General features: G+C 36.8%; 102 protein-coding genes, 2 pseudogenes and 2 riboswitches (1 of these 106 cut by a window edge). Of the genes and pseudogenes, 90 read left to right on the top strand and 14 right to left on the bottom strand.

All coding sequences use genetic code 11. The annotated features are described in order from the left end of the window. The 7 genes from AAHB15_RS12990 to AAHB15_RS12960 form a co-directional block, all read left to right on the top strand. On the top strand, positions 1-481 hold the 3' portion of the coding sequence (locus AAHB15_RS12990) for a magnesium transporter CorA family protein (protein ID WP_335571978.1). The gene continues 458 nt to the left of window position 1, outside the view; the window shows 481 of its 939 coding nt (coding positions 459-939); its start codon lies beyond the left edge, outside the window; it ends in the stop codon at positions 479-481. Positions 482-618: 137 nt separating this feature from the next. Further along, entirely contained in the window at positions 619-1,872 is a 1,254-nt protein-coding gene (locus tag AAHB15_RS12985; protein ID WP_342042556.1) for a S8 family peptidase, read from the top strand. Between the two features lie 141 nt (positions 1,873-2,013). Further along, positions 2,014-3,249: a helix-turn-helix domain-containing protein gene (locus AAHB15_RS12980; RefSeq protein ID WP_342042555.1), complete on the top strand. Its 1,236-nt coding sequence runs from the start codon at positions 2,014-2,016 to the stop codon at positions 3,247-3,249. Beyond that, a complete protein-coding gene (locus tag AAHB15_RS12975; RefSeq protein WP_335571981.1) occupies positions 3,246-3,389 on the top strand; it encodes a hypothetical protein in 144 nt (47 codons plus the stop codon). Before AAHB15_RS12980 ends, AAHB15_RS12975 begins: the two co-directional genes overlap by 4 nt. Positions 3,390-3,507: 118 nt before the next feature. Then, positions 3,508-4,683 carry a trans-sulfuration enzyme family protein gene (locus AAHB15_RS12970; protein WP_342042554.1) on the top strand — a complete coding sequence of 392 codons (1,176 nt, stop codon included), beginning with the start codon at positions 3,508-3,510 and terminating at the stop codon, positions 4,681-4,683. Positions 4,684-4,711: 28 nt separating this feature from the next. After that, complete coding sequence (locus tag AAHB15_RS12965) at positions 4,712-4,885, top strand: hypothetical protein (protein ID WP_335571983.1); 174 nt, start codon at positions 4,712-4,714, stop codon at positions 4,883-4,885. Between the two features lie 80 nt (positions 4,886-4,965). Beyond that, complete coding sequence (locus AAHB15_RS12960; RefSeq protein WP_342042553.1) at positions 4,966-5,364, top strand: cytosolic protein; 399 nt, start codon at positions 4,966-4,968, stop codon at positions 5,362-5,364. 39 nt (positions 5,365-5,403) lie between these two features. Here AAHB15_RS12960 and AAHB15_RS12955 read toward each other — a convergent pair whose 3' ends face one another. Next, positions 5,404-6,921 carry an MDR family MFS transporter gene (locus AAHB15_RS12955; protein ID WP_342042552.1) on the bottom strand — a complete coding sequence of 506 codons (1,518 nt, stop codon included), beginning with the start codon at positions 6,919-6,921 and terminating at the stop codon, positions 5,404-5,406. Positions 6,922-7,110: 189 nt separating this feature from the next. Here AAHB15_RS12955 and AAHB15_RS12950 point away from each other — a divergent pair, with 189 nt between their 5' ends. Beyond that, entirely contained in the window at positions 7,111-7,977 is an 867-nt protein-coding gene (locus AAHB15_RS12950; protein WP_342042551.1) for an aldose epimerase family protein, read from the top strand. Between the two features lie 53 nt (positions 7,978-8,030). Here the strand turns inward: AAHB15_RS12950 and AAHB15_RS12945 are convergent, their stop codons facing one another. Together AAHB15_RS12945 and AAHB15_RS12940 are read right to left on the bottom strand one after the other, a co-directional pair. After that, positions 8,031-8,414: a VOC family protein gene (locus AAHB15_RS12945; protein WP_342042550.1), complete on the bottom strand. Its 384-nt coding sequence runs from the start codon at positions 8,412-8,414 to the stop codon at positions 8,031-8,033. A 20-nt stretch (positions 8,415-8,434) separates the two neighbouring features. Then, positions 8,435-8,998, bottom strand: coding sequence for an FAD-dependent oxidoreductase (locus AAHB15_RS12940; protein ID WP_342042549.1), 564 nt, complete (start codon positions 8,996-8,998; stop codon positions 8,435-8,437). Positions 8,999-9,633: 635 nt separating this feature from the next. On the opposite strand from AAHB15_RS12940, the gene pxpB reads away from it, so the two are divergent. From pxpB to AAHB15_RS12925, 3 genes are read left to right on the top strand one after another with little or no spacing between them, the layout of a single operon-like run. Then, complete coding sequence (gene pxpB, locus AAHB15_RS12935; RefSeq protein ID WP_342042548.1) at positions 9,634-10,362, top strand: 5-oxoprolinase subunit PxpB; 729 nt, start codon at positions 9,634-9,636, stop codon at positions 10,360-10,362. Continuing rightward, positions 10,359-11,126, top strand: a complete 768-nt coding sequence (locus tag AAHB15_RS12930) for a LamB/YcsF family protein (protein ID WP_342042547.1) — start codon at positions 10,359-10,361, stop codon at positions 11,124-11,126. The genes pxpB and AAHB15_RS12930 overlap by 4 nt, the downstream gene beginning before the upstream one ends. Further along, a complete protein-coding gene (locus tag AAHB15_RS12925) occupies positions 11,123-12,067 on the top strand; it encodes a 5-oxoprolinase subunit C family protein (protein ID WP_342042546.1) in 945 nt (314 codons plus the stop codon). Before AAHB15_RS12930 ends, AAHB15_RS12925 begins: the two co-directional genes overlap by 4 nt. 254 nt (positions 12,068-12,321) lie before the next feature. Here the strand turns inward: AAHB15_RS12925 and AAHB15_RS12915 are convergent, their stop codons facing one another. The 7 genes from AAHB15_RS12915 to AAHB15_RS12885 all read right to left on the bottom strand — a co-directional run bounded on the left by AAHB15_RS12915 (position 12,322) and on the right by AAHB15_RS12885 (position 22,587). Continuing rightward, entirely contained in the window at positions 12,322-13,533 is a 1,212-nt protein-coding gene (locus AAHB15_RS12915) for an MFS transporter (RefSeq protein ID WP_342042544.1), read from the bottom strand. A 15-nt stretch (positions 13,534-13,548) separates the two neighbouring features. Next, positions 13,549-13,962, bottom strand: a complete 414-nt coding sequence (locus AAHB15_RS12910; protein WP_342042543.1) for a MarR family winged helix-turn-helix transcriptional regulator — start codon at positions 13,960-13,962, stop codon at positions 13,549-13,551. 471 nt (positions 13,963-14,433) lie between these two features. Continuing rightward, the gene (locus AAHB15_RS12905) at positions 14,434-14,814 is read right to left on the bottom strand and encodes a hypothetical protein (protein ID WP_342042542.1); all 381 of its coding nucleotides are present in this window, start codon (positions 14,812-14,814) and stop codon (positions 14,434-14,436) included. Positions 14,815-14,998: 184 nt separating this feature from the next. Continuing rightward, positions 14,999-18,448 carry a methionine synthase gene (metH, locus tag AAHB15_RS12900; protein WP_342042541.1) on the bottom strand — a complete coding sequence of 1,150 codons (3,450 nt, stop codon included), beginning with the start codon at positions 18,446-18,448 and terminating at the stop codon, positions 14,999-15,001. After that, positions 18,426-20,285: a bifunctional homocysteine S-methyltransferase/methylenetetrahydrofolate reductase gene (locus tag AAHB15_RS12895; RefSeq protein WP_342042540.1), complete on the bottom strand. Its 1,860-nt coding sequence runs from the start codon at positions 20,283-20,285 to the stop codon at positions 18,426-18,428. Before AAHB15_RS12895 ends, metH begins: the two co-directional genes overlap by 23 nt. Next, complete coding sequence (metC, locus tag AAHB15_RS12890; protein ID WP_342042539.1) at positions 20,282-21,475, bottom strand: cystathionine beta-lyase; 1,194 nt, start codon at positions 21,473-21,475, stop codon at positions 20,282-20,284. Before metC ends, AAHB15_RS12895 begins: the two co-directional genes overlap by 4 nt. Beyond that, on the bottom strand, positions 21,475-22,587 hold the full coding sequence (locus tag AAHB15_RS12885; RefSeq protein ID WP_342042538.1) for a methionine biosynthesis PLP-dependent protein: 1,113 nt from the start codon (positions 22,585-22,587) through the stop codon (positions 21,475-21,477). Before AAHB15_RS12885 ends, metC begins: the two co-directional genes overlap by 1 nt. Positions 22,588-22,722: 135 nt before the next feature. After that, positions 22,723-22,836, bottom strand: a riboswitch (SAM riboswitch). Between the two features lie 389 nt (positions 22,837-23,225). On the opposite strand from AAHB15_RS12885, the gene AAHB15_RS12880 reads away from it, so the two are divergent. From AAHB15_RS12880 to AAHB15_RS12730, 32 genes and pseudogenes are all read left to right on the top strand, one after another. After that, entirely contained in the window at positions 23,226-25,166 is a 1,941-nt protein-coding gene (locus AAHB15_RS12880; RefSeq protein ID WP_342042537.1) for an asparagine synthase-related protein, read from the top strand. A gap of 14 nt (positions 25,167-25,180) precedes the next feature. After that, positions 25,181-25,306 (top strand): paeninodin family lasso peptide, encoded by a 126-nt coding sequence (locus AAHB15_RS12875; RefSeq protein ID WP_335572476.1) that lies wholly within the window; start codon positions 25,181-25,183, stop codon positions 25,304-25,306. Positions 25,307-25,323: 17 nt separating this feature from the next. Continuing rightward, the gene (locus tag AAHB15_RS12870; protein WP_335572477.1) at positions 25,324-25,452 is read left to right on the top strand and encodes a paeninodin family lasso peptide; all 129 of its coding nucleotides are present in this window, start codon (positions 25,324-25,326) and stop codon (positions 25,450-25,452) included. 17 nt (positions 25,453-25,469) lie between these two features. Continuing rightward, a complete protein-coding gene (locus AAHB15_RS12865) occupies positions 25,470-25,595 on the top strand; it encodes a paeninodin family lasso peptide (protein WP_335572476.1) in 126 nt (41 codons plus the stop codon). Between the two features lie 99 nt (positions 25,596-25,694). Continuing rightward, a complete protein-coding gene (locus AAHB15_RS12860; RefSeq protein WP_342042536.1) occupies positions 25,695-26,630 on the top strand; it encodes an aldolase in 936 nt (311 codons plus the stop codon). Then, entirely contained in the window at positions 26,627-26,917 is a 291-nt protein-coding gene (locus tag AAHB15_RS12855) for a lasso peptide biosynthesis PqqD family chaperone (protein ID WP_342042535.1), read from the top strand. Before AAHB15_RS12860 ends, AAHB15_RS12855 begins: the two co-directional genes overlap by 4 nt. A 33-nt stretch (positions 26,918-26,950) precedes the next feature. Continuing rightward, entirely contained in the window at positions 26,951-27,412 is a 462-nt protein-coding gene (locus tag AAHB15_RS12850; RefSeq protein ID WP_342042534.1) for a lasso peptide biosynthesis B2 protein, read from the top strand. Positions 27,413-27,424: 12 nt separating this feature from the next. Then, a complete protein-coding gene (locus AAHB15_RS12845) occupies positions 27,425-28,615 on the top strand; it encodes a nucleotidyltransferase domain-containing protein (protein ID WP_342042533.1) in 1,191 nt (396 codons plus the stop codon). Between the two features lie 3 nt (positions 28,616-28,618). After that, entirely contained in the window at positions 28,619-30,418 is a 1,800-nt protein-coding gene (locus AAHB15_RS12840) for an ABC transporter ATP-binding protein (RefSeq protein WP_342042532.1), read from the top strand. 209 nt (positions 30,419-30,627) lie between these two features. Then, positions 30,628-31,356, top strand: a complete 729-nt coding sequence (locus AAHB15_RS12835) for a YveK family protein (RefSeq protein ID WP_342042531.1) — start codon at positions 30,628-30,630, stop codon at positions 31,354-31,356. Then, positions 31,343-31,999, top strand: coding sequence for a CpsD/CapB family tyrosine-protein kinase (locus AAHB15_RS12830; RefSeq protein WP_342042530.1), 657 nt, complete (start codon positions 31,343-31,345; stop codon positions 31,997-31,999). The genes AAHB15_RS12835 and AAHB15_RS12830 overlap by 14 nt, the downstream gene beginning before the upstream one ends. 437 nt (positions 32,000-32,436) lie before the next feature. Then, a complete protein-coding gene (locus AAHB15_RS12825) occupies positions 32,437-34,263 on the top strand; it encodes a polysaccharide biosynthesis protein (protein WP_342042529.1) in 1,827 nt (608 codons plus the stop codon). 15 nt (positions 34,264-34,278) lie between these two features. Beyond that, positions 34,279-34,477: pseudogene (locus AAHB15_RS30195) on the top strand (UTP--glucose-1-phosphate uridylyltransferase); the annotation flags it as partial. Between the two features lie 403 nt (positions 34,478-34,880). Beyond that, positions 34,881-36,044 carry a glycosyltransferase family 4 protein gene (locus AAHB15_RS12820; protein WP_342042528.1) on the top strand — a complete coding sequence of 388 codons (1,164 nt, stop codon included), beginning with the start codon at positions 34,881-34,883 and terminating at the stop codon, positions 36,042-36,044. Next, entirely contained in the window at positions 36,007-37,074 is a 1,068-nt protein-coding gene (locus AAHB15_RS12815; RefSeq protein ID WP_342042527.1) for a glycosyltransferase, read from the top strand. Before AAHB15_RS12820 ends, AAHB15_RS12815 begins: the two co-directional genes overlap by 38 nt. Before the next feature lie 11 nt (positions 37,075-37,085). Continuing rightward, complete coding sequence (locus tag AAHB15_RS12810; RefSeq protein WP_446715865.1) at positions 37,086-38,204, top strand: glycosyltransferase family 1 protein; 1,119 nt, start codon at positions 37,086-37,088, stop codon at positions 38,202-38,204. 18 nt (positions 38,205-38,222) lie between these two features. After that, on the top strand, positions 38,223-39,125 hold the full coding sequence (locus AAHB15_RS12805) for a glycosyltransferase family 2 protein (protein WP_342042525.1): 903 nt from the start codon (positions 38,223-38,225) through the stop codon (positions 39,123-39,125). A 19-nt stretch (positions 39,126-39,144) separates the two neighbouring features. Continuing rightward, positions 39,145-40,209 (top strand): EpsG family protein, encoded by a 1,065-nt coding sequence (locus tag AAHB15_RS12800; RefSeq protein ID WP_342042524.1) that lies wholly within the window; start codon positions 39,145-39,147, stop codon positions 40,207-40,209. A gap of 30 nt (positions 40,210-40,239) precedes the next feature. Beyond that, positions 40,240-40,392 (top strand): hypothetical protein, encoded by a 153-nt coding sequence (locus AAHB15_RS12795; RefSeq protein ID WP_342042523.1) that lies wholly within the window; start codon positions 40,240-40,242, stop codon positions 40,390-40,392. Between the two features lie 29 nt (positions 40,393-40,421). Next, a complete protein-coding gene (locus tag AAHB15_RS12790) occupies positions 40,422-41,036 on the top strand; it encodes a sugar transferase (RefSeq protein ID WP_342042522.1) in 615 nt (204 codons plus the stop codon). Continuing rightward, positions 41,033-41,695 (top strand): acetyltransferase, encoded by a 663-nt coding sequence (locus AAHB15_RS12785; RefSeq protein ID WP_342042521.1) that lies wholly within the window; start codon positions 41,033-41,035, stop codon positions 41,693-41,695. The genes AAHB15_RS12790 and AAHB15_RS12785 overlap by 4 nt, the downstream gene beginning before the upstream one ends. Before the next feature lie 28 nt (positions 41,696-41,723). Beyond that, positions 41,724-42,854, top strand: coding sequence for a DegT/DnrJ/EryC1/StrS family aminotransferase (locus AAHB15_RS12780; protein WP_446715867.1), 1,131 nt, complete (start codon positions 41,724-41,726; stop codon positions 42,852-42,854). 37 nt (positions 42,855-42,891) lie between these two features. Further along, positions 42,892-43,233, top strand: coding sequence for a helix-turn-helix domain-containing protein (locus tag AAHB15_RS12775; protein ID WP_342042519.1), 342 nt, complete (start codon positions 42,892-42,894; stop codon positions 43,231-43,233). 10 nt (positions 43,234-43,243) lie between these two features. Beyond that, positions 43,244-43,990 (top strand): annotated as a pseudogene (locus AAHB15_RS12770) (glycosyltransferase family 32 protein); the annotation flags it as partial. 27 nt (positions 43,991-44,017) lie between these two features. Then, a complete protein-coding gene (locus AAHB15_RS12765) occupies positions 44,018-44,647 on the top strand; it encodes an acyltransferase (protein ID WP_342042518.1) in 630 nt (209 codons plus the stop codon). Positions 44,648-44,674: 27 nt separating this feature from the next. Beyond that, positions 44,675-45,874, top strand: a complete 1,200-nt coding sequence (locus AAHB15_RS12760) for a glycosyltransferase (protein ID WP_342042517.1) — start codon at positions 44,675-44,677, stop codon at positions 45,872-45,874. Between the two features lie 18 nt (positions 45,875-45,892). Then, the gene (locus tag AAHB15_RS12755) at positions 45,893-46,924 is read left to right on the top strand and encodes a glycosyltransferase family 2 protein (protein WP_342042516.1); all 1,032 of its coding nucleotides are present in this window, start codon (positions 45,893-45,895) and stop codon (positions 46,922-46,924) included. 17 nt (positions 46,925-46,941) lie between these two features. Further along, positions 46,942-48,102, top strand: a complete 1,161-nt coding sequence (locus tag AAHB15_RS12750; protein WP_342042515.1) for a polysaccharide pyruvyl transferase family protein — start codon at positions 46,942-46,944, stop codon at positions 48,100-48,102. Between the two features lie 16 nt (positions 48,103-48,118). Further along, positions 48,119-49,312, top strand: coding sequence for a glycosyltransferase (locus AAHB15_RS12745; protein ID WP_342042578.1), 1,194 nt, complete (start codon positions 48,119-48,121; stop codon positions 49,310-49,312). A 6-nt stretch (positions 49,313-49,318) separates the two neighbouring features. After that, on the top strand, positions 49,319-50,506 hold the full coding sequence (locus AAHB15_RS12740; protein WP_342042514.1) for a glycosyltransferase: 1,188 nt from the start codon (positions 49,319-49,321) through the stop codon (positions 50,504-50,506). A 12-nt stretch (positions 50,507-50,518) separates the two neighbouring features. Continuing rightward, positions 50,519-51,694, top strand: coding sequence for a glycoside hydrolase family 88 protein (locus AAHB15_RS12735; protein WP_342042513.1), 1,176 nt, complete (start codon positions 50,519-50,521; stop codon positions 51,692-51,694). A gap of 154 nt (positions 51,695-51,848) precedes the next feature. Beyond that, entirely contained in the window at positions 51,849-53,402 is a 1,554-nt protein-coding gene (locus AAHB15_RS12730; RefSeq protein WP_342042512.1) for a lipopolysaccharide biosynthesis protein, read from the top strand. 91 nt (positions 53,403-53,493) lie between these two features. Here the strand turns inward: AAHB15_RS12730 and AAHB15_RS12725 are convergent, their stop codons facing one another. Further along, positions 53,494-55,833 carry a right-handed parallel beta-helix repeat-containing protein gene (locus AAHB15_RS12725; RefSeq protein ID WP_342042511.1) on the bottom strand — a complete coding sequence of 780 codons (2,340 nt, stop codon included), beginning with the start codon at positions 55,831-55,833 and terminating at the stop codon, positions 53,494-53,496. Positions 55,834-56,133: 300 nt separating this feature from the next. On the opposite strand from AAHB15_RS12725, the gene AAHB15_RS12720 reads away from it, so the two are divergent. The 8 genes from AAHB15_RS12720 (at position 56,134) to AAHB15_RS12685 (ending at position 62,948) form a co-directional block, all read left to right on the top strand. Beyond that, positions 56,134-56,949 carry a DUF3473 domain-containing protein gene (locus tag AAHB15_RS12720; protein ID WP_342042510.1) on the top strand — a complete coding sequence of 272 codons (816 nt, stop codon included), beginning with the start codon at positions 56,134-56,136 and terminating at the stop codon, positions 56,947-56,949. Positions 56,950-57,009: 60 nt separating this feature from the next. Then, on the top strand, positions 57,010-57,840 hold the full coding sequence (locus AAHB15_RS12715; protein ID WP_342042509.1) for a class I SAM-dependent methyltransferase: 831 nt from the start codon (positions 57,010-57,012) through the stop codon (positions 57,838-57,840). Between the two features lie 354 nt (positions 57,841-58,194). Beyond that, positions 58,195-58,443 carry a hypothetical protein gene (locus tag AAHB15_RS12710; RefSeq protein ID WP_342042508.1) on the top strand — a complete coding sequence of 83 codons (249 nt, stop codon included), beginning with the start codon at positions 58,195-58,197 and terminating at the stop codon, positions 58,441-58,443. A gap of 72 nt (positions 58,444-58,515) precedes the next feature. Next, positions 58,516-59,295, top strand: a complete 780-nt coding sequence (locus tag AAHB15_RS12705) for a hypothetical protein (RefSeq protein ID WP_342042507.1) — start codon at positions 58,516-58,518, stop codon at positions 59,293-59,295. Continuing rightward, positions 59,292-59,567, top strand: coding sequence for a PqqD family protein (locus tag AAHB15_RS12700; protein ID WP_342042506.1), 276 nt, complete (start codon positions 59,292-59,294; stop codon positions 59,565-59,567). The genes AAHB15_RS12705 and AAHB15_RS12700 overlap by 4 nt, the downstream gene beginning before the upstream one ends. Continuing rightward, positions 59,557-60,015: a signal peptidase I gene (locus AAHB15_RS12695; RefSeq protein ID WP_342042505.1), complete on the top strand. Its 459-nt coding sequence runs from the start codon at positions 59,557-59,559 to the stop codon at positions 60,013-60,015. The genes AAHB15_RS12700 and AAHB15_RS12695 overlap by 11 nt, the downstream gene beginning before the upstream one ends. Before the next feature lie 18 nt (positions 60,016-60,033). After that, entirely contained in the window at positions 60,034-61,839 is a 1,806-nt protein-coding gene (locus AAHB15_RS12690; protein WP_342042504.1) for an ABC transporter ATP-binding protein, read from the top strand. A 17-nt stretch (positions 61,840-61,856) separates the two neighbouring features. Beyond that, a complete protein-coding gene (locus AAHB15_RS12685) occupies positions 61,857-62,948 on the top strand; it encodes a nucleotidyltransferase domain-containing protein (protein ID WP_342042503.1) in 1,092 nt (363 codons plus the stop codon). Positions 62,949-63,009: 61 nt separating this feature from the next. Here AAHB15_RS12685 and AAHB15_RS12680 read toward each other — a convergent pair whose 3' ends face one another. Continuing rightward, positions 63,010-63,471, bottom strand: coding sequence for a VanZ family protein (locus tag AAHB15_RS12680; RefSeq protein ID WP_446715864.1), 462 nt, complete (start codon positions 63,469-63,471; stop codon positions 63,010-63,012). A 557-nt stretch (positions 63,472-64,028) separates the two neighbouring features. After that, a riboswitch (cyclic di-GMP riboswitch) is annotated at positions 64,029-64,112 on the top strand. Between the two features lie 28 nt (positions 64,113-64,140). Between AAHB15_RS12680 and AAHB15_RS12675 the strand changes: the two genes are divergently transcribed. After that, positions 64,141-64,263, top strand: a complete 123-nt coding sequence (locus AAHB15_RS12675) for an anti-repressor SinI family protein (RefSeq protein WP_342042502.1) — start codon at positions 64,141-64,143, stop codon at positions 64,261-64,263. Between the two features lie 226 nt (positions 64,264-64,489). On the opposite strand, the gene AAHB15_RS12670 is transcribed toward AAHB15_RS12675, so the two are convergent. Together AAHB15_RS12670 and AAHB15_RS12665 are read right to left on the bottom strand one after the other, a co-directional pair. After that, a complete protein-coding gene (locus AAHB15_RS12670; RefSeq protein ID WP_342042501.1) occupies positions 64,490-65,539 on the bottom strand; it encodes a lactonase family protein in 1,050 nt (349 codons plus the stop codon). 115 nt (positions 65,540-65,654) lie between these two features. Beyond that, the gene (locus tag AAHB15_RS12665; RefSeq protein ID WP_342042500.1) at positions 65,655-66,815 is read right to left on the bottom strand and encodes an ROK family protein; all 1,161 of its coding nucleotides are present in this window, start codon (positions 66,813-66,815) and stop codon (positions 65,655-65,657) included. Positions 66,816-67,003: 188 nt separating this feature from the next. Between AAHB15_RS12665 and AAHB15_RS12660 the strand changes: the two genes are divergently transcribed. From AAHB15_RS12660 to AAHB15_RS12475, 38 genes are all read left to right on the top strand, one after another. Beyond that, a complete protein-coding gene (locus tag AAHB15_RS12660; RefSeq protein WP_342042499.1) occupies positions 67,004-69,154 on the top strand; it encodes a glycoside hydrolase family 52 protein in 2,151 nt (716 codons plus the stop codon). A 107-nt stretch (positions 69,155-69,261) separates the two neighbouring features. Further along, positions 69,262-69,900, top strand: a complete 639-nt coding sequence (locus tag AAHB15_RS12655) for a YesL family protein (protein WP_342042498.1) — start codon at positions 69,262-69,264, stop codon at positions 69,898-69,900. Between the two features lie 227 nt (positions 69,901-70,127). Further along, entirely contained in the window at positions 70,128-71,462 is a 1,335-nt protein-coding gene (xylA, locus tag AAHB15_RS12650; RefSeq protein WP_342042497.1) for a xylose isomerase, read from the top strand. Between the two features lie 87 nt (positions 71,463-71,549). Next, positions 71,550-73,049, top strand: a complete 1,500-nt coding sequence (gene xylB / locus AAHB15_RS12645; RefSeq protein ID WP_342042496.1) for a xylulokinase — start codon at positions 71,550-71,552, stop codon at positions 73,047-73,049. A gap of 28 nt (positions 73,050-73,077) precedes the next feature. Beyond that, the gene (locus tag AAHB15_RS12640; protein WP_335573290.1) at positions 73,078-74,229 is read left to right on the top strand and encodes a glycosyl hydrolase family 8; all 1,152 of its coding nucleotides are present in this window, start codon (positions 73,078-73,080) and stop codon (positions 74,227-74,229) included. 284 nt (positions 74,230-74,513) lie between these two features. Next, positions 74,514-76,100, top strand: coding sequence for a response regulator transcription factor (locus tag AAHB15_RS12635; RefSeq protein WP_342042495.1), 1,587 nt, complete (start codon positions 74,514-74,516; stop codon positions 76,098-76,100). 2 nt (positions 76,101-76,102) lie between these two features. Beyond that, on the top strand, positions 76,103-77,902 hold the full coding sequence (locus AAHB15_RS12630) for a sensor histidine kinase (protein ID WP_335573288.1): 1,800 nt from the start codon (positions 76,103-76,105) through the stop codon (positions 77,900-77,902). An 83-nt stretch (positions 77,903-77,985) separates the two neighbouring features. Further along, positions 77,986-79,644 carry an ABC transporter substrate-binding protein gene (locus tag AAHB15_RS12625; RefSeq protein ID WP_335573287.1) on the top strand — a complete coding sequence of 553 codons (1,659 nt, stop codon included), beginning with the start codon at positions 77,986-77,988 and terminating at the stop codon, positions 79,642-79,644. Positions 79,645-80,115: 471 nt separating this feature from the next. After that, positions 80,116-80,979 (top strand): ABC transporter permease, encoded by an 864-nt coding sequence (locus AAHB15_RS12620; RefSeq protein WP_342042576.1) that lies wholly within the window; start codon positions 80,116-80,118, stop codon positions 80,977-80,979. 11 nt (positions 80,980-80,990) lie between these two features. Beyond that, complete coding sequence (locus tag AAHB15_RS12615; protein WP_342042494.1) at positions 80,991-81,920, top strand: carbohydrate ABC transporter permease; 930 nt, start codon at positions 80,991-80,993, stop codon at positions 81,918-81,920. 187 nt (positions 81,921-82,107) lie between these two features. Continuing rightward, complete coding sequence (locus AAHB15_RS12610) at positions 82,108-83,115, top strand: endo-1,4-beta-xylanase (RefSeq protein ID WP_342042493.1); 1,008 nt, start codon at positions 82,108-82,110, stop codon at positions 83,113-83,115. Positions 83,116-83,138: 23 nt separating this feature from the next. Next, a complete protein-coding gene (locus tag AAHB15_RS12605; protein WP_342042492.1) occupies positions 83,139-83,984 on the top strand; it encodes an SDR family oxidoreductase in 846 nt (281 codons plus the stop codon). A gap of 48 nt (positions 83,985-84,032) precedes the next feature. Further along, a complete protein-coding gene (locus AAHB15_RS12600; RefSeq protein WP_335573283.1) occupies positions 84,033-85,187 on the top strand; it encodes a Gfo/Idh/MocA family protein in 1,155 nt (384 codons plus the stop codon). A gap of 397 nt (positions 85,188-85,584) precedes the next feature. Next, positions 85,585-86,691 (top strand): Gfo/Idh/MocA family protein, encoded by a 1,107-nt coding sequence (locus AAHB15_RS12595; protein WP_342042491.1) that lies wholly within the window; start codon positions 85,585-85,587, stop codon positions 86,689-86,691. Between the two features lie 77 nt (positions 86,692-86,768). Next, positions 86,769-87,560, top strand: a complete 792-nt coding sequence (locus AAHB15_RS12590; protein WP_342042575.1) for a Nif3-like dinuclear metal center hexameric protein — start codon at positions 86,769-86,771, stop codon at positions 87,558-87,560. 374 nt (positions 87,561-87,934) lie between these two features. After that, entirely contained in the window at positions 87,935-88,861 is a 927-nt protein-coding gene (locus tag AAHB15_RS12585; protein ID WP_342042574.1) for an ABC transporter permease, read from the top strand. 14 nt (positions 88,862-88,875) lie between these two features. Beyond that, positions 88,876-89,748 carry a carbohydrate ABC transporter permease gene (locus tag AAHB15_RS12580; RefSeq protein ID WP_335573280.1) on the top strand — a complete coding sequence of 291 codons (873 nt, stop codon included), beginning with the start codon at positions 88,876-88,878 and terminating at the stop codon, positions 89,746-89,748. Positions 89,749-89,808: 60 nt separating this feature from the next. Next, on the top strand, positions 89,809-91,467 hold the full coding sequence (locus tag AAHB15_RS12575; protein WP_335573279.1) for an ABC transporter substrate-binding protein: 1,659 nt from the start codon (positions 89,809-89,811) through the stop codon (positions 91,465-91,467). A 201-nt stretch (positions 91,468-91,668) separates the two neighbouring features. Then, complete coding sequence (locus tag AAHB15_RS12570; RefSeq protein WP_335573278.1) at positions 91,669-92,364, top strand: YesL family protein; 696 nt, start codon at positions 91,669-91,671, stop codon at positions 92,362-92,364. Positions 92,365-92,378: 14 nt separating this feature from the next. Further along, positions 92,379-93,434 (top strand): mannonate dehydratase, encoded by a 1,056-nt coding sequence (gene uxuA, locus AAHB15_RS12565; protein WP_342042490.1) that lies wholly within the window; start codon positions 92,379-92,381, stop codon positions 93,432-93,434. 65 nt (positions 93,435-93,499) lie between these two features. Continuing rightward, entirely contained in the window at positions 93,500-95,608 is a 2,109-nt protein-coding gene (locus AAHB15_RS12560) for an alpha-glucuronidase family glycosyl hydrolase (RefSeq protein ID WP_342042489.1), read from the top strand. A gap of 13 nt (positions 95,609-95,621) precedes the next feature. Then, positions 95,622-97,235, top strand: a complete 1,614-nt coding sequence (locus AAHB15_RS12555) for a glycoside hydrolase family 43 protein (RefSeq protein WP_342042488.1) — start codon at positions 95,622-95,624, stop codon at positions 97,233-97,235. Between the two features lie 25 nt (positions 97,236-97,260). Continuing rightward, positions 97,261-98,322 (top strand): NAD(P)-dependent alcohol dehydrogenase, encoded by a 1,062-nt coding sequence (locus AAHB15_RS12550; RefSeq protein WP_342042487.1) that lies wholly within the window; start codon positions 97,261-97,263, stop codon positions 98,320-98,322. 40 nt (positions 98,323-98,362) lie between these two features. Continuing rightward, positions 98,363-98,839: a VOC family protein gene (locus AAHB15_RS12545; protein ID WP_335573273.1), complete on the top strand. Its 477-nt coding sequence runs from the start codon at positions 98,363-98,365 to the stop codon at positions 98,837-98,839. A gap of 61 nt (positions 98,840-98,900) precedes the next feature. Further along, positions 98,901-99,314: an SDR family NAD(P)-dependent oxidoreductase gene (locus tag AAHB15_RS12540; protein ID WP_342042486.1), complete on the top strand. Its 414-nt coding sequence runs from the start codon at positions 98,901-98,903 to the stop codon at positions 99,312-99,314. Then, entirely contained in the window at positions 99,277-99,597 is a 321-nt protein-coding gene (locus AAHB15_RS12535; protein ID WP_342042485.1) for an SDR family NAD(P)-dependent oxidoreductase, read from the top strand. The genes AAHB15_RS12540 and AAHB15_RS12535 overlap by 38 nt, the downstream gene beginning before the upstream one ends. 99 nt (positions 99,598-99,696) lie before the next feature. Then, a complete protein-coding gene (locus AAHB15_RS12530; protein WP_342042484.1) occupies positions 99,697-103,116 on the top strand; it encodes a glycoside hydrolase family 2 TIM barrel-domain containing protein in 3,420 nt (1,139 codons plus the stop codon). 58 nt (positions 103,117-103,174) lie between these two features. Continuing rightward, positions 103,175-103,831: an SGNH/GDSL hydrolase family protein gene (locus AAHB15_RS12525; protein WP_335573270.1), complete on the top strand. Its 657-nt coding sequence runs from the start codon at positions 103,175-103,177 to the stop codon at positions 103,829-103,831. Between the two features lie 41 nt (positions 103,832-103,872). Continuing rightward, entirely contained in the window at positions 103,873-104,856 is a 984-nt protein-coding gene (locus AAHB15_RS12520; RefSeq protein ID WP_335573308.1) for an aldo/keto reductase, read from the top strand. 301 nt (positions 104,857-105,157) lie between these two features. Next, positions 105,158-105,799: a polysaccharide deacetylase family protein gene (locus AAHB15_RS12515; RefSeq protein ID WP_335573307.1), complete on the top strand. Its 642-nt coding sequence runs from the start codon at positions 105,158-105,160 to the stop codon at positions 105,797-105,799. 96 nt (positions 105,800-105,895) lie between these two features. Further along, the gene (locus AAHB15_RS12510) at positions 105,896-107,647 is read left to right on the top strand and encodes a sensor histidine kinase (protein WP_342042483.1); all 1,752 of its coding nucleotides are present in this window, start codon (positions 105,896-105,898) and stop codon (positions 107,645-107,647) included. Beyond that, a complete protein-coding gene (locus AAHB15_RS12505; RefSeq protein WP_335573268.1) occupies positions 107,640-108,428 on the top strand; it encodes a response regulator transcription factor in 789 nt (262 codons plus the stop codon). Before AAHB15_RS12510 ends, AAHB15_RS12505 begins: the two co-directional genes overlap by 8 nt. Before the next feature lie 113 nt (positions 108,429-108,541). Continuing rightward, positions 108,542-109,855 carry an extracellular solute-binding protein gene (locus AAHB15_RS12500; protein WP_342042573.1) on the top strand — a complete coding sequence of 438 codons (1,314 nt, stop codon included), beginning with the start codon at positions 108,542-108,544 and terminating at the stop codon, positions 109,853-109,855. Positions 109,856-110,062: 207 nt separating this feature from the next. Further along, positions 110,063-111,463, top strand: coding sequence for an MFS transporter (locus tag AAHB15_RS12495; protein ID WP_342042482.1), 1,401 nt, complete (start codon positions 110,063-110,065; stop codon positions 111,461-111,463). 28 nt (positions 111,464-111,491) lie between these two features. Next, positions 111,492-111,734, top strand: a complete 243-nt coding sequence (locus AAHB15_RS12490) for a hypothetical protein (RefSeq protein WP_335573264.1) — start codon at positions 111,492-111,494, stop codon at positions 111,732-111,734. 215 nt (positions 111,735-111,949) lie between these two features. Beyond that, on the top strand, positions 111,950-113,248 hold the full coding sequence (locus tag AAHB15_RS12485) for an extracellular solute-binding protein (protein ID WP_342042572.1): 1,299 nt from the start codon (positions 111,950-111,952) through the stop codon (positions 113,246-113,248). A gap of 121 nt (positions 113,249-113,369) precedes the next feature. Next, a complete protein-coding gene (locus tag AAHB15_RS12480; RefSeq protein WP_335573263.1) occupies positions 113,370-114,245 on the top strand; it encodes a carbohydrate ABC transporter permease in 876 nt (291 codons plus the stop codon). Between the two features lie 18 nt (positions 114,246-114,263). Continuing rightward, the gene (locus tag AAHB15_RS12475) at positions 114,264-115,160 is read left to right on the top strand and encodes a carbohydrate ABC transporter permease (protein WP_335573262.1); all 897 of its coding nucleotides are present in this window, start codon (positions 114,264-114,266) and stop codon (positions 115,158-115,160) included. Positions 115,161-115,343: the final 183 nt, after the last annotated feature.

Below are 115,343 nucleotides of genomic sequence, written 5' to 3'. Positions count from 1 at the left end.
AACAAACGAAATTGAACGTGAAGTACACCAGTCTTTAAAAAATAAAGAGCTCTATGCCTTTCTAGCTTTAGAGAAAAGTTTAGTTTACTTTACCACATCCTTAAAATCGAATAAGGTTGTCCTTGATAAAATCTTGCGTTTTAATTACTTAAAAATGTATGAGGAAGATAAGGACCTATTAGAAGACGTAATTATCGAAAAAACTCAGGCAATTGAGATGGCGGAGACGTACCGTTCGATTTTGTCAGGGATGATGAATGCTTTCGCTTCGATCATTTCTAATAACCTGAACATCGTCATGAAGTTTTTAACGTCGATTACGATTATCTTATCCTTCCCAACGATGGTGGCAAGTTTTTATGGGATGAATGTCGATATTCCTTTTCAGCACGCGACCCATTCGTATGCCATCCCGTTAGTGATCTCGGCATTTTTAACGAGTTTAACCGCGTTTATTTTTTGGAAAAAGAAATATTTCTAGATTACCAGTCTTTAATTAGGCTGGTTTTTTTCATTTTTTAAAAATTTTCCCAACTTTTTTTCTAATATTGATAGACAGGTCCGAATATAATTTAGCGCTAGTGACTTGTTCTGTACTTTTTAGAAAGGGGAGTTTGGATGAGAAAAAAGAAAACCATAGGTGCAACCATTATGAGTGTGGTAATGGGGGTCTCCTTGTTTGCAACAGGGGCATTTGGTCAGCAGGTGAATTCCAATGAAACATACCGTGTCCTTATTAAAGGTCCCGCTTCTGAAAAGGCGAAGGCAAAAGCAAGCTACGGTGTCCGCTGGGAATTCGCAGCTAATGGTTTTACAACCACGGTCAATGCTCAAGCATACCAAGCACTCCTCCATAACAAAAATTTAACGATTGAAAAAGTTCCTGAGGTTCAATTAGCTGTTGTAAATGAAGCGGCTGCAAAGCAGGGTGGAACTTTAGTGACTGCTCCTAGTGACCGAACCCCATGGGGAATACAGGCCATCTATAATGATTCAGCCATTGCCAGTACTTCCGGGGGCAGCGGCATTGTCGTAGCTGTGCTTGATACAGGGGTGAATCGAAACCATCCTGATTTATCTAACAATGTGGCACAATGTCAGGACTTTTCGCAAATGAAGGTATCCTGGGTAGATGGAAGCTGTTCAGATGGAAATGGCCACGGTACTCATGTTTCGGGGACAGTCTTAGCGAATGGCGGAAACGGTACGGGGATTTATGGTGTAGCACCAGAAGCAAAATTGTGGTCGTATAAAGTATTAAATGATCGTGGCAGCGGCTATTCTGATGACATTGCAGCGGCAATTAGGAAGGTAGCCGATCAAGCAGCAGGTAAAAAGGTGATTATTTCTATGTCACTTGGTTCGAGCACGAAGGATTCGCTCATCTCTGACGCTGTGGACTATGCCTATGGAAAAGGGGTCCTGATTGTGGCAGCGGCCGGTAATGATGGTTCTGCGGATAATACCATTGGTTACCCGGGGGCATTACCGAATGTTGTGGCTGTAGCTGCACTCGAGAATGTTCAGGAAAATGGGACTTATCGAATCGCAGATTTCTCTTCTCGAGGTAATTCAGCTACAGATGGTGACTATGTCATTCAAGAACGGGACGTGGAGGTGTCTGCACCAGGCAGAGCAATCGAATCAACCTGGAAGGACGGCGGGTATAACACGATTAGTGGTACATCGATGGCAACCCCGCATATCTCCGGCCTTGCAGCAAAGATTTGGGCTGCCAATTCGTCATGGTCCAATGCACAGATACGGGCAGAACTCCAGAATAGGGCAAAATCTTATGATATAAAGGGCGGCATAAGTTCTGCAACAGGTGATGATAATGCATCAGGTTTTGGTTTCCCTAGAGTAAAGTAATGTTGATGGGCCATCCGAACAAGCTTTTCGGGTGGCTGTTTAAGTTTTTAAAAATTCCAGATTTTGAAAATAGTATAAAAATGGATGTTAGGAAATTTTTTTTATTGTAAAATGGTAATAAAAGAAAGGCAAGCTGGTGGCATGATGGAATTCGGAGCCCTGATTAAATACTATCGAACCCAACGGGGAATGACCCAAACGGAGCTTGCAATAGGAATATGTTCCGTTCCGCATTTAAGTAAAATTGAAAACAATTCAAAAGAAGCCAACGAAGAAACAATCGCCCTTTTACTTGAACGGCTCAGCATTAGCCTTGAAGAAATGGAAGAGAAAGAAGAAGAAATCAAACACCTTATTAGAGATGTAAATAATAAAATAAATTTCTACCTGACGAAAGAAGTAGATTCAATCTATCTGGAATTAAAAAATAGGGAGCATCTAACCCCATTCTCTAAACATATTTATATTTGGGAGCTAACGAAATATCGCTATCTCTTGTTTAAAAGACAAATTGGGGAAGCTGAGAAACAAAGGGACTTATTATTTAAGCAAAAGAAAAAATTTTCCCAACATGAAAGCTATTTATTTCGCTACTATAATGCGATATTCTTAATTTTAAAAGGACAGTTTAAAAACGCCGATGAGATCCTTGATACATTGTACATAGAAAATGATCATGATACAACGAGCGGCGAATTCCTTTATCATCGAGCACTTGTAAAAAGCTCTCTTGAACAGTCGGGACATGCCATTCATTTTGGGAAGATGGCACTGCAGATTTTTATGAACCAGCACAACTTTTTGCGTATTTTGCATACGTTAATGCTCTTAGGTATAAGTTACACCCACTCGAAAATTTACGAGGAAGCAGAGGGCTGTTTTCAGCATTTAATCCGCAATGCAGAATTGTTAAAGGAAGAAAAAATGCTGCCGCAGATTTACCATAACATGGGCTTTTTAAAAAATAAAATGAACAATGACAGGGAAGCACTGATCTATTATGAAAAAAGTTTGGCATTACAGCCTAACGTAAACCAGCACTATTTAGTTACGCTCTATTCCATTGGAGAAATTTATTTCTCCCTGCAATTCACAGAAAAAGCAAAAAAGTGCTTACAGGAAGTCTTTTTACTATCGAAAGAGTTAGGAAATAAGAAATATCGCCTCTTGGCAGAATTTTATTTATTTCATATGGCTTCACCGCAAAAAGCGTTTAAATACTTAGAAACAAAGGTCATTCCTTTTTTTGAGGAGACAAGTGAACAGAACGATTACCTTACCCGTTTTTATAAAATGTTAGCCGATTATTTCAATGAAAATGGGATGGTTCACAAAGCAGTCAGCTATCTAAATAAAATTACAGGAGGAATAACATGAAAAAGATGGTCCTATTACTTTCAGTTTCATTCCTTGTTCTTTTCGCAACCAACACCTCTGTAAAAAGTGAACATGTATCCAATACTCATAACTATGCTTATGTAGGGCCACAAGGTCCTCCAATTCTGCCTCCAGTATAATAATAATAATAATAATAAATCCCTGACATCTCAGGGGTTTTTTTTATTTCATTGGAATGAATGACAATGAAAGGAAGAAAATAAGCGAAAAGTTACTTTTAGAGGAGTCCATTTTTCAATGACACGTGTAACAGAGTTTGAGCAAGATAAACAAATTTGTATGCATTATGAAGATGACCGCGATCGATTTCACGGGGCGGTTGTTCCGCCGATATTTCAGAACACATTATTTACTTATCCAACATTTGGTGAGCTAGTGGATGCTGTTCAGTCAGAAAAACATCATTATGTGTATGGGAGAGGAACCAATCCTACGGTTGAAATTGTTGAAAAGAAATTAGCAGCGTTGGAACGCGGGGAAGAATGCAAGACATTTTCATCGGGAATGGCCGCAATCAGCGCAGCCATTATGAATAGTATTCAGAGTGGAGACCATATCCTTTGCGTCAGTAATTTATATTTATCGACGATGGAACTCCTAAAATATTTAGGAAAGTTTAATATAAGTCATTCGGTTGTATATTCTACTAATACCGAGGAGATTTCACAGGCGATCCAATCCAACACCAAAGTCATCTTTCTCGAAAGCCCAACGGATATGACCTACCGATTAGTCGATCTTGCGGCGGTCAGTAAGCTGGCAAAGGCAAACGGGATTCGTACTATTATCGATAATACTTGGGCGACTCCCTTATTCCAAAAACCACTAACATTCGGGATCGATATAGTGGTCCATTCAGCCTCGAAATATCTTGGCGGCCATAGTGATGTCCTGGGCGGGGCTTTAATTACAAGTAAAAAAATTATGAACACATTATTTAATAAAGAATACTTGCTAATGGGCGCGGCTTTGCCCCCATCTGAAGCATCGTTATTGCTGAGAGGATTAAGAACATTACCGTTACGTATGGTGAACCATCAGGAAAATGCTGTAAAAGTAGCTGAGTATTTGGAGACTCACCCCAAAGTTGCCAAGGTCCATTTTCCCGCTCTTGAATCCCATCCCGATTATGAGTTGGGTCAAAAACAGTTAGCTGGCTATAGTGGATTAATGAGTTTGGAACTAGCAAAAGCCAATTACCGCCAAGTGGAGAAAGTCATTAACAAAATGAAGGCATTTAAGATAGGGGTTTCCTGGGGTTCGTTCGAAAGCCTTGTTTTATCTCCAAACATTAGCAGCAATGAAGGGCAGCTGCTTAAGGAACACATAAGTCCGGGAACGATCCGTCTGGCAGTCGGGCTCGAGAATGTGAATGTTTTAATTCGTGATTTAGACCAGTCACTTAATGATTAAAGTCCAAATAGGAAGCAGGTGATGTTAAATGAAAGATCAAGACCAGCATCGACTCTTTGAGGATGAAAAATGGGAAAAAGAGACGATGAAAAAGCTTTATGGTGTAGAACCGGAAATGACTCTGCAAACAGCAAGGTTCGCAACAACGGAAAATCCTCTCCTAACGGAATATTACCAAGATCGATGTAATGATGAACAATAAGCCTGAATGAAATGAATCCGATATTGGGTATCCTAATATCATGTGTTTGTACTTTTAGTAGAGGTTAAGGAGGAGATATCATGGAATCATTTGTTGTTGGGTTTCACCAAGAAGATAATGTAGACAGCATGCAAATACAGAAAATAAATCAAGAGGAATTTAACAAAGCAACCGAGGGCGGGACAAGGCATTTATTTGAAGTTGATACGAATATAGGCCTTTTTGTCTTTTTTGATGCTGCAGACATTGATGGGAATCTCTCTTACATGGTATTGCAGTATGAAGACGACAATGAAGACCCAGTCGGCTGTTATTCCTTTCAATTAAAGGACTTCTATGAATTTATGGCGCTTTTCTTAAATGACCTTGAATTCGACCAGGAAACTGAAGAGGAAGAAGACCAGGAGTATGGCCCGATTCACCATCTAGCCCATTTACTATTTCATATTGTCGAAGCAGGCAAGAATCTTAAAGTTTAAAAAACAAGCACTGACCGTTTTAGGTCAGTGCTGTTTTTTTTAACCTTTTGCGGGCTTCTTGCTTACTTCAACGCGGGCGTTCCCCATAAATATAATCGTAATCGCAGCAAGAGCAATTGGAATCAATGTTAGTATAAAGGTGTGTGTGATGGAATAAGACATAGCTTGAACAATTTTATCTAAGATAAACTCCGGGATTTTTGCCCGTTCACTTGCTTGGAAAATTTGCCGGGGGTCACCCATTTGAAATTGCTGTCCGCCCCCGCCCTGCATACCTTTAAAAGCTTCCTTTAATTTATCTGTAAACAGATTACCTTGCAGCGAACCAAAAATGGTTACCCCAAGTGTCATCCCAAAGGAACGTAAAAAGGAATTAGTTGAATTAGCCGTTCCTCGGTATTGCGGCTCCAAATTGTGCATCGAGGCAGTGGGCAGCAAGGAGAAGGAAAAGCCGACCCCAAAACCAACCAAAATCATATAAATCGTTAGTAAATAACGGGCGGTATCAACCGTCATCGTTCCAAGTAAATACATACCGGCCACATAGGAAATAATTGATAATATCATCAAATTACGGAAAGACGTTTTTGTTAAAAAGATCCCTCCAATCGAACTTCCCGCCACCGACCCTAACATCATCGGTGTTAAAATTAATCCGGCGTTCTTCGAGGTTCCCCCGTAAACGGCTTGAACAAAAATCGGAATAAACACAGTTAAGATGATAAATGTTCCTCCGTATAAGAAGGACAGGATCTGCGAGGTGGCAAACAAACGCCGTCTAAACAGCCAAAGAGGTAAAATCGGTTCTGCCGCCTTGAATTCAGCAATGAAGAAGGCTACAAAAAAGATGAAAAAGCTTGCAAATAAACTGATGATTTGCACAGAATCCCAATCATATTCCTTACCGCCTAATTCGAGTGCAAACATTAGACTCACGACCGAAATCACAAGTGTAATGGCACCTAGATAGTCAATTTTTTGTTTAGAATGCTGTAAGGACTCATGATAGTAACGAACAATTAAAATAATCGAAACAATACCAATTGGAACATTTACATAAAAAACCCAATGCCAGCTGATATAATCGGTGATATAAGCACCAAGTAATGGTCCTAGAACACTAGAGGCACCAAAAACAGCACCGAGTAAGCCTGTCATTTTTCCGCGGTTTTCCGGCGGGAAAATGTCAAATACAATCGTAAACGCAATCGGCATTAGTGCGCCGCCGCCTATTCCTTGAATGGCCCGGTAAATACTTAACTGGACGATCGATTGGGCTATTCCACAAAGAGCAGACCCAATCAGGAAGACGATTAACCCAAAAAGAAAGAAACGTTTCCGTCCGTACATATCGGATAGCTTTCCGAATATTGGCATACCCGCCATGACGGCTACCATGTAAGCAGAAGTGACCCATACAAATTTGTCAAAGCCGCCGAGGTCTGAGACAATGGTTCCCATCGCGGTCGCTACAATCGTATTATCCATGGCCGCCATTAAAATCGCGAGCAATAGCCCTGCCACAACGGGCTTAAGATTAGTACCTTGTTTAATCATAAAAATCTCCTTTTATTTTCCGAAATGTAAATAACGCGAATGACCCGAGCACTCCTTTGCGTTTTTTAGTTTTGTTTGATGTTTAAATACCTACTTGTAGGCTAAAATTAATTTTATTAATTGGGTTATAGAATTGTCAATTTAATTGTTAAGGTGCAAAGTGTTAAATAGAAGGGATGAACATAAAACATGTATCAGCTTAAGGTTAGTAATGAAAAGGAATTATCTGTTTATGAATTATATAATGAAACGGTAGGCAGCTGGCTAAGGGTTGCTCCAGACCGCGGCGGAATTATTACTAGTTTTGGCGTAGAAAACGACGAGATTTTATTTTTAAATAAAGAGACTCTTTATGATCCAAATAAAAATATTCGAGGCGGCATACCGATACTTTTTCCCATATCAGGACAGCTTGAAAATGGGGAGTATGAATGGAACGGTAAGGTTTATAAAATGAAAAATCACGGCGTAGCCAGGAATCAGCCTTGGGAAGTAATCGATACAGATTTAAATGAAACAAAGGCCACGGTTACTTTACGATTAGTAAGCAATGAAGAAACAATGAGAGAATACCCATTTCAATTTGAAGTTATTTTTAGCTACACCATTACTAAAAATGAACTATCAATCGACCAAGTTTATCGGAATATTTCAGACGAGTCCATGCCGATCTATGCAGGTTTTCACCCTTATTTTAAAACATCTAGTAAAGATTTGACTTATCAAACAGATGCGAAAACCTATTTAGATTATAATACTATGGAGATAAATTCTTTTAACGAATCCTTGGATTTAACGAATAAAAAGGAATCCTTAGTATTATTGGATAGTATGAAAAAGGAAATTTCATTTGAGCTTCCCGAACTAAGGAAAAACGTTACCATGAGATATGGAGATGAATTTAAGTATATTGTGTTGTGGACAGAGGCAGAACAAGAATTTATTTGCGTCGAACCATGGATGGCCATGACCGATGAACTCAATCGGAAAGAAGAATTAGTCATGGTTGAACCCGGTAAATCACTACATACTTCATTAGTCATATCGGTCAAATAGTGAATACATGATATTATCTAAAAAACCTCCTGAAAAAAGGAGGTTTTTTACTACTATCTCTGAAAGAATTCAACCTTTTCCCCGTCAGGACCGTTCACAAAAAAGTTACGATATCCGTTTGGAAGAGTGCTGACTTCTTCACTAATAAATGAAACATCCAATCCCTTTAATCGGTTAAATTCTTCTTCAATATTATCTACTAAGAAAGCAATGTGGTTGACTTTTCCTTCCTCTGGAAGATCGGGATTGCCACCATATACTAATTCCAATTCCGTTTCATCGGAACCATTGAAGCCAAGGAATGCTAAGGTTAAAGCTCCATTATTAATGGTAAACTGATCATTAAGGTCCATACCAACAATCTCTTGATAAAATGTCAGTGATGCATCTAAGTCTTTAACAAATACGCCAACATGGTCCATCTTTTTAACAGCCATTTTTATTGCTCCTATGCTAATTAAGATTTTAAAACATCATGGTCAACATAACGCTCACCATTGATTTCACTAATTACATTAATCGCAACTTTAGCACCGTCGCCAGCTGTAATGATGGTATGTACACTCACACCAGCAACCGTTCCAGCTGCCCAAATGCCGTCAATATTGGTTTTACCAGCTGCATCCACATCTAGGACCGTTTTAATTCTTGGTTCTGTTCCTGGCTTTGTCTTTAGGCCAATGGTTTCCGCAAGTGTTACCAATGCTCCGGTTGCCACAATCACATGTTTTGCTTCATATTCATTTTGGTCCGTTACTACTTTAAAACTATCTTCGGTTTTTTTAACATCGGTAACAGTTGCTTCTACTAGTTCAGCGCCGAATTTCGTTGCTTGCTTTTTACCGATTTCAATTAAGCCAGGACCAGTAATTTCGGAAACACCATAATGGTTTTCAATCCAAGCACGTTTGGTCATGCTCTTGTCATTGTCGACAACCAAAGTTTTTTTACCGGCTTTAGCTGTAAACAAAGCAGCACTAGCACCTGCAGCACCCGCTCCAATAATAACTACATCAAACATCAAAATCCCTCCAATATTTAGTAATAATTCTAGCTTAGCGTAATTAAAAATGATTGTAAAATGAAGTGCTTACATTTTAGGGGGCTGGTGTACATAACAAGTTATGCTTTCTCTAAGGGGAAATTCTAAATCATTTAATACCCCCTTTAAATCGCTTTCAAAATCGTAATATATAGAAATCAAGGATAGGGGGCGGACAATATGTCGTTAATATCTAAGATTCATTACAAATGGCATATAATGAGGAAAAACTATCATCAACTGTTATTGGATAGTTGCCTAGATGATAATTTGAAAAATAAAATAACAAAAAAGATTATTTATCATGAGGAAAAAATAAGACAGTTAAATTAATACTAGTAGTAAATCAATTGGATTGGCTTTGTTATTGGATAGCTGGATCGACCTTCAATTAAAATGGGTATTACTGATGAAAAGTATCTGCAAAAACGCAGATGCTTTTTTTGATACTTTTATATCAACAGAAATAGATATCCTGTCTTTTTATTATGAAATTTAGGCACTTCTTAAAGTGGATCCTCAAATTAAAATTGCAATTTTGAGAAAATTAATTTAATAATTGTATTGTACTTATCTATAAAATAAAAACAAACGACGAAAAATAGGGGATTACCATGATTGAGATAAAATCACTTGGAGATTTAGCCGTCCAAGTATCTTTTGGGAATCAAATTAATGAGGAGATACAAAGGGAAATCCAGCGATTTATTACAGGTCTTAAAAAAGCAAAAATAAAGGGTATCATCGAATGGGTGCCTGCTTATTGTACGGTTGTTATTTACTATCAGCCAGAGGTCGTTAGCTATCACGTTTTAGAAAAAATCCTCAAAAGTAATTATTCTACCGCTGACAAAGTTGAGCGGGAAAAGGGGATCGTTTATGAAATACCTGTTTATTATGGCGGGGAAACAGGTCCTGACTTACCATTTGTGGCCAGTTTTCATCAGTTAAGCGAGGAAGAGGTGATAAGCCTGCATACAAGTAAGGAATACTTAATTTATATGATGGGATTTGTCCCGGGGTTTCCTTATTTGGGCGGACTTCCACCGAGTATCGCGGTTCCAAGACTCGAACATCCACGGCCAAGTGTGGAGGCAGGTGCGGTCGGAATTGGTGGGAATCAAACAGGTATTTATCCTGCTGAGGTCCCGTCCGGCTGGCGCATCATAGGAATAACACCCGTATCTCTTTTTGACGTAAATCGCCCGTCACCGTTTCTTTTTTCAGCAGGAAACTATATCAAATTTCATTCGATCGATTTACTAGAGTATGAAAGAATCCAACATCTAATTGCTAATAAAACATATGAGCTAAAAACATATAAAAAGGGAGAAAACGTATGACAGTGATTGATTTGAATAGTGATTTAGGGGAAAGCTTTGGCGCCTTTAAGATTGGTAATGATGAAGAGGTGTTAAAGTATATCTCATCTGCAAATATTGCCTGCGGTTATCATGGCGGGGACCACAATGTCATGTTTGAAACCGTCAAACTTGCAAAAAAATATGGGGTCCAAATAGGGGCACATCCTGGCTTTCCAGACATGGCCGGTTTCGGGAGGAGAGAAATGAAGCTGACCCCTCGAGAGATTTATCATCTTATGGTCTATCAAATAGGGGCATTGGAAGCTGTTTGTAAAACTAATGGAACTAACCTCATTCACGTGAAGCCGCACGGTGCTTTATATAATATGGCGGCCAAGAATTGGGAAATGGCCGATTCCATCGCTCAAGCTGTTTTCGATCTGAATCCTGAACTTGTTTTATTCGCGCTTGCCGGGAGCGAACTAGCAAAGGCAGGGCAAGAGAGGGGATTACTGGTTGCAGGGGAAGTGTTTGCCGACCGCACCTATCAGCCGGATGGGACATTAACCTCCCGCCTGGAATCAAATGCTATGATTCATAATTCTGAGTTTGCGATAAACCGGGTTATTCGCATGATTAAGGAAGGAAAGGTTGAGGCTGTTGATGGGACAGATATAGCGATTCAGGCGGATACGATTTGTGTACATGGAGATGACCCGCAGGCATTAGAATTTGTAACGAAACTAAAGCGGGCTTTTCAAACGGAAAACATAAAGATTAGAAAAAGCTGGAGAAGCGAATGAAGGCTATCTTAAAAGTAGTGAAGCCTGGGCTGCAAACCACTGTTCAGGATTTAGGCAGATATGGATACCAACAATTTGGAATAAGTCCATCTGGGGCAATGGACTCTTATTCTATGAAAGTGGCAAATATCCTCGTTGGAAATCCTAAGGGCGAAGCTGTACTCGAGGCAGCTTTAATAGGTCCTGAAGTGGAGGCCTTAAGTGATGTAGTAATTGCCATTTGCGGCGGTGATTTTACGCCTAAAGTGGATGGGGAGGAAGTTTCGATGTGGAAAAGCTTCCTCATACGGAAGGGTCAGGTTCTGACAGTAGGCCATTGTCGACGTGGAGCTCGAGCTTATATAGCATTTGGAGGAGGCATCGATGTTCCTTTTGTGTTAAGCAGTAAATCCACCTTTTTAAATGGAAAGTTTGGCGGCTTTGAGGGACGAGTGTTGCAGAAGGGGGATGTACTAGTTGGCAGCCCTTTAATAAGGAAGCCATATAAAAGGCTTCATCCAGAATTGGTTCCCCAATATGCAAAAGAAATGACAATTCGGGTGGTTATAGGACCTCATGAAGATCGATTTACAGAAGAGAGTATTCACCGGTTTTTCTCGGAGGATTTTGTTGTGACCCATAAAGCCAATAGGATGGGATATCAGCTAAAAGGCCCCAAGCTCGAACACATCGGCGGTCCAGATATCATTTCCGACCCCATTCCATTCGGCGGAATCCAAGTCCCCGCAAGCGGCCAGCCCATCATCCTCCTCGCCGACCGGCAAACCACCGGCGGCTATACCAGAATCGGTACTGTCATCTCTGAAGACATTCCTAAGGTAGCTCAAGCGGTGCCTGACACCATTCTTCACTTTTCCATGGTGTCAGTAGAGGAAGCACAACGACTTTATCTAAAAAGGCAGATAGTATTAAAACATTTGCACTTATGGGCGGCAAAATAAAAAGAACCATCATATCCTTCACGGGCTTGATGGTTCTTGTGTTTAAACTGATATAAATGGTCTTTTTTCGTTTTGGTTGCCCTTGTTCTCATATCCGTGAAAACAAACGGACTTCTCTTCGCTTCGGGATTCATATTCCCTTCGCGAGCTAGTTTTTCTCTAAGCTTTTTGGCTTTGGATTTAGCCATAAAAATCACTCCTCTGATTTGTTTCATTCCATTATATAACAAATCGAGGAGTTTTGTTTTAAAAACTTAAATTTCCTGCGCGTTTGCTTGATGCTGGGCAGCTCCCTTAGCCGAAGCACTTTTCTTCGTATGAAGGAAGTAAAATAGTACTAATCCAATTAAGATATAGAAGGAACAGAAGAAATATAGAGTGCCATAATCGACTTTTGCTGCAATGATTCCAACGACAAAGGAACCTAACGCGATGCCGGTATCATAGATCGATAAAAACGTTGCAGTGGCCACTCCTCTTTTCCGAGGTTCCGCATCTTGAATCGCAATCGTTTGAAACGTTGGGAAAAGGGTTCCCCAGCCTAAACCAATTAAACCTGCTGATAAAAGGAAGGTAACTGCTCCATTACTTTGACTCAAAATAAACATGCCAATCGCAAAAAGAGCGATACATGGGAAACTAATCACATTAGGTCCATATTGATCAAGCCATTTTCCGGTGAACGGTCTTGAGGCTAATAAGAGAATTGCATAAACAACAAAGAACATGCTGGCGATGCTTTCTAAGTGAATTTCACTAGCATAAATCGATACAAAGGATAAGAGAGCTGAATAAACAATTGCCATAAAGCCGCCGACAATCGAAATGGGAACGGCAGAAGCCTCAAAAAGGTTGCTGAAAGAAAAAGATGAATGAGCTTTTGGTTGAACTGTTGTTTCTGTTTTGGCTTGTTTTACACTTAGTCCTGTAATTAATGCACAAATAGAAACAATTACACTGATTATAAACAAGGTCTTAGCGCCCCATTGATGGATGGCCAATAGACCCATAAATGGACCAATAACCATTGCAAGATTGGTCGACATAACGAAATAACCCATTCCTTCTCCACGTCGGGAGACAGGGATAATATCAGCAACAATTGTACCAACTACTGTCGTCGCCATTCCAAAGCCGATTCCATGTAACAGGCGGATGACTAAAAAACCAACCATGGAGCTAGGGAAGAAATATAACAGTGACGCTGCAGCGAAAATAATTAATGCTGCTAGCAACACCTTCTTATTACCGGCGCGTTCAAGCCATTGACCGGCAAGCGGGCGGGAAATGATGGCCGAAAGTAAAAAGATTGTCGTCATCAGACCGGCCATAGAAGAACTACTATGTAATTCATCAAGAGCGTATGATGGCAGTGTTACGAGCAAGATATAAAAAGATAAAAACAGAAATAGATTGCTAAAGGAAATACTAATAAAGTTTTTTGTCCATAATTTAGGTTTGTTCATGTGATGCACCTCTATTTATAAAATTTGCTGTAGCCAGCTTTTTTGCAGATTTAAGAGTTGTTCTCGTGATTCAACTGGGAAGTCTTTCATCAGTTCGTGATTTAACGAATTGACAATCTGTTCCCATTTCGGATATTCCTGGTTGGCAAGGTCTGTAAGCTGGACAAACTTTTCTCGTTTGTCCTTGCCAGGGACTTGAGTGACATATCCTTGTTTGACTAAACGCTGGATTGTCCTTGTCATAGGCGGCGCTTCAACAAATAGGTAATCACAAATTTCTTTTTGCGTCAGCGATCCTTTATTTTTTAGCACATAGATGACGGACCACTGGGCACTGTATAATCCTGATGGTTTAAGTGCTTCATTGAGTCTATTGGTAAGATGTCTGGAAAGTTGATGAAGTGTATGGAATAATTCGTGGGTTGACATGATTCGCTCCCATTTCTTTATAATTAATTACCTAGGTAACTATAGTTTAAAAACGAGAATCTGTCAAGGAAGAACGTTAAGTTGGATGGAAATGAGGATACGCTGGGATTATGGATGCTGCCGAGCGGAATAAATGCAAAAGTGCGCGGAATTAATTGGGAAAAGGGCGGAATAAATACAAGAGTGCGCGGAATTAATTAGAAAATAGGTGGAATAAATCCGGAATCCGGCGGAAATAACCAAAGCAAATCTCCCTGAAAAATGAACCTTTTAATATAAAAAGAGGACAGCGGGCGGAATAAATCCAGAAGTTGGCGGAATTAATTTAAAAATAGGCGGAATAAAAGAAGAATTTGGCGGGAAAAAACCAAGTTTTGGCGGAATAAACGCAAAAACCGGCGGAATCCACCAACATAAAAATCCTCATAAAAAAATCCGCAGACAAAAATCCCGCGGATTAAATCATAAAGATTAGTTGCAATACCATCTTTTCCAAATTTCAGCGGAGTCTAGGCAGCCATTATCATTTCCCCAACTGCCTTTATTATCCTGACACTCATCATGATCTCCTCCCCCGCCAGAACTTCCTCCATTACACCACTTCAAAAAACTCTCCCACCAATCATCATCATTTCTTTTATCATAGTTGTTTTTTTCGACACTATAATATTGGTAATCATTTTTATAACTATCATTATTAAAGATCGTTAGTAGATAAGAAAGTGAAAATGTTTGGGAAAATCCGCTATTAGAATTCGATTGTGTAGAATATGTAGAAGCATATGTAGAAGTAGGGATCATTAAGGTACTAACCACAATCAAGACGAGGGTAAAACTAATTATTGCCTTCAAAATTCATTACCACCTCCTTTATAGTAAAATATCATCATAGATTCTTAATAAAATATTAATTTGTTCCTTAATAAGAATAATAGTGCATTTATATGAGCTTGTAAATGAGTTTAGATTTATTTTTTAGGTCAAAGGTCATAGAAAAAAGGGTATCCCATCTTACACTTGGGATACCCTTAAAAAATTACCTATTCACATTAAAATACCTAGCCTCAGGATGCGCAAAAACAATCGCTGATACCGATGCTTCAGGCTCCATCATACAGCCCTCCGTTAACTCAATCCCGATTTCCTCCGGTTGAATCAACTTAAACAGCTTCTTCTGATCTTCTAACTCCGGACATGCCGGGTAACCAAACGAGAAGCGCTGTCCTTGATATTTCGCCGTAAAACGATCCTGCATCGTGAAATCAAGCGGATCAGGGAATCCCCAGCGATCACGCATCTGGCGGTGAATCAACTCGGCAAAGCCTTCAGCAGACTCAAGCGCCAATGATTGAAGAGCATGGCTTTCAAGGAAACGTCCTTCTGCCTTAAACTCATCTGCCTTTTGGCGAATCCCTCTTCCAGCTGTCACCGTAAAGAAGCCAACATAATCCATCACACCACTGTCAACTGACTTTAAAAAGTCCGCTAAACAAAGGAATGGAGCTGACTCCTGACGAGGGAAATCAAAGGTTTCAATAATGGTAGTTTGATTTTCTGGATCATAAATATATACCTTATTACCGTCCGATTGGGCAGGGAAAAATTGATAAGCCGCTGCAGGTGTAATCCAGTTATTTGTACTGGCATCTGCTAACAATTGATCGACCACTTCTTTAATTTTAACTGCCTTTTCATCTTTTTCGGCAAGCAGTTTAGAAAGTTTTCCTTTCAAACCAAGATGATGTCCTATTAACATTTGCATATTAATATACGGCTCAATATGAGAAAGAGAATAGGATCTTAAAATATGCCTTTTCGTGTCCATCGGCGTAAAGACAGGTACTTCTGTTGACACCGCTGGTTTTACTTTTACCGCGACAGCGCTAGCCGCTCGGGTAGGTAATTCCCGTGGGATCTCCAATGCTGCCAACTTTTCTGCTTTATCATCAAGCAGCTTTTGATACTCTTCCGGTGACTGCAATTGATTGGCAAGCGATAGACCGTTCATTGCATCCTTTGCATAAAGAACAAGTCCATCATATTCCTTGGCAATCCTTGTATCGGTGAACTTACGAGAAAGGGCAGCACCACCAACAAGAATCGGCACAGAAATTCCAGCTTCCTTCATGTCTTGTGCCGTTAACACCATTTGCTGTGCAGACTTTACTAATAATCCTGACAATCCGACCATATCCGGCTTCTCTTCACGAATCGCTTGCACCAAATCCGTTGGAGTAACCTTAATCCCTAAGTCAACGACGTTATAACCGTTATTACTTAGTATGATATCTACGAGGTTTTTACCGATATCGTGAACATCACCTTTAACCGTTGCTAAAATAACTTTCCCCTTAGAGGCAGACACATCGCCTTTTTCCATATGAGGCTCTAGGAAGGAAACAGAGGCTTTCATAACCTCAGCACTTTGTAGAACCTCCGCCACAATTAACTGGTTATCATTAAACAGGCGGCCAACTTCTTTCATGCCGTCCATTAATGGACCGTTAATTATATCTAATGGAGCAGGGTAGGAGGCAAGCGCTAGTTCTAAATCAGGAAGCAAACCTTCTTTTGTTCCTTCAATCACATAGTAAGCAAGTCTTTCCTCAAGTGTCATATTAGGAATGGTTGTTTTTGCTTCCTTCTTTTTCCCGCGGTAAAACTCGGTAAATGTAGCTAATGTTTCATCCGTTGTATCAAATAACAAAGCCTCTGCTAATTGAACTTCTTCCTTTGAAATCGAAGCAAAGCGCTCAAGCTTTTCGGTATTCACAATCGCATAATCCAAGCCAGCCTGCGTACAATGGTAGAGGAAGACTGAATTCAGCACCTCGCGCCCGACAGGAGGGAGCCCGAAGGAAACGTTACTAATTCCAAGGATGGTCTGCACTTTCGGCAAGGCTTCTTTAATCATTCTAATCCCATCAACGGTTGCTTTAGCTGAGCCGATATATTGTTCATCCCCTGTACCAACTGGGAACACAAGCGGGTCAAAAATGAGATCTTGTGACTTAAGTCCATATTTATTCACTAACAGGTCATGGGAACGTTTGGCAATGGCCAGTTTACGTTCAGCAGAAACTCCCATTCCTTCTTCATCAATAGTTCCGACAACGACAGCCGCACCATATCGGTGAATTAATGGAACAATCGCTTCAAAGCGCTCTTCGCCATCCTCAAGGTTGATCGAATTGATAATGGCCTTACCTTGAGAATACTTAAGTGCTCTTTCGATGACCTTTTCATCAGTGGAATCAATAACAAGCGGCACTTTCACCTTTTTAACCACTTCTTTAATGAAATTCTCCATATCGGTCATCTCGTCACGATCGGGGTCGGCAAGGCAGATATCAATGACATGGGCGCCGCCCTTCACCTGAGCACGGGCAATCTCTGAAGCTTCTTCAAATTTGCCCTCCGTAATTAATCGTTTGAACTTACGAGAGCCGATAACGTTTGTACGTTCCCCAACCATGATCGGTCTTAAAGTAGGATCATCGTAAATAAATGGTTCAATACCGGAAACCATGTGAGTACTTGATGATTGGAACGGACGTGGCTGATATTGTTTCATTGCTTCAGCAATCACCTTGATATGTTCAGGTGTTGTACCACAGCAGCCGCCAACAATATTTAACCAGCCATGTGCCGCAAAATCGGATAATTTCTTCGCCAGTATTTCTGGTGTTTCGTGATAGTGACCATCTTCATCAGGCAAGCCGGCATTTGGATAACAGCTGACAGCGGTTGTTGCCAAACCTGCAAGTGAACGGATATGATCCTGCATGAATTCAGGACCGGTCGCACAGTTAAGACCGACCGCTATAGGTTTCATATGTTCCACTGAAATAAAGAACGATTCAATCGTTTGTCCAGCCAGGGTTGTCCCCATCGGTTCGATGGTTCCTGAAATAAAGAGCGGCAGGGTTTTACCCGTTTTTGAAAAAGCACTTTGAATACCGACAAAACCCGCTTTTACATTCAATAAGTCCTGACTTGTTTCTAGTAAAAGTAAATCAACGCCGCCGTCGATTAAACCAATCGCCTGCTCTTCATAAGTAGCAGAGAGGGCATCAAAGGTGGTTCCGCCGGTAACACTTAAGGTTTTGGTCGTTGGACCCATGGAACCTGCTACATAACGTGGCCACTCATCGGTCGAAACGCTCATCGCTTCTCTGACAGCAAGCATCGCAGCGATTTTATTAATCTCATAAGCTTTAAATCCAAGTTCATATTCATCTAATACAAGGCTTGTCGCCCCAAACGTATTGGTTTCAATGATGTCTGCACCGGCCTCTAAGTATTCACGATGAATACGAGAAATGACGGAAGGAGCGGTTAGAACGAGGTGTTCATTACAGCCTTCATACTGCTCACCGCCAAAATCCTCTGCTGTAAGATCGGCCTGCTGCAGCATCGTACCCATTGCACCGTCCATGACTAAGATGCGCTTTTTAAGTTGTTCAGAAAATGGTGTTTTCGGCATAGCTGGCCCCCCTAATCTCACTGGCTCGCTGGTTTGCATAAGCAGCGAGCTCTGCTGTTAATTCAAACCTTAAGAATGGTGTAATTAAATAAATTCCATTAAATAAATCTAATGCTGTATCAATGAGTGACTTGGTAATCGCCACGCCTTCTCTAGCCGCTTGAAGCGGATTGTCATTCAAGAGAGCCATCCGGTCACGAATGGAATCGGCAATTTTAATTCCAGGCACTTCATTATGAAGGAACTCTGCGTTTTTACTGCCTGTTAATGGCATTAAGCCAATGTAAATCGGTGTTTCAAGATGTTTCGTATTTTCATAGACTTCGATTAATTTTTCCTCAGAAAAGACCGGCTGAGAAATAAAGTAATCTGCACCGTATTGGATCTTTTTCTCCAAACGCTTCACGGCTTTCTCAACAGAGCGGACATTCGGATTAAAGGCACCCGCGACACTAAAAGCTGTTTTTTGTCCTAAGTCTTTACCGGAGTAGGACAAGCCTTCGTTCATCTGTTTAATCATTTGTATCAGTTCAAATGACGACACATCATAAACGGACGAAGCACCAGGGAAATCTCCTACTCTTGCAGGGTCTCCCGTAATGGCTAAGATATCATTCATTCCAAGTGTGTGAAGACCCATTAAGTGAGATTGAAGTCCAATGATATTGCGGTCACGGCAGGCAAGATGAATCAGTGGCCGCATGCCTAACTCACTTTTTAAAAGATAGCCTAAGGATTCATTAGAAATCCGAACGGTTGCCAGCGAATTATCCGCAAGAGTGATGGAATCAATGCCAGCTTCTTTAAGCGCCTTAGCCCCTTCGAAAAACTTAGTTGTATCCAGTTTTCGAGGAGGATCTAATTCGACAATAACCGATGGTCGTTCTTTCACGATTTCCTGCAGGGGAGTGTATTCCCTTTTAGGAGCAGTTTCGACAATAATCGGCTTTTGTTTCAATTTTACAACTTTTTCAGTCACAGGGATACTATTCTTTAATTCAGATGCATAGGCGCGAATATGGTCTGGTGTTGTCCCGCAGCAGCCGCCAAGCAAGCGTACGCCCTCATTTCTAAAGCGTTGCGCCGATTTTTGGAAATAATCGGCATCGCCTTCATAATGAAACTTTCCGTCTGTATAGGTTGGAAGACTTGCATTTGGATAGGCAGATAGGAAAGCATGCTTCGGAATCTCAACCTGTTCCAATGCCAATAACATATGGTGCGGGCCTAACCGGCAGTTAAGGCCGACGACATCAGCGCCAAGGCCTTCCAGCCTTTTTAAAGCTTCATTAACAGGTGTTCTGTCCTGTAAGAAACCAGGGTCCTGAAGGGAAACTTGAGCAATAATCGGCAGCTTCGTTTCCTTTCGTGCAATCGTTAGGACGGTTTCGAGCTCTTCTAAATCGTAAAAGGTTTCGAATAACAGTCCATCAACACCTTCAAGTAAATGGCAATATAATTGTTCACGGAAGCTTCGTTTTAATTCTTCTATTGTAATCGAACTTGTTTTTATCCCGCGATTACCGCCAATCGTTCCGAGGACATAAGCATTCGATTGAGCGGCTTTTTTTGCATTTCGGACAGCAGCGCTGTTGATTTCCTTAACCGAATCTTCTAATCCATACCGCTGCAACTTTAAATAGTTGGCTGCATACGTATGGGTTTGAATGACATCTGCTCCGGCATCAATGTAGGCCCGATGGATGTTTTGGATCTGTTCTGCTTGAGATAAATTGAGTTCTTCTGAACATGTATCCACTCCAAATGAATAAAGCAGTGTGCCCATGGCACCATCGCCTATTAAAATTTGGTTTTTTAATTTGTCTAAAAAGGTCATGATGATTCTCCTTGATGTAACACCAAATGTTGAGCACGAACCTCCTCAAGTGCCTGAGAAAAATCCTTAATCAAATCATCTGGATTTTCTAGTCCAACTGATAAACGGACAAGTCCATCCGTGATTCCACGCTCCAAGCGGTCCTGTTTAGACATAGCAGCGTGAGACATTTTTGCCGGATAAGAAAGGATGGATTCAACCGCACCTAAACTAACCGCAAAAACAGGGATTTCCACATTCGCAACAAAGGTGCGAAGGGCATCTTCAGTAGCTAATTCAAAGGATAAAACAGCTCCCGGACCATCTGCTTGTTCTTTCTGAATTTGATATTGCGGGTGGCTTTCAAGCCCTGGATAATGAACCTTTTCAACCAACGGATGTGCATCTAAAAATTCTGCAATTTTGATCGCTGATTTTTGTGATTGCTCGAGGCGAACACTCAGTGTCTTGATTCCTCGTAAAACAAGCCATGCATCTTGAACACCTAAAATCGCACCAAAACCATTTTGCAAGAATCCTAGTCTTTTAGCTAAATCTTCATCTTTTACAACGGCAAGGCCTGCAACCACATCACTATGTCCTGCTAAAAATTTCGTTGCACTATGAAGGACAACATCCGCACCTAATGCAAGCGGCTTTTGGTGGTAAGGAGTAAGGAACGTATTATCAACAAATGTCAACGCATCGATTTCTTTCGCAATCTCGCTAATCGCTCTAATATCTGTAACTTTCATTAATGGATTTGATGGTGTTTCCACATAAAATGCCTTTGTATTCGGCTGAATCGCTTCCTTTACTTCCTCTAAATTGGTCATATCGACAAAGGTATGTTCAATCCCAAGTCTCGAAAGAACTTGAGTGACCATTCGGAAGGTACCGCCATACACATCCTCGGTAATCACAATATGGTCGCCAGAGGATAGAAGAAGGAAGGCAGTTGAAATAGCTGCCATCCCTGATGCAAAAGCAAATCCTTTCACTCCGCCCTCAAGTTCCGCGATCACATCTTCAAGTGCTTCACGAGTCGGATTTAAGCTGCGGCCATAATCGTACTTGCCGAACTGATCGAAATCAGCTTGGTGGAAGGTAGATGCATGCTGAATGGGAACACTAACCGCCCCCGTTACTGGATCAATTTTATGTTTGTTATGAAGCAGTCTGGTTTCAAAACTATATTCTTCGTGTGCCATTATGCAATTACCCCTTCCTGAACCTTAGCAAAAGCGTTCTGTAAATCCTCAATAATATCTTGTGAATCTTCAATTCCAACCGAGAAACGTAATAAACGATTGCAAACGCCCGCTTGAATGCGAATCTCTTCTGGGATATCCATATGTGTTTGCGTTGCTGGATAAGTAATGAAGCTTTCCGTTCCACCTAAACTTTCTGCAAAACTGATTAAATTTAAATTCTGTAAAAATGGATTCACCCATGCTTCGTCCTTAATTCTAAAGGAAACCATTCCGCCGCGTCCTGGGTAGAGAACATCTGTTACAGCATCATGTTGTGAAAAGAATTCTACGATGGCCTTTGCATTCTTTTCATGCCGTTCCATTCTTAGTGACAATGTCTTCATTCCGCGCATTAATAACCAAGAATCAAATGGACTTAACACGGCTCCGGCACCATTATGGTGGAAAGCTAATCCTTCACAAAGTTCCTTTCCTTTTGCCACAACAAGTCCAGCAAGAACGTCATTATGACCACCAAGGTATTTCGTTGCACTATGGATGACGATATCCGCACCAAGGCTGATTGGCTGTTGTAAAAGTGGGGTATAGAACGTATTGTCCACGATTAATAATAGGCCATGTTGTTTAGCAATCTTTGAAATCGCTGCAATATCCGATTCCTGCATAAGCGGATTGGTTGGTGTTTCTAGGAAAATCGCCTTTGTTTGTGCTGTGATTTTCTTTTCAACTTCTTCCGGACAACAGGTATTCACATATTGAGTGGTTAAGCCCCATTTTTTATAGCCCTTTTCTAATAGGCGGTAAGTACCACCATATAAATCTTCACTAACAATCCATTCGTCCCCAGATTCAAATAAAGCAAGGATTAGTTGAATGGCAGCCATACCAGAGCTGCATGCAAATCCTTGATCCGCACCTTCTAAATCAGCGATGGTTTTTTCAAGGAGCTGGCGTGTTGGGTTCCCTGTTCGTGTATAGTCAAATCCAGTAGATTGCCCGATTCCTTCATGACGGAAGGCTGTTGAAAAATATACAGGCGGATTGACGGTTCCAGTTGTTGTTTCACTGCGGTTACCAATTTGGGCTAGTTTCGTATCAATTTTGTACATAACGCACACTCCTTGTAATAAATAAATGTTTATAATGTTCCACATTAACGCGATTGAGTGATAAAGCATTTTAATAAATAAAAAAAGTCTCCTTATAAGAAGAAGACTTTTGTATGCACAACGCACCTGTCATTCTTCTTATCTTGCAAATTAGTAAATTTGCAGGACTTAGCACCTTTTCAATGAGAATAGACATTGAAGGTTGCTGAGGTGTCGCAGGGCCCTTCCCTCAACCTCTCTTGATAAGAAAACAATTATTTAGATTATTTATAAAATTTACTACAAATTTCGTGTTATGTCAATTTGTTTTTTAGTAATAACTATATCAATGAAGAAACTGGGCGAAAAATCTTTTTAAAAAATATATAAATAGTTAATGGAAAAGTTGTTGACAGTGGTAGTTTATGGATTTATGATAGTGATATAAATTGTTCTTAATAAAGAACTAAAATAGGTATTATGGAATATCAATTTAATAGATTAGATACATAAAGCTGATAAAATTATACCATAGTTTCGGGAAATTGAATTAAAAGAAATTTCTTTTATTTTACTATGGAATTGGTGTTCTATTTAGTGAACTTAGGTTTAAATTAAAAGATTGGCAAAACTGATGTAATGTATGGCAGGAGGAAAAGATGAGCGCAATAGCCGGAATATATCATTTAAACGATGAACAGATCAATCTAGAGCACGGAAGCCAGATGATGAAAGAATTAGAAAAATATCCGGCGGATGATATTCAAACTTGGCATAACGACAAAGTCTTCCTTGGCTGCCATGCACAGTGGATCACACCGGAGTCTGTAGGTGAGAAACTTCCTTATTATGATCACCAAAGAAAGTTAGCTATTACGGCTGATGCGATTATTGATAATCGAGAAGAATTGTTTGAAAGATTACAAGTCAAAATATCTGACAGAAAAACGATGTCTGATAGTGAACTTATATTACGTTCTTATTATAAATGGGGAGAAGAAACCCCTAAGTATTTAGTTGGGGATTTCGCCTTTATGATATGGGACGAGAAAAAACATGAGATATTTGGGGCAAGGGATTATTCTGGAAATAGAATACTTTATTTTCATCAAAATCTCCAAATGTTTATCTTCTGTACAGCCATTCGTCCAATATTAGCCTTATCATTTGTAGAAAATAGTCTCAACAAGCAATGGATTGCTGAGTTTTTGGCTAACCCAGGTATGTTTGACTCTCTAGATGCATCTTCAACAGTTTATAAGAACATACAACAAATACCACCCTCTCATTCTATAAAATTGGTGGAAGGAAAGGTAACTCTCACCCGCTATAGTAAATTACCTGATGGTGAAAAACTTATTCTAAAATCGAATTTTGAATATGAAGAGGCTTTTAAAGAAGTTTTTCAGGAAGCTGTAAAAGCACGATTACGTACTCATAAAAACGTAGGTGCCCATTTAAGTGGTGGATTAGATTCAGGCTCAGTTGCAAGTATTGCAGCAACCGAATTAAGGAAACAAAATAAACAATTGAATACATATAGTTACGTACCAATACAAGGGTTTGAAGATTGGACACCAAAGAGTCGGATTGCTAACGAAAGGCCAGTTATACAATCAACAGTTGACTATGTAGGAAACATAAATGCTGAGTATTTAGATTTTGCAGGACTTAGCTCATTTTCTGTAATTGATGATTGGCTTAATACACTAGAATCACCATATAAATTTTTTGAGAATAGTTATTGGCTCAAGGGAATATATGAAAGAGCTAATCAAGATAGGGTTGGGGTCCTATTAAATGGACAGAGGGGCAACTGGACTATTTCTTGGGGGCCAGCTCTGGAATATCAGGTTATGTTGTTAAAAAGGTTACATTTAATACGATGTTTTCGTGAAATACATTTATACAGTAAGAATATCGGGGTCAAGAAATCAAGAGTCATCTCTGTTGTTGCAAAGAAGACGTTTCCTTTTTTGCATCAGCTTATAACATCTTCAAGCAATGGGAATAACTTTCCAATGTTAATAAATCCAGAATTCGCCAATAAGATGAATGTCTTTGAAAAACTTTTAGAACACGAAATTGATATAAAAGGCAATATTTCTAAAAATTGGTATGAAGTAAGAGCGATGCAATTTGAGCAGCTCTATTATTGGAATATTACTGGAACGTATGGTTCGAAATTTTCTTTATCACACAAAATTTGGGATCGTGATCCTACAAATGATCTCCGTGTGGCCAAATTTTGCTTAGCGCTTCCAGAAGAGCAATATGTTCAAAATGGTTTGGATAGAGCACTTATTAGAAGAGCAACTAAAAACTTACTTCCTGATAATGTTAGATTAAATCAACGGACCCGGGGGGCTCAAGGTGCAGATGGAATTCCTCGTATGGCACCTCATTGGAAATCATTTATTGAATCATTAGAACAAATGCTTAATGATTCGGTAGTTTCTGAGTATTTAAATATAAGAGTAATCAAAAATATCATTACAAAATTCCGAGATGTCCCATCCCCACAATATGTGTATGATGAAGAGTTCAAGATTTTAATGCGAAGCCTGATATTTTATAGATTTATTAAGAATTTTGCTTGAGAGGGGGTGAAAGTATGAAAAAAGATTGGAATAAACCAGAGTTAGAGGTACTTAATGTTAATATGACTATGGCTGGCCCAGGACATAAGATTCCGGATGCAGTCCAACCTGATCCAGATGATCCTGTAAAGTATAGCTAATTTCAAGGGGTATCAAGTTGAAAAAGGTTTGGAATAAACCTGAATTACAAGTACTTAATGTTAGCATAACAATGGCCGGTCCAGGACATCGATATCCGGATGCTGTCCAACCCGATTATCGACATCCATTTGATCCGTATAGCTAATTCCTAGAGGTGAGAAAATGAAAAAAGATTGGAATAAGCCAGAATTAGAAGTACTTAATGTTAACATGACTATGGCTGGTCCCGGGCATAAGATACCGGATGCAGTTCAACCAGATCCAGATGATCCGGTAAAGTATAGTTAATTTTTAGTGAAATTAGGTTAGGATTTATTCAGCCCTTATACATTTTTAACTGTATAAGGGCTTTTATAAATCAACATTGTTATCATTGGAGTGAATAAAATGATTAATAAACAAAACACCTTGATTTATAAGGGTTTTGGGCTAAATCTGTTGAGTGATATTCCGCTTCCTGAATTAACACAAATAAATGAACCAGTTGGTATGGTAGATATTGTTGTTCAAAACGGTGATTTATTAAAACAATGGTCAGAAGTAGATTCTAATAAACAGAAAAGATTTGTAGTAAAAGAAAATAGGGTTATGTTTGAAGTCCCTAATACTGCTATATTTTCTATAGAAGATGGCAACAAAATTACCGTTTCACCAATGTTAGATGCTGAAGAGGATAAAATCCGACTTTATATCCTCGGTACTTGTATGGGAGCATTATTGATTCAAAGAAGAACAATCCCATTACATGGAAGTGCAGTTGCAATTAATGGAAAGGCATATGCTTTTGTAGGTGATTCAGGTGCTGGGAAATCTACACTTGCAGCAGCTTTAATAAAGGAAGGATATCAACTATTAAGTGATGATATAATTCCAGTAATACTTTCGGATGACAAATTACCGTATGTAGTACCGTCCTACCCACATCAAAAATTGTGGGAAGAAAGTCTAAATGAATTTGGAATAAGTACATTTGGATACCGCCCGTTGTTCGATCGAGAAACAAAATATGCCATACCTGTCCATTCTGAATTTACAGCAGAAACTTTACCACTAGCAGGAGTATACGAATTAGTTAAAACTGAAAGTAACGGTGTTGAAATTAAGGTATTAGAAGGTTTAGAACGATTTCGAACTATATATATGCATACATATCGTAATTTTTTAATTCCTCGCCTAGGAATGATGGAATGGCATTTTAAAGAATCAGCTCAAATCTTAAATAAAATTGATATGTATAAATTAATGCGTGACAATTCAGGATTTACAGCAAATAGGTTGGTTTCACTTGTTTTATCAACTATTAAAGAGGAGGAACATATATGATTAGCACTCAAAACATTTCATTGAATTCAAAAGTTATTCAAATGAATGGAAATATAGTCAGTGATATGGATGGAGAAAAAGTAATGTTAAGTATAGAAAGTGGTAATTATTATAATTTAGGAGAAATAGGTGGACAAATATGGGATTTAATAAGAACTCCACTAGAAATTAATGAAGTGGTTGCAAACTTATTAATAACTTATCAGGTTGAAAAGGAAGAATGTGAACAACATGTTTTATCCTATATCGAACAATTAAATAAAGAGGGGCTAATTCAAATTATTTAGCTTGAAGCAAAAATAGTAATAGGAGGATAGTGAATGTTACTTTTCCAAAAGATAAAAACATTTATTATTTTGGATAATAAAACAAAATTCTTGTTTTTGGAGGCGTTTATTTTTTTAGCGTGGGCTCGGATACTTAAGGCTATGAAGTTTTCTAAGATAGCCCCTTTACTGGGTAAACATATGGAAGAAACATCATTTGAATACAATTCTTCGGATGTAAAAATTTTAAGGAATGTATCAGATGCTATTTATATCATGAGTAAATATACATTTTGGGAAAGTAAATGTTTAGTCAAGGCGATTGCTGGAATGAAAATGCTTCAGAGACGTAGTATTGACAGTACCCTTTATTTGGGTACGGCAAAAGATGAAACAGGAAGCATGATCGCTCACGCTTGGCTTCGAAGCGGAGCATTGTATATAACTGGGGCTGAAGAAATGAAGAGATTTATCGTTGTCGGGAAATTTGCAAAACGTATTAGTGAACATGGATAAGAGGGGAATACTGTGGAAAACATTTTTAAAGAAAACATAAATCAATTTACTAAAGAATTAAAACTTCTTCTTTCTTTTTTTAAAAAAGAAAGTGATGCAACTTTATTTAATAATAGGTATTTTGAGGATATTAATTGGAACAGTTTTATCCAATTGTCTATACATCACCGTGTTTTCCCCTTTATTTATAAAAGATTGAAAGAATTAAAGGGTGATTATATTCCTGCTACCGTTCTCCAAGAATTTTCCCGCATTTATCAAAAAAATATTTTTCGAATGCTTCATTTAAGTGGAGAAACACAAAAAATCTCAAAGCTATTTTCAAACAATCAAATCCGTACCCTGTTTTTAAAAGGTCCTGTTCTTGCTGCTGACCTATATGGTGATATTTCTTTACGCACATCTGCTGATTTAGATATTTTAATTCCAATAGAAAAACTTAATCAAGCGGAGGAAATTCTTTTAAATGAAGGGTACATTAAGGATGAGTATATTTCAACAGTATTAAATGACTGGAAATGGAGGCATCATCATTTTACCTTTTTTCACCCACAAAAGGATGTAAAGGTTGAAATACATTGGAGGCTAAATCCAGGACCCGCTAAAGAACCAAAGTTTGATGACCTATGGAAAAGGAAGAGAGTAAGTTCCTTATCAAGCGAGCTTATTTATACTTTAGGTCTTGAAGATTTATTTTTATTTCTTGTTTCACATGGAGCTCGTCATGGATGGTCGAGACTTCGCTGGTTAGACGATATAAAACAGATAATAGAATCTGAAATTAATTGGAAAAAGACTATAAATCTACTTAAGAATTTTCATTATTATGATGTAGGTGGCCAAGCGCTATATTTAGCTTTCCATCTATTAGATGCTAAGGTAACACCCGATTTGAGTAAGATGATAAATAGAAAACGGACAAAGCAACTCAGTTTAGACGCTTTGTTTTATATAAAGCAAATGATTAATCTTCACACAGACCCGGTGCCCAAGGAAGTGTCTGAATATCATAAAAGGCATTTATTTTATTTAATGTCAATTAATCAAAAATTTTTCTTTGTTTTAAGTTTTTTATATCCATATCCAGAAGATGCAGAATTTCTACCCTTACCTAAGGCTTTTCACTTTTTATATTTTCCATTGCGCCCGGTTATTTACCTTTTAAGGAAAACAAAGCTGCGTTCAGAAACTAGGAGGGCCTAACCATTGAATCAAGTTCTTTACTATTTTAAAAGATTGTACTCTTATTCTGGAAATATTCTATACTTTAATATTATTGGAATGGGATTTGTAAGTTTCCTTGAAGGAATAGGGATCCTACTATTAGTACCAATGATAAGCTACAGTGGAATAATAAAAAATGATTTTGGGGAACTTAAGTTTCAAAAATATTTATTTTTTCTTCACGAACTCCCTAAAACTCAAGCATTAATTTTGATTTTAGCATTTTTTATATCATTGGTGATTGTTCAAAATTTGATACAGCGTAACTTAGCTATTAGAAATGTAATGATTACTCAAGGATTTATTCGTTTATTAAGAATGGAGACCTATGACTCCTTATTAAAATCTAATTGGGGATTATTTACAAAGGAAAAGAAAGCAGATTTAATTAACGTTATGACCATGGAACTTGCTCGAGTCTCCGGAGGTATTATCCAAACCCTATTGTTACTAACCTCACTTGTCTTTACAAGTATACAAATTGTTTTAGCAATCTGGTTATCAATAAAACTTACTTTTTTAGTATTGATTTCTGGACTTATTCTAGCTATCTTTTCGAGAAAATACATAAAACAATCAAAGATTTTAGGTTCAAAAACATCGGCTTTAGCCCAAGAGTATCTTGGAGGAATAACGGATCAATTAAATGGTATTAAGGATATCAAGAGTAATACGTTAGAATTATCTCGTATAAATTGGCTTAGTACATTAACTAAAGGAATGATAGAAGAACAAATTGAGTATACTAAATTGAAAACATCTTCACAGACATTGTATAAAATTTCATCAGCTTTATTAATTTCTGTATTTATATTTACTTACCTCATGATTATTGATAAACATCCTGAACAATTTTTATTAATATTAATTATTTTTTCAAGATTGTGGCCCAGACTTACAGAAATCCAATCAAGTGCGGAACAAATAGCAACAACAGTTCCCGCGTTTAAGGCATTAAGAGATTTACAAAGAAAGTGTCGGCAATCAGCTGAAATTAACGATAATACTATTTACAAACGTATTAAGCCTTTAATTATTGAAGAAGAAGTAGAGTGTCGTGAAGTATATTTCCGATATGATGGTCACGATAAAAAATATGCTCTTCAAAATATTAATTTGAAAATTCCAATTAATAGTATGACCGCAATTGTAGGCCCATCAGGTGCTGGAAAAAGTACATTAATAGATATTCTAATGGGGTTAAATAAGCCTGAACAAGGTGAAATCCTTATAGACGGAAAGGTGATTAATGAACACAACCTGTTGTCACTAAGGCAATCAATTAGCTACGTTCCACAGGAACCTTTTTTATTTAATGCTAGTATCAGAGACAATTTATTAATGATAAGCCCAAATATAAGTGAAGATTATATATGGGAAGCTCTTGATTTTTCAGCAGCAGCTGAATTTGTGAAGGAATTACCCAATGGTCTAGATACCATTGTTGGAGATAGAGGGATAAGACTATCAGGGGGAGAGAGGCAGAGACTGGTACTCGCTCGTGCTATATTACGTAATCCGTCAATACTTGTCTTAGATGAAGCTACCAGTGCATTGGACTCTGAAAACGAAGCAAAGATTCAGTATGCCATTGAAAAGCTAAAGGGAAGAATGACTGTTATTGTAATAGCCCATAGACTTTCTACGATAAAAAATGCTGATCAAGTTATTGTTTTAGAAAACGGGAAAATGGTACAACAAGGAAAATTCAGCCAACTTGCAACTGAACAAAAGGGAATGTTCAGTAAACTACTAAAAAAACAAATGGGAATTAGCGTTTAGTTTTGGAATTAACCTACTTATTGGTCCCCTATCTAAGTTAGAATTTTATGGTTATAGGAATTGACATGTTCTTAATAAAGAAATAAAATAATAATATAGAATTGTAAACTGTAGTTTCAAGGTGCATTTTATTATTTTTTTGGAACTGTTGTTCAATATTTAGAACGAAAATTTTTAAAAAATTTATGTCAATTATAAAAGGTGGTTTAATGCAAAGCTTAAATCAAAATAATGCAAACAGTAAGAGGGCAAAGGAAATTAATTTAAGAGAGATATTCACAGTTCTAAAGAGGAACCTTTGGATAATTATATTAGTTACAGTTTTAGCAGGGATAGCAGGAGTAGTATTAAATAATGCCTCTACTACACCTTTATATGCATCTTCATCAAGAATTATTATTGGGGCAGATGAAGAATCTAGAAAAACGCTTCAGGTTATAGTAAAAGACTCGGTAATATTAGATAAAGTTATTAATCAACTAGGGCTAAATTCATCAGCCGAGGAATTAGCAGGAAAAATTACTGTTGCTAGTGTTGATTCATCTCAGGTAGTTAGTATAACTGTGATTGATCCTAATCCTATGCAGGCAGCAAACATAGCAGATACCACGGCTCAAATTTTTAGGGATGAAGTACCAAATATAATAGGCCAAGATTATGTTCGACTATTATCTAAGGCAAAGGTAAATCCTGTTCCAATTAACCAAAAGAACAACAATAAGCTTTATCTTGGCATAATTGGAGGGCTTATAGTTGGAATCGGATTAGCATTTTTATTAGAGTCGTTTGACGACAGGCTACGACCTAATAATGATATTGAAAACCTACTAGGTCTTCCCTTTTTAGGAAGGGTTCCAAAAGTAAACAAAAGGAATGTAAAAAAGAGAAGTATGAATTTTCAATTAGAATCTAGAGGTGAGAATATTGGTCTTAAATAAAATTCGAAGATTTTGGTCGGCAGAAAAAAAAACAATAATTGCACACACTCATCCGGATTCTATGATTTCTGAGCAATTTAGAATGATCCAAACCAATATGAAATTCATCATGCTTGAGCAAAAAAGTCGTACTATATTAATTACTTCTTCAGGAGATGGTGAGGGAAAATCTACAATTGCGACTAACCTTGCTGTTTCTTTAGCACAGCAAAAGAAAAAAGTTCTGCTAATCGATGGGAATTTAAGAAAGCCTGCACTACAGTCTTTCTTCAATACTTCCAATGCCAATGGGTTAACAGATGTCCTTACAGGAAGATTATCTCTTTCGGAGGCTGTTTTTCATACTGAAGTTTGGAGGTTGGATTTACTAACGAGTGGATTGGCCCCGTTTAATCCAGTTGAATTAATTGGTTCACAACGAATGGCAGAGCTCCTTATTAAGGTAAAACAAACTTATGATGTCATTTTAATAGATTCCAATTCAGTCCTAGAGGTAACAGATACTAAACTTCTTGCAAGCCAGTGTGACGGGGTTATACTGGTAACTCAAAATGGAAAAACCAAATTAGAAAAAGCTGCTGAGGCAAAGAAAGTAATTGAATTTGCCAAGGCAAAAATTGTTGGTGTAGTTTTAAATAAATAGTAAGAATAAATTTTTTTTAAACGGATTGTTCGTTATTGGAAACATAAGTATGTTTTATTGTTGTTTGAATAATTTGGAGATGTCTCCTTTCCAATATCAATGGAGGCACTCGGTCATGCTGTGGGTAAAAGCCTTAGACGCCGGTCGTCAAGAGTGTGATGTGAGGGAGGGTTAGATGCCCTATTTTTATATAAAAAATTTTTATTTATGTGTTCTTTATGGAGAACTTATAATTAAAAATTTTTTGAGGAAGTGATTTTTTGAAGAATGTTAATGTATATCCAAAATGTATAAAAAAGGCAGTCAGATATATTAAACAAGATGCATCTAGAGATCAATTGGTTGAAATAAAGAAAGTGATTGACATTGCCATACGAAAAAGATAAAAACAGTGAATTAATTTACCTATACTACTGAAAAATCCAAGGGGGGGTTAGATGTCATATCAACAACGAATATCCTTATTTATTTTTATAGATTCATGCATAGTATTAACTGCTATATTTATTAGTTGCTTTTTAGTGAATGGAACTATTCAGGTTATAACTTTTCCGATTGTATTAAGTTGTATTGTTATATTATTAAGTCATTATATATTATCACTTAAATTCCATTTGTATAAAAAAGCCTGGGAATATGCGAGTGTTGGAGAATTATTAAGTATTTTAAAGATCGTAACAATTTCAGTCCTTCTTGCAGCGATTTTCCAGCAGTTGATTGTTAAGGATATGTTCTTTCGCCTATTAACAGTAACTTGGTTACTAAATATGTCTATTATTGGAGGATCAAGATTTTGCTGGCGTATGCTACGAGATTCACATCTTAATAAAATCGATAATAAAAAAAGAACATTGATTGTCGGTGCTGGGTCGGCTGGGACCATGGTTGCGAGGCAATTATTACAAAATAAAAAAGTAGATTTATTACCAGTGGCATTCATTGATGATGACTTTAAAAAACAAAGACTTGATATTTTAAGTATTCCCGTAGTTGGCGGCATCGGCCAAATTGAGACCGCTGTAACAACTTACGATATCGAAAACATTATAATTGCTATTCCATCACTAAGTAAGAAAGAATTAAATACTATTTTTCAAGAATGTGCTAAAACAAATGCCAAAACGCAAATTTTGCCTATGCTAGAGGACTTGATGACAGGAAAAGTAGCTGTTAGTCAATTTCGTGATGTGCAGGTCGAGGATTTACTTGGAAGAGAACCTGTTGAATTAGATATAAATAGTATTTCAGATAATATCAAGAATAAAGTTGTTTTAGTTACCGGTGCTGGTGGATCTATCGGATCAGAAATCTGCAGGCAGGTAGCAAAATTTAATCCTAAAACACTTCTCTTAGTAGGACATGGTGAAAATAGCATTTATTCTATTGAAATTGAATTAAAAGAATCAAATAAACATTCTGAGATTGAATTTGTTCCTGTAATTGCGGATATACAAGATGAAAAGAAAATGATGTCAGTTATGAGTACCTACTTACCTGATATAGTCTATCATGCGGCTGCACATAAGCATGTTCCTTTAATGGAGGCTAATCCGGAAGAGGCTGTCAAAAATAATATCATAGGAACAATGAATGTAGCAAAAGCTGCGAGCTGGAATGGTGTTAAGACTTTCGTTATGATTTCAACTGATAAAGCAGTGAACCCAACCAGTGTTATGGGGGCAGCAAAAAAGTTAGCTGAAATGATTATCCAACATATGGACCAACAAAGTAATACAAAATTTGTTGCCGTTCGTTTCGGAAATGTATTGGGAAGTAGAGGAAGTGTAATTCCATTATTTAAAAAACAAATTGAAAAGGGAGGACCCGTTACGGTTACCCATCCTGAAATGATTCGTTATTTTATGACTATTCCAGAAGCATCGAGACTAGTGCTTCAAGCAGGGGCCCTTGCTAGCGGAGGGGAAATTTTTGTATTAGACATGGGCGAACCTGTTAAAATTGTAAATTTAGCAAAAAATCTTATTAAACTCTCGGGTAATTCTATTGAAGAAATTGGGATTGAATTTTCAGGTATTAGGCCAGGGGAAAAGTTATTTGAAGAATTATTAAAAGAAGATGAGGTTCACGAGCAACAAATATACCCAAAAATATATATAGGAAAAACTTCCGAACTATTAATACAAGAAATCGAGGAAATAATTTTAACATACTCTAGCATGGGGAAAGAAGAAATCAGGGCTAGACTCATTGATCTTGGTAACTATAAAGTAATGTCTGAATCAAAAGATTCAGTTTCAGTTTAAATGGGTTCATAAGATGAACTAGAACATAACCCAGTGGAAAAAGGAAAGTTGAAGGTATTAAGTGGAGTGTTAAAGTCCTTGGAAATGGATGATATTAATTACATATGTAAAAAGACGGTGAGGATTAGGATAAGCGATATGGTGTGCTCGGAATTTTATCTGTGATGAACCATGTGCTGTACTTTTGGAAGATGATATTGTAAGCAAAGAAACCATGTTTGAAGTAGTTAATCGACCAATATGAAAGATATAATGCATCGATTCTTTTGTACAATGAGTTCCTGATAATGAAGTAATCCAGGACCGGGATAGTGAGGGAATGAAGAGTAACAACCGTTCAATAGTGTTAATAGATTAATGAAAAAAGCTAAAAAGCATATGCTCCTTCAAAACCTGCAATACTAGGTATATATATTCTGAATCGAGTATATTCGATATATTGAAAAATAAACATCTGGTGGTGGTGGGAACGACTTACGGATGATATTGCTGTTTTAAAACAATTTGAAGCTGTTTATGCATACGATAGAGGATTTAAGGTCATAGGTATTAGACTTCCTTTCATCTATTTTGGAAAAAGAGCTTATTAGGTAGTTAATTAAAAAGGTGGAAGAAAAATGCAAAAGAAGGTTTTATTCTGTGCAACGGTGGATTATCACTTTAAAGCATTTCATTTACCATATTTAAAATGGTTTAAAGAGCAGGGATGGGAAGTTCATGTTGCAGCATCTGGTGAATTGAAACTTCCTTATGTAGATAAAAAACATAATATTCCCATACAAAGAACTCCCTGGACTAAAGAGAATTTGGCAGCTTACAAAGATCTTAAAAGAATAATAGATAAAAATCAGTACAAGATTATCCATTGCCACACACCAATGGGGGGAGTCCTTGCAAGATTAGCTGCTAGAAATACGAGAAAGTATGGAACAAAGGTCATATATACGGCTCACGGCTTTCACTTTTGTAAAGGTGGCCCATTAATCAACTGGATTCTCTATTATCCAATTGAGAGATTACTTTCAAGGTTTACAGATTGTCTGATTACCATAAATCAGGAGGATTATCACTTGGCAACAACTCATAGTTTCAAAGCTAAATTAATCAAACATGTCCATGGTGTGGGAGTAAATACTGAGTTTTTTAAACCCGTGGAAGTAAATCAGAGAATTTTGTTAAGGACTAAACATGGTTATCGGTCTGATGATTTCCTGATGTTTTATGCTGCTGAATTTAATAAGAATAAGAACCAAAAATACCTCATTGAGTCATTAGCAGCTATTAAGGATAAAGTCCATAAGGTAAAGTTGTTGCTGGCTGGTGATGGACCATTGTTAAGGGATTGTCAAGACCTAGCACAAAAACTAGGGATTAGGGAAATGGTTGACTTTCTTGGGTATCGATCTGATATTGATATACTTTTAAAAATGAGTGATATAGCGGTTGCATCAAGCCTTAGAGAAGGGCTTCCGGTAAATATTATGGAAGCAATGGCTTGTGGCTTACCTGTCATCGCAAGTATAAACCGAGGGCACTCTGAACTTGTAAAGGATGGTAAAAATGGTTACCTTTTATCCCATGAAGATTTCACACAGTTTTCTATAAGGTTACTAGAAATTTACCAATCAAAGGATTTGTGTGAAAAAATGGGTTTAATGAGTGAAAATATTGTAAAAAAATATTCACTTTCACAAGTTAGATCAGAATTATTCGAGATTTACTCAGGTTATATGGAGGATACAGATGAAGCCAAAAGTAAGCATAATCGTTCCTATATATAATGTAGAAAAGTATTTGAGTAGATGTTTAGATAGTTTATTAGCCCAAACATTGAAGGAAATAGAGATAATTGCTATTAATGATGGTTCCAGTGATAATAGTTTGGAAATTCTGAAAATGTATGGACTAAAGGATAGTAGGATTAAAGTTATTAATAAGCTAAATGGAGGGGTTTCCTCAGCGAGAAATGTGGGCATACAGCACGCCATTGGAGAGTTTATTGGCTTTGTGGATCCAGATGATTGGGTGGATCACGACATGTATGAAGTCATGTATAAAAACGCAGTAAGTCAAAAGGCAGATATTGTTATGTGCTCATATGTCCGCGAGTTTGAAAATCACTCGAAAATAAAGAACTTTAAACTGCCGGCTAAAATTCGCTATCTAGATGAAGAAGTTAAATTAAAGGTTTTGAGACGTTTGATTGGACCGTTAAATGAAGAAATGGCAAATCCGGAGCTCCTCGATGCATGGGGCACAGTCTGGTCAAAAATATACCGTACAGAGATAATCAAATATCATCATTTAAGTTTTATTGACCTTAATAAAATCGGTACGAATGAAGACACTTTATTTAACATTGAAGCAGTTTATTATGCAAACTGTTTTTTATTCTTAAATAAACATTTTTATCATTATTGGCGTGCCAATAACACTTCTGTGACTTCTGGGTATAAACCAAACTTAATGAACCAGTGGTTGTACCTCTTTAATTATATCGAAACCTTTTTATTAGATAAAAATTTAGAAGAAAGTTTTTACAGGGCTTTAAACAATCGAATTTGTCTAAATACTCTTGGTCTTGGATTAAATACAATATGCAAGGACAATAGAACTTCTACATTTTTTAAGATAAAGAAGATAAATATGTTTTTACAAGAAAAAAGAATTAAGCACTCTTTTAAACAATTAGACTTATCTCAATTTCCAATTGTTTGGAGAGTGTTTTATTTTTGTGCCAAAATTCGCTTTGCTTCTGGATTCTTTTTTATGTTGAATTCTATTGATTATCTTAGAAAAATTATTAGATAGGAGAACGGACTTTGAAACCAATTCGGATTCTTCAGGTCGTAACAATCATGAATCGTGGTGGTCTTGAAACAATGTTGATGAATTACTATCGGCAAATGGACCGTAATAAGATTCAATTTGACTTTATGGTTCATCGTGACGAGGAAGGGCATTATGATCAAGAAATATTGAACCTTGGAGGCAAGATATTTCGAATGCCTCCGATCAGGCCTGGAAATTATAGTATATATTTTGATCTTCTTGATGAATTCTTTAAAGAACATAGAGAATATAAGGTGGTACATTCCCATAACAACGAAAACAGCAGCTTTGTATTAAAAGCTGCAAAAAAAGCTGGAATTCCCTGCCGAATTGCACATAGTCATTTAAGCGATTTAGGAATTGACTTAAAAATACCATTTCGTTTATATGCAAGATATTATCTGAGGAATAATCCAAACAATTATTTTGCTTGTTCGAAAAAGGCGGGTCAATGGCTGTTTGGAAAAAAAATTGCTAATTCTAAAGAACTGAGAGTTCTTAACAATGCAGTTAACGTGAATGAGTTTAAATTTGATGAAACGGTTAGAAAGAATATCAGAGACCAACTTGGTATTAAGGATGAATTAGTATTAGGACATATAGGTAGATTTAATAAACAAAAAAACCATGAATTTCTAATAGAAATTTTTAAAAATGTTCATCAAAAATGTCCAAAGGCCTTGTTGCTTTTAATTGGGGAAGGAAATTTACGAACATCAATCGAAAAGAAAGTAGCAAATTTGGGTTTATCTTCTCATGTTAGATTCTTAGGGATTAGAAGTGATGTATCAAATCTTATGCAAGCAATGGATTTATTTGTTTTCCCATCATTGTTTGAAGGATTGCCAGTTGTAATGGTCGAGGCTCAGGCCGCTGGATTAAAATGTATAGTTTCGGATGAAATAACTAAGGAAAGTGATATTACAGGTAGAGTGGAATTTATTAGTCTTAACAAGTCACCAGATTATTGGGCAAAACAAATTCTTTTCACTTCCTATGAGCATGCTGATACCTCAGAATATTTTAAGAAAAATGGATATGATTCTGTAACGATGGCAGACTGGTTAGCAAATTTTTATAAAGAGTATTACTCATTGGAAGTAAAATAATATATTGGAGGTGAATATATGTCCCCTATGCTTACGGTTTTTACACCTACATATAATCGTGCCTATACCTTACATTTATGTTATGAAAGCCTGAAAAGACAAACATGTAAAGAATTTATATGGCTAATTATTGATGACGGGTCCAGTGATAACACTAGAGAATTAGTTGAAAGTTGGATTTCTGAAAAGGCAATTACAATTCAGTACCACTATCAAGAAAATCTAGGTATGCATGGAGCGCATAATTCCGCATACGAACTTATTCAAACTGAGCTCAATGTTTGTATTGATTCCGATGATTATATGCCTGATCATGGAGTTGAAAAAATACTTTCTCATTGGAGAACGTACGGCAGTGAAAAATATGCGGGTTTAGTTGGACTCGATGCTAGTCACGATGGGAAAATTATCGGAACGCAAATTCCGGAAAATGTTAGGGAATCTACACTTTCCCAACTATATGCTAAATACAAGGTTAGAGGTGACAAGAAACTGGTTTATCGGTCTGAATTGACACGAAAAACGCCTCCTTATCCAATCTTTCCAGGGGAGAAGTACTGCCCTTTAAGCTATAAGTATATTCTTATTGATCAAGAGTATCCATTACTTGTTATGAATGAAATACTTTGTTATGTGGAATATTTAGCAGATGGTTCTAGCATGAATATTATCAAACAATATAAGAGAAACCCTAGGGGTTTTTCATTTTTTAGAAAGGTTGCAATGCAATATGCACCTTCATTTAAGGAAAAATTCAGGGAATCCATTCATTATGTATCTAGCAATATCATGTTAAAAAATACGAAGTTTTTGTATGAGTCTCCATCAAAATTCACTACTCTACTTGCAACTCCTTTTGGTGCAGTACTTTATTTATATATTAAGAGAACAGGAAAGGCAACTGTTTTAAAAGGTAATTAATAGAAGGGACTCTAAATCAATGGCAATTTTATGGGCTAACCTTATAATTGTTTATTTATCTTCGTTTTTGGCACGATACTTTTCAAAACCAATGCCGATGGAACCATTTGTTAAACCAAATAAAATTCTTATTTTTGTCTCGATACTTATATTAGTTCTAATTTCGGGTCTTCGAAATAATATAGGGGACACTTTTTTTTATATGCATGGATACACTGTACGAAAACATGATTTGAATAGTTTTGAATTTAAAGGGGATTTTGGATTTGAATTACTCCAAGTCCTTTTATATAAAATATCAGATAATCCTCAGTTACTTGTTTTTACAACGGCATTAATAACAAACGTCCTTGTAGTCCTTGTTTTATATAAGTATTCGAGAATGATAGAAATAAGTTTATTTGTTTTTATAGCTTCCGGTATGCATACGGTAACAATGAATGGAATAAGACAATCACTTGCAGCAGCTATTGTTTTTGCAGCAACTAAGTATTTACATAATGGAAAATGGTTTAAATTTATTTTAGTGGTTTTATTAGCATCTACAATTCATCAGACTGCTCTCATTTTTATTCCTATATATTTTATTGTTCGCAGAGAAGCTTGGACAAAATCTACATTCATTATTTTGATGATAGGAGTGGGAATTACCTTTGGATTTAATGAATTCTCAAAATTACTATTCAATGCAATTGAAAATACAAAATATGGGCATTACAGCAACTTTACTGAAGGCGGAGCAAATAAAATAAGGGTATTAATAACGGCTGTTCCTTTGATAATTGCTTTTTTTGGCAGGAAAAAACTTAAAGAATTATGGCCGAATAGTGATTATGTAATAAATTTAACTACTTTGGGAGTAGTATTTATGATTATAGCCTCGCAGAATTGGATATTTGCAAGATTCAATATTTATTTTGGTTTATATAACCTTATTTTGTTTTCATGGATTTTAAAATTGTTTACGAAACAAAGTCAAAAACTAATTTATTATAGTCTTTTATTATTTTATATAAGTTATTTTTATTACGAACACGTAATTTCTCTGAATATTGTATATAAGAGTGATTATTTAATTTGGTAAAAATACTTTTAAAAAGGAATACGATTTATAATGAAAAAAACAGAATTGTACGGTGATTTATCTAAACAAGCCTTTATAGAAATATTAAGGAGTATTTATTTAAAAGGTAATGAATCAGATGATATTAAAGTTATAGAATTAATAGAGGAAATTAAACAACAAATTTTAATTTTTCGTAAATGAAAAAATTTTTATCAGGGAGGTGTCAATGAATGAAACGGTTATTTGATTTTTTAATTTCATTAATATTGTTTGTATGCCTATTCCCGTTTTTCTTCTTCATTGGATTGATTGTCAGATTAAAGCTTGGCTCCCCCATAATCTTTAAACAGATGCGACCAGGTTTAGATGGAAAACCATTTAACTTGTATAAATTTCGAACGATGACTGAAGAAAGAGACATTAATGGACAACGCGTACCAGATTATATGAGGTTGACACCATTTGGGCAATTTCTAAGAAAATATAGTTTAGATGAATTCCCACAGTTAATAAACGTTATAAAAGGAGATATTAGTCTAGTGGGACCAAGACCCTTACTAATGGAATACCTCCCGCTTTATACAAAAGAGCAAGCAAAGCGTCATAATGTTAGACCAGGTATAACGGGATGGGCACAAATCAACGGCCGAAATGCCATAACATGGGAGGAAAAATTTGAATTAGATGTTTGGTATATAAATAATCGTTCCTTTTCATTAGATTTAAAAATTTTATTTTTAACTACAATTAAAGTTATTCGATCAGAAGGTATAAACCAGTCGGGGAATACCACAATGGAACACTTTACTGGGTCAAAAACTACAATTAGAGGTGACCATGGATGAAAATCGTCATTATTGGTCATGGTGGTCATAGTAAAGTTATTAGCGATTTGATTATTTCTCAAACAAACAGTTATGAAATTGTTGGGGTTTTAGATGATAAATTTATAGAGCTTAAACAGATAGGAAACGTTATTTATGGTCCTATATTATCTGCAATACAATTTGCAGAAAACTTTAAGGATATCAAATTTATTATCGCTATTGGGGATAATATGATACGAAAGAAAATTGTTAAAAGATTGAACATTGCTGACGAGCATTATATTACTCTAGTTCATACGTCTGCAGTTATAAGTCCTGCCTCAAAAATAGGATACGGTACAGTAGTGCTACCTAACGCGGTAATAAATGCTGAAAGTGAAATTGGTCAACATTCAATCATCAATACGGGAGCGATAATAGAACATGATTGTAAAATTGGTAATTTCATCCATTTGTCCCCGAGAGCAACCCTAACAGGAGCGGTTCAAATTGATGATGGTGTTTCGATCGGAGCTGGTGCTACAATCATACCTAACATAAAGATTGGGGAATGGTCGATTATTGGGGCTGGAGCTACAGTGATTAACAATATCCCATCCTATTGTACGGCGATGGGAGTTCCAGCAAGAGTTAAGAAAGGTAATGAGGGTGAGTTTATTGCTAAATACAACATATAAAGAAAGGATTTTCCTTTCTTCCCCGCATATGAGCGGGAATGAGCTTAAATATATAAATGAAGCATTTCAGACGAATTGGCTTGCCCCATTGGGTCCAAATGTCGATGCCTTTGAAAAGGAACTAGCCAACCATGTAGGAGTCAATGAAGCAGTGGCCGTAAGCTCGGGAACTGCAGCAATTCATTTGGCTCTTTCTTTATTAGATGTAAAAAAAGGAGACAAAATATTTTGTTCGAGCCTAACATTTATTGCAAGTGCTAACCCTATTATTTATCAAGGAGCAGAGCCAGTATTTATTGATTCCGAGCCTGAAACATGGAATATGTCTCCCCAGGCACTAAAAAGAGCGTTTAAGAAAGCAGCATCTGATGGAAAGCTTCCCAAAGCAGTAGTAGTGGTTAATTTGTATGGTCAAAGTGCAAAGATGGATGAAATTATTTCGCTTTGTGATGAGTATGATGTCCCAATTATCGAGGATGCGGCAGAATCCCTTGGTTCAACCTATAAAGGGAAGGCAAGTGGGACGTTTGGTAAATTTGGAATATACTCATTTAATGGTAACAAAATTATCACAACTTCTGGTGGAGGTATGCTTATTTCTAATGATTCTGACTTATTAAGAAAAGCTCGTTTTCTCGCCACTCAAGCCCGTGATCCTGCTCCACATTACCAACATAGTCAAATAGGTTTTAACTACCGTATGAGTAATATATTAGCTGGAATTGGAAGGGCACAATTGCAGGTGTTAGAAAACAGAGTTCATGCAAGGAAATCCATATTTGACAAATATAATCTTGAGCTTTCTAATTTACCTGGTTTTTACTTCATGCCTGAATTAAAGGAAACCACTTCTAATCGCTGGCTTACAGCACTTACAATAGATAAATATGAATCCGGAGTATCAGTGAAGGAGTTGTTAAATGCCTTAAGCGAGGAAAATATTGAAGCTCGCCCAGTTTGGAAACCACTCCATTTGCAGCCTGTCTTTCAAGGGGTTCAGTATTATCCACATAGTCCAAATGATAGTATCTCAGACCTTTTATTTGAAAGTGGAATTTGTTTACCATCTGGTTCTAATATGACTGATGATGATCTTTTAAGGGTGATTCAATGTATTAAAGATGTAGTAAATTCTAAGAAGAAAAGACCCAAAACTTAATAACCACGAATTTATTGACTAAACGGGGTATGTATAAATGATAGGGAAAAATATATATGAAATACGAAAAAAAAGGAGATTGACTCTATCGGAACTTGCCGAACGTGCTGATATCTCAAAATCCTACCTAAGTAACATTGAAAGAAATCTAAATCAGAATCCCTCAATTCACGTGGTAAAAAAAATAGCAAATGTATTAAATGTCGACATGAAGACCTTGCTCTATAGTGAAATATCACAAGAGGATTTGCAAATACCTGATAAAGAATTAATGGATTTAGTAAATGAGTTAAAAGACTCGGGTATTGATAAAAAAGAATACAAGACTCTAATTGAATTTATTAAATGGCAAAACCGCAATCTAGGCACACAAAAATAAGTTAGATGAGGATATCTATATGAGTATAGTTAAAAGTAAGATTCCTAAAACTATTCATTACTGCTGGTTTGGTGAAAAAGAAAAGCCAGACATAGTAAAAAAGTGTATAAATAGTTGGAAGAAAGCTTTGCCAGATTACCAGATTATTGAATGGAATGAAAAGAATTTTGATATAAACTCTAATTCCTATGTAAAAGAGGCATATCGGTCTGGAAAATTTGCCTTTGTAAGTGATTATGCGAGGGTTTTTGCGTTATATAAGATTGGTGGTATTTACCTAGATACAGATGTGGAAGTATTTAAGTCGTTTGATAGTTTTCTCCATCATTCTTCATTCTGGGGATTTGAACAAGAGAACTACATTGCCACAAGTACAATTGGGGCAGAAAAAGGTAATAAGATAATTAAATTATTTTTAGATTTTTACCAGGATAAGGAATTTAAAAAAAGTGACGGTACTTATAGTGATTTTACAAATGTAGCGGTTATTACTAAGATATTGGGGGAATTCGGGATAAAAACCAATGGTGAATATCAAGAAATCGAAGGGGGAAATGTTTTTTATCCTCAAACATATTTCTCTCCTTATGATTATATCAATTGTCGAAAGTTTATAACTGAAAATACATATGCAATGCATCACTTCTATAAGAGCTGGCTTCCTCTTAAGGCAAGAATTAAAGGAAGAATAAAATTACTATTATCAAAAATCATAGGAGGAAATAATATTGCTCGATTAAGGAAAATTTATCAATAAATATATTCCTTTAGGAGAATAAGTTTAATGACAATTTTAAAAAAAATAATATGTACATTTTTTTCTGAATTTAGGAATCGTGGAGTTTATATAACTATAATTATGTACCTGTCCCATTTAATAGGAATATTAAGGGGCTTTTTTTATAAGTCCATTTACTATAAAAATATTAAATCATCTATTTTTTCTTTACAAACTAAAAGCAGGATAGAAATTTTTAATAAAAATTCAATTTTGAATATAGGTAAGTTTGTATTTATTAGGAAGAACGCCAGCATTCGGATAGATTTTAATGGTGAACTAAATATTGGAGATAATGTTTTCATTAATGATAATTGCAATATCAATTGTGTAAATCGAATTACTATTGGTAGGAATACGAAAATTGCTCCTAATGTATGTATAAATGATCATGATCATAATTATAAAAAGGCTTCAAAGGATCATTTAATACGGGGAGAAGTTTCTATTGGAGAAAATGTATGGATTGGTTCAAATGTTGTGATTTTAAGAGATACGTTCATTGGGGATAATGCAGTGATTGCAGCAGGAAGTGTAGTAAAAGGCAACGTTCCGGAGAATACATTATTTCTTAACAAAAGAGAAAATAGGAGTGTTGCATTAAAAAAGTCGGATAAAGTAGTAAATATTAAGTAATTAAGATAAAGAAGGATAAGAGGAAATATGAAAAAAAATATTTTAATTTCGGTATACAATATGGAAATTGGTGGTATTGAGAGAAGTCTTATCAACATGTTAGAAAGTTTTGATTATCAGAAATATAATGTCGATTTACTAATTTATCACCATGTTGGTGAATTAATGAAGTTAATACCAAAGTCCGTAAATATTTTACCTGAAGTTGAGAATTATTCCGTATTCCGCAAACCGGTTATCCAATGTTTAAAGGAAGGGCATTATTCTCTTTCTTTAATGAGGACCCTAGCTAAATATATTGCATTAATAAAATCAAAATTTAGGAGTTTAGAAGAAGGCTCTGGCTATATCCAAATGCAGCTTTCTTTAAAATATTCTTCATATTTCCTTCCAAAAATAGAAAAAGAATATGATGTGGCAATAAGTTATGCATGGCCGCATGATATTATTGCAAACAAAGTAAAAGCCGGAAAAAAAATAGCTTGGATTCATACAGATTATAGTAAATTAGAAATTGATAATAGGTTGGACCTAAATGTATGGAATAAATTTGATGCCATTGCTGCTGTTTCTGAGGCTTGTGCATCATCATTTTTATCAACCTATCCTTTATTGAATGAAAAGGTAAAGGTGATTGAAAATTTAACTTCACCAAACTTTATTAAGAAAATGGCTGAAGAAATAAAGATTTTTAATAATAAAAACGATTCAACCTTTAAAATCGTATCGGTTGGAAGATTGTCCTATGTAAAGGGATTTGATTTGGCCATTACTGCTCTTAAATTGTTATATGATAAAGGTTTAACCAATATTAAATGGTATGTGATTGGCTACGGTGGGTACGAAAATGAGCTAAAAGAGTTAATTACAAAAAATAACCTTGAAAATAGCTTTATTCTTTTAGGAAAAAAGACAAACCCTTATCCCTATATAAATGAATGTGATTTATATGTTCAACCATCCAGGTATGAAGGGAAGGCTGTAACCGTTTCGGAAGCTAAGATACTAGGAAAACCAATTCTAATCACGAAATATCCAACCGCAAGCAGCCAAATTGAAAATGGAGTTGAGGGAATTATTTGTGATTTAAGCAGTGAAGGAATAGCAAATGGTATTGAAGGCTTCTACCATAGCGAAGAACTAAGAAATTCTTTTATTCATAATATTAAGGATAGAGATTATAGCAATAATTATGAATTAGAAAAGCTTTACAAGATTGTGGGTTAAGGAAGGAGCGTTTGGGCATTGGCTGTTAAAGTGAGTATTATCATCCCTGTTTATAACGCGGAAAAATATATAACTCAATGTATTGAATCACTCTTAAGCCAAACCCTTAAAGAGTGTGAGTTTATATTTATTAATGATGGTTCTAAGGATAACAGTAGTGAAATTATTAATAATTATAAAAAAAGTGATAAACGAATATTATTAATAAACCAAAGTAATAGAGGCGTGAGTGCTGCGAGAAATGCAGGGCTAAAAGCTGCTTCTGGTAAATATATCGGTTTTGTAGATGCTGACGATATAGTTGAAAAGGATATGTTTAAAGTTTTATATGACACTGCTGAGAATGAAAGTTCTGACATAATTATTTCAAACTTTCAGAGTATGTTGGAAGGGCGTCGTTTCATTACTAATTATCCTTTTCCTAAAAATATTAATTTGAATTTTGAATATGTACAACAAAACATTTTGCCTTATTTTCTTAAGATGGATGATTTGAATACGGTTTGCACCAAGATATATAAAAATGATTTGATAGCCCAAGCAGCTGCTGTTTTTCCACAGGATTTAGCCTTAGGTGAAGATGGATTCTTTAATATACAGTGTTTTAGTCATGCAAAGTCTATTAGATTTATAGAGTATGTTGGATACTATTATAGGGAAGTTGAGGGAAGCGCTACAAGAGATATAGGCAAAAAAGATTACTTCAGCCAAGCGCTTGTAGTCTACAATCAAAAACTACCCGAAATTTTTATAACAAATATGGATTTGACATTCATTAGAAAGTTAAAATCAATAAAACTTATAAATTATGTAATGGCTTATTTATATATATATTCCAAACCGAGCAATGAATTAAGTTTCTTCAAAAGATATCAATATATTAAAAATATGATAAGTAATCAATCGGTTAGAGAGGCCCTACCTCAATATAAAAGTGAGATGTCTACAACATTTGGTAGGTATGAAAAATTTTTAATTAGTATGATTGAGCGCAAATCAATGACGGGATTATACTTTTTAACCGCATACAGTCGATTTCGTAATAGATAAATTTGGAGGAAAATAATATGAAAGTAATGATGTTTGCTCATGGAGGCAGTTTAAATAGAGGTTGTGAGGCAATTGTTCGATCTTCTGCTAATATCATCAAAGAAAAAGTAAACAAAGCACAAGTATATTTAGTATCAAGCAGACCTGAAACAGATGAAATCATTCCAAAAATAGATAAGATTTATGATGGCTCAGATTCACAAATTAAAAGATATTCTTATGACTGGTTTTTATCCTCGTTTAGAGTGAAGTTTTTAAATGATGAATCTTACGCCCTTGGTAGAATTCACAAAAATATAATTAATCCTATCAAGGATGCTGACATTTGCCTATCCATTGGAGGAGATAATTATTGTTATGGGGAGCAGCCAGGGTGGTATGAGGTTGATAAAAGAGTAAAAGCACAAGGGAAGAAATTAGTTTTATGGGGCTGTTCCATTGGTAAAGAGGATTTATCTGAAAGGAAACTTGAAGATTTAAAATTGTTTGATCTCATTTTAGCTCGTGAAACACTTACTTTTAACATACTAAAAAGTAACGGTTTAAATAATGTCCAATTAGTTGCTGACCCAGCATTTACAATGGAAAAGGAAGAGTTGGATTTACCTAAAGGTTGGCAAGTTGGAAATACACTAGGACTAAATTTTAGTCCACTAGTTTGGAAAAAAAATAAACAGTCCCAAGAAGCAGTTAGAGAATTAATTAACCATATTTTAAAAACAACGGATATGACTATCGCTTTAACCCCTCACGTAATAGATCTTGGAAATAATGATTTTGAAGTTTTAAATAAATTTTATGAAGAATTAAAAGATACAGGAAGAGTTCTCATTTTACCAGATCATTTAAATGCCATTCAATATAAAGGCTATATTGGTAGGATGAGATTTTTTATTGGGGCTAGGACCCATGCGACGATTGCTGCTTATTCCAATTATGTTCCTACAATGGTATTAGGTTATAGTGTAAAGTCTAAAGGGATTTCAAAAGATTTATTTGGAGAGGAAAAATTAGTCTTAGGAATTCAGGATATTTCAGATGGCAATAAGTTAAAAGCCAGCTTTGATGAAATGGTCAGGGATGAGGCAGCAATAAAACAACAACTACAAAATGTGATTCCAAAAATAAAAAAAATGTCGTATAAAGCTGTGGATTATTTAAATGAATTAATACGGTAAATCGAGGTTAATAATGGTGAAAAAAAAATTATTATTTATAATACCTAGCTTATCTGCTGGTGGTGGAGAAAAAAGTTTAGTTAATTTACTTCATCACTTGGACTATAGTCAATATGATGTGGACCTGTTTATGTTGAACCATGATGGACTATTTATGGAATTCATACCAAAAGAGGTACGTGTTTTACCTCTTCCTGAAACATATAAACTATTTTCTTTAGCATTTTTTAAATCAATTAAGGAACTTTTAATAAAAGGAAATCTTTCTATTGCATATAACAGAGTTATTTATTCTTTGAAAAATAAATATTCAAAGAATGTTTCTACTAGAGAACAATATACATGGAAGCATCTGTCCAAACCATTAGATGATTTAGAGCAAAAGTATGATGTGGCGATTGGTTTTTTGGAGAAAACATCTACCTATTTTTGTGTAGATAAAGTAAAGGCTTCAAAGAAAGTGGGATGGGTTCATATTGATTATGATAAGTTAGGTATGGATCCAAAATTTGATATTCACTATTTTAAGAGAATTGATAAAATCGTCACAGTTTCAGAGGAATGTGCAAAAATTTTTAAAGCCAGATTTCCCAGTGAGAAGAATAAAGTTGATATTATTTATAATATCGTTTCTCCATCGATGATTCATAAAATGGCCAGCCAAGCCAGTAATAATGTATATAACAGAAAAGATGAAATTATTATTTTATCGATTGGCAGGCTTCATTATCAAAAAGGATTTGAATTAGCAATTGAATCCTGCAAGAAGCTTATAGATAAAGGATACAAAATTAGGTGGTATATCATAGGAGAAGGAGAAGAACGTGAAAATTTAACGAGTCTTATAAGGGAATATAACTTAGAAGATCATTTTAAATTGTTAGGTTTAAAGTCGAATCCATACCCCTATATTAAACAAGCTGATATTTACGTCCAAACATCTAAGTTCGAAGGGAAATCTATTGCAATTGATGAAGCGAAGATATTGAATAAACCAATTATTGTAACAAATTTTAGTACAGCAAAAGACCAAATTAATCATGGTATGGATGGTTTAATTGTAGAAATGAATCCAAATTCAATCATGGAAAGTATTGAGAAAATACTTCACGATAAAGGATTAAGAAACAAGCTAATCAATAACCTAGCCAAGATGAAATTAGGGACTGAGGAAGAAATAAATAAGTTATATGCAATCATTAGTGGGTGAGAATATATGAAAAAAACAATCTTATTTGTTATGAATAAACTAGTTTGTGGTGGGGCAGAAAAATCTCTGATTTCATTACTAGAAAGCATTGATTATTCTCAATATGAAGTAGATTTGTTGTTATTTAAACAAGAAGGGTTATTTTTAAATAAGGTACCAAAACAAGTTAACCTTCTGGAGGAACCAAGTGGTTACAAGTATTTTGATATGCCGATAAAGACGGCCATTCTGAATAATGTTACAATGGGAAGATTTGATATCGCTTTATCAAGGATATTGGCGGGATATATTTTTAAAAGTGAGAAAAATATTGCAAGATGTGAGCAAAGAGTTTGGAAATATATATCTAATTCCTTAAACACAATAAACAAAAGATATGATATTGCAATTGGATTTATGGAAAAAAACCCTATATATTTTTGTATTGATAAAGTCGATGCAAAAAAGAAAATTGGGTTTATCCATTCAGATTATGAAATGTTAGGAATGGATGCCAAAATTGATAAAAACTATTTGGAAAAACTAAGTAAAATAGTTACTGTTTCAGAGGAAAGTGCTAATATACTTAAACGGAAATTTACAAATTTATCCTCAAGAATAAAGGTTATGCATAATATTGTATCCCCTAAAATAATAAAAAAATTATCCTTAGAAAATGTAAATTTCCAATCAAAAAGCATAACTATAACTTCTGTAGGAAGGCTTAATTATGTAAAGGGATATGATTTGGCTATTGATGCTTGTGAAATGTTAATAAACGATGGTTATGATATTCAATGGCTTATTATTGGAGAAGGCGAAGAGAGGAAGAAATTAGAACAATTAATAAAAGATAAAGGTTTAGAGAAAAATTTTATCTTATTAGGTATACAGGAAAATCCATATCCTTATGTGAGGAAATCTGATTTATTTGTTCAATCATCTCGTTTCGAAGGAAAATCTATTGCAATAGATGAAGCGAAAATTCTGCATAAACCTATAGTTGTTACAAATTTTAAAACAGCAAAAGATCAAATAACAAATATGGTAAATGGTATTATTGTTGAAATGGATTCCAAATCAATCTATATGGGAATAAAAACAATAATCAATAGCAAGGAATTAAGGGAAAAAATAGTAAGTAATTTAGCCATTGAGAATTTAGGAACTGAGTCCGAAATTAATATATTATATGAAATTATTAATGATAAATGAAAGGTGAATAATGTGATAACTCAAATAATATGTGGCCTATTGCTCAGTTTAATAGCTGTAACACTATTTATTGATATAATACCCAATTTTATTGACTGGTTTAAAAGGATTAGATTAGGAAGATTTGAAGATAAGAAATTATGGAATAAATTAATAACACAAAAGGGAGTAAAATGGTTGATAAAAACCCCTAGAATTAAAGTAACTGATAATACAAGACTAGTTGTAATGGATATTTTAAAAGGGAATTATAGTAAAAGTGACATACAACATTGGCAAGAAGCATCTCTTGTGTTAGGGATTTCAGAGTATTTAAAAATTAATAAGGATTTAAAGACTAAAAAAGAAGTAATTAATTTTCTGTACTCTAGATTTGATAAAGATGGAAATTGGATAAAAAGGCCAAAAAATATAGATGCAGCCATACTGGCTTACTCAATTATGAAGATAGATTTTGTTGATACCAATAAGTTTCAAAAAGCGCTTGATTTTATTTGGGATCTAATAAAAGAACATATTGGGGCAGACGGTACAGTTCAATATAGAAAATCTATGAAAAGTTACAGATATGTAGATACTATAGGATTTATTTGTCCTTTCTTAATTACTTATGGATTAAAGTTTGATAAAAAAGAATGTATTGAATTGGCAGTAAAGCAGATAAAAGAATATGAAAAATACGGGATGTTAGAAATTCATTGGATTCCAAGTCATGCTTATAAACTTGAAAATAATTTACCACAGGGATTATATGGTTGGGGAAGAGGACTTGGTTGGTTTGCAATTGGGCTTATAGATGCATGGAATGAACTTCCAAATTCAAATAAATATAAGGCTCTATTAGAAGAGAGTGTGGTAAAATTTGCGAAATCCATAATTCATTTTCAACAGAGTAATGGAAGTTGGAATTGGCAAGTTGGAAGAAGTGAATGCAGAGCCGACTCCTCTACTACTGCAACATTAGGGTGGTTTATGTTAAATGCATCAAAAATTAAAAGAATTTCAAAAGATTGTTTAGAATCCACAGACATGGCATTAAATTATTTAATGAAAGTAACTCGAAGAAATGGGGAAGTGGATTTTTCCCAGGGAGATACCAAAGATATTGGAGTATATTCTTCTTTATTCAATATTTTGCCTTTTACTCAAGGATTTTGTATTAGAATGATAAATTTAATGAAAAATTAAAATGCGGGGAAGGACATTATAAAAAAAGCAGGTAACTTTTAGAATTTATTCTTAGGAAAAGTGAATTAATGGTTATTTAAAGTCGAAGCCGGAATCGGCATATAAATGATAGTCTTAACTAGGTTTTTTCGACGGAACCAAAGAAAGGGATAAGATGAGAGTAAAAAATTCCTTAATTAATATATCAGTTGGTTTGGGAAACCAACTCATTATTACGATTTTGAGCTTCATTTCTAGAACGGTATTTATTAACAGTCTAGGTATTGAATACCTTGGTATAAACGGCCTTTTCACTAATATACTAGCGATGTTGTCCTTGGCAGAAGCAGGGATTGGCTCTAGTATTATGTATAGTCTATACAAACCAGTGGCTGAAAATGATCAAAACAAAATAAACGTATTGATGAAACTGTATAAAAAAGCATATTTGATTATTGCTCTAGTAATTTTATTACTTGGGTTATCTGTAATGCCCTTTTTAGATTTTTTTGTAAAAGATTCTAATGTTGAAAATATTAATTTTATATATTTAATTTTTTTACTAAACACAGTTGCTCCTTATTTATACATACACAAAAATTCTTTTCTAAATGTTTGCCAAAAAAATTATATTGTAACAGGAATATATTCCATTTCGTCAATCATTTCTGTCTGTTTAAAAATTGGTATTTTACATTTTACCCAAAATTATATTCTATACTTAGTAATTGACAGTATAATTACGATTTCAAATTCTATAATTGTATCAATAATTACAAATAGAAAATATCCTTTTCTTAGAAATAAAACAACAGAAAAGTTAGACAAAGAAACAACAACAAATATAATAAAAAACATTAAAGCTATAGTTTTACAAAATATCGGGAGCTACCTTGTATTTGGAACCGATAATATCATTATTTCGTCTATTGTTAGTGTTGCTGCTGTTGGCTTGTATTCAAATTATAATATGTTAATTGAAATTTTTAGGACTTTTATTAATCAAGTTTTTAACAATATATATCATAGCGTTGGAAATTTAGTAGCAAAAGAAACCAGAGAAAAGGTCTATAGATTATTTAAAATATATAGGCTATTGAATTTTTGGCTTTATTCATTAGTATCCATTTTTCTGGCTATAATACTAGAGCCATTTATTACTTTATGGTTAGGGTCAAAATTTTTAATGGGCCATGGTGTTTTGGAGATATTAATGATTTGTTTTTATGAGCGTGGAATGAGAAATTCGATTACTACCGTAAAAACAACTGCAGGAATTTTTTATGAAGATAGATATGCTCCTTTAATTCAGGCTGGAATTAATCTAGTTTTTTCTATCGTTTTAGTTAAATATATAGGCATTTCGGGTGTTTTCTTGGGGACACTTATAAGTGGACTGGCTGTACCTTTTTGGACTACACCGTATTTTGTATATAAAAGGGTATTTAATGAACCATTAATAAAATATTTTATCAACTACACTTATTATTTAATTATTGGATTGTCAGCCTTTTTAATTACAAGAATTTTATGCAATTTTATTTCGCCAGATAATGTATTTAATTTAGTATTAATTAGTTTTATTTGTTTGATTATCCCTAATATAATTTATATAGCAATTTTTTATAAGTCTAACGAATTTAAGTATCTGTTGATGATATTGAAAAATATTTTAGGGTTGTTACAGAACAAAGTGAAATTTAATAAGAAAATAAAAAATGTAGGTTAATTAGTTGCCCCGATAGCTCCAAAGTAAAAAAAAAATATGGCTGAATGCTTTAACTTTTTAGCCATATTTTTTATTATTATTAAATGCCATTCTATAATTTTTTTACCGTAACCTTTAAATTGGTATTTTGTTTATCTTTTATAAAAATAGTATTCCTATCTATTATTGATATCATTGGTTGTACAATTTCTGAAGTGGTGGTTACAGAGAGAACAATAGGTTCCAATGTATTCAGGTTGTGATTAACAATAGTTGAGTACCCATCGCCATCCGTTTGTAATGTAATGCTTGCTTTGAAGGTGTTATCAGGATCATAACCAACATAGATACCGGCATTTTCGGCTGGTAAATTGATATTAGTGAATGAATTATCTGCTGAAATAAATTTAATCATAGGATTAGCGCTATTATAATAAATCAGATTTAGTGGAGTAGTGCCAGTGTATTTAAACTTACAACTCATTAATGACAAAGTAAAGACATCTGTTACGGTAGTTTTATCATGATGAATTAAATGGGGAAAATTAGAATTAGATATTTCAATTGTACATTTGTTCAATTTAATAATACCGTTTGGTTGATTAAAGTCTGTAGCAAATAGGTAACTTATTGTACCGGCGGTCAATTCACATTCCTCTATTATCATTGTTGATTGAAAGCCTGGAGTGTTTATATTTCCAACTTTTAAAACAGTGTTTGTTAACTTTGAGTTAGAAATATATACTTCTCTGTTTTTCGTACCTAAAATAAGGTTTATCAATGTGCTGCTATTATATTCACAATTCTCTATCGTAACCTTTTCACTCTTCGTCGTACCATTTAAAGTTTGAATAGTAATCCTAAAATTGTTAAAAATACACTCATTTTGCTTATAAACCTTTATAGTTAAATCTCTTGTTGTGGTTGAATCAAAAATACAATTTTCTATTTTGTTTGCTGTAAAAGTTGGATTTACCGAAATAGTATCGTATTTGATTCGATTATTTCTGAAGGTATTGTTTAAATTGCTGTTGCCCATATTAATATTGGTAACGTCTATAAAATTATTATCGGAAACGTTTAATTGATAGGAAGTATTCCCATTAAAAGACAAGTTCCCACCATGGATACTATTCTCTGAAATATTTACATAAGAATTTCCGAAGTTAGAACTCATCAAGCCTATACTTGTTGAACAATTATAAATGAAATTTCCTCTTACATTTGCAAATAACAAACTATAAAGGTTAATCCCAATTGAATCTATATTATAAATGTGATTATTTTCAATTTGAATGGAATAGCACCCAGCTAATATTCCATTATTACTACCATAGATGAGATTATTCCTAATAACGCAGTTATCACCATATGAATCTTCTTGATTTATAGCATATCTTGTAGGATCGCTAAAAAAAGGTTTTCCGTCTAAAAAGCTATTGCTCCATTTACCGTTGTCTCTAATGACATTATGCTGAATGACATTATAGCTTCCTCCAAAGGATATTCCCCCTCTATGCCCATTGTAGATCTCATTATATTCAATTACGTTGTGGTGAGGGATTAAACCAAATTTTAATGTAATTTGTAAATTCTTGGAGGGATTTGTTTCACCTGGAAACACCATTCTTATTTTTGCAGCATTTAACGGTATGGAAATATCGGTATATATTTTTCTCTTTTTAAGAACACCGATGAAGGAGTTGTCTGCTTTGTAGAAAAAAACATCAACATCTTTAATTATTAAAGCGGTTAATCTGGTATATCCAGCTCCAGCAATCAAGAACGAGGAAAATTCAGAGTCAGTAGGTATATTTATATAGCCTGTCGTTAATGAATTTGTTGAAGAAATTAATTGGCCAGTAGAATAATCTATAGAATTTAATGTAAGATTCATATTGAATTCTGCTAATTCTCTAACTGCTGAACTGGAGAAGCTTATATTGTCTCCCATATAATCTCTTACAATACAATTTTTTACAGAACTGTATTTAGTACTTTTTCGGAATACAACACCATAGCTGCTTTCAACCATTCTTTCAGCTGTTACATTCGAAAAGCTTCGATCATCCCTGCATCCAATGATTGTGCCATTCATCAAGTGAGTATTCATTACATTTTCAAATAATATGCTGTTACCTATAAATTGGTAATAATCAGAGGTTGTCCGATTGTCAAATGGTGATTTTCGATCAGAATCATAAATAACTTTTAATGTGGAACCATTTAAGTTGAAAGTCATATTGCTAATCATTTTTATTTCTCTTGGGTAGCATAGAGCATATTGCCCTTTAGGCAACAAAACACCGCTATAACCATTGCTATATGCATATTGTAAGGCATTGTTAATTCCTTGAATATTTGCATCTGCCATTAAATAATCAGTAGCAGTATAAGGTTTATTTGGTATCCCTTGTTTGATATTCCATTTATCAAGTTCTATAAGATACACTCTTTTAGCACATCCTTTCGATCTTTCCGGGGGTTAAAGACTTTTGTAAGATTTATGGTTCATATAAATCACCTATTGTTGGAAGGGTCATAACACATAATATGGTTTTGAATTTTTTCTGTTTGGACAAGTGTTACTAAGATGTATTATTTTATAATCCATCTTATATGCTGATTTTTATAAGAATTTTGTAAAAAGGTTCTATATTTTTATTTTAGTTCCTTGATTGAATTTAAAGTAGGTTTAAACCTGTTAGTAAAAGGATTTTCACAGGATGTATTAAGGAAGGTGATGTATAGAATGATTTTTACTGTTGATGTTGAGGATTGGTTTACTAATGGTCGCAGTATACAAATTGATTCCTGGGATGGCTATGAACTTAAAGTAGAGCAAAATGTTTATAAAATACTTGATTTGCTAGAAATGCATAAAGTTAAAGGAACTTTTTTTATTTTGGGATGGATAGCCTATAAAAGACCAAATTTGGTTAGGGATATTTATCAAAGAGGACACGAGATAGCATCCCATGGTTATTCGCATATGTTAGTTTACACACAATCATATGACGAATTTCGGCAAGATATTAGAAAATCAAAGATTCTTCTTGAAGATATAATTGGAGAGGGAGTATATGGGTATAGAGCTCCTTGTTTTTCAATTACAAAGTGGGCATATCAGATTTTGGAAGAGGAAAATTTTTTGTATAGCTCGAGTATTGTGCCACATAATTATCATCCGCTTTACTCAAAGGTTAATTTGGAGGAAACGAAGTATCCTTTTATACAAGTGAATAACAAATTTTTTGAATTTCCTTTACCAGCATATAAAATATTCAAAATGAACATTCCTTGGGGAGGAGGAGGTCACTTTCGCTTGTATCCTTATTCTTTATATAAATATGGTTTAAACAAAATAAAAAATGTTGAGAATTCATTCGTATTTTATATACATCCTTATGAGATTGATTTAAATCAGTCAAGCTTAAAAAATAATATAGATTTACATAGTTTGTTAGGATCTTATGGTATTAAGACTACTTACAAAAAGTTAACTTCATTACTAAACGATTTTAAGTTTACTTCAATTAGAGAAGCATTTCCTTGTATTTCGCCATAAACATATTAATATCGCTGATTTATTATTAGGTAAGTAATCTATATTAACAAAGGTGTTTATATGAATAATTTTTCGAAAATAATTTCAGACAAATTCCTAATGGAATGTGTTGCGTATTTATATTGTAAAGAAATTAATATCAGCAAGTATCAGATACCAATGCCATCGGTAAAAGTTATTAATAAATTAATAAATGAAGAAGTTATATCCAAAGAAAAGAATCAGATTATCGATAAAGAATTAGGATATGCTTGTTATGAACATTATCGACAAAATAATAATAATGATTTTTTTGATCAATTGCTCGTTAATAAATCTAAGAACAAAAAAGTAATTTTGGATCTATGCTGTGGACCAGGCGCCACTGTACAATCTTTATGTAGATATAATCCTGAGATAATTTATGCAATGGATATAAATCCTCGATATATATCCATAGTTAAGGAGATTTTTCCAAACAATAACTTCGGGGGGACACAAGTAATTCCGATTTTGGGAGATGCCCATAGCATACCTCTTAAAAATGAGACAGTTGATTATGTAGTTTGCAGAGTCTCTATACAATATTTAGCAGTAGATATTGTGTTAAAAGAAATATATCGTGTATTAAAAAGAGGAGGAACAATTTTTTTAATTGTTCACGGTTCTGGATATCTGTTAAATTATTTTTTTATGAGAAAAAAACTTTTGAGCAAGGATTCATTTTCATTTTTCAAAAACATCTTCATTAGGAAAGAATCAGTTGCTCGAGCAAAATTTTTATTTTCAGGAAATCTAATTAAAAAATTAGATAAAATTGGTTTTATAGAAAATCAACTATTAACAAATAACTCTTATAAAGAGTTAAGATACTTTCCGGTTTATTTTGCACTTAATGGAAATAAAAAATAGATTGCTACTGTGATGTATTTAGGTATCCGAATGTTCTTTATAAAAGACTATATAGTTGGTAGGTATTATTTTTGAAATTTAGTAAGAGAATATCATTGTTTATCTAATATAAATACCAATAATGTTTTAAATAGATAGTTAACTGAATAGAAAATGAGGCGTTTAATGGGAGTATTTGATTGAAAAATGGAGAAAACATTTTGTCGAATCATTGCTCTTTTAATAGAACGATTGTTGGTTTATAATTATGACATATTATAGTATAAACTATCCTTATTAAATTCAGGTAGTTATATTTTTTTGACCTTATCGTTCTTTATAATGAACTAATCGGTAGGAAAGGGGGTGAAATTTATGATAAAAGAAAAAATATATACTAGACCAATTATACTTAGCCACCAACCACTACAATTCGAAACGAGACATAGCTGGAATCCTGGAAAAGGGAATAGTCCTGATTCGGATGGGAATAGTGGAATCAATTTCAAAGATGATAATAAGAATCCACAGCCTTGCGGAGCAGGAACCGCTAGTAATAATAATGGTAACGGCAATGGCGGAAACAGTGGCGGTATAGGGCAATGTAATCCAAATGTTAATTAATAATAGGATGGGAAGATGGGTGAGGTGAACGTTCCACTTGCTTCCCTCTTCAATTTTTTTAAGGAGACTATTATGAAAGTCATTAAAACAAAAATCGGTGACCATTTTATTCAAATTGTGACTGAATCTGAAAAACAATATGAAATTTTACATAATTTTAAATCAAATACTCCTGTTAAACAGCAACCCGATCTACTTATTAAGATTCAAGATGGCTTTGGTGTTCCCTTTCAAGATTACGAAGTAAGCATTATAAAAAAACACGATAAAATCATCTACTCCAGAGCCGATTATTTGATTGAAGTGGATTCAGAATATAAAACTGCAACTATTTCCGTGTATGATGATTTCGCTTTAAAACATGCCTTAACCAATTTATATAGTGCCTTTATTGTTCACCATAACTGGGGCCTGCTAATTCATTCTTCCTGTGCTCTAGAAAATGATAAAGCCCATTTATTTGCTGGCCATTCTGGTGCAGGCAAGTCTACGGCAGCAAAACTTTCATACCCAAGAAATCTATTATCCGATGAAGCCACAATCGTAAAAATAACTCCAAATGAAGTTTCAGTTTATAATTCACCATTTCGCAGTGAAATAGCTGCGGAACCTTACCAAGGCAATGTAGAGTTAGCCAGCATGCAACTCCTTGTCCAAGCAATACAAAATCAACGAAATCGATTAGAAAAAGCGGATGCACTTCTTCGTTTAATGGATAAAGTATTTTTTTGGCCGCAGAATCAGGAAGAAACACGAACTATTATGAAGCTATTAACTTTGTTAGTAAAACAAGTACCGGTCTATGAACTTCATTTTCAAAAAAATAATACCTTTTGGGAGTTAATATCATGATCACACAATACATTCAAAAAGGAACTTGTGAAGCAACGGAACTGGATGGTGAATGGGTTATTTTAGACACCGATCAGTATACTATTACGAAACTAAATGATCTGGGTGGATTTTGCTGGTCTATGCTGAATAGAGCTCAAACAGCAGAAACACTTACACAAGAAGTGGTCGAGAAGTTCTCCGTTTCTGAAAGTCAGCAGCAAGTAAAACAGGATATGGAAGAATTTTTAAAGAATCTTGCTCAGTGCGGGTTGATTCAACATGCAAATTGATATTCACACCTTTACACTACTAAAAAAAGCAATAAATAAAGATGGTTGGCTGGAACTCCCTTCATCAGGAAATAGTATGTATCCTTATATCCAAAAAGGGAATATCTGCATGTTCGTCCCTTGTAAAACTTCATTATTAAAAAAAGGCGATGTTATTCTCTATTATTCTCAAACAGGCGAATTAATTGCGCATCGTTTTGTTAAAAAAACAAAAGTGAATAATCAAACGGTGTTAGTCCTAAAGGGAGATACCAACCTTGGTTTCGACCAACCGATTGAAGAACATTGGATTCTAGGAGAACTAGTCAGTATACAAAAAAGGCATTTCACAATAACCACAAATCAATTGCTCTCCCGTCTTTGGGGAACATTAATCCTTTCTTTTCCATTCCTATCAGGTATTTTACGGAATTATTTAAATAGAAAATTAGATGTACATTTTAATTAATGATGGAGTGTCCCTGCCATGAAAAATCAGCTAAAATCGCTTATGATTCAATATTTCTCGATGAAGGATATTCGCAGGGTCTTTTCCTTTGTCCTGCCCTATATTCTCAAAAGGTGGAAGGCATATGTTGCAATTCTTCTTTTATTAGGAGTGGATATATATCTAACCATTGCTTTTGCCAAGTTTTACGGGGAGATTACAGATGCAGCCATTCATGGTGGTTATAAACAAATTTTATCCTTTATTCCCTATGGAGCACTCCTTATTTTAATGAGTATCGGTACCAGTGTATCCTATACCTTTTTTAATATGATTGCGACCAATGGGGTAAAAATGGATCTAAAAAACCATTTTTTTAACCATGTTTTAAGATTACCCGCCGGGGAGGTGTCCAATTATCGTTCCGGTGAATTAATGTCCCACTTTTCCAATGATATTCATGGTGTTGATGGAGTGATCGGAAGCAGCCTGATTAGCCTTGTTAGATTACCGATTATTTATATTGTTGTATTTGTGTATTTAGTGAATATTAATCTTACACTATGCTTAGTAAGCCTGATTATCGCACCAATTGCAGCACTTTCTGGTTTGGTATTTGGTTTATTGCTTCGGAAAAATGGCAGATTAATTCACCGTTTAGTTGGAAATGTCAATAGCCTTTTAAGTGAAACATTTCATGGATTTACTGTAATCCGTTCGTTTACATTGGAAAAGCTGCAATATAAGAAGTATGCTAAGCAAAATCAGGAATTGTATCAATTAGAATTGGATAATGCTAAACTTCAAAGCTGGTATAAGACAGGTGAACAAATTATAGGTTCTATTACCTTCATTATTAACGTTTCTATTGGTGCCCTTTTTGTCTCCAAAGGAGTTCTTACAGTTGGTGCTTTATTAACCTTTCTAAACCTAGTCACGCATTTATTCTATCCAATTACTGGGATGGCCAATGTATGGGCTGGCTTTCAACGGTCAGTTGCCGCTCTTGAAAGAGTACTCGATGTCCTAGAAAAGCCAGCAGACGTAAAAGAACTTCCAGACTTTTCTCAAAATAGCTGTGTTAACGGGACAATTGAATATCGAAATGTTACCTTCAGCTATGTGGAAAATAAACATGTATTTGAACATTTTAACCTTGAAATTCCGGAAGGTAAGGTAGTTGCTCTTGTTGGTCCGAGTGGTGCTGGAAAGAGTACGTTATTTAATCTCCTCCAAGGTTTTTATAAACCCCAAACAGGTGATATCCTCATTGCAGGGAAATCACTTAGGGAGTTATCGGCATCTGAATTAAGAAGCTCGATTGCCCTTGTTCCACAAGAGACCTTCCTATTTTCGGAAACGGTGAAGGAAAACTTACTGATTGCCCGTCCGAACATCACTGAAAAAGAAATGGTGGAAGCAGCCATTCGGGCTGAAATTCATGATTTTATCCTGTCATTACCTAAAGGATATGACACAGAAATTGGTGAAAACGGAATTAAGTTATCTGGAGGACAAAAACAACGAGTTGCTATTGCAAGAGCAATCTTAAAAGATGCCCCCATTCTGTTATTAGATGAAGCTACATCTGCCTTAGATGGAGAAACGGAGTATTACGTAAAAGAGGCTTTAGAAGAATTAATGAAAGGCCGAACCACGATCATTATTGCGCATCGGTTGTCCACCATCCAACATGCAGATGTCATTATGGTTATGGAGCAGGGGAAAATTGTGCAACAAGGAACGCATAAGGAACTATTGAAGCAAATTGGCTTATATCGAAAACTGTATGAATCATCTTTTAGTGCAAAAAACGAGAGTACTTTACCTTTAGTTGCAAAATAGAATGGGGGGTGAAAGCCGTGAGTTTAAAGATGGTTACATTACTATATAATCAAAACACTGACATGCCCCCAGAAGAAGAGTTCTACACACATGCGCTCTTGGATATTGAAAATGAAGGAATCTCATCTCAAGTTTTCTTCATATTAAAGCAACAGGGGAGGCTAAATCAAACCCCTGTTTTTTTTCAAAATCGTTTAAAGGAAAGCTATGAAAAAGGGCTATTCCAAAATCTTTTGATCAAAAATCAAATGAATACCATTCTAACCAATTTTGAGAATCATAGTATAGATGTTATCCCACTTAAAGGGGTACATTTTGCTGAAAACTATTTTGGCCATAGTGGAGCTAGGGCCACCTCGGATATTGACCTTTTAATTCAATTACATGACCTTAATAGGGCAATTGAAATAATCAATAACTTAGGATTTACGGTTGAAGAGGAGCAGGTACCTGATCATTTTCATTGTAGTTTTAGTAAAACTATACCCGGTTCTACTATGCCGTTAGTGGTAGAAATTCACTGGAGTATAGTGAGGGAAAACACGTCTGACTTTCGAATAAATGACTTATGGGATCAATCTGAACAGGTTGGCAGTTTTAAACATCTTAAAGAGCTATCACCAAATCACTTATTTTACATGATTTGCTTACACGGTTGGCGGCACAATTTAGATTCAATCAAGTATTTTATAGACATTATACAGTTGATCTACAAATTAGATGGGAAAATTGATTATGATAACTTATTAAAACTTGCTGCCTCGCACAAAACACTAAAGCGGCTAAAGAGGACTTTATCAATAGTCTATCACCAGTTCCCTCATTTGCATGAAGTAAAAGAGTTGCCATTTAAAATAAAACAAACCAAATGGGAGTATCAGAACATAAAAGGATTAAATCGATACCTCGACTTTATCGATTATCAGTTATTCAGCTACGATACAGTTAAGCATAGTTTAATTGAACTCGTAAACTTGATATGGCCTTCAAAATATGAACTTGCTGCTCAAATTGGTGGGGAGCAGAAAGGGCAGTCGTTATTCAAGATGTATATGACTTTATATAAAAAAAGATTAACGTCCATGGTAAAGGTATTTTTAACTCATTAACTAAGCTTCAAGTGGAGAAACTGAGAAACCAAAAAGGATGAGCCATTTGCTCATCCTTTTATCACCTAGCCTTATGTTTTGAGGGAAATCTATTAGTTAAAAAATATACAGAAAAAATCCCTAATGAATCAATAACCAAATCGTAAAATCTGCCATCCCTTCCGAAAAACAATTGGAAAAACTCGGTTATAAACGCAAAAAGCAAAGCTAGTCCAATCGAGTATTTATGATTCCTTATTAAGGTAAAAAGAAGAAAATCTAATATTGCAAAACCAATAAAATGTCCTGATTTTACTTTAATAAATTCAGAATGGACCAATGTAATATCATTAAAAATAAAGAATGACGAAAAGTCAGGATTAGGTACCCATTTAAATCCGAAAGTATGTAGGTACATTAGCTTCTCGATACTTTCCGTCCATGTATTTAATAATAAAAATAGTCCCCATAAAGTAATGAATAGTAATTTTAATAAAATTGGTTCTCTTTGTGAGTTATTTTTCTCAATCCGCTGGTCACCCATTTTGTCCCCTCTCCTATTATTTTTAATAATCATCTAATTTTTATGTTACCATTGTTCTTTATGGAGAACAACACTTTAGCTGTCCAGGTAGTAAAACAAAATCCTACAACTTTTGTATTATTTGTTATATATATTTCTTCGGGTAAAATTAACCCAATTATTATTTACAAAATTCTACATATTCTCTATAATGAACATATACTGTTCTTTGTTAGGAACCAATACCTAGAAAAGAAGGGAAGTAATGATCTATCCATTAATAGAAGAAAAAGATCAGATACACATTGTGAAAGACTCATATTATTGTGTATGTGGACTAGAATTTAATACGGAAAGAAAGATTAAAAGGAAAACTCTAAGAAAAATTAAATTCATTGAATTAGGTCAGGTAACCTGTGAGAAATGTGTTTTAAAACTTTTTAACTATTAATAAGGAATTTACAAAAATTGTCGAAAGTTTTGGAAATATTTTCATTTAGATTTAAAGAAGACTATAGTACTATTAGTATAGTTATTTAAATATTTAGTGCTTTAATACTCTAACACTTTAAGACTATACAAGATAAAGGCAAACCATTCGAAAGAATGGGGCGCAAAGCTCCAGGTCTAAGGTTTTTAACTAGGATGGCTGAGTTACCTAAAATAGTATCATTTTTAGGAGGGTAAATTGTGTCCGTATTAACTACTGCTGAAAAAGAACTAGATAGTGAATGGTTAGACCTAATTAATGAAGCTAAAAATCTAGGACTTTCCATTGATGAAATTAGGGATTTTATATCAAATCCTAAGTAATATATTCCTTAGAAAATTTATAAAAGCAGATTTAGAGTTCAATATACTAAACAATTCATAAGGGGTACTATGCAATAATTTTACATAATATTCATAATATTTAATAAAAACCTGCCACCACGCACAGTATTTTTATTAAGGAGAAATGCAAATAAATGCCCTACAACACAATAAAAACAGCTTAACCAATTGTTAAACAATTAGTTAAGCTGTTTTTTAGTATAAGTTAATAATTTAAAAACTTCACACAAACCCCATAAGGCACCGTAATATCAGAAGTAATCAACGTCAATCTACCCGAAAACTCATCCCTTGAATACAACACGGCATTGCCTGACTCCTGATTCACAGCAACCACAAACTTTCCACTCGGATCAATCTCAAAATCCCTTGGCCAATCTCCCTCAGTAGAAGTATGCTCCACAAACGTAAGCTCACCAGAACCTGGATCCACACTGAAAACGGCAATACTGTTGTGCCCGCGATTGCCAGCATAAACATAACGTCCATTTGCAGAGATATGTATCGCACTGCCCTGATTATTTTCTTTAAAATCCTCAGGTAATGTAGAAATATATTGAACTTCAGTAAAATGGCCATTGTCTGGATTATAGTTTAAAACAATCACTTCAGAACTGAACTCTGTCATTACATAGGCCATATCCCTATTTGGATGAAAAACAAGATGTCTTGGGCCGCTGCCTGCTTTTACAGGTAAAAGATTCACCTTGGTAAGAATGCCATCTTCCTCCACGGCATAGGTAATAACAGCATCAATTCCTAATTCACACACGGCAAGATACTTTTCATCAGGTGTCAATTCAGAATAATGGGTATGAGGCTTTTCCTGTCTTGGATCAGGACCTGATCCTTCATGCTCGCTGATAGAAGCATAAGGTAACACTGCACCGTCCTCTTGGTTAATAAGATGGGATTGAACAAGTCCTTGGTGATAGTTGGCACCAAACACCATACGATTCTTGCTGTCTACACTCACATAACACGGCGGTGATCCTGCCAAAACTTCGCTGTTAATGGCTGTTAGGTCACCTGTTTCACCAATGGAGTAAGCGGCGATACCTCCAGTATCTCCTTCTTTAACAACCGAGTAGAGGTAGCGATTGTCTTTGCTGATTGCTAAATAGGTAGGGTTCCCTAATTCGGCAGCCACCTTTATGTCTTCAATTCTTGCTTCATCTGTATTCAGTGTAAAGGAATAGATTCCTTTACTATCTCCCTTTGTATAGGTTCCGATATAACCTTTATAGTTGGCCATTTTTACACTCCTTCAGAATTGGTTTCGTCTTATTTTATCAAACATTACCAATTTTTACTCAATTTAAGAACCGAAGCTTTTTCTGTTAACGTCCGGAAATCGAAATACTCCCCAATTACTGTGTTATGACAATGTCCTTAATAAAGTTTTCTACAGCGAAGGCCGCAACACCTAGGGCTGAAGAATAAATGGATAGAGATGAAAAACGTACCTCCATTTCGTTTTGGTGAAAGGACAAGGTATGGTTTTCAATCGTTCTTCTTATTGGCTTTTCTAGCCACTTCTTTGCTTTGGCTAACCGATTTCCGATAATGACTTGCTGTGGATTAAATGTATTGATAATATTATTGATGCCATAGCCGAGATAAGAGCCAATTTCCTCAAAAAGTTCCAGTGTATCTTTGTCATCTTTCTCAGCTAGTTGAATTAATGATTCAAGTGTCGCGGCCTTATCCTTAGTCATTTTTAAAAGAGTATGTTCTGAAGCATACATTTCCCAGCATCCTCTGCTTCCGCAGCTACAGGGTCTTCCGTCAACATCGATGATCATATGCCCAAATTCTCCAGAATAGCCATTATTCCCTTGATACAACTCACCATTCAGGATGATTCCAACTCCAATACCTATTCCGGCACTTATATAGATGATATTTTCGTGATGTTGGCCTGCACCAAATTGTTTTTCTCCATATGCACCGGCATTCGCTTCGTTTTCAATCATAACAGGAAGTTTAAATTCATCCTCAATCTCTGCCTTAAATGTGACGTATTTCCAGCCTAAGTTAGGAGCAAGTAACACCATTCCTTCTTTATCAACAATACCTGCAACACCCATTCCGACACCAACAACACCATATTTGCTTTGAGGCATTTCATGAAGCAGGCTTTGGATACCTGTCTTGACAAGCTCTTTAACAGCTGGAAAACTGGAATCTTGGATGAGCTGGTTTTTTTCAATGATAATATTTCCCTTTAAATCAGTTAAAACACTCAGGATATAATTAACCCCGATATCAATGCCAATTGCGTATCCCGCTACTTTATTAAAGTGAAGAAGAACGGGACGTCTGCCGCCGCTGGATTCACCTGGGCCAGACTCATAAATGAGTTCTTCTTCTAATAATTCATTCACCATTGATGAAACAGTACCCTTATTTAGGCCGGTTACCTGAGCAATGTCTGCACGTGAGATCGGTTCTTTATCGATAATCATTTGCAGTACCAAAGATTTATTGTTTCTTTTTACTACTTGTTGATTCCATGTAATGGTTGTCAATGAAAAAATCTCCCTACGTTCGTTATCGTATCTATATCTTAACATAAACTTAGTTTATTGAATATACAAACAAAGAAAAGGATGCTATAATGCTATTGTATTCGGTAAGAAATAACCTCTGACTAGTCTAAGAACAACGCTCAATTTGCGCAAAACTAACTATCAGATGAAGAAAGAAGGGGAACTATTTGACTAAAAACATGTTTTTCAACGCACATCATTCACCAATCGGAGCCTTTTCAAGTTTTACCCTTGGTTTTTATGGAAATGGAGGGGGGCTCGATTTAGAGCTAGGCCGTTCTCCAAGAAAAAATGTCTATGTGGGTGTGGAATCCTCGGAACGTGAAGGAATCTATGAAGCACTGCCATTCTTTGAACTAGAAGATGATGAAAGTAAGCGCTATGATATTGAAAATATGGATCCAAACCCAGATAAGCCGCGCATCATTTTACCTTTTGAGAAGGAAAAAATAGAACGGAACTTTCAGTTAGGAACGGATTCTTGGAAGGCGGGCGACTTAACTTTCACCATCTATTCTCAAGTCCAATCCGTACCAGATCCGGCTGCAGCCGCAGAAGAGGAACTGAAAAATGCTTTAATCCCAGCTGTTTGGGCAGAGCTTACCATTGATAACACGCAAGGAACGAAAAGCCGCCGAGCCTTTTTTGGCTATCAAGGCAGTGACCCATACAGTTCAATGCGTCGTATGGACGACACGTGTGATGGGATTGCTGGGATTGGTCAAGGCCGCTTAACAGCGATTACCACAAATGACCCTGAAGTGAAGTCAGCTCTGCACTTTAGTTTGGAAAATATCTTAACGACACCGTTTGAAGAAAACTGGACCTTCGGTTTAGGGCCTGTCGGGGCACTGGTTGTGGATGTTCCTGCCGGACAAAAACGTACCTATAAATTTGCTGTCTGCTTCTATCGCGGGGGCTATGTAACAGCAGGGCTAGATGCTTCTTATTTATATACGAGATATTTTCCAAACATCGAATCTGTAGCGGCTTTTGCCTTAGAAAATTTTGATCAATTCACAGCAGTTGCAAAAGAATCCAATCGTTTAGTAAGTGATGCGGATTTATCAGATGATCAAAAGTTTATGATGATTCATTCGATTCGCAGCTATTATGGCTCTACCCAATTGCTTGATGTCGATGGAGAACCATTCTGGGTGGTGAACGAAGGTGAATACCGGATGATGAACACTTTTGACTTAACGGTCGACCAAATTTTCTTTGAGTTAAAAATGAACCCATGGACCGTAAAGAATGAGTTGGACATGTTTGTCAGTCGGTTTAGCTACGAAGATAAAGTACGATTCCCAGGAGATGAAACCGAATACCCCGGCGGTATCAGCTTTACGCATGATATGGGGGTTGCCAATACGGTTTCTCGTCCTCATTATTCTTCCTACGAGCTATATGGCTTGGACGGCTGTTTCTCCCATATGACCTATGAGCAGCTAGTGAACTGGGTATTGTGTGCATCGGTATATGTGGAACAAACCGGTGATGCAGAGTGGTTAAAGTCTAATTTGGATGTATTCGGCCGCTGCTTTGATAGCATGATAAATCGTGACCATCCGGAAGCAGATAAACGGGATGGCATTATGGGTCTTGACTCCACACGCGTAATGGGCGGTGCCGAGATTACCACTTATGATAGTTTAGATGTTTCGCTAGGTCAGGCAAGAAACAATATTTATTTAGCCGGCAAGACATGGGCATCCTATGTGGCATTAGAGAAAATCTTTAAAGAGAATGGACTAGCTGACTTGTCGAAACAGGCTGGAGAGCTAGCGGAAAAATGTGCATCCACGATTGCAGGCCATATAACGCCTGGCGGCTATATCCCTGCGGTTATTAAGGAAGGGAACGATTCTAAGATTATTCCAGCGATTGAAGGACTGATTTTCCCTTACTATACAAACAACAAAGGTGCATTGGATCAAAATGGCCGTTTTGGCACCTACATTCAAGTATTGAAAAAGCACTTAACAACCGTATTAACTGAAGGTGTTTGCTTGTTTGAAGATGGCGGCTGGAAGATTTCGTCTACAAGCAATAACTCCTGGTTAAGTAAGGTTTACTTAAGCCAGTTTATTGCCCGTGAAATTCTTGGACTGAATTGGGATGAAAAAGGGGTAAAGGCAGACGCGGCCCATGTCGCTTGGCTTACGCACCCAACTCTATCTGTTTGGAGCTGGAGCGATCAAATTATTTCTGGTGAAATTGCTGGAAGTAAATATTACCCGCGTGGAGTAACAAGTATTTTATGGCTTGAGGAAAGTAAAAAATCCGCACCATTAATGGCTTCTACATTGACTGAATAATAGGATAAGAGACTGTCTGGTTTTAACTAGACAGTCCTATTTTTTAATAGAAGTAATGCTATACTTTTCTTATAATAAAGTTAGTACTCATCAAGAGGTGAAAGAACATGCAATTTAACAGTGTAGTTGGCAAGGCATACACAGGTTGTGAATGGGTTATGAAACTAGCCTATGTAAATATATTATGGTTGCTCTTTTCATTGGGTGGTCTTATTTTTCTCGGTATTTCACCAGCATCAGCAGCATTGTTTACCATTTTAAGAAAGTGGTTGATGGATGAAACGGATATACCGATTTTTCGTACCTTTTTGGATACCTATAAAAAAGAGTTTATAAAAGCAAACAAGCTTGGATGGCTAATGGCTTTGATCGGGATGTTCCTGTATTTCGATTTCAAGTATCTGATCACAGTTGGAGGAACGATACAATATGTGCTCTCCATCCCGCTGTTGATTGTTTCGATTTTATTCTTCATTACCATGCTTTATCTTTTTCCTGTTTATGTCCATTACGAATTACGCCTGATCCAGTATATTAAGAATTCCTTTTTTATTGGAATCATTAACATGCATATCACCATTTTGATGATTGCCGCAACTATCCTGATAGGTATTCTGTATGGTTATATTAATGGGATTGTTCCGTTTTTTGGCATAAGTTTATTCTCTCTTATGGTGATGACGGGAGCCAAACAAAGTTTTAATCGGATTGAAGCCAAACAAAGAAAGCTCAGTGTACAAAATTAAACTTACTACCGAAAAAGCTGTCACCGTAAAAAATGGTACAGCTTTTTTCTTTGCCAAAAATTGTCCAAAATATTTTCTATAAATCTTTGTTTATCCGATAGACAAACGAAGTAGAGGATGCTATAATCTAATTAAAGAAAAGGGTTACAGACTAATAGATTAAATAACGTATGAAAGCAGTTACATGAGTTAGTCTGAAACCGAAAAAACTTAGGAGGAATCCAACCATGGCTTATTTCGAAAATGTAAAAAACATTCAATTTGAAGGTGCAAATTCAACTAATCCTTTAGCATTTAAGTATTATAACCCACAAGAAGTAATTAACGGAAAAACAATGGAGGAATTACTACGTTTCTCTGTTACCTGGTGGCATACATTTACAGCTGATGGAACAGATCCATTTGGCGTAGGTACAGCAATTCGTCCTTGGAACCACTTAACAGGACTTGATTTAGCAAAAGCACGCGTTGAAGCAGCATTTGAACTTTTTGAAAAATTAAATGTTCCATTCTTTGCTTTCCATGATGCCGATATCGCTCCAGAAGGAAGCACATTAGCTGAATCAAATAAAAACCAAGATATTATTGTTTCAATGATCAAAGAATACATGAAAACAAGCAAGACCAAGCTTCTTTGGAACACTGCTAACATGTTTACAAATCCTCGCTATACACATGGTGCAGCAACTTCTCCGAATGCAGATGTATTCGCTTACTCTGCAGCAAAAGTGAAGAAGGGCTTAGAAGTAGCGAAGGAACTAGGCGCAGAAAATTATGTATTCTGGGGCGGCCGTGAAGGATATGAAACACTATTAAATACAGATATGAAGCTTGAGCAAGATAACTTAGCACGCTTCTTCCACATGGCTGTAGACTATGCTAAAGAAATTGGCCTAAATGTTCCATTCTTAATTGAGCCAAAGCCAAAAGAGCCAACAAAACACCAATATGACTTTGATGTAGCGACTGGACTAGCATTCTTACAAAAATATGACTTAACTGATTATTTCAAGTTCAATCTTGAAGCAAACCATGCAACATTAGCTGGTCATACATTCGAACATGAACTTCGTGTGGCTCGTATCAATGGTATGCTTGGATCGATCGATGCAAACCAAGGTGATCCATTACTTGGCTGGGATACAGATGAATTCCCAACTGACTTGTATGCTACAACATTAGCAATGTATGAGATTCTCCTAAATGGCGGTTTAGGTAAAGGCGGAACGAACTTCGACGCAAAAGTACGCAGAGGCTCGTTCGAACCAGAAGATCTATTCCACGGACATATTGCAGGTATGGATGCATTTGCAATTGGATTAAAAGTAGCGAATAAGTTACTAGAAGACCGCGTATTTGAAAACTTCATTGATGACCGTTACAGCAGCTATACAAAAGGTATTGGTTTAGAAATCGTCGAAGGCAGAACAAATTTCCGTGAACTAGAAGAGTATGCACTAGGATTAACTGAAATTAAAAATAAATCAGGCAGAACAGAAGTTTTAAGGGCTACCCTTAACCAATATCTATTAGAAACACTTTCAGGTGTTACAGTTAGATAATAAACAACACAGATCATAACAAAATAAAATGGAAAATGTGCTGGAAGTTACTTGTCCAGCACATTTTTATAGAAAAGGGGACTATAAATGAAATACGTTATCGGAGTAGACCTTGGGACAAGTGCAGTTAAAATTCTACTCGTCAATCAAAATGGTGAAGTATGCCAGGAAGTTTCCAAATCCTATCCATTAATTATCGAGAAATCTGGCTATAGCGAACAAAACCCGGAGGAATGGGTAACAAAGACGACAGAGGGACTTGCAGAACTCATTCAGGCATTTCAAGGGGACGTGAAGGACATTGAGGGAATCAGCTTTTCGGGGCAGATGCACGGATTAGTTTTATTAGATGAAGCCAACCAGGTACTGCGAAACGCGATTCTTTGGAATGACGTAAGGACCACAAAGCAATGCCAGGAAATATACGCTGTTGTCGGACAAGAGAACTTGCTAAATATTACGAAGAATCCTGCATTGGAAGGATTCACCTTACCGAAAATCCTCTGGGTAAAAGAGAATGAGCCTGAGATTTTCAATTCTGCAAGCGTATTCTTGCTTCCGAAGGATTATTTGCGTTACCGGATTACAGGTAACATCCATATGGAGTATTCCGATGCGGCCGGAACTTTACTGTTAAATGTAAGTAAACGGGAATGGAGTTCAGAGATCGCAAATCAATTTGGAATCTCCCCTGAACTTTGCCCACCGCTAGTAGAATCCCATGCATGTGTTGGAACGGTAACCGCTGAATTTGCGCAAGCAACCGGATTAACTGAAGCAACAAAGGTGTTTGCTGGCGGGGCAGATAATGCTTGTGGTGCGATTGGCTCAGGAATTTTATCTGAAGGCAAAACATTATGCAGCATTGGAACATCTGGTGTCGTCCTTTCTTATGAAGAAAGAAGTGATCTCGATTTTGAAGGAAAAGTTCATTATTTTAACCACGGTGAGGAAAACACTTATTACACGATGGGTGTGACTCTTGCTGCCGGCTATAGCTTAAGTTGGTTTAAGGACACCTTTGCCAAAGAAGAAGCATTTGAAGAGTTTTTAGAAGGCGTCGATGGAGTACCTGCAGGCAGTGACGGACTATTATTCACTCCATATATCGTTGGAGAAAGAACACCACATGCTGATTCAAATATCCGCGGCAGCTTTATTGGAATTGATGCTGGCCATGAACGGAAGCACTTTGCACGTGCAGTTCTTGAGGGAATCACTTTTTCATTAAATGAGTCAATTGAAATTTTTAGAAACAGTGGTAAGACCATTGATTCAATCATTTCCATTGGCGGCGGTGCTAAAAACGAAACATGGCTGCAAATGCAGGCAGATATTTTCAATAGCAAAATTGAAAAGCTTACAAGTGAACAAGGACCAGGAATGGGCGCAGCTATGTTAGCAGCCTATGGGTGCGGCTGGTTTACCTCCCTTAAAGAGTGTGCGGATGCCTTTATACAAACGTCAAAAACCTATTATCCTATTAAGGAAAATGTTGAAAAATATAGTAAACTATTTACTATTTACCAACAAGTTTATGCACAAACAAAGACGCTTAATGACCAATTAAAGGATTTTAGAAGATAAGTATAGGATCGATATATGGAGGGAACATATGACAAAGTTAGTTGAAAAGCAAGAGGGCTCTTTTTACACTGGTGAATATCGTAATCTCTTCAAAGAAATCGGCAAAACAGACGAAGAAATTAATAAAAGAATTAAGCACAATTGGGAACAGCTCTTTAATGGGGATGAAGATACCAGAATCTATTATCCAGTCGGAGAAGATTTAGGTTACATGCTCGATACTGGGAACCTCGATGTACGTACTGAAGGAATGTCCTATGGAATGATGATGGCGGTTCAAATGGATAATAAGGATGTTTTTGACCGGCTTTGGAAATGGACTTATGAGTACATGTATATGACGAAGGGAGAAAACGCGGGCTACTTTGCCTGGTCATGTCAGCCTGATGGTACGAAAAATGCCTACGGTCCGGCACCTGATGGAGAAGAGTTTTTTGCAATGGCCTTATTCTTTGCCTCCCACCGTTGGGGAGACGGTCCAGCTCCTTTTAACTATAGCGTTCAAGCAAAAGACATTCTTCGGACCTGCCTTCATAAGGGGGAAGACGGTGTCGGCTTCCCTATGTGGAATAAAGAAAATAAGTTAATTAAATTTATCCCTAATTGCGAGTTCTCGGATCCATCCTATCATTTACCACATTTTTATGAGTTATTTGCGTTGTGGGCTTATGAAGAGGACCGTGCATTCTGGAAGGAAGCAAGTAGAGCGAGCAGGGAGTATTTGAAAATTTCCTGTCATCCTGAAACAGGCTTAGCACCTGAGTATGCCTATTATGATGGTACCCCAAACAATGAACGAGGCTATGGCCATTTTTTCAGTGATGCTTATCGTGTTGCAGCTAATATTGGACTTGATTATGAGTGGTTTAGAGGGGATGCATGGGAAACGGAAGAGGCGAATAAGCTTCAAGCCTTCTTTGCCGATAAAGATCCGGCTGATTATCGCCGTTATACGATTGCGGGCGTTCCATTCGAGGAAAAATCCCTCCATCCCGTCGGTTTGCTAGCGACTAATGCGATGGCATCTCTTGCTGCGGATGGCCCAGACTGTTTAAAATGGGTCGAACTATTCTGGAATACACCTGTCCGGACTGGGGTAAGACGATACTATGATAACTGCCTTTACTTTTTCAGCTTATTAGCATTAAGCGGCAACTATAAAATTTGGATGCCTCAATAAAGAAGCTCAATGTTATATCTCTAATTTTAAATATCTTACTTAAACAATGGCTTGAAGTATGCTCTTCAAGCTATTTTCTTTCCTATGAATATTCTGTATAGTTACATAAATCAAAGGATAGTATAACAGCTAAACAATGTTCCGTGATAAAATAAAACCAATAAGATAGTTGAATCAATAAACATTCTCAATGAAATCGGGTGTTGTTTTTTAAAAAAATGTAAGCGTTTTATGGGTTTGGAAATCGCCTATTCATTAATTTCATCTAAATGGAGTTGATAGAAATGCACAAAGTGATATTAGTAGACGATGAAATATATTTCCGCAAAGGCCTAAAAAGTTTAATAGATTGGAATAGCTGTGGATTTGAAGTTATTGGAGAGGCAGCAAACGGAGAAGATGCATTAGCCCTTATCGATGGTGTATGTCCAGACCTCGTCATAACCGATATCCGGATGCCCGTTTTAGATGGACTAGAACTAATAAAACAAGTCATGAAAAAAGACGGAAAGCATCCTAAATTTATTATTATTAGCGGCCATAGTGATTTTAAATACGCTCAACAAGCCGTTCGTTATGGAGTGCATGATTTTATCCTTAAACCCATTGATCAAGATGAGATAGAAGAGACACTCACATCTCTTGCAGCATCCATATCAGAACAAAAGCTGTTGTTTGAAAAAAATATTGAGATAAAGAAAGCGGTCCTACTTGAAAATTTGATCCATGGCAAAGTGAATGAGCAGGATACATATGATTTTTCAAGAGAATTATCCTTGGGGAATGTGACGGAATATTATTATATGATTTTAGAGGTAAATGGACTTCCTCTCAATCAAAGTGGAACGATCCCTGACAATCAAGTTAAGGATAAAATCATTACGGTCATTCGTGAAATATGCGACCCTCAGGTGGGCGTATTTATTCAAGAATTGGAACAAGGAAGCTATGGACTGTTAATTCCGTCAACCTATCTGCATTGTTTTAAGATGCAAATCAGTCATTTTAGCCAGTGGATCCATGGACTACTTTTAAGAAGTGTGAAACAAGATGTTACCTTTTATATTGGACCAGCTGTTTCGAAATTGCATTTGTTAAAAAACTCCTTCGAAGCTGCCCAAAAAGCACGAGAGTACAAATATGTCCATGATGATAAAAGTATTATTTTTTCAAATGAAGTAAGTGATCAATTGATTATTTATACAGAGCTGGAGGATTCCTATTATCACTTACTAATAGAACAAATAGAAGAAAGTGCAACAATAGGCATTATGGAAACAGTCGATAAAATATTCCTCCAGTTTACCTCGAAAAATATGGCGCGCGTGGCGGTTCACGCATCCATCAATCGGTGTGTACACTCTATTTTAAAGTTAATTAAAAATATGGAGGGAGAGGTATCCCAATTAAATTCCTTCCAGACAATGCTCCAACTGCAAAACTATCAGTTGACTTTATCACAATTAAGAAAACAATTTCTTGAGTTTGTGCTAGAGAGTATGGAGAACATCAAGATCCTCCGTAAACAAACATCAGATGGTGAGGCCCATAAAATTAAACAATTCGTTGATACACATTATAGGGAGAATATTAGTCTAAAGACCATCGCAGCCAAGTTCTATATGAATCCCGTCTATTTAGGACAGTTATTTAAGAAAACCTATGGGATTTATTTTAAAGATTATTTATTACAAGTCAGGATTCATGAAGCAAAAAAACTGCTGCGGCAATCGGATCAGAAGATTTATGAAATTGCTGAAAGAGTGGGGTTTAATAATACCGATTATTTTGTCACTATTTTCGGTAAACTTGAAAAAATAACACCCTCTGAATATCGTAATAAAATCTTAGAAAATAGAAAAGTGAGATAAATATGAAACGAGCTGAATTAAGTTTTCATAATGTGCGATTAAGTAATAAATTATTGATTATCTATATTTTTTCTGTCCTTATTCCCATTGTTTTGACCAATATTATTTTTTACACCGTTACGATTAACAATGTAAAAAAACAGCAAATGCACGACTCAGAGCTGGCGTTGAGACAGATTAGTAACGATTTTGGGGGAATCATTGACGATGCAGTTGGGATCTCTTCCTCTCTTTATACCAATACCAATATTAATTTATTCCTAGAGAAGGACTATCCGACAGATGTGGATTACGTTGATGATTATGACACCTATTTACGAACGTTTAATCAATCGAGCCCAATTAATCCTTCCATTAATTCGATTCGGTTTTATACGGATAACCCAACCATCATTTATTCAGGCGGGGTGTATCCATTAACGGAGGAAATCACCAAAACAGCTTGGTATCAACAAGTAATGGAACGAAATAATACGTCTCCCATTGTTTTACACTCACAAATCAATGACCAAACGTCAACATTCAGTATTATAAGAAAGCTCAATTATTTTAACTTCAATAATAAACAAAAGGTAGTCAGAATCGATATTAATCCCGCAACGATTGAAAATATTTTTCATAATGTCACCTTTAAAGGCGATGTGTACCTTTTAAATGAGAAGGGCGAAATAGAGTATTCAACTAAGAAAAATTTAGCATGGAGAGAAAAGGTCATTCCATTTAGCCATGTTTCGAAGACAAATAAGACGGTACTTCTAAATACGACCTACTTGGACCAGGCCTATCTCCGAAACTGGAAAGTGGTTGGGACGATTTCAGAAAAAACGATGCTCAATACCGTTTATAAATCCGGACTTTTTATTATTTATCTAGCCATTATTAATATATTGCTTCCTTCTATCATCATCATTTTAATCAACCGTTCTTTTCTAACAAGACTGCATCGAATCCTAAGGCATGTGAAAAAATTGGGGGATCAAAACTTTGAAAAGATTTCTGGTCCGGAATATACCGATGAAATAGGCCAATTAACCAGTGAATTTAATAGAATGACTAGAAAAATTAAAGAACTGATTAATGATGTCTATTTGGCTAATATCCAAAAAAAGGATTTAGAGATTAAAAGAAATCGAGCCCAGCTGAGTGCACTTCAAAGTCAGATCAATCCTCATTTTTTATTTAATGCACTTGAAACGATCCGAATGAGAAGCTTGATGAAGGAAGAGAATGAAACTGCCAAAATCATTCACAATATGGCGAAGATATTTCGCAATTCGCTTACATGGGGGAAAGATTTCGTTACCGTACGTGCAGAAATAAATCTAATAAAAAGCTTCCTTGAAATACAAAAATATAGATTTGGTGAAAAACTATCTTATGAGATTCATGTGGACGAGGCAGCCGAACACTGTATGATCCCCAATATGGCACTATTGCCGTTTATCGAAAATGCGAGTATTCATGGTATCGAACCATTAAAAGATAATGGGCAAATAAAAGTAATAATTAAGCTGGAAAATGGTACATTGACTTGCATCATCGAGGACAATGGTGCAGGAATGACGGAAGCAAAGAAAAGCAATTTATTAACCTCATTGAAAAATGAGGAAGATATCGGAGAAAACGTAGGGATTAAAAATGTTTATTATCGTTTAAAACTGTACTATCAGAATCTTTTTCAGTTCGACATTAGCAGTCAAATCCAAAAGGGGACGATGGTAGCCATACAAATACCCTATAAAATTGATAATCAATCTTTAAAAACAGACAATCATGAAAATAATCTATACTTTGTTAAATAACATCTATACTTTTTAAATGGTTGGCAGCAACCCTTTCAAACTATAATGAAAGTGCTTACAAAATACAAATAGGGGGTTGAAAAATGCTTAAGAAAATTTTCTCAGCACTTTTAATGGTTGTGCTTCTAGTTTCCATCGTCGGCTGTACAAAGGATGAAAGTACTAGTAGTAAGCCAAGTAAATCAGGCGGCAAGGAAGATCCAGTTACATTTACTTATTTTAATGCAGGCACCCCAGGTAAAGACAAGAACACAAATGAAACAACCATTGGTAAAAAATTAGAAGAACAAACAGGTGTGAATTTTAAGGTTGAATATCTAGTAGGAGACCTAAATACAAAAATCGGAACAATGATTGCAAGTGGTAAATATCCAGACATCCTTTCCCCAGATGCGGGAATCGATAAAGTTTTAGATGCAGGCGGATTTATTGACCTTAGTGATTTGATCGATAAGCATGCACCGAATCTAAAAAAATTATACGGTCCATATCTTGATAGAATGAAAGATAAAGATGGAAAAATTTATTTCATTCCATTTACGGCAACACAAAGCTATGTTCCAGATCCAAATATTACCCAAGGTGCTTTCTGGATTCAACGCGGCATTTTAAAAGAAGCAGGATATCCAAAAATCAAAACGCTTGATGAATATTTCAATCTAATCGAACAGTATCAAAAAAAGCATCCAAAAGTGGATGGGGCGTCTACAATCGGGTTCACAGCTTTAACATATGACTGGCGTTTCTTTGCTCTATCAAACGTACCGAACCATTTAGCTGGTTATCCAAACGATGGCGAAGTAATGGTTGATATGAACACCCACAAAACTTCCGTCTATGCTGACAAAGAAGAAACCAAGCGTTACTTGCAAAAATTAAATGAATTGAACAGCAAAGGTCTATTTGATAAAGAGGCATTTGTAGCTAACTATGATGAATATTTAGCAAAGGTTTCATCTGGCCGCGTGTTAGGATTCTTTGATTACGGCTGGCAGGTTCAACAGGCATTAGATAATTTAAAAGCAGCAGGAAATGATGATAAGCGTTACATGCCGCTTCCAATTACATTTGATGGTCAAAAAGATCAATATGTTGATCCGGCAACATTCATTAATAACCGTGGAATCGGTATCACTGTTAGTGCAAAAGACCCTGAACGCATCATTAAATATTTTGATACTCTTGCAAAAGAAGAAAATCAAAAGTTAATGTTTTGGGGAGTTAAGGACGAAACATATAGTGTAGACGACAAAGGCAGATTCTATCAAACTCCAGAACAAGCTGCGAAGACATCTGATGAAAAATTCAAAGATGAATCTGGATTAAGTATGTATTCTTATTATTGGCCGCATGGTGATGGACTATATAGTGACGGAAACGCTTGGATTCCATCGAAACAGCCGGAAGTTGCTACTATGTCCTATACTGATGGCGACAAAGCGATCCTAAAGGCTTATGGTGCGACAGTATTCTCTGACTTGTTTGCAAAACCAGATGATCGTCCATGGTATCCAACATGGAGTGCAAACATCGAGCAAGGTTCCGCTCCGCAAATTTACGGTACCAAAAAGACTGATTTAATTAAGAAATACTTCCCTAAACTAGTTTTATCTTCGCCTTCTCAATTCGACTCTGTTTGGAAGGAATATACAAAGGAATTTAAAACATTAGACACTAAGTCCTTTGAAAAATTCATGGATAAAGTCGTCGAAGATCGTATTAAGGAAGCTGAGAAAAAATAGTTTTTAAGAAGTACCAAAAGAAGGCCGATATCGCCCAATTGGCTATATCGGCCTTTGCTTTAGGCTCTGTTAAACGAGATTGTTGTTTTTCATACTCTGTTGTTTGGAGCGGAAGGCGCTCGACTCCTGCGGGAGTACGGGGCCGGGGAGACCCCACAGGCGCTGATGCGCCGAAGAGGCTCCCCGGCACGCCCGCGGGTTTGCTGAGCGCCTGGAGCGGAAAACAACAGCCAAATTTAACAGAGCCTTGCTAAAAAAAATATGCTGGAAGCTATAAGCCGCTTCCTTCCAACATGTAAGGCAGCAGCTTATGGCTATCGGGCTAAATACAGCAAATAGAGGAGGGGTAAAATGCAGATGGAGACTAGAGCAGCAACGGAAGAGGTTATCAGTACTTCCGTTTCAGTACACCATAAAGCAGCTAAAAAACCATTCTTAAAAAGATTAAAATCACAAAAAGCACTTTTAGCAATGAGTCTGCCATTTATGATTTGGTTATTTATCTTTAAGTATATCCCACTATGGGGCTGGTCCATCGCTTTTCAGAATTTTAAACCAGCATTAGGCCTGCTAGATCAAGAGTGGATCGGATTTGACCATTTTAAAACTCTATTTTCTGATCCCGATTTTTACCGTGTCCTTCGGAATACAATTGGGATGAGTACGATTAACCTCGTGTTGGGATTTGTAACAGCCATTGGCTTAGCCCTTCTCTTAAATGAAATTAGAGCTGTAAAATTTAAACGTGTTGTCCAAACCATTAGTTATATGCCCCATTTTATTTCCTGGGTTGTGGCAGCAAGCATTATTTCTTACGGTTTGTCCCTTGATAACGGGATTGTCAATATTGTTTTAATGAAATTAGGGATTATTGATAAGCCAATCCTCTGGCTCGGGAAGGGATCTTGGTTTTGGGCGATCAACGGAATCTCAGATGTCTGGAAAAACGTCGGCTGGAACACGATTATTTATCTGGCAGCGATAACGATGATTGACCCAGAGCAATATGAGGCCGCTGATATTGATGGAGCCACTAGATTACAACGGATTAGATATATTACACTTCCATCGTTAAAACCAACCATTATCATTCTATTAATCATGAATCTGGGTTATATCTTAGAATCCGGATTTGAAGCCCAATATTTACTCGGAAATCCAATGAACCTTGACTATTCGGAAAACCTTGATATCTATGTTCTGAAATATGGGATGTCGATGGGGAACTTCTCGCTTGCAACCGCTGCAGGGATTTTTAAAACTGTGGTAAGCTTCATCTTCTTATTTACAGCCAACCATATTGCGAAAAAGTTTGATCAGCCAAGGCTTTTCTAGGAGGGAACCTTATGAAACAGAGGCGATTCTTTAAGGCAACAAGACATCATTCTGGTGCGGGAGATTATATTTTCGATTTCTTTAACTATACATTTATGGTATTCCTTTGTATCGTCATGTTATATCCATTTCTCAATCAGCTGGCAGTTTCTTTGAACAGCGCTTCAGATTCTCTCAAGGGTGGAATTTTTCTCTGGCCAAGACAATTCACTTGGGCCAACTATCAGCATGTATTTGGAGAAGCTAATATATTAAATTCTTTCTTAATTGCAGTATTGAGAACAGTGATTGGTACATTGACATCGGTACTTGGAACAGCCATGGTCGCTTATACGATTAGCAGGAAAGACTTTGTATTGCAAAAATTTGTAACCATCTCCTTCGTTCTAACCATGTATTTCAGTGGAGGCTTAATTCCGAACTACTTGCTTATTAAAGAGCTAAATCTATTAGATAGTTTTTGGGTCTATATTGTCCCTGGTATCATCGGCGTATTCAATCTGATTGTGATTCGCTCTTTTATTGAGGGAATTCCTGAAAGTTTATTTGAATCAGCCAGAATCGATGGGGCAGGGGATTTTACAATCTTCTTAAAAATTGTTCTTCCATTATCGATGCCGGTGTTGGCAACCGTTTCATTGTTTGTCGCGGTGTACCAATGGAATTCATGGTTCGATGTGTTCTTATATAACTCATCAAGCCCACAACTAAGTACCTTACAGTATGAGCTGATGAGAATACTTCAGAATTCAAATGCCTCTTTGTCAGGGAAAACAGCTGTAGATGCGTTTTCCAATGCCAATGCCAGTGCTAATCAAGTATCGCCTACATCCATAAGGGCCACGATGACCATTGTAGCAAGCTTGCCGATCATTATGGTATATCCATTCCTGCAAAAATATTTTGTCAAAGGCTTAACATTGGGTGGAGTGAAAGGATGAAATGAGATCAAAAGGACTTTATTGTCCTTTTTTTCTTGAAAAAAATTAATCGTTTCAATTAGAGAAAAACAATGGATATTGATTGTAAATTCATCAGTAATTTTATAGAATATAGCATATAGTTAGTTTGTTGTGTGCATAAACAAACTAACAAACGAACTTAATTGTTAATAAAGGAGATGTCGAGATGTCCGCAAAGCTTGGCGTTGAGATTCCTTCATTTCAGAAGGTGTATGAGACCATTTTTGACATTGGTGCCGCAGTCAACCTGCGAACCATTAACACGCAGCAGAGTTTATTAGCTAACCATTTTAATAGTATTACCGCAGAAAATGATATGAAATTTGAAGGATTACAGCCTGAAGAAGGAAAATATGATTTTGAAAAGAGCGATAAATTGGCAGCGTTTGCACGTGAGCACGGTATGAAGATGCGCGGTCATACATTGGTGTGGCACAATCAAACACCTGAATGGGTTTTTCAGGATTCACAAGGAGAAAGAGTTACTAGAGACCAGTTGTTACAGCGGATGAAAGATCATATTACAACTGTGATGCAGAGATATAAGGGCCAGATTTATTGCTGGGATGTCGTCAATGAAGCGGTGACGGACGAAGGACCTGAACTTTATAGAAAAACAAACTGGCTGGACATCATCGGGGAAGATTACATAGAAAAGGCCTTTGAATTTGCCCATGCAGCCGATCCGGACGCTCTCTTATTCTACAATGATTATAATGAATGCAATTCAGGGAAACGGGAGAAGATTTATCAGCTTGTTAAGTCGTTGGTTGAAAAAGGGGTCCCCATTCACGGAGTTGGTCTTCAGGGACACTGGAACTTAACGAACCCGGGCCTAGACGAAATTCGTGCTGCAATTGAACGATATGCATCACTTGGCCTGAAGCTCCAGCTTACAGAATTAGATGTATCCGTTTTCGAATTTGAAGACAAGCGGACAGACCTGACTGAACCTACAGGGGAAATGATCGAACGGCAGACAGAAAGATATCAACAGATATTCGCATTACTTAGAGAGTATCAGGACGTTTTCACAGCCGTTACGTTCTGGGGGGCTGCCGATGATTATACTTGGTTAAGTGATTTTCCTGTAAGAGGACGTAAAAACTGGCCATTTTTATTCGACGAAAATCACCAGCCAAAGGAAGCTTTTTGGAAGGTTATTAGCTTTTAAGTGAAACAGGAGGAGAAAATCATATGCTACCATTAAATCCAAATTTACAAGGAAAAGTCGCAGTCGTTACGGGCGGCGGTGGAGTCTTATGCGGCTGCATGGCGAAAGAATTAGCCCGGCAAGGAATGAAGGTGGCGATCTTAAATCGCACCTATGAAAAGGCACTAAAAGTGACAGATGAAATAAAAAGTGTTGGTGGGGAAGCTCTCGCCATCGAATGTGATGTATTAAACGTTGAAAGCGTAAAAAGGGCAGAAGAAATCGTCTCTTCTGAATATGGAAGCTGTGACCTATTAATTAATGGGGCAGGTGGAAATCATCCAAAAGGAATTACCACAAAGGAAATCTTTGAACTAAGTGATCTTGAAAAATCAGATTTAACGACCTTTTTTGATATGACCACGGAGGGATTTGGTTATGTTTTTAATCTAAACTTTATTGGTACACTAATTCCTACTCAAATTTTCACCAAAAAAATGATTCATAATCAAGGCTCGATCATTAACATTTCTTCGATGAGTGCTCCTAGTCCAATGACAAAGGTTCCGGCGTACAGTGCAGCAAAAGCCGCAATTGAAAATTTTACACAATGGCTTGCGGTCCATTTTGCTGAGACAGGTATCCGGGTAAATGCGATTGCACCTGGGTTTTTCTTAACCGAACAAAATCGCGCATTGTTAACGAATCCAGATGGAACGAATACAGAAAGAACCAATAAAATCTTAGCCCATACACCGATGAGGCGCCTAGGAAAACCTGAAGATTTACTTGGGACTTTGCTATGGCTTGCTGATAAGGATGCAAGTGGATTCGTCACTGGCATAAGCGTGCCAGTGGATGGTGGTTTTATGTCCTATTCAGGTGTCTAAGAATTGTTTTGTCCCAAAAAAATACGAGTTTGGAAGGTTGGTAGATAAATGATTAACGTAGCCATAATTGGTACAGGTGCCATTGCGTCAGCACATATTAGAGCCTATCAACAATTTTTAGGAAGATGTAATATCGTCGCCATTTGTGATATCTTTCCTGAAAAAGCAGTAAAAAGCGCTCAGACTCACAATATAAAAGTAGATATATACAGCGATTTCAAAGAGTTGTTGCAACGTCCGGACATTGATTTGGTATCTATTTGTACCCCTCCCTATACGCATGCTGAGCTATCCATTGCCTTTTTACATGCCGGAAAGCATGTACTTGTCGAAAAACCAATGGCCTCTTCTTTAGAAGAATGTGATGCTATGAATCAGGCACAAAAGCTGAGCGGCAAGATTTTATCGGTTGTATCGCAAAACCGCTTTACCAACCCAATGATGAAGTTAAAGTCGATTCTTGATACAAAGCTGATGGGTCCAATTGTCCATACGCAGGTCGATTCCTTCTGGTGGCGGGGCTACAGTTATTATGATTTGTGGTGGCGGGGAACCTGGGAAAAAGAGGGGGGCGGCTGTACATTGAATCATGCCGTCCATCATATTGATATTTTCCATTGGATGAATGGGATGCCTGCTGACGTAACGGCGATTACAAGTAATACCTCACATGATAACGCCGAGGTGGAGGATTTGTCAGTGGCCATCTGCCGCTATCCGAATGGCAGTTTGGCGCAAATTACAAGCTCCGTTGTACATCACGGAGAAGAGCAGCAGTTAATTTTTCAAGGGAAAAATGCACGTGTCTCTGTCCCGTGGAAGGTTACTGCTTCAAAATCAAAGGAAAATGGGTTCCCGGAAAAGGATGAGGAATTAGAAGAAAAACTGCAAGCGGTATATGAGCATTTGTCCAATCTGGAATATGAGGGTCATTCCGCCCAAATTGACGATGTACTCTCGGCCATAGAAGGGAAGAAGGAAGTATTAGTAGATGGACATGAAGGAAGAAAAACGCTTGAACTAATTACAGCCATCTATCAATCTTCTAGTACAGGGCAAACAGTAAAACTTCCACTAGATGAAATGAGTCCTTTTTATACAAGGGATGGTGTTCTAAAGAACGCTACCCATTTCTATGAAAAGAAAAACCATGTCATGGGTTTTTCGGAAAATGCGATTACAACCGGCGGTAAATATGAATAACTCTTTTTGAAAGAGCCTCGAGGGTAGTCAAAGGCGCTATTGACGACCGAGCAAGAGAAAAAAGAGCCTCGAGGGTAGTCAATGAAGGCTATTGACGACCGAGCAAGAGAAAAAAGAGCCTCGAGGGTAGCCAATGGAGGCTATTGACGACCGAGCAAGAGAAAAAAGAGCATCGGGGGTAGTCAATGGAGGCTATTGACGACCGAGCAAGAGAAAAAAGAGCCATGAGGGTAGCCAATGGAGGCTATTGACGACCGAGCAAGAGAAAAAAGAACCTCGGGGGTAGTCAAGGAAGGCTATTGACTACCTAACAAGAGAAAAAAGAGCCTTGAAAGGTAGTCAAAGGACACTATTGGCGACTAAGCATGAATGTAAAAGTGGAAAAGGAGCGATAAACATGGATCGAAATGATGGGATGAATTATGCACCAAAAGGGTTGGTTAAAAAGGTTGTCGTAGAGCCGGGGGTGTTTCAATTTGCGGCCATCGGTTTAGATCATGGTCATATTTACGGGATGTGTAACGGCTTAATCGAAGCAGGAGGCCAGTTAGTGGCGGTGTATGATCCAGATCCGAAAAAAGTCCAAGGCTTTATCACAAAATATCCTGAAGCAAACATCGCTTCATCGGAAGAAGAGATTTTTTCCAATCCAGACATTAAACTAGTTGCCAGTGCCAATATTCCATCCGAGCGAGGACCATTGGGCCTCCGTGTCCTTGATCATGGCAAGCACTATTTTACCGATAAGCCTGCGTTTACCACATTGGAGCAAGTGAAACTGGCAAGAGAAAAGGTAGCAGAGACAGGTCTTAGATGGGGAATCTATTATGGTGAACGACTGCATTCTGAAAGTTCGATCTTTTCCGGACAATTAATTGAAGAAGGTGCAATCGGACGGGTAGTTCAAGTAATTGGTACGGGACCGCATCGTGCCAACCCAAAAAGCAGACCTGACTGGTTTTTCGATCCTGAATATTATGGCGGTATTCTTTGTGATATTGGCAGTCATCAAATTGAACAATTCCTGCACTTTACAGGCGCAAAAGATGCGAAGGTACTTCATAGTAAAATTGCCAACTATCATTTTAAACAGTATCCGAAGTTTCAAGATTTTGGGGATGCCACACTAGTAGCCGATAATGGGGCCACCTTCTATTTCCGCGTCGATTGGTTTACACCGGATGGTCTTGGTACATGGGGAGATGGCCGTGTCTTTATTTTAGGAACCGATGGTTATATTGAAGTACGGAAGTATATCGATATTGCCAGAGATTCCAGAGGAGACCAGCTATATCTAGTAAATCATGAAGGAGAAAAACACTTCCAACTATCAGGAAAAGTTGGCTGCCCGTTCTTTGGCGAATTCATCCTTGATTGCTTAAACGGTACAGAAAATGCCATGACCCAAGAACATACGTTAAGGGCGGCTGAATTATGTATTGAAGCCCAGGAAAAGGCGATTTGGGTAGAGACAGCAGAGTCTCCTTTAGTGACAAAAAATTAAAGTATAAATGTAGAAAGAGTTGCCTGAGAATGGCAACTCTTTCTACAAAAAGATTATTTGCTGAAAGAGGGGTAAATATGACCATTACCGTTCAACATGTTTTAGATAAATTAATAGAGCCAGTGAATAAACTTCCTAACACCGTTGACACGCTAAAGTTTGGTGATCCAAACATGGAGGTAAAAGGAATCGCTGTAACGTTTATGGCGACACAACAGGTTATTGAACAGGCAATCAAACTAGGGGTCAATTTTTTAATTACCCATGAAGGTCTATTTTACAGCCATATGGATCAAACAGTAGTGGAAGAATCCAAAGTTTATCTAGAAAAGCGCCGGCTCATTGAAGAGTCTGGAATAGCTGTCTTTCGTTTTCATGATTATATCCATAGGTATCAGCCAGATGGGATTATGGTTGGGCTGATTGAGACATTGGGTTGGAAAACCTATGTAGAAAAAAATCACCCGGCATCAACCATTGTAAAAATTCCTTCTATGTCAGTGAGGGAAATTGCTGAGTACGTAAAAGGGAAACTTGGAGTCGAGTTTGTCCGTACGGTAGGAAATTTAGAGGGAACTTGTACTCGTATCGGCTTGTTAGCCGGATATCGAGGAGGAGGGGCTTTATCTTTACCGCTCTTCGAGAAGGAGGAACTTGATTTAATTATTTCAGGAGAAGGCCCTGAGTGGGAGACTCCAGAGTTTGTAAGGGATGCTGCCTATCAAGGAAAACGAAAAGCATTAATGGTTCTAGGACATGCCGAAAGTGAAGCACCTGGTATGGAGTATTTGGCAGAATGGATCAAAACGATTTTCCCAGGGATTCCTGTTCATTTCATACCAGAAAAGCCAATTTTCCAAGTAGTTTAAAAAGCACAAATTTAAAAGATAATAAAAATATAATAGATTAATAAAAAAATTGATGGATTTTGTCTGAAACCGCTTGCACCTATAAAATAGTGGTGTTAAAATGATTATATAAACATAGTTTGTGTGACGAACAAACTATGTTTAGAAAAAAGATTCTATAGTATGTTTTAATGTAATGATACATCTAATCTAGTAAAATCAACTAACATAGTTTGTATGATATACGAACTATGTTGCAGGAAAAAGGTATTATTTTTATTCTTTCATAAGCAAAGCCGATCGGTGTAAAAGAAAAACAAAATAACAAAACAAGATAAGGAGGGAATTCATTGAAGCAAGTAGTCGAGGTATCAAAGCAAACACAAGAACTCCAAGTGCCCATTATTACCACCCCTAAAAGATCATTGGTACTAAAAGCACTAAAAAAAGATTGGCAGCTGTATTCTCTACTTGTTTTACCAATCATTTATCTCGTGATCTTCAAGTATATACCGATGATTGGTAATATTATTGCCTTTAGAAGATTTATTCCTGGAGGAAATATTTTTGGGGAAGAGTGGGTGGGTCTTCATTACTTTCAAATGTTTGTTGGTGACGCAGCCTTTTGGCAAGTATTTAAAAACACTTTAATTACGAGCAGTTTAACGTTACTTTTCTGTTTTCCTGCTCCGATTATAATTGCTTTATTGTTAAATGAAATCAAATCAAAAAGGTTCAAAAAGTTTGTTCAGACCGCTTCTTACTTACCGCACTTCCTATCAGTGGTTATTATAAGCGGAATGATTTTACAGTTAACCTCTACCAGTGGTGCAATCAATTCATTGATTCAACTCTTTGGCGGGAAACCTATCCTTTTTATGCAAGATCCGCACTGGTTTAGACCCGTATATGTTGCCTCAGAAGTTTGGCAGACGATGGGTTGGGGAGCGATTCTGTATTTAGCTGCCCTTACGAATATCGATGATTCTCTATATGAAGCAGCCAAAATTGATGGTGCAAACAGATGGAAACAAACCATTCATATTACGATTCCAGGAATTATGCCAACGGTTATTACACTATTAATTCTGAATATTGGAAACCTTATGGCGGTAGGCTTTGAAAAAATCTTATTAATCTATAACCCATTAAACTTTGAAACTTCGGATGTTATTTCTACCTATCTTTTCCGGATTGGTTTACAATCGAGCAACTTTAGTTATGCGACTGCAATTGGCTTGTTTGAATCCATCATTGGATTGACCTTAGTCTTTTCTGCCAATTTTCTATCGAAAAAGTTTACAGACAACGGTTTGTGGTAAGGGAGGAGAGACCAGTGAAGGAAACGGTACAATACAAAATATTTAAAGTTATAAATGTGCTCATCTTGTTATTAGTTATATATGTTACCTTATTTCCCTTTTTGAATGTCATTGCTCAGTCATTTAGCGGTCAGGCGGAAATTAACGCAGGTAAAGTAACCCTTATACCAAAGGGATTTAACCTTACAACCTATCAAACTATTCTGCATGACAAAACGTTCTGGACAAGCTATCGGAATACCATTGTTTATACCGTTCTAGGTACCCTGATTGCAATGGTGATGACGACCACGTTCGCCTATGTTTTGTCGAAAAAGCGGCTTATGGGTCGTAAATTCTTTACTTCAATGGCGATTTTCACGATGTTTTTTAACGGTGGATTGATACCGAACTATATCTTAATTAAAAATCTTGGCTGGACCAATACAATCTGGGCGATTGTTATCCCTGGTGCAATTAGTATCTTTAATATGCTAATCATGAAATCATTTTTCGAAGCAATGCCTGAGGAACTGGAAGAAGCCGCTTCGATTGATGGGTCGTCAACATATGGTACATTTCTAAAAATCATCTTACCGTTATCAAAGCCGATTTTAGCCACAATGGTTCTGTTCTATGCGGTGGGGAACTGGAATTCATGGTTTGGGGCATTCCTTTATTTGGATCAGTCCGACAAGTTCCCAGTGACGCTTTACTTGAGAAATCTTTTGGCGGGAGCAACATCCGGTCAATCAGCCGGTGCTACTTCTGCGGATGATTTGCAACAAATTGGCGCAAATATCAAGGCTGTAACAATGGTATTAACGGTATTGCCAATATTAATGGTTTACCCGTTTGTGCAGAAATACTTTGTTTCGGGAATCATGCTTGGATCTGTTAAACAATAACCTGGATGCAACTTATTTACATAAGTTCATTATAAAAACATTAAAAGTGGGGGAACTCCAATGGCAAAGATTTTAAAAAAGTTAGCTTTTTTAGTTGCAATTGTTACCGCTCTCAGTAGCTTATTGGCTGGATGCAGCAGTGATAAAAGCTCTAGCACAACTGCTTCAGCTCCTAAAGATAAGGGAGTTGCCATGGCAGACTATGGCGTTGGAAAAACATTTAAAGCAACAAAACCAATTTCATTTACAACGATGTACAATGATGCTGCATGGTATGCCTATAAAAAGGATTGGCTGCTATGGAGTGAAATCACAAAGAGAACGAATGTTACTTTAAAACCAACAGTTGTACCAATGAGTGATTATGCCCAAAAAAGAAGTTTATTAATTAGTTCTGGAGATGCTCCGCTCATTATCCCTAAAACATACCCAGGTCAAGAAACGCCATTTGTTTCTTCTGGTGCGATTTTGCCAATTAGTGATTACGTGAAATACATGCCTAACTACATGGATAAAGTGAAAAAATGGAACTTACAGCCTGAGATTGATAATTTAAGACAAGCTGATGGTAAATATTATGTACTCCCTGGTTTACACGAAGAGGTATGGCCAGATTACACACTAGCTGTAAGAACTGATATTTTCGAAAAGAATAATATTGCTATTCCGAAAACATGGGATGAATTTGAAGCTGCATTGAAAAAATTAAAAGAAATCTATCCTGATGTGACACCTTTCTCTGATCGTTGGAGTACATCTGGAGCAGTTAGTCCACTAGGTGCATTATTGCAATATGCGGCTCCTACCTTTGGGACTGTTGGCGGCTGGGGTACTTCAAACTATGTAACCTTTGATCAAGACAAAAATAAATTTGTATTTGCTGGTGCATCAAAAGAATATAAAGAAATGTTAACTTACTTTAATGGACTTATTAAAGAAGGATTGTTGGACAAAGAAAGCTTATCACAAAGTGACGATCAAGCGGTTCAAAAATTTGTAAACGGTAAGTCATTTGTTATTAGCAGTAACTCTCAAGAAATCGTTACGATGCGTACAAGTATGGACAAAACGCTAGGAGCAGGTAAATACTCGATTGCGAAAATCGACGTACCTGGAGGTCCAAAAGGAAACGTTATTGCTGGATCAAGATTAGAAAACGGAATCATGATTAGTGCGAAAGCTAAAGATGATCCAAACTTTAAGGCATTGCTGCAATTTATTGACTGGTTCTGGTATAGCGATGAAGGAGAAGAATTAGCTAAATGGGGCGTTGAAGGCACAACATATAAAAAGGAAAATGGTAAACGCGTTCTTCCGTCAGATATCAACTTCCTTGGCCTAAATCCTTCTGGAACGAAAGATTTACGTGTTGACTATGGATTTGGAACAGGTTCATTCGCTTACGGTGGTACAACTGATTTACTTCAATCCACAATGAGTGAAGAAGAAGTTAAATTCCAAGATAGTATGCACCAAAATAAGAAAGTATTGCCTGTAAATCCTCCATATCCAATGAGTGCAACGGATCAAGAACAAGCAACACTGATTTCGACACCATTAACGGATACAGTTAAACAAAATACAGCGAAGTTCATTTTAGGTTCACGTCCATTATCTGAGTGGAATGCTTATGTGTCTGAATTAAAAGCAAAAGGTATGGATAAATACTTAGATATGGTTAATAAAGCTTATCAAGATTATCAAAAGAAAAATAAGTAATTAGATTAAGTGATAGTGTGATGACTGCCTGTAATGCTTTTTGAAAGAATTCCAGGCAGTTGTCCAATCATTCATTAAAAAGAAATGATCATATGTGATGGTTGTGGAGAGATAGGTGACTTCTCACGTTCACAACCATTTTTCTCTATTATCACTATGAGTAATATCACAATCAAAATGAACTTGATGGGTGGATTTATTATGAGAAAAAGAGAGTTTGGTGAAGGAACCTTATTTTCAGTAACAAATTATATCTATTGGCTATTAATGACAAATATTTATTTTGTCCTTTGTAATGTTATTTTCCTATTCTTTTTTATGACGCTAGAACCTACTTTTTCCAATATTACGATTTATTTTATCGCTCTAGTCCTGACAGGCCCTTCCGTTTCAGCACTCTTTTATTCAATGGGAAAACTAATCCGGGAAAAGGAACTTTCTCCATTAAGAGATTTCTTTCACGGATATAAAATAAATTTTAAAGATACAATGCGATTTTGGCTGCCGCTTCTTCTTGTTCTATATATCCTTTTTGTTGACTTGCAATACTTTAATTCAAACCCATCAGTACTTAATCATATTTTATCAGTAGTCTTTTTCATAGGAATTATCGTTACGCTCATTTTAATGATGTATGCATTTTTAATTAATGCAGGCTTTGCATTTAGATTAAAAGATATTTGGAAACTCTCCATTTATTATAGCTTCAAAAAAGTAAAGGTTACCTTTGGGAATATTAGCATTGTTATAGTCACTTTATTTTTAACGACCATTACATCTAATTTTTTCATCCTATTTACGGCAAGTGTAGTTTGTTATGTATTTTTACTGAATAGCAGGGAAGTTCTCGAAGACTTAAAATTGAATTTTTGTAAACCGAATGAGAGTGCAAACTAACGGAGGGATAAAGAATGAAAATGGGATTTAGATGGTATGGGGAGGGAAATGATTCTGTAACCCTAAATCATATTAAACAAATACCAGGCGTAGAGACGATTGTTTGGGCGCTTCACGACATGAAGGCAGGCGCGGAATGGCCTATGAATCGAATCCAAGAGGTAAAAAAGCAAGCAGATCAATATGGTTTTAATATCGATGTCGTTGAAAGTGTAAACGTTCATGAGGATATTAAACTCGGGTTTCCCACCCGGGACCAATACATAGAAAACTATAAACGTACGATTGAAAAGCTGGCTAAAGTGGGAGTAAAGGTCATCTGTTATAACTTTATGCCTGTGTTTGATTGGATCAGGACTGATTTATATAAGGCCCATGAAGATGGTTCCACTGCTCTTTTCTATGAAACGGCAAAAGTGGATGATATCGACCCGATGGAATTGGTGAATAAAATAGCGATGAACGCTGACTTTACCATGCCCGGATGGGAACCTGAGCGCTTAGAAAATATTACGAATCTATTTGAAGCTTATAAAAATGTAACGGAAGAAGATTTATTTAAAAACCTGCAATACTTCCTTGAAGCGATTATTCCAGTGGCCGAAGAACATGATATCAAAATGGCGATTCACCCGGATGATCCACCATGGTCTGTTTTTGGCTTACCGAGGATTGTAACCAATCAGGAAAATATCCGCCGGATTTTAAAGCTTGTTGACAGTCCATACAATGGTGTCACACTTTGCAGCGGGGCATTAGGCTCACACCGCGATAATGATGTTGTCGCAATGGTCCGGGAATATGCGGATCGGATTCCGTTTGCCCATGTTCGTAATGTCAAAATCTATGAAAATGGGGATTTTATTGAAACCTCCCACCGGACTGGGGATGGTTCCGTGGATATTGTTGGAATTATGAAAGCCTATCACGACAGCGGCTATAAAGGATATATCAGACCAGATCACGGCCGGCATATCTGGGATGAGCAGTGCCGTCCCGGCTATGGCTTGTATGATCGAGCACTAGGCATTATGTATCTATTAGGAGCTTGGGATGCGCTAAATCAATAAATTAAAGAGTAATGTACCTTCACTTACTTGGCAATACACATTATTTATAATGGAGGATAACCATAATGAAGAGCACAATCGACAATACGGAATACAATCTAACTGAACAATACAAAGTCAATCACAAAGAGAGCTATGCCGCATGGCTTCAATACAAAAAGATAGGTGAAGCAGGATTGGTGAAAGAGTATCAAAAATGGGCTTCCAATATCGAAAGCCTCGCAGATTCCATCGTGATCCAATCTGCACAAAATGAGCTTAATACAGCTTTTTCTTCGATGCTCGACATACAACCAAAAATTTCTTCTGGCAGCAGACCTAAAAATCGCATTGTTTTAGCTTCAAAGAAGGAACTAAATTTGCTAGACAAAATGGACGTTGATTTTGATTCAATCAATGAAGATGGTTATATGATCAAGACTGTCACCACCGATGAAAATAGCACGATTTATTTACTAGGAAAAAGAGATGCAGGCGTATTATATGCCGCTTTTCATCTATTAAGGCTGATGCAGAATCAAGAGAAATTAGATCATTTAAACATTGTGGAATCCCCTAAGAATCAATTAAGGATGATTAACCAGTGGGATAACATGGATGGAAGTATTGAACGCGGTTATGCTGGTAAATCTATTTTTTATAAGGACGATGTTTTTTCAGATGAACTAAATCGTATTCAAGATTATGCAAGATTGCTATCTTCCGTAGGGATCAATGCCATCGCCATTAATAATGTAAATGTTCACCAAGTGGAAACCAACCTGATCACTGCTAGCTTACTTTCACATGTAGCAGAGGTTGCCAGTATTTTTAGAGCTTACGGTATTAAAACATTCCTAAGTATTAATTATGCAAGTACGATTCAATTGGGTGATTTGGACACGGCAGACCCGTTAGATCCGGAAGTGAAAGAATGGTGGAAAAATAAAGCGAAAGAAATCTACCGCTTTATCCCTGATTTTGGAGGATTCCTTGTTAAAGCAGACTCAGAACACCGGCCAGGTCCATTTACATATAACCGTAACCATGCGGACGGGGCCAATATGCTCGCCGAAGCCTTAGATCCATTTGGCGGTTTAGTTATTTGGAGATGCTTCGTCTATAACTGCCTGCAAGACTGGCGTGATCGCTCAACAGACCGGGCGAGAGCTGCATATGACCATTTTAAACCACTAGACGGACAATTCCATGAGAATGTAATCTTGCAAATTAAAAATGGACCAATGGATTTCCAAGTGCGTGAGGCCGTTTCCCCGTTATTTGGAGCGATGCCGCAGACGAATCAAATGATGGAGTTTCAAGTCACCCAAGAATACACAGGACAGCAAAGACATCTTTGTTACCTCGTTCCCCAGTGGAAGGAAATTCTGGATTTTGACACCTATGCAAATGGAGAAGGCTCACCGGTTAAGAGTGTTGTCGATGGTTCAACGTTCCCATACCGTTATTCTGGTATCGCAGCTGTATCAAATATTGGTAATGACTACAATTGGACGGGGCATACGTTGGCGCAAGCAAACCTATATGGCTTTGGCCGTTTAACCTGGAACCCTGACCTTGACGCAGAGACGATCACAAATGAATGGATAGGCCAAACCTTTGGAAAAGATGAACTAGTCCACGAAAAAATCAGTCACATGCTTTTGAAATCATGGGAAATTTATGAGCATTATACCTCACCGCTTGGAGTAGGCTGGATGGTAAATCCGCATCATCACTATGGACCAAATGTTGATGGTTATGAATATTCGGTGTGGGGCACATATCATTTTGCTGATTGTCATGGCATTGGCGTCGACCGAACAATAAAAACAGGCACGGGTTATACAGCCCAGTATTTTAAAGAGAATACGGAAATGTACGAATCACTTGAAACATGTCCGGATGAATTGTTATTGTTCTTCCACCATGTGCCATATACACATCCATTGAAATCGGGTGTTACGGTAATTCAGCATATCTACAATACTCACTTTGAAGGCGTACAAGAGGCAGAGGAATTAAAGGAAAGATGGACAACGTTAAAGGGATGCATTGATTCCGAGCGATATGAAGATATATTAACTAGATTAGAAGAGCAAGTAACCCATTCAAAAGAGTGGCGCGATATCATTAACACTTATTTTTATAGAAAATCCGGAATTGCAGATGAGCAAAATAGAAAAATCTATTAGGAGGGTCCGTAAAGTGCCGACTGTTACCAATCCAATATTGCCGGGTTTTAACCCGGATCCTTCCATTTTAAGAGTAGAGGATGATTATTATATTGCAACCTCTACTTTCGAATGGTTTCCCGGAGTCCAAATCCATCACTCAAGAGATTTGAAGAATTGGAGATTACTTACCCATCCATTAACGGAAAAAAGTCAATTGGATATGGCAGGAAACCCTGATTCTGGCGGCGTATGGGCCCCTTGTTTAAGCTACGATAATGGTACGTTTTACTTAATCTATACCGATGTGAAAAGTCATATTGGACCATTTAAAGACACCCACAATTATCTGATCACTGCAAACGACATTATGGGTCCATGGTCAGAACCCATCTACTTAAATAGCAGCGGGTTTGACCCATCCCTTTATCATGATGAAGATGGGACAAAATGGCTGGTCAATATGGTGTGGGATCACCGGAAAAATAAAAATTCCTTTGGGGGCATCTTACTCCAGGAATATTCTCTAGAAGAAAAGAGATTGATAGGACCCATCCACAATATCTTTAGAGGAACAACACTGGGATTAACAGAGGCACCACATTTATATAAGCATAATGGCTATTATTATCTAATGACAGCGGAAGGGGGAACAAGGTACGAGCATGCGGTAACAGTAGCACGCTCGGAATCTCTATTTGGACCCTATGAAGTGGATCCATTAGGACCGATCTTAACTTCCGCTGAAAAACCGGAGCTTGAACTACAAAAGGCAGGGCATGCCAGCATTGTTCACACCCAAACGAATGAGTTGTATTTGGTGCATCTTACAGGACGCCCTCTAAGACCATCGATGAACTGCAATCTTGGCAGGGAAACAGCTATTCAGAAAGGTGTTTGGACGGAGGATGGCTGGCTGCGGCTTGCTAATGGCAGCAATAGTCCAGAGGCAAGTGTCGAACTCCCATCTTTACCTGATCACCCATTTGAAGGGGAGCCAGAAACTGATCATTTCGATGGCGAAGAATTAAGCATTCATTTGAATTCCCTTCGGGTACCATTTACAGAAGAATGGGTTTCTGTAAAAGAAAGACCAGGTTATTTAAGATTAAAAGGCAGGGAATCGTTTAGTTCTGCACATAGACAAAGCTTGATCGCCCGCAGGCAGCAAGCCTTTTCGATAACAGCTGAGACCGTTGTCGAGTTTGAGCCGGAAACTTTTCAGCAGATGGCGGGGCTTGTTTACTATTACAATAGCCGAAATTTCTATTATCTATGGATTAGTCATGACGAGGAGCTAGGAAAATGCATCGGAATTATGGCAAGTGACCGAGGTGAATACTCCGAACCTCAAGAAACACAGATACCAATAGAAGGCTGGGACCGAGTGTTTTTAAAAGCTGAGATTCATTTTGCGGAGCTGCAATTTTATTACTCCCAAGACGGTGCTAATTGGATAAAAATCGGCCCAGTGTTAGATGCCAGTATAATTTCAGATGATAATGTTGAGTTGAAAAAGGGTGGCACGCTGCTCGATCAGGGTTTTACAGGTGCATTTATTGGCCTTTGTGCTCAAGATTTGAGCGGCAGGAGAAAACATGCCGATTTTGATTATTTCAAATACAGCGAACGAGATCATAAAGAATAGGAACAATGGGAGGAGAAAAAAGGATATGTCAGCAGGTTTGATGGATGCCGCAGTAATGAGTAAACCATTGGATATTGAAGTGAAGCAAATAAATATTCCAGTACCAAAAGCAGATGAAGCACTAATAAAAGTATATTGCATTGGTGTTTGTGGTTCGGATGTCCATTATTATGAGCACGGTAAAATTGGCCGTTATGAGGTAAAAGAGCCTATCATTTTAGGACATGAACTAGCAGGGGAAGTGGTTCAGGTCGGAGAATCGGTTACAAATGTCACAATCGGTGACAGAGTGGCCGTAGAGCCAGGGGTAACTTGTGGTAGATGTGATTATTGTAAATCTGGGAGATACAACTTATGTCCGGATGTTGTGTTTCTTGCCACTCCTCCGGTTGACGGAGCCTGGGCTGAGTACATTACGATCCGAAGTGATATGCTGTTCAAATTGCCGGAAACTATGAGCTATGAAGAGGGATCGCTTCTTGAGCCATTATCAGTAGGATTCCATGCCATGAATCGCGGCAGGGTTACCCAAGCTGACCGCGTTTTTATTAGTGGACTCGGTCCGATTGGTCTTTTAGCCATTCAAGCCGCTAAAATGTTTGGTGTTACGGAGATTTATGCGAGTGACGTTGTTCCATTTCGTAGAGAGTTAGCTCTGGAAATGGGCGTAACAGCTGTAATTGATCCTTTAAATGAAGACGTGAAAGAGCGGATTCAAGAACTAACAGATGGAAAGGGGATCACAGTGGTTGTGGAATCATCGGGTAATCAAAGGGCTGTATCGGATACGGTAAAAGTTGTTAACCGGGGCGGCAGAATTGTTTTGGTTGGAATGCCGACGACTAATGAAATTCCCCTTGATATCAATCAGTTAATTGATGGAGAAATTGATGTTTATGGTCTCTTCCGATATGCCAACACCTATCCTGCTGCCATTCAGGCATTAGGGAAATCTGATTCTAATATTGAAAAGATTATCACTCACAAATATGCCCTTTCTGAAATAAAAGAAGCAGTTGAAATGGCGAGAACTCAGAAGGATACGAGTATCAAGATTATGATCTACCCAGATAAGGAAAATGTATAAGCTAACGTAACCATTATATATCTTGAAATGAGGGGACCTTATGGCTAATAAAGATCAAATTGCAGAGAAAAATGTACTCGGTACCAATGTAATAGCTCAAATTGGAATTCTTGTTCATGATATTGAAAAAACCAGTCAAGCTTATGCTGATTTCTTTGGAGTGGAAAATCCGGGCTGGAGTCTTACTGACACAGTAGATAAAGCAGAAACTCAATATAAAGGGGATTCGACGGAAGCACGTGCAAAACTGGCCTTCTTTGATATGGGTTCACTCCAACTAGAATTAATTGAACCAGACCAGCATCCAAGTACATGGAGGGAGTATCTCGATGAGCATGGAGAAGGTCCGCATCATATTGCTTTCATTATAAAAGGGCTGAAAGAGAAAATTAATCTGATGGAAAGAAACCAAATGCCGTTAATGCAAAAAGGTGAGTACTCAGGAGGAAGGTATGCATACATGGATACCTTTAAGGATTTAAAAATTATCTTAGAGCTTTTAGAAAATGATCATTAAAAAGATGATTTCCCTTTTCTATTAAATGATTAATAGTTAATCTTAGGCAGGTGAATGGAATATGAGGATTTTAATTACAGGTGCCAATAGAGGCCTAGGGTTAGCGCTTGCCCAAATTGGGGCAGAAAGAGGCCATCATATAGTTGCAGGGGTTAGAGATGCAGAGCAGGGAAAGGAAAAATTTTCAGAACTTGAATTCTCAAAGTCTATTTCTATCGTTCCATTAGATGTAACAAAAGAAGATTCTGTATTACATGCTGCCAATTTTGTAAAGGATCAATTTGGTACGGTCGACGCCATTATTAATAATGCAGGTATCCTGCTGGAACGTGATAAAAAGATTGAGGAATTGGACCTCGAACAGGTCCAGTTATCCTTTGATGTGAATCTGTTCGGCCCGATGAGAGTCGTGAAACACTTCCTTCCTTATATTATTATTGGGGGACAGTTCGTCCATTATCAATATCTCATCTGAAGCAGGGAGTTTTGAAAACGCTTATGGCGGAGATTATGCTTATGCAGCGTCTAAAACAGCCCTTAATATGTTCTCGCAGCAATTAAACCAATATGTTAATGGTAAAAATATTCAGGTTTATGCTGTCCATCCTGGCTGGATCAAGACAGATATGGGTGGAAGTAATGCCCCAGGAAATCCTATTGATACGGCAAAAGGAATATTCAATCTCGTTGAAACAAGACTCACGGTAGAAAGTAAATATGTTTTTATCAATCATGAAGGAAAACCAATGGCAATCTAATAATTTTAGAGCTGGCTGAAAAAAGTCAGCTCTCTTTAAAATTTCAGCCCAATACACGTTCCTAAAGGCACTGCATAATAAGAGGTGAGTAAATCAAATATGAATAATAAAATACTTTTTAATGATGGATGGGAATTTGCCAAAAGCGGCCTAGATGTGAGGGATAGCTCTGCTTTGACTTTTGAGCCTGTTGATTTGCCACATGACTGGCTTATCTATAATTCACTGAATCTTTATGAAAACAGTATCGGCTGGTATCGTAAGAGATTTAACTTTTCTAAAGAAGAAGAGCAGATTCTCTTGTGCTTTGATGGCGTTTATATGGATTCTTCTCTTTTTGTGAATAAACAGTTTGCAGGAGAATGGAAATACGGATATTCATCCTTTGAACATGATATTACAGACTTCCTCGTTGAAGGAAAAAATGAAATTCTAGTCAAAGTCGTGCATCAAAGTCCAAATAGCCGATGGTACTCAGGTGCCGGCATTTATCGGAATGTCTGGCTAAAAACAAGAGAGGTCAACCATATTGTAACGGATGGAATCTATATCACAACAAAACAGAACGAGGATGGCTGGCAGGTTGAAGTTGACACAGAAATCAACCTCAATGAAGACGTACAACTCTCGCATACGATAATGTTTAAAGATACAATCATTGCTGCTTCTTCAGAGAAGATTGTCGCAGACAGTGACTCCAGATTACATAATCAACAAAGGCTATTTGTAGAAAATCCGGCTGTATGGTGTATGGACGAGCCAAACCTTTATCAGCTAATCACTCAATTAAAGCTAGTTAAAACAAATGAAGAAATCGAATTCGTCACTCAAAATATTGGGTTCCGTACGATTACCCTTGACCCCGAACAAGGTTTTAAATTAAACGGTAAAAAGATGAAATTAAATGGGGTTTGTGAGCATCATGATTTAGGGGCCTTAGGAGCCGCTTTTAATAAAACAGCCTTAAAGAGAAGGTTTGATATATTAAAAGAAATGGGTGTTAATGCCATCCGAACAGCCCACAATATGCCGGCCAAAGATTGGATGGACTTAGCCGATGAGATGGGGTTCCTGATTGTCTCGGAAGCTTTTGATATGTGGGAAAGATCCAAAACAACTTATGATTACGCACGATTTTTTAAGACTTGGGCGACTAAAGATTTAAAAAGCTGGGTCATGCGTGACCGGAATCATCCGAGTCTCTTAATGTGGAGTATTGGAAATGAAATTTATGATACCCATGCAGATGAAAGAGGGCAAAAAGTAACAAGTATGCTCATGGATGAGGTACGAAAATATGACCCAAAAGAAAATGCCAAGATCACCATCGGATCGAATTATATGCCATGGGAAAATGCTCAAAAATGCGCCGATCTGGTGAAGGTTGCCGGCTATAACTATGCAGAAAAATATTATCAAAAACATCACGACGAACATCCAGATTGGATCATCTATGGCAGTGAGACTGCCTCTGTCGTCCAAAGCAGGGGAATCTATCATTTCCCGTTTGAAAAGTCGATTCTGGCAGATGATGACGAACAATGTTCCGCCCTTGGAAATAGTTCAACGAGCTGGGGGGCAAAGTCAGCAGAGGCCTGTATTCTAGCCGAGAGGGATACACCTTTCTCACTTGGCCAATTTATTTGGACAGGGTTTGATTATATCGGGGAACCTACACCGTACCATACGAAGAACTCTTATTTTGGTCAGATTGATACGGCTACTTTTAAGAAGGATTCCTATTACATTTATCAATCAGCATGGACAGATTACAAGACAAAGCCGATGGTGCATATTTTGCCTTATTGGGATTTTAATAAAGGACAAATGATTGATGTACGAGTCTGTTCGAATGCACCGAAAATTGAACTTCAATTCAATGGAACGACAATTGGAACTCATGAAATTGACCATGAACATGGGACACAGCTTGTTGGCTGGTGGAAGATTCCTTACGAAGAAGGGGAATTAAAAGCGATTGCCTATGACGAAGCAGGCAGCATCATTGCAACAGATATTAAAAAATCATTTGGAGATGCAAAAAACATCAGTTTGAACGCGGATAAGAAACAGCTAATCGCAAATGGTACAGACTTAATTTTTGTCGAAATTAGCATGGAAGATGAGAATGGCACTCCAGTGGAGAATGCCAACAATCGGGTGCGTGTGGATGTGACCGGAGCTGGCCGCTTGATGGGCCTTGATAATGGGGACAGCACCGACTATGACCAGTATAAAGGGGTAAGCAGAAGATTATTCAGTGGCAAGCTAATGGCCATCATCGGAGCGATACTAGAACCCGGAACGATTCAGCTTGAAGTTTCTTCCGAAGGTTTAGAAAGCCGGAAAGTAGAATTTGAGGCTTTACCAGTAAAAGATGACCCAGTCGAAGGGATTTCTGCAGATACGAGGAACCAGGACCTGCCGATTGTTATGGGCATGAGCGAAGATATCCCTCTTCGTAAGATTGAAATCATCAGCGAAGACGGACAAGTGTTTGATGCATCACAAAAAGAGAGAATTGTTCGAGCAAGATTTTTCCCAGAAAATACTTCTTACCGTGAAGTAGAGTGGAGCGTAGTCAATGAAACTGGGATTGAGTCGAATATTGCCGTAGTAGAAGCGTTTGGCCAGGAAGCAAAGATTACAGCATTAGGAGACGGGGAATTCCGTGTTCGTTGTACCAGTAAGAATGGTACGGACAAATCGAAATTAATCTCTCAGCTGGAATTTACGGTAGAGAGTCTTGGCACTGCCTATAAGGATCCTTATGGATTTATCTCTGCAGGACTCTATGATTATAGTAAAGGCGAAGTTGGAAACGGAAACGAAAGAGGAGTTGCTACTGCTAGAGATGGTGAAACACAGGTAGGTTTTCGAGGAATTGACTTTGGAACGTATGGTTCAGATACGATAACGATTCCGATTTTTGCCTTATCAAGCGAAGAGTATTCCTTGCAGATTTGGGAAGGAATTCCTGATGAAGCTGGAAGCGAATTAATAGCGGATGTCATCTATCAAAAAGAATCCAAGTGGAATGTCTATCAAGAAGAAACGTATCGCTTGTCCAAAAGACTTCGAGGCATTACTTCCATTTGTTTTGTCCTCGATAAGAAGGTCCATATTAAAGGATTTTCTTTTGAAAAGAAGAATAGAGCCTTTGAAAGAAATCTCGCTGCCGAAAGTGACCATATCTATGGGGATACGTTTACAGTAAAAGAAAATAACGTTAAAGGAATCGGAAACAATGTTTCACTAGAGTTTGAACAGCTGGATTTTACCAGTGAAGGGTCTATGAAACTTGTGATTTTTGGCAGGTCGCCGATTGACAAAAATACCATTCATATTCGCTTTGCAAACGAAGCAGGTGAATCCAATCAACTCGTCGAATTTACGCAATCGGATAACTATGAAGAGCGAGTTTTTGAAATGGAAAGAATCACTGGAATACAAAAAGTGACCTTTATCTTCCTGCCGGGAAGCAATTTTGATTTTGGCTGGTTCCGTTTTGAAAGATAGAGTATTACTCACTCGAATTTTTTAGTAAGTCATTTTAATGGATGTGGAGGGCAAATGAATGAAGCTTGTACCAGCTCAAAAACTACTATTTATTGGTGATTCCGTAACGGATTGTGAGAGAGCGAAACCTGAAGGAGAAGGGTTATTTGGTGCTCTAGGGAAAGGCTATGTGTCATACGTTGATGCACTGCTGCAGGCAGTCTATCCGGAGTTCGGCATCCGAGTCGTAAATAAGGGAATCAGCGGTAACACCGTTCGCGATTTAAAAAATAGATGGCAAGAAGATGTCATAAATCAAGAACCAGACTGGTTATCAATCATGATTGGCATTAATGATGTTTGGCGGCAGTATGATACGCCTTTCATTAAAGAATGGCACGTATATGCTGACGAATATGAGGAAACGCTGCGTAAGCTTGTTACAGAAACCAAGCCACTCACAAAGGGCCTTGTCCTTATGACTCCGTTTTATATGGAAAGCAATGAACAGGACCAGATGCGGAAAACGATGGACCAATATGGCCAAATCGTTCGAAAAATCGCCGAAGAGACTGGTTGTTTGTTTGTTGATACACAAACGGCTTTTAATGAAGTGTTAAAGGATCTTTATCCTGCAACAATCGCTTGGGATCGTGTTCATCCATCTGCTGCAGGACATATGGTATTGGCCCGGGCATTCTTAAGGGAAATCGAGTTTGAATGGGACCGTATGTAATTTTAATTAATTGAAAAATGATAGTTATTGGAGATGATCAAATGAATTATCGGGAATTAGGAAATACAGGGATCAAGATTAGTGAAGTCAGCTTTGGAACATGGGCGATCGGCGGCTCTTGGGGGAAGACAAGTGACGAAGAGGCATTGAAATCCCTTGACTATGCTATTGGACAAGGTGTTAACTTCTTTGATACTGCCGATGTATATGGGGACGGTCATAGTGAGGAGCTATTGGCAAAAGCTACAAAGGGTAAGGAAGACCAAATCTATATCGCCACAAAGTTCTGCCGGAAAGGGGACATTTTTGACCCGCAAAATTACAGCTATGAAAAAGTAAGTGCCTATTGTGAGGATAGTCTCCGCCGCTTAAAGAGGGAAGCGATTGATTTGTATCAAATTCATTGCCCTGCTACAGAGATTTTGCGGGATGGCAGTGTATTTGAAGTACTAGACCGCCTAAAGCAAGAAGGGAAAATCAAGCAATACGGAGTTAGTGTTGAAACGGTAGAAGAGGGCCTTATTTGTTTGGAAAACCCAAATGTAAAAAGCCTTCAGATTATTTTTAATATCTTCCGTCAGAAGCCATTAGAGGATTTACTTCCTGAAGCCTATAAAAAGGGAGTGGGACTTCTTGTAAGATTACCGCTTGCAAGCGGATTGCTTACAGGTAAATTTACAAGTAACCATGTGTTTGAAGCGGATGATCACCGCCGTTTTAATGAAAATGGAGAGGCTTTTAACGTGGGAGAAACGTTTGCCGGATTGGGTTTCCAAAAGGGTGTGGAATTAGCTGACCAGCTTAAATGGATAGCAGAAGGAAGAACTTCTATGGCTAGTGCTGCCCTACGCTGGATTTTAGATCAAAAAGAGATTACCTGCATCATCCCTGGATTTAAAAACGTGAAACAAGTAGAGCAAAATCTGTCAGCATTGGATACCCAATCGTTTACAGAAGAAGAAAAACAGAAGCTTCAAAGCTTTTACCTGGAAAAAGTAAAGAATTCTATTAGAGGGCCTTATTAATGGTTCGACCTCTAGTGGGGTAGTCAATAGACCTTATTGCCGACCGAGCAAGATGAAAAAAGGGTGCCAAGGGTTGTCAATAGACCTTATTGACGACCGAGCAAGAGAAAAAAGAGTGCCAAGGGTAGTCAATAGACCTTATTGACGACCGAGCAGGAGTAAAAAGAAAGCCAAGGGTAGTCAATAGACGTTATTGACTACCGAGTAGGAGAAAAAAGAGTACCAAGGGTAGTCAATAGACCAGTAAACCTCACAAATAATTACTTTCTATTAGGAGTGAATCCACTTGACCGAGCTAACTATGATTACCGAAGTTTCTACCACTCAAAAAGCAGTAGCCATTACCTTTGATGATGGGCCGAACCCTATTTATACCCCGGAAGTGTTAGAAATTTTTGAAAAGGCAGAGGGAAAAGCTACCTTTTTTATGATTGGCGAACAAATGAAAGAACAACCTGGGATTGTGAAGCTTGTGGCTGAACAAGGTCATGAAATCGGCAATCATACGTACTCTCACCCTAAATTATCTGCGTTAACTCCTGCAGAATGTTTAGCTGAGATTGAATCAAATGAGCAAATGATACGGGATTTGACAGGACAACACCCAGTTGTCTTCCGCCCACCTTATCTCGATTACAATCATGACACGATTTCGATCGTCGAAAGGAAGGGATATTCTATGATTGGTGCCCTTAATTTAGAAGCTCAAGACTGGGAGCAGCCCGGAGTAGAACATATACTATCAGCCTCAAGAAAGTCTGTGAAAAATGGAAGTATCTTAATTTTCCATGACGGTTATGGAGATCGTTCTCAAACCATACAAGCGGTGAAGAAGCTTGTCTTCGAGCTTAAATCTGAAGGTTATCAGCTTCTAACCGTAAGTGAGCTATTGAACTTAAAAGAAAAAAATAGTGATAGTAAAAAAAGGGCCAAAATTTACTAAATTTTTCTGGTCCTTTTTTTTGCTGTTTGCCCTTATTTTTATACTAAAATAAGTTATGCTTATATTAATTAAAGACTTTTGATAGAAGGTGGCCAAATGCTTTCAAAATTGCAGAAATGGAATACAATGAGAAATCAAATTTTAGTCGTCTTTTTAATTGTCATGGCCATTGTTTTATTAATTGTTGGTAGTTTAACTTTTAATCAAGTTTCCAATATGCTGAAAAATAATGGAGAAAAGCAAATCCAGCAAACAGCCATTGAGGCAAATGGAAGATTGGAATCACTATATGAACAAGTGAATACGGCCTCAAAACTTGTCATGACAAATGATAAAATTCAAGGGATTTTATCAAAGGCATATTTAGGAAGAAAAGTAAGTTTTGCTGAACTTCAAGAAGCAAAGGGAACGGTTAATACCATTCAAGCTAATACGGAAGGGATTTTCTCGTTCGAGATTTTTACGAAAAATCAGAATCGCTTGTTACCAAATGATGACTCCAGTTTAGCTGCCCGGATTGGCAAGCGTTGGATTGCCCAAGCAGATGAAGCAAAGGGACGTTTGGTTTGGATAGGGGAAGATCCTCATAATTCAGATTATATTTTAGCCCTTAGACGAGTGAATCTCATGGGGAATGACTATGGTAAAGGAGGTTATCTCCTTGTTAGGATTTATCATAATTATTTTCAATTTGCAAACCAAGACGATAATGATACCAATCAATATTCTATTTTACTAGACAAAGATTTAAAGCCCATTTTGTCAAACTATACTGGTTCGCCTGCTCCCATTATAAACAATGATGAGTCGATTATTTCCCTGGACCATAAGGATTATATGGTTACAAAACAATCTTCAAAAGATACCGGATGGACTCTTATTATTTTAACACCTGTTAAAGCGCTTACTAAAGGGATTAATGTCTTGAGAATGGGGATTATTATTTCAGGAGTCATAGGGTTTTTTATCTTTTTTATCAGTTCATTATTTCTATCAACCATCATTACAAGACCCATTATTAAACTGACAAAAACGATGCAAAAAGCGAGCGAAGGTTCTTTATCCTTAAATCCTTATGTCCCAACAGTAAATGAAATCAACGAATTAAATAGTACCTATAACCAGCTTGTTAAAGAAACCAATCATCTTATAAAAATGGTTTACCAAAAAGAAATCATTCGCAGTCAAAGCGAACTAAAGGCACTACAGGCACAGATTAATCCACATTTTCTATTTAATACATTAGACGCTCTTAGATGGTCACTGGATGATAAAGAAGAAGAGGAACTTGCAGACCTAGTCATTGCGATGTCCAACTTATTTCGTTATACCATCACGAAACAATCTGATAGCGATTGGGTATCCATCAAAGAAGAAATTAACCATATTGAGGATTATCTGGACATTATGAAAATGCGTTTTGGAGACCAGTTAAACTGGAATTTGAATATAGCTTCAGAGTGGGATGATGTAAAAATACCCAAATTATTAATTCAGCCTTTGGTGGAGAATGCGGTCCTTCATGGGGCTGGGAATACAGTCAGGCCATGTACCATTACTGTATCAATTCAACCTTCAATCGATCAGCAGTCCCTCGAAATACTTGTACATGATGATGGCCCTGGAATGAGTCAGGAAAAGTTAGATGTTGTTAAACGCTCCATGACGGAAGGAGGCGGCCCTTCGATAAAAGGAAATGGGATGGCGATGTCCAATGTTTTTAAACGCCTTCTATTATACTATCATGCTCATTTAAAAAGGGGCTTGACGATTTCAAGTGAAGTAAATATTGGCACAACCATTTCTTTTGAAATACCCGTAAAGATGGAGGAGACCCGAGTTGTATAGACGAACGATTTTAATAGTTGATGATGAACCAAGAACCCGGCAAGGACTTAAGAAAACATTGGATACATGGTCAAAAGGGGAATACCAAATAATTACGGCCGCTAATGGGGAGGAAACAATCGAAATTTTGCGTCAGCAAAAGATTGACATCCTATTAACAGACATTCGTATGCCGGAAATGACTGGTTTAGAGCTCCTAAAAATAATCAAAGAGAAAAATATGTCACCTGTGATTATCGTTATTTCTGCCTATTCGGAGTTCGAGTATGCTCATGAGGCACTTCGGCTGGGGGTTATTAACTATTTATTAAAACCAATTAGCAAAAAAAATCTAATGGAAGCAGTGGAGGATGCCGTGAAGGCAGTAGAGAAACAAGAGCGGGCTGGAATGATTGAAAAAGTGGTAGACACTAAACTTGTTGATGCGAACACCCAAAACGCTTCCAATCGGGTACCAATCCGTGAAGCGCTCGATTATATTAATCATCATCTAAAAAATGAACTTACCCAAAAGGAAGTTGCAGATCATGTTCATTTAAATCCAAGTTATTTAAGCGTTTTATTTAAGGATCATGTCAAGCTGACTTTCAGTGAATATGTTACCAGAAGGAGGATCCAACGCGCCAAGGAACTATTAATGTCTACTAATCTTCCAATTGCCGATATTGCGGAGGAATCTGGGTACAAAACGGCTAAATATTTTATTAAGATTTTTAAGGAAATGGAAGGAGAAACACCCAGCGCCTATCGTAAAAACAATAATGAGAAGGCTTTCCAATAATTCGGGTTCTCTTTCCTAAGACCTATTTTCCAACTATCTGAATACTAACCTATCAATCTAAACAATTAAGATAATAATAGGTCATGGAGGAATAACCATTGTTTAATAAGAAAATGATTTCAGTATTGGTAACCTTGGTCATGCTTGCTGCGTTAATGATGGCTGGCTGTTCCTCTTCCGGTTCGTCTGGTGAAGGAAGTGCTCTAAGCACTAATAAGAAAGTGATTCATTTCATGCATATATGGCCGGAAGGCAGTTCGAATGCTCAGTATTCAATCGTGAAAAATATCATTACTGCTTATGAAAAACAACATCCTGATGTAAAAATTGAAACAGAAATTGTTAGCTCTGATCAATATAGGGATAAGCTTAAAGTTTTAGCTACTGCCAATGAATTACCAGACATTGGGATGACATGGTCAGATGGTTTTATTAAACCATACGTAAAAGGTGACATGTTAGAGCCATTAGACGATATTGTTAATCGAGATCCAGATCTTAAAGATGCGTTTATTCATGGTGTAAAAGAATCGTATGCGGTTAATGGAAAGACTTATGGACTGCCCTTAGAAATGAACATTTCCTATGTTTTCTATAACAAAGAAATATTCAAGAAATATAATCTTGAAGTACCTAAAACATTTGAAGAATATAAACATGTCGTGAAAACATTAGTAGAAAATGGAGTGATCCCTGCAGCCGTAGGAGCTAAGGATGGATGGCCGGCATCCTTCTGGTTTATGTATCTAGCAGACCGTATTGGCGGACCAACCATTTTAACAGATATTGTTCATGGGAAAGCCAAGATGGATGACCCTGCTATTTTAAAAGCAGCACAAGAAGTTCAAAACTTAATTGATATGGGCGGTTTTATAAACGGGGCCAGTGCCTTATCATATGAAGATGCAAAAGGGTATTTCATGAATGAAAAAGCAGCCATGTTCCTAACGGCAACTTGGGAATTACCGAACTATACAACCAACCATGATGTAAAACAAGAGCTTAAAGAACGAATCGGCTATTTTAAATTCCCGCTGTACGAAGGCGGTAAAGGGACAGATCACAACAGCTTTGTCGGTGGTCCTGGTGTAGGTTTATTCGTAGCGAAAGATTCTAAGGTTAAGAAAGAAGCGAAAGATTTTGTTGGATTCTTCGTAAAAGAATGGGGCAAAAAATCAGTTACAGATGCAGGTGTCATTCCAGCAACAAAAGTGGACACATCAAACTTGAAACTTTCTCCGATTAACATGGATATATTAAAGGATTTGAGTGAAACTTCCAACGTAACAACTTATTTTGATACTCAAACCAGCCCAGCTGTCTCTGAATTACACCATGAATTAATTACAGCTCTATTTGGAAAACAAGTTACACCAAAAGAGTTTGTTAAACAACAAGCAGAAATTCTTGCTAAAGAACAAGAGTAGTTTAGTATAGTCATTCCTTAAGTATAGAGGGCATACAGGTTATGCCCTCTATAAATTTTAGAAGAGAGCCTTATTTTATTCTAATAAAAAAGAAATTTTTTTCTTAATTATTGTTTTATGGAAAATATTTTGATAATATTTTAATAACTTAGTTTGATTGATGGACAAACTAAGTTATTAAATACTAAGTTTTAAGGAATGGTGAAAATGAGCCTAGCAAAAGAAGAAGTTTTTAAGAGTAATATACAAACAGAGAAAATTCACTTCAAAGAGAAAGTTGGCTATGCATCTGGTGACCTAGCCTGTAACTTAATTTATCAAACGGTTTCAACCTATCTTCTCTTCTTTTACACGGATGTGTTCGGTATTTCTGCTGCAGCTGCTGGAACCATGTTTTTAATCGTTCGCGGTATTGATGCTTTAAGTGATCCATTTATTGGAACCATTGTAGATAAAACCAATACAAAGTATGGTAAATTTAGACCATTTCTTTTATTTGGTGCGATACCCTTTGCTTTATTAGCTATTCTTTGTTTTACCACACCGCAATTTGGAGGCTGGGGTAAACTTGTATATGCTTATATTACGTATATTGGTTTATCGATCACCTATACTTGTATTAATGTACCATATAGTGCACTTACTTCAGCAATAACAAGGGATAGTAAAGAAGTAGTTGATTTAACTTCAACCCGTATGTTTTTTGCTAATTTAGGTGGTTTGATCGTTTCTTTTGGTGTTCCGTTGTTAGCGAGTTTTATTGGAGATTCGACTAGTACAAAAACAGGCTGGCAAATGACAATGACTATTATGGGGATTTCCGGCGCCCTTTTATTACTATACTGCTTTAGGAATACAAAAGAACGAGTAAAAATAAAAGAAGTCCATGGAAAAATTAAATTTGCTGACATTTTTGAGCAATTTAGAGTGAATCGCCCGCTTGTAATTCTATGTGTCTTTTTTATTCTTATTTTCGGAATTAACTCCATTAGTAATTCTGTCGGTATCTATTACGTAACTTATAATGTCGGACGACCTGATTTAGTTAGCTGGTATGGAATGTTAGGAAGCTTGCCAGCCCTACTCCTTATGCCATTCCTGCCTGTTCTGAATAAGAAATTAGGGAAGAAGAACTTAATGAGAGTCTCATTATCTTTAACCATTGTTGGAACTCTTGCTTTACTGGTTATTCCAACAACAGCGATTCCACTTATCTTAGCGGCACGCTTAATAGCTGCGGCAGGCAGCTTAATTGCCGGAGGCTTTATGTGGGCGCTAATTCCGGAGACTATTGAATATGGCGATTATAAAACAGGCAAGCGTTTAGGTGGATTAATTAATGCTATGATTGGTTTCTTCTTTAAATTTGGAATGGCGTTAGGCGGAATTGTACCTGGTTTGGTTCTTCAGCAATTTGGTTATGTTGCCGACCAAGCACAAACACCACATGCTTTAACAGGAATTTTAATTACAACGGCAGTCATTCCGGCTGTATTATTAGCAGTAGCCTTAATGGTTATCAACTTTTATGAACTTGACGAACAGAAGTATGCCGAAGTTGTCAAAGCTTTAGAAATGAGAGATAAGATAGGCAGTTTTAAGCGTTAAATTTACTATAAATAAGGGGGGTGCCGAAATGGATTCACAGGGTAAAAAAATGAAGATTGATGCTGAAAAGTTTGCCTACACAGTTATTTCTTCACAGAATGTTGAAAGCGATTTACCAGAGGAAATAGCCAAAAATAAATTAACCATTTTTTTAACTTCTTATTGGCTAGCAGAGAGGTTTAATCAATTAGAAGCTCAATCTTTTGAAAATATGGAAAGAAAAGATTACGAAGACCTGCTGTTGAAACTTTCTGGATTTAGATCGCTTTGATAGATTTATGGGCGCTCTCAGCTATTTTTAGCTGGGAGTTTTTTATTGTTAAAAACAATAATGAAAAGGCTTTCTAAAAAAAGTGGTATTTTTCCTAATCGTTGTGACCTATTTTCAAAACTATCAGAATGTTAAGCTTTAAATGTAAACAAACACACAATTAAAGGTCATAGGGGGAATAACAATTGTTTAAAAAGAAAACGATTTCAGTCTTGATGTCCTTAGTAATGCTAGCAGCCTTAGCACTTGCTGGCTGTTCTTCATCAAGTTCGTCAAGTGAAGAAAGCGCTTCAAACGGCGGCAAGAAAGTTATTAAATTTATGCATTTATGGCCGGAAGGCAGTTCAAATGCTCAGTTCTCCATCGTTAAAAATATTATTAGCGATTATGAAAAACAGCATAAAGATGTAAAAATTGAAACAGAAATTTTAAGCCCTGATCAATACAGAGACAAGCTTAAAGTATTAGCTTCATCTAATGAATTACCTGATATTGGTATGACATGGTCAGATGGATTTATTAAGCCTTACGTAGAAGGTGACATGTTAGAGCCATTAGACGATGTCGTAAATAACGATCCTGATCTTAAAGACGCTTTTATCCCTGGTGTAAAAGAATCGTATGCGGTTGATGGAAAAACTTATGGTCTGCCATTAGAATTAAACATCTCCTATGTATTCTATAACAAAGAGATTTTCAAGAAATATAACCTTGAAGTTCCTAAGACATTTGAAGAATATAAAAATGTAGTGAAAACATTAGCGAAAAATGGAGTTACCCCTGCTACTGTAGGAGCTAAAGATGGCTGGCCAGCATCCTTCTGGTTTATGTATCTAGCAGATCGTATCGGTGGACCTACGATTTTAACAGATGTTATTCATGGAAAAGCAAAAATGACTGACCCTGCTATTGTAAAAGCAGGTCAAGAAGTTCAAAACTTAGTCGATATGGGCGGATTTGAAAAAGGTGCCAGCGCTTTATCAAATGAAGATGCAAAAGGTTACTTTATGAATGAAAAAGCAGCGATGTTCTTAACCGCTACTTGGGAATTGCCAAACTATACTACAAGCCCTGATGTTAAACAAGATTTTAAAGATAAGATTGGCTACTTTAAATTCCCAACTTATGAAGGAGGTAAAGGTACAGACATTAACAGTTTTGTTGGCGGCCCTGGCGTTGGTTTATTCGTAGCGAAGGATTCTAAAGTGAAGAAAGAAGCAAAAGATTTTGTTGGATTCTTAGTTAAAGAATGGGGTAAAAAATCAGTTACTGATGCTGGTGTTATACCTGCAACGAAAGTAGACACATCTAGTTTGAAACTTTCTCCAATGTACATTGATATCTTGAAGGATTTGAGTGAAGCATCAAACGTTACGACTTATTTTGATACTCAATCCAGCCCAGCTGTATCTGAATTACACCATGATTTAATGACAGCTCTATTTGGAAAACAAATTACGCCGAAAGACTTTGCTAAACAACAGGCAGATGCTCTTGCTAAAGAACAAAAGTAATTAGGCGTAATTCATTCTCTTAAAGATAGAGGGCATACAAAATATGCCCTCTATCTAATTTAGACTAGCTAGCTTCAGCGCCTAGGGGCGACAGGCTTTTAAGTAGAAGGGAGTATAAGTAATGAAAAACGTAATGTCGAACAAGTTAGCCATCACCCTTTATGTACTTCCCGCGTTACTTCTTGTTCTGCTTTTAATTTATATCCCAATCGTTCAGACCGGTTATTATGGGTTAATGGATTGGAACGGCATCGGTAAAATGAAGTTTATCGGTTTGGAGAATTACAAAAATCTAATCCATGACAAAATGTTTTGGCAGAGTACATGGCATTCCTTATTACTCGGTATTTTCTCCACAATCAGCTTGATTGGTTACTTAATTTTATCGTTAATCCTGGCAAGTAAGATAAAAGGTGCTAACTTTTTAAGAAAAATCTACCTCATTCCAATGTTGTTATCATCCGTTGCGATTGCACAGTTATGGGCAAAGATATTTGACCCATCTAACGGAATGATCAACAGATTGTTAATGATGTTTGGTGTGGAAAATCCTCCGCTTTGGTTAGCGGATTCGAACATCGTTTTATATGCCCTGTTTATTCCGATTGTTTGGCAATACGCTGGTTTTTATATCATCATTTTTTATGCTGCATTAAAAAATGTTCCAGAAGAACTGATTGAAGCGGCGAAAATAGACGGAGCCACAGCGATTCAAATTGCTTATAAAATTAAAGTTCCTCTCATCGCAGGGGTTATAAAAGTAATGGTCATTCTAGCTATTGTGGGTTCATTAAAGTATTTTGACTTAATTTTCGTCTTGACTGGCGGCGGCCCTAACCATGCGAGTGAGGTTATGGCATCCTATATGTATACAGAAGCATTCACTAAGTATAATTTTGGTTATGGAAGTGCCATTGGATTTGGTTTACTAGTTATCTGTATGCTAATGACCTGGTTAATTCAAAAACTATTGTCTACTAAAGATGTGGATTATTAAAAAAGGGGAGTGAATAAGATGAGCAAAGTTGCATATGAAAGACAAACACATTCGACCCTATCGGCTTCATATAAAACTAGTAATACGCTTGGGAAAAAAATTGGCTACGGTATTCTTTATTTGATTCTGGGAATTATCGCGATTGTTCAGGTTTACCCATTAATCTGGTTATTCCTTTTTTCCTTAAAAACTAATCAAGAGGTCTTTGGCATGTCCCCATTTTCATTCCCTCATGATCCACAATGGGGCAACTATCTAAAGGCTTGGACAGCTGGGCACATTGACGCCTACTTTTTTAATAGTGTGATCTACACCGTAGTAGCTGTTGTGCTAACCGTTATTCTTGCCAGCTTTGTAACATTCGCGATTACAAGAATGCAATGGAAGCTTAGTGGGTTGGTTATGGGGCTGTTTATGGCGGGATATATGATTCCACTTCACTCAACACTAATCCCATTATTTAATACCTTTAAATCTGTCCATTTAATCGATAATCCTATTTCTGTCATATTATCTTATGTAGCGTTCAACTTACCTATCACCATCATGATATTAAGCGGTTTTTACAAATCCCTTCCACGGGAGGTAGAAGAAGCTGCAGTAATAGATGGCTGTTCGATTCATCGTATCTTTTTTCAAATTACACTCCCAATGACAGTTCCTGTACTCTCAACAACTGTGATCATTAACATGATTTATAACTGGAACGAATTCGTCTTTGTTAATACTTTCTTAAGCTCTGATAAATGGAAGACTATCACAGTTGGGGTTAATAACTTTGTAGGACAATATTTAACAGATTGGGGCGCGATTGGTGCAACCTTAATGATAAGTATTATTCCAGTTTTAATTGCTTTCTTTGTTCTTAGTGACCGAATTGTGGAAGGCATTGCGGCTGGATCTGTTAAAGGATAATAATAAGTTATCAAAAAGAAGCTGATTCAAAAACCAAGGATCAGCCCTTTTTTTATTAGAAAAAGATGTGTAGAAACTATATTTAGACTTGGAAAATTAAAGTTAAAAAGCCTGCAGGTTTCCCTTAATCTACCGACCTTGACTTAATGTTTTTGTGCAAATGCACAAATATATTTGTTGCAT

Source organism: Bacillus sp. OTU2372 (assembly GCF_038440275.1).
GTDB lineage: Bacteria > Bacillota > Bacilli > Bacillales > Cytobacillaceae > Neobacillus > Neobacillus bataviensis_B.
The sequence above is the reverse complement of the archived record's forward strand: the minus strand, read 5'-3'. Positions and strand labels throughout refer to the sequence as shown.

Coding starts and splice junctions, on each gene's coding strand:
- AAHB15_RS12540 (WP_342042486.1), top strand. CDS start 98,901: ATGAGGATTTTAATTACAGGTGCCAATAGAGGCCTAGGGTTAGCGCTT.
- AAHB15_RS12705 (WP_342042507.1), top strand. CDS start 58,516: ATGAAAGTCATTAAAACAAAAATCGGTGACCATTTTATTCAAATTGTG.
- AAHB15_RS12515 (WP_335573307.1), top strand. CDS start 105,158: ATGATTACCGAAGTTTCTACCACTCAAAAAGCAGTAGCCATTACCTTT.
- AAHB15_RS12775 (WP_342042519.1), top strand. CDS start 42,892: ATGATAGGGAAAAATATATATGAAATACGAAAAAAAAGGAGATTGACT.
- AAHB15_RS12575 (WP_335573279.1), top strand. CDS start 89,809: ATGGCAAAGATTTTAAAAAAGTTAGCTTTTTTAGTTGCAATTGTTACC.
- AAHB15_RS12825 (WP_342042529.1), top strand. CDS start 32,437: ATGTCATATCAACAACGAATATCCTTATTTATTTTTATAGATTCATGC.
- AAHB15_RS12805 (WP_342042525.1), top strand. CDS start 38,223: ATGTCCCCTATGCTTACGGTTTTTACACCTACATATAATCGTGCCTAT.
- AAHB15_RS12955 (WP_342042552.1), bottom strand. CDS start 6,921: ATGATTAAACAAGGTACTAATCTTAAGCCCGTTGTGGCAGGGCTATTG.
- AAHB15_RS12715 (WP_342042509.1), top strand. CDS start 57,010: ATGAATAATTTTTCGAAAATAATTTCAGACAAATTCCTAATGGAATGT.
- AAHB15_RS12530 (WP_342042484.1), top strand. CDS start 99,697: ATGAATAATAAAATACTTTTTAATGATGGATGGGAATTTGCCAAAAGC.
- AAHB15_RS12865 (WP_335572476.1), top strand. CDS start 25,470: ATGAAAAAAGATTGGAATAAGCCAGAATTAGAAGTACTTAATGTTAAC.
- AAHB15_RS12975 (WP_335571981.1), top strand. CDS start 3,246: ATGAAAAAGATGGTCCTATTACTTTCAGTTTCATTCCTTGTTCTTTTC.
- AAHB15_RS12590 (WP_342042575.1), top strand. CDS start 86,769: ATGACCATTACCGTTCAACATGTTTTAGATAAATTAATAGAGCCAGTG.
- AAHB15_RS12655 (WP_342042498.1), top strand. CDS start 69,262: ATGCAATTTAACAGTGTAGTTGGCAAGGCATACACAGGTTGTGAATGG.
- pxpB (WP_342042548.1), top strand. CDS start 9,634: ATGATTGAGATAAAATCACTTGGAGATTTAGCCGTCCAAGTATCTTTT.
- AAHB15_RS12785 (WP_342042521.1), top strand. CDS start 41,033: ATGAAAATCGTCATTATTGGTCATGGTGGTCATAGTAAAGTTATTAGC.
- AAHB15_RS12625 (WP_335573287.1), top strand. CDS start 77,986: ATGCTTAAGAAAATTTTCTCAGCACTTTTAATGGTTGTGCTTCTAGTT.
- AAHB15_RS12800 (WP_342042524.1), top strand. CDS start 39,145: ATGGCAATTTTATGGGCTAACCTTATAATTGTTTATTTATCTTCGTTT.
- AAHB15_RS12550 (WP_342042487.1), top strand. CDS start 97,261: ATGTCAGCAGGTTTGATGGATGCCGCAGTAATGAGTAAACCATTGGAT.
- AAHB15_RS12495 (WP_342042482.1), top strand. CDS start 110,063: ATGAGCCTAGCAAAAGAAGAAGTTTTTAAGAGTAATATACAAACAGAG.
- AAHB15_RS12595 (WP_342042491.1), top strand. CDS start 85,585: ATGGATCGAAATGATGGGATGAATTATGCACCAAAAGGGTTGGTTAAA.
- AAHB15_RS12480 (WP_335573263.1), top strand. CDS start 113,370: ATGAAAAACGTAATGTCGAACAAGTTAGCCATCACCCTTTATGTACTT.
- AAHB15_RS12980 (WP_342042555.1), top strand. CDS start 2,014: ATGATGGAATTCGGAGCCCTGATTAAATACTATCGAACCCAACGGGGA.
- AAHB15_RS12780 (WP_446715867.1), top strand. CDS start 41,724: ATGAGCGGGAATGAGCTTAAATATATAAATGAAGCATTTCAGACGAAT.
- AAHB15_RS12545 (WP_335573273.1), top strand. CDS start 98,363: ATGGCTAATAAAGATCAAATTGCAGAGAAAAATGTACTCGGTACCAAT.
- AAHB15_RS12680 (WP_446715864.1), bottom strand. CDS start 63,471: ATGGGTGACCAGCGGATTGAGAAAAATAACTCACAAAGAGAACCAATT.
- AAHB15_RS12520 (WP_335573308.1), top strand. CDS start 103,873: ATGAATTATCGGGAATTAGGAAATACAGGGATCAAGATTAGTGAAGTC.
- AAHB15_RS12860 (WP_342042536.1), top strand. CDS start 25,695: ATGATTAATAAACAAAACACCTTGATTTATAAGGGTTTTGGGCTAAAT.
- AAHB15_RS12765 (WP_342042518.1), top strand. CDS start 44,018: ATGACAATTTTAAAAAAAATAATATGTACATTTTTTTCTGAATTTAGG.
- metC (WP_342042539.1), bottom strand. CDS start 21,475: ATGGCACACGAAGAATATAGTTTTGAAACCAGACTGCTTCATAACAAA.
- AAHB15_RS12945 (WP_342042550.1), bottom strand. CDS start 8,414: ATGGCTGTTAAAAAGATGGACCATGTTGGCGTATTTGTTAAAGACTTA.
- uxuA (WP_342042490.1), top strand. CDS start 92,379: ATGAAAATGGGATTTAGATGGTATGGGGAGGGAAATGATTCTGTAACC.
- AAHB15_RS12895 (WP_342042540.1), bottom strand. CDS start 20,285: ATGACCTTTTTAGACAAATTAAAAAACCAAATTTTAATAGGCGATGGT.
- AAHB15_RS12510 (WP_342042483.1), top strand. CDS start 105,896: ATGCTTTCAAAATTGCAGAAATGGAATACAATGAGAAATCAAATTTTA.
- AAHB15_RS12700 (WP_342042506.1), top strand. CDS start 59,292: ATGATCACACAATACATTCAAAAAGGAACTTGTGAAGCAACGGAACTG.
- AAHB15_RS12630 (WP_335573288.1), top strand. CDS start 76,103: ATGAAACGAGCTGAATTAAGTTTTCATAATGTGCGATTAAGTAATAAA.
- AAHB15_RS12965 (WP_335571983.1), top strand. CDS start 4,712: ATGAAAGATCAAGACCAGCATCGACTCTTTGAGGATGAAAAATGGGAA.
- AAHB15_RS12490 (WP_335573264.1), top strand. CDS start 111,492: ATGGATTCACAGGGTAAAAAAATGAAGATTGATGCTGAAAAGTTTGCC.
- AAHB15_RS12710 (WP_342042508.1), top strand. CDS start 58,195: ATGATAAAAGAAAAAATATATACTAGACCAATTATACTTAGCCACCAA.
- AAHB15_RS12600 (WP_335573283.1), top strand. CDS start 84,033: ATGATTAACGTAGCCATAATTGGTACAGGTGCCATTGCGTCAGCACAT.
- AAHB15_RS12970 (WP_342042554.1), top strand. CDS start 3,508: ATGACACGTGTAACAGAGTTTGAGCAAGATAAACAAATTTGTATGCAT.
- AAHB15_RS12835 (WP_342042531.1), top strand. CDS start 30,628: ATGCAAAGCTTAAATCAAAATAATGCAAACAGTAAGAGGGCAAAGGAA.
- AAHB15_RS12815 (WP_342042527.1), top strand. CDS start 36,007: ATGAAGCCAAAAGTAAGCATAATCGTTCCTATATATAATGTAGAAAAG.
- AAHB15_RS12740 (WP_342042514.1), top strand. CDS start 49,319: ATGAAAAAAACAATCTTATTTGTTATGAATAAACTAGTTTGTGGTGGG.
- AAHB15_RS12850 (WP_342042534.1), top strand. CDS start 26,951: ATGTTACTTTTCCAAAAGATAAAAACATTTATTATTTTGGATAATAAA.
- AAHB15_RS12620 (WP_342042576.1), top strand. CDS start 80,116: ATGAGTCTGCCATTTATGATTTGGTTATTTATCTTTAAGTATATCCCA.
- xylA (WP_342042497.1), top strand. CDS start 70,128: ATGGCTTATTTCGAAAATGTAAAAAACATTCAATTTGAAGGTGCAAAT.
- AAHB15_RS12485 (WP_342042572.1), top strand. CDS start 111,950: ATGTCCTTAGTAATGCTAGCAGCCTTAGCACTTGCTGGCTGTTCTTCA.
- AAHB15_RS12885 (WP_342042538.1), bottom strand. CDS start 22,587: ATGTACAAAATTGATACGAAACTAGCCCAAATTGGTAACCGCAGTGAA.
- AAHB15_RS12985 (WP_342042556.1), top strand. CDS start 619: ATGAGAAAAAAGAAAACCATAGGTGCAACCATTATGAGTGTGGTAATG.
- AAHB15_RS12615 (WP_342042494.1), top strand. CDS start 80,991: ATGAAACAGAGGCGATTCTTTAAGGCAACAAGACATCATTCTGGTGCG.
- AAHB15_RS12560 (WP_342042489.1), top strand. CDS start 93,500: ATGAAGAGCACAATCGACAATACGGAATACAATCTAACTGAACAATAC.
- AAHB15_RS12720 (WP_342042510.1), top strand. CDS start 56,134: ATGATTTTTACTGTTGATGTTGAGGATTGGTTTACTAATGGTCGCAGT.
- AAHB15_RS12730 (WP_342042512.1), top strand. CDS start 51,849: ATGAGAGTAAAAAATTCCTTAATTAATATATCAGTTGGTTTGGGAAAC.
- AAHB15_RS12790 (WP_342042522.1), top strand. CDS start 40,422: ATGAAACGGTTATTTGATTTTTTAATTTCATTAATATTGTTTGTATGC.
- AAHB15_RS12690 (WP_342042504.1), top strand. CDS start 60,034: ATGAAAAATCAGCTAAAATCGCTTATGATTCAATATTTCTCGATGAAG.
- AAHB15_RS12635 (WP_342042495.1), top strand. CDS start 74,514: ATGCACAAAGTGATATTAGTAGACGATGAAATATATTTCCGCAAAGGC.
- AAHB15_RS12570 (WP_335573278.1), top strand. CDS start 91,669: ATGAGAAAAAGAGAGTTTGGTGAAGGAACCTTATTTTCAGTAACAAAT.
- AAHB15_RS12750 (WP_342042515.1), top strand. CDS start 46,942: ATGAAAGTAATGATGTTTGCTCATGGAGGCAGTTTAAATAGAGGTTGT.
- AAHB15_RS12820 (WP_342042528.1), top strand. CDS start 34,881: ATGCAAAAGAAGGTTTTATTCTGTGCAACGGTGGATTATCACTTTAAA.
- AAHB15_RS12880 (WP_342042537.1), top strand. CDS start 23,226: ATGAGCGCAATAGCCGGAATATATCATTTAAACGATGAACAGATCAAT.
- AAHB15_RS12930 (WP_342042547.1), top strand. CDS start 10,359: ATGACAGTGATTGATTTGAATAGTGATTTAGGGGAAAGCTTTGGCGCC.
- AAHB15_RS12640 (WP_335573290.1), top strand. CDS start 73,078: ATGACAAAGTTAGTTGAAAAGCAAGAGGGCTCTTTTTACACTGGTGAA.
- AAHB15_RS12605 (WP_342042492.1), top strand. CDS start 83,139: ATGCTACCATTAAATCCAAATTTACAAGGAAAAGTCGCAGTCGTTACG.
- AAHB15_RS12795 (WP_342042523.1), top strand. CDS start 40,240: ATGAAAAAAACAGAATTGTACGGTGATTTATCTAAACAAGCCTTTATA.
- AAHB15_RS12525 (WP_335573270.1), top strand. CDS start 103,175: ATGAAGCTTGTACCAGCTCAAAAACTACTATTTATTGGTGATTCCGTA.
- AAHB15_RS12610 (WP_342042493.1), top strand. CDS start 82,108: ATGTCCGCAAAGCTTGGCGTTGAGATTCCTTCATTTCAGAAGGTGTAT.
- AAHB15_RS12950 (WP_342042551.1), top strand. CDS start 7,111: ATGTATCAGCTTAAGGTTAGTAATGAAAAGGAATTATCTGTTTATGAA.
- xylB (WP_342042496.1), top strand. CDS start 71,550: ATGAAATACGTTATCGGAGTAGACCTTGGGACAAGTGCAGTTAAAATT.
- AAHB15_RS12670 (WP_342042501.1), bottom strand. CDS start 65,539: ATGGCCAACTATAAAGGTTATATCGGAACCTATACAAAGGGAGATAGT.
- AAHB15_RS12960 (WP_342042553.1), top strand. CDS start 4,966: ATGGAATCATTTGTTGTTGGGTTTCACCAAGAAGATAATGTAGACAGC.
- metH (WP_342042541.1), bottom strand. CDS start 18,448: ATGCCGAAAACACCATTTTCTGAACAACTTAAAAAGCGCATCTTAGTC.
- AAHB15_RS12855 (WP_342042535.1), top strand. CDS start 26,627: ATGATTAGCACTCAAAACATTTCATTGAATTCAAAAGTTATTCAAATG.
- AAHB15_RS12915 (WP_342042544.1), bottom strand. CDS start 13,533: ATGAACAAACCTAAATTATGGACAAAAAACTTTATTAGTATTTCCTTT.
- AAHB15_RS12910 (WP_342042543.1), bottom strand. CDS start 13,962: ATGTCAACCCACGAATTATTCCATACACTTCATCAACTTTCCAGACAT.
- AAHB15_RS12475 (WP_335573262.1), top strand. CDS start 114,264: ATGAGCAAAGTTGCATATGAAAGACAAACACATTCGACCCTATCGGCT.
- AAHB15_RS12940 (WP_342042549.1), bottom strand. CDS start 8,998: ATGTTTGATGTAGTTATTATTGGAGCGGGTGCTGCAGGTGCTAGTGCT.
- AAHB15_RS12760 (WP_342042517.1), top strand. CDS start 44,675: ATGAAAAAAAATATTTTAATTTCGGTATACAATATGGAAATTGGTGGT.
- AAHB15_RS12695 (WP_342042505.1), top strand. CDS start 59,557: ATGCAAATTGATATTCACACCTTTACACTACTAAAAAAAGCAATAAAT.
- AAHB15_RS12500 (WP_342042573.1), top strand. CDS start 108,542: ATGATTTCAGTATTGGTAACCTTGGTCATGCTTGCTGCGTTAATGATG.
- AAHB15_RS12925 (WP_342042546.1), top strand. CDS start 11,123: ATGAAGGCTATCTTAAAAGTAGTGAAGCCTGGGCTGCAAACCACTGTT.
- AAHB15_RS12875 (WP_335572476.1), top strand. CDS start 25,181: ATGAAAAAAGATTGGAATAAACCAGAGTTAGAGGTACTTAATGTTAAT.